The organism is Jiulongibacter sediminis (genome assembly GCF_001306455.1).
GTDB classification, from domain to species: Bacteria; Bacteroidota; Bacteroidia; order Cytophagales; family Spirosomataceae; genus Jiulongibacter; species Jiulongibacter sediminis.
In genome coordinates this window covers 230,686-346,028 of the sequence record NZ_LGTQ01000006.1, presented here as the reverse complement: position 1 = coordinate 346,028, position 115,343 = coordinate 230,686, and the positions used below count along the sequence as shown (strand labels likewise).

Genomic DNA, 115,343 nt, shown 5'->3' with positions numbered 1-115,343 from the left:
AATTGATTGTCTATGATTTTAATCTCCCCCATTTGATTGTTTCTGATCGTTTTTGTTTATTTTTGATCAAAAGTAATAGAAGAAATGAGATTTGAATTGAGAAAGCAGAAAATTTTGCAACTACTTCTTCAAAATGAAGAGCTGTCGGTCGCCGAAGCGGCTTCGCAATTAGATGTTTCTGACATTACGATACGAAGGGATTTTGCACAACTGGAAAAAGAGAATTTACTCAAACGAACACACGGCGGAGCAATGGCCATGGCCGAAAGCCCTGTCATTTCTTTTCAACTCAAAGACCTGAAAAATGCTGAAGCCAAAATAGAAATTGGTAAAAAGGCGGCACAATTTGTCAAAGACGGCGATGTCATTTTCATTGATTGCGGAAGCACTACCCTACAAATGTGCCCTTTCATCAAAGAATTGAAGGTCAAAGTCATTACGAACTCTCTTCCTGTTCTAAACGCCCTGGTTGGCAGTAAGTGCTCAGTCAATCTTATCGGCGGAGAGTATGATCCTCAACGACAAGCCATGCATGGTAAAATGGCCGAGTGGCATATTCAACAATACCACGCCACCAAAGCCTTCATTGGAGCCGATGCCATCGACGAAAATCAAAACCTCTGGGCCAATTCAGAAAAAGAAGCTGAAATCAGCCATGCTATGATTCAAAATTCAGAGCAAGTCTACGTTTTAGCCGATAGTTCTAAGTTTGGGAAAAAATCCTATCTGAAGTTTTGCCAGAATTTAGAGAAGGTCACTTTTCTCTCCGAAGGTTAATTCGTTCAGGATTGTTTCAAAGCCTCCAACTCGTCTTTCACAAAGCTCATCAGTTCAGAAATGTATTCTTTGGAGAAATCAAATTTGATGTCCATTGCCTTGTAGATTTCTCCGATGGTGGTAGTGTAACCCATTCGAAGACCTCTAAGATATGCATTTAGACCCTTCTCAGGATCGTTTTTATAGTTACGCCAAACTGAAATGGCCCCCAACTGAGCCATGCCGTATTCGATATAGTAGAACGGTACTTCAAATATGTGCAATTGACGCTGCCATATGGCTTCTTTGAACTTCTCAAGTCCGCTCCAGTCGGTGATAGAATCGGAGAATTGATCCAAAATTTTCAGCCATTCGGCCTTACGTTCTTCAATGCTGTGTGAAGGGTTTTCGTACAACCAGTGCTGGAATTTATCGATCGTGGCAATCCACGGAAGTGTTGAAATGATATCCTGTAAGTGCTCTATTCTGGCTCTTTTCAGGTCTTCCGGGTTTTCAAAGAATTCATCCCAATGCTCCATAGAAATCAGCTCCATTGCCATCGAAGCTACCTCCGCCACTTCAGCCGTGGTGCTTCTGAAACTATTCAATGGCAAATCGCGGGTTTCAAACGAATGAATGGCATGTCCTCCTTCATGGACCATCGTCACCAAGTCACGAACAGAGCCCGTAGCATTCATAAAGATGAATGGAACACCAATTTCTTCGAGCGGATAGTTATAACCACCCGGAGCCTTTCCTTTGCGACTTTCTACATCAAAATGGCCCATTCGACGCATGATTCGTAAATAATCACCAAGCTGTTTATCAATTTTATCAAAGCAGCGAACAGCCTTATCTAGCAGCTCTTCTCCGTCTTTGAAAGGCTTTAAAGCCGGCCTTCCTTTGACATCAACTGCCTTATCCCAAGGTTTAAGCGGATTCAATCCCAACTTTTGCTGACGCTCTTCGTTTGCTTCATTGAGCAATGGAACCACGGCCTCCGCCACCGATTCGTGGAAATTGAAACAATCTTCAGGTGTGTAATCAAAACGACCCATGGCCGCGAACATATAATCACGAAAGTTTTTGAAATCAGCGTTGACAGCCACTTCATGACGAAGATCCCGAAGTTCATTGAAAAGCACATCCAGCTTATCTGCATCCTCCATTCTACGCTCTCCTATTTTCATCCAGGCGTTTTGTCTATCCGCCCGGTTCACCGATTGAAGAATCAGACCTGCCTTTTGTAAAGTCATTTCTTCGCCGTTAATGGTCACGGTCATTGCTCCGGTAACTCCCTGGTATTCGGTTTGCTTCGTTTGAATTTGTGTAAAAAGCGGAATATTTTCTTCCCTGAAAATCTCTACCGATTTCTTCATTCCACGAATGGTGATCTCAAATCCCTGATCTGTCAACTCACTCAAATAAGGGCTTTCAAGAGCCTTTTTGTTGAGTTGATCATCATAAACAGAAAGATGCGGCTGTATTTCACTCACAAAAAACTGGTAGTCTTTCTGACGCTCCTGGCTTGCTGTATCACAAGTCATTTTAATATACCTCCACGCCATGTTTTCTGAGAGGTACGATTCCAGCTCGCTTCTATCCGTAAACCATTGCTTCAGGTCTTCTGCATTGTTGATTTCACGGGCAACCAGGTTTTCTATCAAAGGCTTGACGGTCTCCCAGCTATCCAGATTAAACTCTTCTCCAATAAACTTTCTGGCTTTGCGGGTAGGCAGTACTAATTCTTCCAATTTTTTGTGATTTTAATGTTAAGGTAAAATTAAGGGATTCGGATTAATGCCTTTTTAGAACATTTTAAAAATGAAGAAATCAAGGAGCATTAAGTTTAAACATCGCCAATCCCAAACCGTCATTTACTAAGCCCAGCCCTTCTTCTTCTTGATTTTTTTCTTGTTCTGACCATGAGCATTAGGCTGTGAGCCCTGAGCGTTCGACTTTTTGCCTTTGAATTTCTTTTTACCCTTGCCTTTAAAGTCTTTTGACTCGTTTTGTTGTTTCGGGTTTTCCAGAAGCTGCTTGGCCAGGTCGGGGCGACCAAGTTTGGTAAGGCGGTTTTTGATCCAGCCTTTCATATCGTTTTTCCACCAAAAGAAATAGTTGTTTTGGGTCTTCTTTTCCTCTCTTGTTTTAACCGTTTTTACAGGCTGCATGGTATAAGGGTGTACACCAGAATAATAAATCACCGTCGCCACCGTCATCGGTGTTGGCGTAAAGTCTTGAACCTGCTCCAGTTGAAAACCCATGTCTTTGGTTTCAGCAGCAAGGTTGGCCATATCGGCTTCTTCACAGCCTGGGTGCGAGCTGATGAAATAAGGAATTAAAGGCTGTTTCAGCCCATGCTTTTCCTGAATCTTGTCGTATTTCTGTTTGAATTTGTGGAAATACTTGAACGATGGCTTCCGCATCACTCGAAGGGTATTGTCAGCCGTATGCTCCGGAGCAACCTTTAGTCTACCCGAAACGTGGCGGGTTACCAGCTGTTCCATGTACTCGTCGTGGTTGCCGTCCTGATTATTTTTATTGAAATCGTCAACCAGCAAATCGTATCGAATTCCGGAGCCCACAAAAGCCTTTTTGATATCGGGATGCTCGTCAACTTTCTTGTAAATCTCGGTGAGCGGCTTGTGTGAAGTATCCAGATTGGAGCAAATTACCGGGTGAATGCAGCTCGGAGCCTGGCAGCGGGCACAGATGCTCTCGTCTTTACCTTTCATACGGTACATGTTGGCCGAAGGCCCGCCCAAATCTGAAATGTACCCTTTAAACTCCGGGTGTTTCACCAACTCATCCACCTCTTTCATAATGCTTTCCTGCGAACGGGAAGCAATAAACTTCCCCTGATGAGCCGAAATGGTGCAGAAACTACAACCGCCAAAACAGCCCCGGTGCATATTCACCGAGAACTTGATCATTTCATAGGCCGGGATAGCCCCACGTTTTTTGTATTTCGGGTGAGGAAGTCGGGTATAGGGCAAATCAAAGGACTTGTCCATTTCAGCCTCATCCATTGTTACAAAAGGCGGGTTTATCACCAATGTCTTGTCCCCAACTTTTTGAGTCAATCGGTTTGCCTGCCATTTGTTAGATTCTACCTCCACCAGTTTGAAATTGGCCGCATATTTCAATTTGTCTTTAAGGCAATCCTCATGAGAAGAAAGCTCAACGGTATTCCATCCTTTATAATCTCTGACCTCTTCTGTTGGCTCTAAAAAGGCCGTTTGATTCACATCTTTGATAGAATTCAAAGGCACTCCTTTCTGAACCAGTTTTAGTAGTTCGCGAAGTGGCTGTTCGCCCATTCCGTACACCAGCATATCGGCACCGCTATCCTCCAGAATTGTCGGAAAAAGTTTATCTGCCCAGTAATCATAGTGCGTAACACGACGAAGAGAAGCCTCGATTCCTCCGATCAAAACCGGCACATCGGGATAAAGTTCTTTCAGAATTTTAGTGTAAACTGTAGTGGCATAATCAGGACGGAAGCCTGCTTCACCACCCGGAGTGTAACTATCGTCTGAGCGTTTACGCTTATTCGCCGTATAATGATTCACCATAGAATCCATACAACCGGCCGTGACACCGAAGAAATATTTTGGTCGACCAAATTTTTTGAAATCACGGAGGTCATCCCGCCAGTTCGGCTGAGGAATTACGGCCACTCGAAAACCTTCACTTTCAATAATACGCCCAATAACCGCGGTGCCAAACGAAGGATGATCCACATAAGCATCGCCCGATACCAACACCACATCCACCTCATCCCAGCCACGCATCTCTACTTCCTTCATTGTAATTGGAAGCCAATGCGTTACGGGTCTTTCTCTTACTGTAATCATGCTACAAAGGTCTCGATTTGTTTTGAGATAACGAGGTTACACCGAGAATTGTTCTTGATGGCTTTAGGCAAAAAGCTTTGAGCTATTAGCCGAAAATTAAATTGTGTGGTGGGTGAGCCTGTCGAACACACCGCAAAGACGCCAGGCAACAAAGAATTGGCCCTTGTCCTCAAAACTTAATGAACTTTAACCTCTTAATGTTTAAACCTCATTGCTTTTTTAACATTAAGGCATGAAGGGGTTAAGTTCAATAAGTGCCTGGTTTTATTCGTAGCACGACCAATATTCTACGAGGATTAGTCGTGCCACGAAGTCAGAAATCATCTATTCCAAATGCCCCACTCATCTTCTACCAAATCATTGGTGCGGTCAAAAGTAGCGACCCATACCACGAAGATTTTACGGAATTCTTCGATTTCATTTTTAATAAGATCACGGTACTCAGGGTTTCCTTTCTCAAACATCTCAAAAGCAAACATGGTGGTTTTGATATTGACAGCACTCACCTTAATCAATACCGCATTTTCCATTCGGATAGTGTAAAGATCACCGGCCTCCGCTCCTATTATTTTGGCATTGATCAAACCAACATCCCCTATCAGAGATGATTTTAAATCGGCGGTATCTTCCTCATCTTCCACCGTAGCGATAAAGGCCATTATGGTATTCAATAGATCCTTAGCCTTTTTTACAACAGGCAGATTGTTGACCCGTTCTTTTTCTTCTTTTCGCTCACGCTCATATTCCTCATCACTCATTTCATCGTCATCGTCCCAGAATGCCATAATTGAATCATTTAATTTTGTCTTCTAAACATCTGAAAATAATATAAAAAGAAAAATGTTACCCTTCAGATTCTCATGTGAAACCGAATAGCCCCCTGTTACGTTCATGAGAGACAAACACATTGATTATGAAAAACTTAAGCCTCTTATTTCTCGCCCTCATTAGCATGGCTCCGTCATGTAATAACAAACCAAAAGTAGAATACCCTGAAAATAACAATGGAGGAAATCTTGAATTGGTAGAGGCCTATCCCAATTTACGTTTTACACGTCCCGTAGATTTTCAATCACCAAATGACGGCAGTAATCGCGTTTTCGTGGTAGAGCAAGAGGGGAAGATATCATTCTTTAAAAATGATGAAACTGTAAGTGAAACCACAGAATTTCTTGATATTTCCTCAAAGGTAGATGACAACCATAATGAGGAAGGCTTATTGGGCCTGGCCTTTCATCCTAATTTCCGTGAAAATGGCTATTTCTATGTCAATTACACGGCTTCAAGCAGTGAGACGCTGATTTCAAGGTTTACCATTTCGTCTTCTGACCCCAACAAAGCCGACCCTGGCTCTGAATTGGTTCTACTTCGTTTTGATCAACCCTACGGAAACCATAACGGGGGCCAGGTAGCTTTCGGTCCTGACGGATACCTATACATTTCAACCGGCGACGGCGGCTCAGGTGGCGACCCAAAAGGAAACGGTCAAAATCTCAACACCCTTTTAGGGGCTATTTTAAGAATTGATGTCGATCAGACTTCAGGGTCAAAAAACTATGGAATACCTGCTGACAACCCATTTGTGAACCGATCTATGGCTCAGCCAGAGATTTACGCCTATGGATTGAGAAACCCGTGGAGAATCAGCTTTGATAAAGAAAGCGGCAGACTTTGGGCTGCCGATGTTGGTCAGAATGCCTATGAAGAAGTTGATATAATAGAAGCAGGTAAAAATTATGGCTGGAGTGACATGGAAGGATTACATACCTACCAATCAGGTGAAAACTCATCTGAATACACCGCTCCTGTTTTGGAAATTTCTCAGGACACCGGTGACAAGTCTATTACCGGAGGTTATGTTTACAGAGGCACGTCAGCACCTTCACTTACTGGTCAATATATTTTTGCCGATTATGTTTCAGGTCGAATATACGCCCTCTCTGAAAACTCAGATGGTACTTTTTCGAACCAAACCTTGATGGACACCCGATTGAACATTGCTTCATTTGGTCTTGACCAGCAGAACGAGCTTTACATCTGTGCTTTTGATGGCAAAATCTATAAGTTGAAGGAGTAAACCTGTTTAAGCATTTTTAAGAATCTGCTAATCATAAAATCCTGACCTTTGCCAGACACCAATCAGCAACTCTGATTTGAAGAAGCTATTCTTATTGACTTTTATTTTCCTGACGGGTACTATCACTTTTGCTCAGCAATATTTCCCTCTTCGCGGTTATGTCTACTCAACAGATAATGAGCCTCTTCAGAATGCCTCGGTTCGAGTTTTTGACCTTCAAACCGGTACGCAAACCAACGAAGCAGGTCAATATGAGCTGAGCCTGGAGCAAGGTCTGCACCGTATTTCTGTTTCTTACCTGGGGTTTTTACCGCAGACCATTGAAATAGTTATTGACTCCTCTACAATTTATAATTTTTTCCTTGAACCTGACGAAAAGGTGCTTTCTGAGGTAGTGGTTAATGTTAAAAAGAAAGATTACAGCTATGAGGTCATTAAAAATGTGATCGAGAATAAAGAGCGTTGGCAAAATCAATTTCAGACGCTGGCGGCCAAAACTTATGTTAAAAGTGTAGAAGAAATTATTAGTCTGAAACCTCAAAAAGAAGACGAGAAGGAAGAAAATAAGAACCCATTTATGGCAGACAGCCTGCCGAATATGAATTTTTTTGAAGCCAATATTCAGCATTTTCAGTCTTTGCCAAATAAACAGAAGGAGGAAAGAACAGGAGTCAAAAAATTCGGAGATATTCATGACCTCTACTATACCAGCACCACTGACGGGCAATTTGACCTTTATCAAAATCTACAGGTCGTTGAAAAACTGGGAGAAAACGCTCTTATCTCTCCTTTTAGCACCGTTGGGTACCTTGGATACAAGTTTAAGCTACTGGAAACTTATCATAACGGCGAACGGCTCGTTTACAGAATTCAGGTTAAGCCTAAGGAGTTGGGCAATTCGCTCTATGAGGGTGAGGTAGAAGTGCTTGATGGCCTTTGGGCTATTCATAAAGTAAAACTGAGTGTCCCGAAACGGCTTTTGATTGAGTATAACTCCTTCTCTTTTGAGCAGGAATACGAATTCGTTCAAGACAAAAGAGTGGTCACCAAAGAAATGTTTGAGTGGAAACTCAAAGGTGGCGGCGAAACAAAAAATGGAAGAACGGAAGTCAGTCATTCTGACTTTGTTTTTGACAGTACTTATGCTAAAAACTTCTTTGGCCCTGAAGTTGGCGTCACCACGGCTGAAGCCTACAAAAGAGATAGTAGTTATTGGGAAAACATCCGCCCAAAACCCCTGAACAGTACCGAAAGGGCTGTGGTCAAAGCAAAGGAGTTAGAAGAAATTCGACTGAACTCCAAAGAATACCTTGACTCTGTGGATGCCATTTACAATAAAGTAACGCCATTGAAAGTACTTTGGAGCGGTGTAGGTCATATCAATCGGGCAAAGAAAGTCGATTGGCGTTTTGGGTCCTTGCCTGAGTTGCTTAATCCTGTGGCGATTGGTGGATGGAGGGTGCAATATCGTATTCAATACATGAAAAGGTTTGAAAACAGAAAACGGATTGACGTGACTCCTTACCTTAATTATGGCTTTCTGAACAAAGACTTGCGAGGCTTCATTAATTTCAACTTTCTGTATAACCCCATCCGACAAAGCAGCATTTTTGCCAGTGCAGGGCAGGGTTTTGATGTCATCAATGGCAATGCCACTATCAGCGATATCATTCGGAGAAATAACTTTTATATCAACACCGGCCTTAACCTCTCTCACAGAACCGAACTGTTCAACGGCTTTTATTTCAACACCCAACTGCAATGGAACAAAAGGGAAGACTTCGGTGATTTTAAGTTTTCCAGACTCGGCGATGAGCTTTTTGAACAAAATGAACCAGTCAGTTTTCCCACAACCAAAATTTTCAAAACAAACTTTAGAATCGAGTTTACGCCAGGGCAAAAATACCTTCGGGAACCCAATGAAAAGATCGTTCTGGGTTCTCGATGGCCTACCTTTAGTTTACGAAGCAATTTCGGTTTCAACTCAGATAATGGGCTGAAGAAAGCCTTCAATTATACCGAATTCAATGTTTCCCAATATTTCAATGTAGGCATTTTTGGCACTTCTGAATACCGCATGGCCTTAGGAAAATTCATGGACACCACCCGCCTGGCACCAATGGATTATCAATATCAACGTGGCGGCGACCCAATCTGGTTTTCTCCCAACATGTACACCTATCAGTTGATTCCTCAAACTTTTTCCACGTTCGATTGGTTTTTTGAATCACATTACGAACATCAGTTTAATGGCTTTTTAACCAGTAAAGTACCATTGCTAAACAAAACAGGGATCAGAACCGTTGGCGGAGCCGGTTTGCTCTATGTGCCTGAAAGGAAATACCAGTATAGTGAGCTATACGCCGGAGCAAACCGTGTTTTCAGATTAGGCAAATCACGTTTTAGGCTCGGTGCCTATTACGTAGTTTCACAATCAAACAAAGACGGTATCAGAAGTGGCTTTAAGTTTTCTTTAGAGCCCTATAATCGGGATAAGAATACGTGGAGTTTTTAATCAATTCATTTTCAAACGGTTTCCAATTATTGTTTTATTTTTGATGAACTCATTTTAATCATAATGCTGAATTACAAAATTCTGATGAATCGCGAACCCGAAGGTGGGTATACTGTTATGGTTCCTTCTTTACCTGGATGCATTACCTATGGTGAAACTGTTGATGAAGCCATTGAAATGGCTCGCGAAGCAATTGAACTATATATTGAGGAACTCAAAGCAAGGGGTGAATCAATTCCAGATGATTCTCAAACCCTGGAGTATTCCATAAGCCTTGAGGCTGCATGAACCTGAGTTCGAAATATTTGATCAAATTACTGGAAGAAAGAGGTTTCGTCTTTAAAAGAAGTAAAGGTTCACATCAACTATACTATAACTCTTCCACGAGTAAAACTGTAATTGTTCCTGTTCACGGAGGAAAAGACCTAAAAAAGGGAACATTTCTGGCTATTCTTAAACAAGCTGGAATTGATAAGAACCAGCTTTGAATACCTTGCATTTGAAACGCTAGATAATGAGAAGATACCCCTTTGGTCACAATTCAAAAATAGGGTTTCATTTACTTCTTGGATTTCTATTTTTAACCCTTCTCCTTGAGCTACCCTTAATATTCATTGGCCCCTTTAATGTCAATATTTTGGTTCTTCTTTTAATTCAAATTCTGCTAGGAATTTATATCGCATACCTCTATCTCTTCAAATTTGTTCAATTGTTTCATGAAGATGATCACTGGTATATTGAATGGGCCACTTGTAAAATTCTGCAAATAGCTGACCCCAGAAAAGCCTATCTCAAAAATATATTTAACCAAATAATTGTGGTTAATGTAAAAGATAAAAAACTATGTATTCCAATTCATATCAAGCATTTTAAAAGGGCCTTGGATTTTCTTTTTTCATCAGACTCCGACAAAAGTAAAAATTACTTTTTCGAAAGAATTGATCTTATCCAAGATCTCCAATAATTTGTCAATTTTCAATACCCTCCCCTGTACTTATATGTCGTCGCTACCTTGTCAATGGCTATGATATATGCTGCAGTCCTCAATGAAACATCGTATTTCAGGCTAACCTCATAAACGTGGTCGAAAGCATTATTAATGGCTTTTTCACAGCGTCTGACGATCCTGTCGAGCGGCCATTTATAACCCATGCGATTTTGAACCCATTCAAAATAGGAAACTGTTACCCCTCCGGCATTCGCCAGAATATCAGGCACAGCAATGATCCCTTTGTCTTTCAAAATGACATCGGCCTTGGCCGAAGTTGGCCCATTTGCCCCTTCAACTATTAGTTTAGCCTGAATTTGGGCTGCATTTCGGCCGGTAATTACATCTTCTTTTGCAGCAGGGATCAGCACTTCTACAGGTAACAGTAAGAGTTCGTCCGGGTCAATTTTTTCAGCTTCCTTAAATCCCTCAAGAGTTCCTTTATTCTGATCTCTGTATTCAATTGCTTTTTTTATGTCAATGCCGCCGTCGTTATAATAGGCCCCTGAAATATCACTCACCGCTACGATTTTACAACCCTTGTCTTCCAGAAGACTGGCTGCCCAGCTACCCACATTACCAAATCCTTGAACGGCAATGGTCGCTTTCTCCGGTGAAATACCAAGCTTGGCCATGCTGGCTAAAGTACTCACCATAACTCCTCTACCGGTGGCTTCTACCCTACCCTGAGATCCTCCAAGAACAAGAGGCTTGCCTGTGACCACGCCATGTACGGTCTTTCCTTTTGCTTTTGAGTATTCATCCATCAGCCAGGCCATTTCACGTGCACCAGTACCCATATCCGGAGCCGGAATATCCTTATCAGGGCCAAAGTTTTCAAGCATTGCCTTGGTATAGGTTCTTATTAACCGCTCCATTTCACCAGCCGACATTTGCCTTGGGTTACAGGCCACCCCTCCTTTTGCTCCACCAAAAGGAATGTCTACCACTGCACATTTCCAGGTCATCCAAGCAGCCAGTGCGTTAACCTCATTAAGAGAAACATCCTGATCAAAACGGACTCCCCCTTTTCCCGGGCCAAGAATAGTAGAGTGAATCACCCTATAACCCTCAAAAACTTTTAATTCACCACTATCCATAGTTACGGGCAAGCCTACAATAACCTGACGAGCAGGAATGGTAAGAATCTGATACAGCTCATCAGAGATGCCTAAAACCTGTACAGCCTCGTCGAAACGAGACATCATTGACTCCAAAGGATTCTCCCGATCCTTTATTGGAGCCGGTTCTAAATATTGCATGATTTGTAATGTTTTATTGATGAAGTTATTTGTAACGCAAACTTAGATAAAATCTATTTCTTCCTTAAATAATACTGTTTGATTCTACCCAACCTGAAACGTTTTTAGGCAAGCTTGAAATCTTTTATGACCTTTGTTGCAAATCCCTTTTGATGCAAAAAAGAAACATTGCAATTCTCGGCTCTACGGGCTCCATAGGTACTCAGGCACTTGAAGTTATTGAGGCCAATTCTGATTTGTTTGAAGTTGAAGTTCTTACCGCTCAGAATAATGCCGACCTCCTCATAGAGCAGGCTATTAAATTTAAGCCAAATGCTGTGGTTATCTGCAATGAAAACTTATACGACAAAGTTTTCTCGGCTCTTGACCCTCATTACATAAAGGTTTACTCGGGTGAAAAGGCTCTTTCATCGGTTGTTGAGATTGATAATATTCATATGGTCCTCACTGCTTTGGTAGGATATGTGGGTCTGTTACCAACAATCAAGGCTATTAAAGCCAAGAAGCACATTGCCTTGGCCAATAAAGAAACGCTCGTGGTTGCCGGAGAATTAATCACTCAACTAGCCCTTGAAAACCGGGTTGATATTCTTCCGGTAGATTCTGAGCATTCGGCTATTTTTCAATGTCTGGTTGGTGAACATATCAACCCTATTGAAAAGATTATTCTTACCGCAAGTGGTGGTCCGTTCAGGGGAAAAGACAGAACATTTTTGGCCAATGTCACGAAAGAACAGGCTTTAAAGCACCCCAATTGGGACATGGGAGCCAAAATCACCATAGATTCAGCTTCATTGATGAACAAAGGTCTGGAGGTTATTGAAGCGAAATGGCTTTTTGACCTCAAAGCCGAGCAAATAGAAGTGGTTGTTCATCCCCAAAGTATTATTCATTCTTTGGTACAATTTGAAGATGGAAGCATAAAGGCACAGCTTGGTTTGCCGGATATGAAGCTCCCAATTCAATATGCCTTAGGGTTTCCAAACCGTCTGAAGTCTGATTTTCCAAGATTTAGCTTTCTGGATTACCCTTCTCTGACTTTTGAGCAACCAGATTTAGAAACTTTTCGTAACCTCGGCTTTGCCTTTGAAGCTCTCAAAAAGGGAGGAAACATGGCGTGCATTGTCAATGCTGCGAACGAAATAGCCGTAGATGCGTTTTTGAAAGACAAAGTAGGTTTCCTTCAAATGTCTGATCTCATCGAAAAATGTATGAATCGGGTGAATTTTGTTCCGAAACCATCTCTAGAAGACTATATTAAAACAGACGAAGAAACCAGACGATTGGCCACTTCGATGATCAATTAATTCTATGAAAAAGCCATTTCAGGTCATTTATGAAGACAACCACCTCATTATTGTCAACAAGGCAGCAGGTGTGATTGTTCACGCTGATAAAACAGGAGATAAAACACTGGAAGATTACGTCAAAGAGTATATTAAAGAGAAATACAATAAACCCGGAGATGTATTTTTAGGTACTGTTCATCGACTTGACAGGCCCGTAAGTGGTCTTATAATTTTTGCTCGTACCTCTAAAGGGTTGGAAAGAATGAACAAACTCTTTAAAAAGCGGGATATCCAAAAAACATACTGGGCGGTAACCAAAAGAAAACCTGAAAAGAAAAAAGGAAAACTAACGCACTATCTGGTTAAAGATCATGAAAGAAATGTAGTTACCGCTCATGATTTTCCTGTTGAAAATGCAAAAAAGGCTGAACTGAATTACCGCTACCTCGGCACTATTAATAAATACCATTTATTAGAAATAGAACCAATCACAGGAAGGCCGCATCAGATCAGGGTACAATTAGCCAGCATGGGATGCCCTATCAAGGGAGACATTAAATATGGTTTTGACAGACCCAATAAAGATGCTTCAATAAACCTCCACTCCAGAAGGGTTTACTTTATTCACCCCATTAAAAATGAGCCGGTACTATGCCGTGCGGCGTTACCGGAAGATCCGTTTTGGGAAGAGTTTCTAACCCTTGATTATGAAAACATCAAAGACGAAACAATGAAGTTTCTACACTAAATCGTTATTGGAAATTTCAGCATTAAAAATGTCGGCATTAGCCTGATCAAAGAATTTCTTAATTCCTTCCACAGCACCTGCAATAGCAGACATAGGGAGCAATAATGGCATAAAAATCAGCCACTGAACCACCATAAGGAGGTTAACATTTCTTTTTTTCATATCGGTAAAGGCACGTTTAGTCTTGTTCCTGTAGTATAGATTCAAGCGTTTAACGTGGTTTTCTTAAGGTTCTCTTGTACAATTGCGGTTTAGTGCAATTTTTTATTAAATAAAGCTAAGAATTTTATTTAACGGTAACAAGAAAACGAAGAAAGTTTTTACCCAAACGAAAAAAGAATAGTTCTGTTTTTTCTAGAAATAATACCGCACAAATGCTTCCATAGCTTCATATTCGGCTAAACCAAGCAGGTTATAAAGTTGTGCCGTTCCACTATTTCGTTCCTCTGCTCTTTGCCAAAACTCTCTGGAATCTGTTCCCTGGAAAACCACCCCGTCTTTTTGAGACTGGTGTTTGAAAATTCCCATTCGTTTCTCCAGAACCTGATCAGGGCTCATTGGTACTGCCATCTGTATTTCGTGGATATCCCACTCAGCCCAGGCACCGCGGTATAGCCATACCCAGCAGTCTTTCATAAAGTTTTGAGGCTTCAGCTTTTTCAAGGCAGCAAAAACAGCATCCAGACAGACCTTGTGCGTACCATGAGGATCGGCCAAATCCCCAGCAGCATATATCTGATGAGGCTTTATACCTTCAATGAGATCAGCCACTATCTCAACATCCTTCTTGCCCAACGGCTTCTTTTGCACCTGACCGGTTTCGTAAAACGGCATGTCCAGAAAATGAACATTCTCCGGTGGAATGCCTACGTGACGACAGGTGGCTTTTGCTTCTCCTCTCCTGATCAGTCCCTTAACATTTCTTACCTCCGGGCTGTCTAATTCACTATCCTTTTTATTCTCCAGATAGTCTATGGCCTTCTTGTAGTTTGTAAGGGTTTTCTCACTCTCTACGCCAAACTTTTCATTATAATCAATTACAAACTCCAGAAAACGGTGTGCTTCTTCATCAGCCACTGCAATGTTCCCTGACGTTTGATAAGCCACATGAACGTCATGACCCTGATCGACCAAACGTTGGAAAGTACCTCCCATCGAAATAATATCGTCATCAGGGTGCGGACTGAAAATAAGACAAGTCTTCCTGGCAGGAAGAGCCCTTTCCGGCCTGTGGGTATCATCAGCGTTTGGTTTACCACCCGGCCACCCGGTAATGGTATGCTGAAGCTGATTAAACACTTCGATATTAATGTCGTAAGCACGTCCATGTAAAGCCAAAAGGTCGCTTAAGCCATTATCGTTATAGTCTTTGTTTGTTAATTTTAATACTGGTTTTTGAAGCGTAAGCGACAAGCTGGTTACGGCTTTTTTAGTCATTTGGGCTGACCATTCCACATCCTCCACTTGCCATGGAGATTTCATGCGAATGAGTTCAGAGGCAGCAGCCTCGTCTACCACAAACAGGGCATTCGGGTGCTGCTGAAGATAGGACGCCGGATTATGTTCCGAAACAACTCCCTCAACGGCATCAGCTATTTTTGGAGCCTTTCTTTCACCCCAGGCAAGCAATACCACTCTTTTGGCTGAAAGTATTTTTGATACCCCCATAGTGATGGCCTTTTTAGGAACTTTAGTAAGTTCTCCACCAAAATCTGCTTTAGCGGCAGCCCTGGTAGAATGATCTAGCATCATCAGTCGGGTTCTTGAGTTTTCATGTGAGCCCGGCTCATTGAAGCCAATATGACCGTTTCCTCCAATTCCAAGAAGCTGAAAATCAAGTCCACCGGCATCTTCTATCATTTTTTCATACTCTTCACAATGCTGAGCCAGCATTTGAGGAGAAACCGTACCGTCAGGAATGTGATAATTTCCTTCCGGAATATCAACATGGTTAAAAAGCTGCTCCCGCATAAAACGCCAGTAACTCTGAATGGCATCCGGCTGCATTGGGTAATACTCATCCAGATTAAAGCTTATCACATTTTTGAAGCTTAGACCTTCTTCTTTGTGCATTCTGATAAGTTCAGCATACACGGTTTTGGGGGAAGACCCTGTGGCTAATCCCAAAATGGCATTTTTGCCTTCTTTCTGGCGTTGCTTTATAAGCTCGGCGATCTCTTCAGCTACAGCTTTTGAAGCATCTGAAGCACTTTGAAAAATACGAGTTGGTATTTTCTCGTAGGCGATTGGTTCTCTGATTATTTGAGTCTGCTGAATCATAAATAGGGTTTTTCACTATCAAATTAGTCAAAGTTATTATTAATTTATTTAGGATCACAATTTCTATTATTAAAATATTTTAATAATTGTTTTCAACCGTTTATCCATTTTTTAGCCCACCCTAAACCAAAGCCTGTTCAGTCTCGTTATTTCATCGGTCTTTTGCATGGAAATACATACAAATGAAAAAACTATTACTCCTTGGTTTCTTTTGTCTTACCTCTTTTGTTGGCTTTTCGCAAAATGTGAGTTTGAGCGGTTATATCAGAGACGCTTCAAACGGCGAAGGGATGATCGGCGTGAGTATTTATGTTCAGGAACTTCAGACAGGAACCCAGACAAACGCCTACGGCTTTTACTCTATCACCCTTCCCCCTGGCACATATACGCTTAACCTTACATCTATTGGATACGGCCAGCAAACTCAAAAAGTCTCTCTTTCAGAAAGTCTGACCCGTGATTTTGAAATGAACGACGAGGCTTCTCAACTGCAAGAGGTGGTAGTAAAAGCAGAACGAGAAGATGCCAATGTCAAGAGCCTCGAAATGTCAGTTAATAAGGTTGAAATGAAAACCATTAAGAAAATGCCGGCATTTATGGGCGAGGTTGATGTCATTAGAAGTATTCAGTTTTTACCCGGTGTAAGCTCAGTTGGCGAGGGAGCAAGCGGATTTAATGTTCGAGGCGGAGGAATTGACCAAAACCTGGTTTTGCTTGATGAGGCTCCCGTCTATAATTCCTCACACTTATTTGGGCTTTTTTCGGTTTTTAACCCCGATGCAGTCAAAGACGTCAAGCTCATCAAAGGCGGTATCCCCGCAAACTATGGTGGTAGAGTTTCATCTATCCTGGATGTGCGAATGAAAGAGGGAAACTCTAAAAAGCCGGAGTTTACAGGTGGCTTGGGTACTATTTTTTCTCGTTTTGCCTACGAAAGACCATTCCTTGAGGGCAAAGGGTCCTTTATCGTGGCGTTGAGAAGATCATACATCGATGTTTTGGCAAAGCCTTTTCTCAATGAAGACCTCAAGGGCTCACAATTTTATTTTTACGATTTCACGGCCAAGGGCAATTATAAAATCAATAATAATAACACCGTTTTTCTTAGTGGCTATTTCGGCCGAGATGTTTTTGGAGCTGACTTCGGTTTTAACTGGGGTAATGCCACCACTTCATTAAGATGGAATCATGTATTCAATGACAAGCTCTTCATGAATACTACTGTTTTCTACAGCAATTATGACTATTTACTAGACTCTGACCTTAATAATGAGGAGGATCAGGACTCTTTTCGCTGGGAATCAAATATTGAAAATTACAGTATCAAACCCGATTTTCAATATTATATCAACCCCAACAACACCTTGTCATTCGGCGGCCAAAGCATATACTATCGATTTAACCCCGGTCAGGCAGAGGCTGTTTCCGGAGGAGAGAGTAGAAGTATCGGTTTGCCGGATAAATATGCCGTCGAGTCTGGAATATATATAGGCAATGAGCAAAAAGTCAACAGTCGGCTTTCTCTTCAATATGGTATCAGATACTCAGACTACAGATATCTCGGTAAAGGAAACAAGGTGCTCCTGAATACTGAGGGATCAGTAGCAGGAGAACAAAAAGAAGTAACTGACATCATTCAGGTAGGTCAGGGAGAGCTGATTCAACAATACGGAAACTGGGAACCACGATTTTCAGCAAACATTGGTTTGGGACGAAACAGCTCCATTAAAGTAAGCTACAATCGCCTTGCTCAATATATCCACCTACTCTCTAATACCACGGCATCATCCCCTCTGGACGTCTGGACCCCAAGTAGTAATAATATCAAGCCTCAAATCTCTGATCAGGTGGCTTTGGGTTATTTTCAAAACTTTGACGATAACAATTACGAAGCCTCTGTTGAAGTGTATTATAAAGAACTCCAAAACCAGATTGATTACACCAGAAATGCCAATTTATTGCTAAACCCCGCTGTAGAAGCCGACCTTCTTAGTGGAGATGGCAGGGCTTATGGAGCAGAATTCTATTTGAAAAAGAATCGTGGGAAATTCAATGGGTGGATTAGCTATACACTAGCCCGAACGGAGAGATTGGTTGATGGCCTGAATAATAACGAATGGTTCCCGGCAAGAATTGACAAAATGCATAACCTCTCTCTTGTGAGTATTTTTGATACCGGTAAAAAGTGGAGTTTCTCTGGTACGTTCAATTTCTCTTCCGGTACGCCGGCTTCTTTCCCTACAAACAAGTTTATTTGGCAGGGTATCGCCTTGCCTCATAATTATTACGACACTCGAAACAGTTACCGTATTCCGGCATCGCACAGGCTTGATTTATCTGCAACATTGCAAAACAAACATGCCTTTTTTAAGAAAGGGGAAAGTGAGTGGGTTTTCTCGGTTTACAACGTTTATAATCGCCGAAATCCGTTCTCTGTTTATGTGCGACAAAATGAAGACAATTTTGCTCAAACGGAGGCTGTGAAATATTCAGTTTTTGCCTCCATTCTACCGGCGGTTACTTATAATTTCAAATTTTAAGACATGAAATCGATATTTATCAAGCTCCTCTTTTTTGCTTCAGTCATCGGTTTGAGTTCCTGTGAAGATGTTATTGATATTGATATACAGGATGGGGTGGAGCAGCTGGTCATTGATGCCTGGATCACCAATAAAGACGAAGATCAGGTAGTAAAGCTGAGCCTTTCACAACCATATTTTGATAACTCAACACCACGGGCGGTTACGGACGCTACGGTTATTCTTTTTGACGAGGATAGTGTGGCTTACCCTTTTATTGACCTCAATCAAACTGGTGAATACACTCTTCCGAGAGAAGCTAACGGGTTTCTCAAAGAGAATAAGAGATATGCCCTATATGTAAAGTATAAAGATCAGGAGTTTGCGGCTCTTTCTTTGTACAGGCCTGTCCCAAAAATAGATTCCATTGCTTACGAGTTTTTTGAGTTTCCTTTTGCGGGGCAAGACAGCACAGAAACTTCGGGCTATTTCGCTGAATTTTATGCCAATGATCCTATAGGAGAAGGGGACACCTATTGGATTAGAACCACTAAAAACGCCAACCTTATTAATAACGCGGCTTCTATTTCGATTTCCTACGATGGTGGCTTTTCTCCTGGTGGTGGTACAGATGGTCTCACTTTTATTTTACCCATCAGGCAATCCATTAACGATGGTTTTTATCAACATGGAGACTCGTTGGATGTTGAGCTTTGGAGTATTACACCGGATGCATATTTGTATCTGCTGCAAGTGAGACAGGAGTCGGCAAACGGGGGAATTTTCGCAACTCCACCTGCCAATATTCCGACAAATATTTTCAACCTTGACAGTCGCTCTGAAGTGAAAGCTCTTGGATTTTTTGGTATTTCTCAGGTGAGTAGTCTAAGTGCCAAAATTGACAGCACTAAGGCCAGACCTAGTGAGTAAGACATCACTCATTTTGTAAACGATAACCGACGACCTCCTTCTTATTCATAGAATAAGTCTAATTTTGCTCCAACATAAACCAGAAGAATATGCCTAATCCAAACTGGATCACCGCGAAAGAATACGAAGACATCACCTACAAAAAAGCGGAAGGTGTGGCTAGAATTGCCTTTAACCGACCAGAGGTTAGAAATGCATTTCGCCCAAAGACTACATTTGAGCTTATTGATGCCTTTGAAGACGCCCGCAACGACAGTTCCGTTGGTGTTGTTCTTTTGAGTGGCGAGGGACCTTCGCCAAAAGATGGCGGCTGGGCTTTTTGCAGTGGTGGAGATCAGAATGCCCGTGGAAAAGACGGTTATAAAGATGAAGTAGGCGTTGGCCGTTTAAATATTCTGGACGTACAGCGTCAAATTCGTTTTATGAGCAAGCCGGTTATCGCTGTGGTGCCGGGATGGGCAGTAGGTGGCGGCCATAGTCTTCATGTAGTTTGTGATATGACCTTAGCTAGTAAGGAACATGCCATTTTCAAGCAAACGGACGCCAATGTCGCCAGTTATGATGCCGGGTATGGTTCCGCTTATTTGGCTCGTCAGGTGGGTCAGAAAAGAGCCCGTGAGATTTTCTTTTTAGGAGAAAACTATTCTGCTCAGGAGGCTTTCGAGATGGGAATGGTGAATGCCGTTGTTCCACATGAAACACTTGAGCAAACCGCCTTTGAATGGGCACAGAAGATCCTGGAAAAGAGCCCGATGGCTATCAGAATGCTAAAATTTGCCTTTAATATGATTGACGACGGTCTCGTGGGCCAGCAGATTTTTGCCGGCGAAGCTACCCGTTTAGGTTATATGACAGATGAAGCAAAGGAGGGTCGTGATGCCTTTCTGGAGAAAAGAAGGCCGGAATTTGAGAAGTTTCCCAAATATTCCTGAGCCAGTGTTTCAAAAGAAATATTTCTCCAACGTCCTCTTTACAGACGCCTTATAACCCAAACCAAATAAGTTCAGGTGCACCAGCAAATGATAAAGCTGGTAGATTTCAATTCGTTCCGCTTCCTCTGGTTCTTTCGGCCACACTTCATAGTAGGCCTGATAAAAGCTTTCATCAAAACCCCCGAATAGTCGAGACATTGCCAAGTCTGCTTCACGGTGACCATAATAGACGGCAGGGTCTATCAAATATGGAATTCCTGATTGAGCGATCAAATAGTTTCCAGACCATAAATCACCATGCAAAAGTGAAGCAGAACAATCAGGTAGTAACTTTTTACAGGTTTTCAGTACTCTTTCTTTTGTGAGAGTTTCTTCCGGCAAAAGATGACCTAGTTTGACAGCCTTTTCTAATTGAGGCATCAGCCTTTCTGAGGTATAAAACTCTGGCCAAGAAGTACTTGTCCTATTGCTTTGAGGAAGAAGGCCGATAAAATTATCCGATTCAAAGCCAAATGAAACCGTGGTATATTGATGCATTTTAGCAACTCCCCTACCCAATTTTTCAAAGTCTTTTGCCCCCACATTTTTACCTTCTATGTACTCCAGCAGAAGGTAACTCGTTTCATTTACCTGACCTATTGAAATAATTTCGGGGACTTTAATGGATTGACTTTTCTCCATTTCCCGAAGTCCCTTTGCTTCAGCTGAGAAAATATCTTTGGCATCAGGATTTTGAAGCGTTTTGAGAAACAGAGAACCGTTTGCCGTTTCCAGAACAAACGCTTCAGCAATATCACCTCCGGAAACTGGCTGATATTTTTCAATTCGCCCTCCGGTAACCTCGGCAATATGTTTAATCAAGGTCTCGATGGCTAGTTTCTTTTATTTCTCAATTCCCGAATTCGCATCGGCATGGAATCTATTTGGTCATAAATCCTTTGAGGACTGACCATTTCTTCCCTTTGATCTTTTACACCTCCATCCAGACCATAAAGTCGGATTTCAAAATCATTTTTATAGTTAGACTCTTTGAGAATATAGTCCTTTTCTCTTTCATAAAATGCTTGGTATTGGGCGTTCCATTGAAAAATAAGAAGCTTTCTGTCGTTATTCTTCGATGACATTTTTAAAAACTCCAATGCCTGGTTTTCAACCATATCTAAATTTTCGCCACCAATTAATACCAGTCTATTCTTCCATTCAAAGTCTCTCAGCTCATATACTTTATCCTGAATACTCATTATTAAAAGAATGATGATGAAATTGATCATGCGATATAGATCGTTTTAGTATTCACAAATTCAAGGATCCCATGATGTGATAGCTCGCGACCAAAGCCACTGGTTTTGATACCTCCAAAAGGCAATCTTGGGTCTGATTTTACATATTGATTGACAAATGAGGAGCCAGCTTCCAGCTCATATCGAGCAATCCGCTCTCCCCTACTTAAATCCTTGGTAAAAACACCACTTCCCAGGCCGAATTTTGAATCATTTGCTACTTGTATGGCCTCCGCTTCATCTTTGACTTTAATCACGCTTGCAACCGGTCCAAAAAGCTCTTCTTCATAGGCTGGCATTCCTGGTTTGACATTAGTTAATATGGTAGCTGGATAATAAGCCCCTGTCAAATCCTGAATCTCTCCACCAATTTGAATCTCAGCCCCTTTTTCCACACTCTTCATAACCTGTTCATGAAGCTCGTCTCTGAGGTCCGTTCTGGCCATTGGCCCCATTGTGGTCTCTTCCTTTTCGGGATCCCCTGTTACGGATTCCAGCATCTGTTCTATGAACTTCAGGAGAAATTCTTCATAAACTTCATCCAAAACGATAAACCTTTTGGCTCCGATACAGCTTTGTCCAGTGTTCAATAAGCGGCTTTCCGTACATTGTTTTGCGGCCAGATCGAGGTCGGCATCTTCCAGAATGATATAGGCATCCGACCCACCAAGCTCCAGGACCGCTTTTTTGATATGTTGTGCAGCTTTAGCCGCCACACTAGCTCCTGCCTTTTCACTTCCGGTTAGGGTAACAGCCTTAATGATAGGGTTTTCTATCAGTTTTTCCACTTGTTTGCTACTTATCCACAGGTTTGTGAACAGGCCTTTCGGGAAACCTGCCTCGTCAAAAACCTCCTGAATTAAAGCTGCCGAGCCCGGTACGTTAGAAGCATGTTTCAGAACCGCTGCATTACCGGCCATTAAAGCCGGAGCGGCAAAACGAAACACCTGCCAAAAAGGAAAATTCCACGGCATAACCGCCAAAATAACCCCTAGTGGTTGATAACTGACGTAGCTCCGTGAAGCATCCGTTTGAATTTTTTCATCGTGTAGAAAGGTTTCAGCATTTTCAGCATAATAACGACAAACCCAGGCACATTTTTCAACTTCAGCCCTTGAGGAGGCAAGGGTTTTTCCCATCTCCCTTGTCATCATCAATGCATATTTCTCTTTGTTTGTATTCAGCACATCCGCGGCTTTAAGCATGAGTTTACTACGCTCACTGAATCCTGTCTTTCGCCAGATTTTATATACCTGTTCTGATTGTTTAAGCTTACGTTCTGCCTGTTCATCCGTCAGTAAAGTATATTCCTGAAGTTTCTTGTTATTGGCCGGATTTACACTTTCTATTGTCATTTGATTGAATCTTTTATTCTAAAACAGCTTACAAAAATGTGGGTTCAGACTTGTTGACCTGATCACCATCATTGCAAGGATTAAAATATCATTCCTATATTTAATTTTTACTCATAAAATGTCCATTGGTAATGGAAGAAACGAAAAATATGTACTCGGCAGAAGATCTGGAAACTACTAAAACCAGAAACCGACTTATTAAAATAGCCAAACAAAAGCATATTGATGTTAAAAAAACGCTGAAAAACCTCAAGTATGAAGATGAGTTAAAGCAGCTTCAAGCAGAACTAGTGGATCTTCAACAGTGGGTGATGAAGCACAAAAAACGGGTAGCCATTCTTTTTGAAGGTCGTGATGCGGCTGGAAAAGGGGGTTCTATCAAACGTTTTACTGAGCACCTAAACCCCAGAGCTATGCGAGTGGTAGCCTTAAATAAGCCTACAGAAGTTGAAAGAGGTCAATGGTATTTCAGGCGATACATCAAAGAACTGCCAGAACCCGGAGAAATCGTCTTTTTTGACCGAAGTTGGTATAACAGAGCCGTAGTGGAACCCGTAATGGGTTTTTGCACTGACGAACAATACAAACGTTTTATGATTCAGGTTCCTGAATTTGAACATATGCTTTATGAAGACGGGGTTTTGCTCATCAAATTCTGGTTTTCAATCTCAAAAGACGAACAGCAAAAGCGTTTTCTATCCCGTATGGAGAATCCATTGAAAAAATGGAAATTCAGTCCTGTGGATATGAAGGGCCAGGAATTATGGGATAAATACACCTATTTTAAGGAAGAGATGTTTTCCAATACCCATACCTCATTTAGTCCTTGGATTATTGTGAAAACAAACAGTAAAAAAACTGCCCGACTGGAGAGTATAAAATACGTTTTATCACGATTTGATTACAGCCGGAGAAACAGCTCAAAAGCTCACCTTTTCCCTGACCCTAATGTGATCATGAGATACTTCAGAAACGCAGAACAAATCGATAATTAAGACCTATGAATCTTACAGAAGAAGAAGTTGAATTACTAAACAGCAAAGAAGGACTAAGACGTCTTTTTGCAAACAAAAAAGTAAATCTGGAGCGTGCATTGCGGTTAGCCAACTATGACGTTACCTTAAAAGAGCTACAAACTGAACTTATTAAACTTCAAACCTGGGTTATAGAGAATAATAAAAAAGTGGTAGTAATTTTTGAAGGACGCGATGCCGCCGGTAAAGGTGGAGCTATCCGAAGAATTACGGCCTATATTAACCCGAGAAGATATCGGGTGGTAGCCCTCAATAAACCTACTGAAGAAGAAAAAGGACAGTGGTATTTTCAGCGTTATGTCAATCATCTTCCCAGACCTGGTGAAATCGTCTTTTTTGATCGAAGCTGGTATAACAGAGCGATCGTAGAACCTGTTAATGGTTTCTGTACAATGGAAGAACATGAGCGGTTTATGGGTCAGGTGAATGAGTTTGAAAAAATGATTCAATCAGCTGATACTTACCTCGTGAAACTCTATTTCTCTATTTCAAAAGAAGAGCAGGCCGAGCGATTTGAGGAGATAAAATCTGACCCTTTGAAACGTTGGAAAATTACACCTGTTGATCTAAGAGCTCAGGAGTTATGGGACGAATACACGAAGTACAAGGAAAAGATGTTTGCCCATACCAACACCGAAAATGCTCCATGGGTCATAATCAAAGCCAATAAAAAGACGGAGGCAAGAATATCTGCACTAAGCCACATTCTCGAGACTATTCCGTATGAATAGCCTTATTTTTTGATCATATTCAACAGGCTGGCCAATTTGTCTTTCAGGTCTTTACGGTCAACGATAAAATCAAGAAAACCGTGATCCTGAACAAATTCAGCTGTCTGGAAACCTTTAGGTAAGTCTTTACCAATGGTTTCTTTGATAATTCTCGGGCCAGCAAAACCGATTAATGCACCTGGTTCTGAAATATTGAAATCTCCCAGCATAGCAAATGAAGCCGTGACACCACCTGTCGTAGGGTCAGTCATTAATGAAATATAAGGTACTTTGGCTTCATCAAGCTGAGCTATTTTAGCCGAAGTTTTGGCCATTTGCATTAGCGAATAACCCGCTTCCATCATTCGTGCACCCCCTGATTTTGAGATCATCAAAAATGGGGTCTTCGTTTTCAGTGCGTGATCCATACCACGGGCTATTTTTTCACCTACCACAGAGCCCATTGAGCCTCCAATAAAGCCGAAATCCATACAAGAAATTGTAATCTTTTTACCATGCATATTACCATGAGCTGTTCTCACTGCATCTTTTAGACCTGACTTCTTTTCCGTAGTGACTATACGTTCAGGATAGGCCTTGGTATCTACAAATTCCAGCGGATCTGCTGATCGCATTTCAGAGTCAAGCTCTTGATATTCCCCTTCATCAAAAAGGATTTTAAAATAAGCCTCAGAACCAATTTTATCATGATAATTACAATGCAAGCACGTATAAGCGTTGTTCTTGTGTTCACGGGTGTGCATCACCTGTTTACACTCAGAGCATTGGTGCCAAAGGCCATCCGGTGCTTCTCTTTTAAGTTCAGTAGGTGTATTTATACCTTTTGCTTTGCGTTGAAACCAAGACATAAGCTCTTTTTTTGAATTAATTCAGAGGGCAAATATAAAAAGAAAGTCTGCACCGCTATGGTACAGACTTCAAATTAAAACGGTTCAGATTCACTCAATGCCGAACCTTCTTTCGGGAGATTAGGTATCCCGGATTAAAATTGCACATAAGCCGGAAATTACTTTTCAATATCATCTTCGAAGAATACGGTGCCCTGTACACCTCCATAATAGATGATTTTAGCCTTTCCCTGCTTTTTTCCATTGATATAACGAACAAATAAACGATCACCATTGCGGTAATAATACACGGCCTGATCATCATGCATTATATTATTTTTAAACTTACCAACATATTTATCCCCATTGGTGAAAAAGTAGGTACCATAGCCATGATAATCGCTTCCCGAAAAATCACCCTCGTATTTCTTCATTCCGTCGCGATAGTATTCAATTCCATATCCTGATCGGCGACCATTTCGCCAATTTCCTGCATACTTTTCATAGGTTCTGTGATTTACTGCCACCCCAAAACCATTTCTGCAATTGCCTTCCACACAGCCCGTTTTTACGTTAACCACTTCTCTTTCGGGCTTCTCTACGGGAACTGGTGATGTTCTTGGCTGATTCACCACAACGGGCACTTCTTTTGGTTTTTCTTCTTCCACTTTTTCTTCGACAATGGGTTCTGCATTTACCCGGGGATATAGAGCCTTCGCTTTTGAATACCCTGTTTTGATAGCAGCTAAACGCTTTCTTCTTGGTGGATGGCTTCCCGTATCATAATCGGTCGTTAACTTCCATATGGCTGACTGAGCATCTTTGAGGCTTGCACCCATTTGATACATCACAAAACCTGAGAATTCATCAGCTTCAAGCTCTCTTTCAGGATCTGAACCACCAGCTTTTAAAGTATGACCTTGCAAATGATGACCTATTTCATGTGCCAGAACACTCATAGCTCCCCAGTCGTTTTGAGCTAAATTGTTTACTCTCCGCATAAAACTACCGTCGTATACAATCAGTCTCTCTCCATTTCGTGTAGCTGCAAAGCAATTATCAATGTTTGGACACTCCATTACATAGAAATTTTGCTTTAAACCGGAACGACTTACAATGCTCTCAACGGCCTTCTGGGCTTCAGGTCTCGATCTATAACCGAGAAGGTCGCAAATTGCCTTCTCATTGATCTTGTTTGAGGTATAACTACAGGCAAAAGTGATATCCTCCTGTGCCTGAAGAGTGGTAACCAGAGAAGAAAAGAGAAGAAGTAGAGACAGCTTTTTTAACATTGAAACGAAGGCTATTTATACAAAATGCAACCTTTCAACGCCAAGGCCTTGAAATTTAGTATATAACCAAACGGAATAGCCGATTAAAACACAAAATCGCCACGTAGTTCACGGTATTTTTTTCTGGCTTCAGAGCCATAAATACTGCCTGGAAAATCAGAAAGAATTTGTCTGTACAGTTCCATTGCCTTGTTTTTGTCACCGAGGTTCTGATCATAAATCTTGGCAAGCATATACAGGGAATCGTCAGCCAAAATGTCAAATTTGTAGTTTTCTACAATAGCGTTAAAATCATAAAGGGCCTGATTGATATGATCAAGTCGGTAATGTGTTTTACCCCTCAACCAAAGAATTTCGTCAGCGAGGCTATGAGATTTATAAAGCTCAAATAAGGAATCAAGTTGATGTAGAGCCTCCGTATTTTTATTTTGAAATAACAGGAGATCTACGCCTGCATAGGCCCTCATAGCGGCTTCTGTAGTGTCAAGTCCTAAATTATCCTGAATAAGCAGACTTAAATGCATGGCATCGTTCGCGATTTCACGCGTTGTGGCCTTTTTAAGAATATCTAGGACTTCTTTTGAAAGCTCAAATTCGCCTGTGTAGTAATACATTTTAGCGTTTTTTAGCTTTGCGATTTCGGCGAGATGATCCTCTTTTTGAGATTTTTCAACCTGCATGTATAGCAAAGTTGCCTCCCAGGGCTCGTCTTTCAGAATATAAATGTCTCCAAGATCAAGCTTACACTGATCTTTGAAATTAAAGTTTGAACCGGCATTGGCAATGGCATCTTCAAGAATAGAAATGGCTTTATCATGATCATCAAGATAGAAACCATGGAGCAAGGCCATATTTCTCAAAGCATCCATCGTCTTTGTAGTTTTACCCAAATCCTGAAGCAAACTTTCGTATTGCTCTATGAGCCCTATAATATCCTCTCTGCTGAGCGGAAAAGTATTTTTGATGATCTCCTCCCGACACTGAATGTTAAGACGCCTGGCATAAGCGTAATAGTCTGCTTCAGGGTATTCGTTTAGAACGTACTGATACATTCTGGCAGCATCACGGTATTGATTGTTCTTATACGCAAGATTAGCAAGTTCATAAACCTTTACACCACCCAAGCCTAAACGTCTGTCTAAAGCTCTTTCCTGAGTAAATGCACGACCAAACTCCCCAAGTTGAATAAAATGCCAGATTAGAATCTCATTATAGTAAACCAACTCCGGATTCAGCTGAATCTTTGTGTAGAGTAATTTCTGCAACATTTCAATTTCAGCTTCATCTTTGATATTATCCTGAATAGTACGCTGAACGTAGTCTGATTGAGGATGAGAAATGCCATAGGAGAAAACTTCTTCAAGCATCTCCTTTTTTTTACCGGCATATAAATAAGCTCTGGCCAGCTGTATATTGTGCTTATCTACTGATTTTGACCTTTCACGAGATTTTAATAACATCTCAATTAAGGTATTCATCTTATTTGTTCGATAGAAGAAGTTTTGCAATTGATAAACGTAAGCATCTTTAGATGAAGCTTCTTCAATTAAATCTTGATAAGCCTCTTCTGCTCTTTCGGTTTGATCTGATAACTCATAGAGATATGCGAGATCCGCTTTATAAATAATAAGTTCAGGAAAGTCTTTGATTTCAGCCTTCAGATAGCTTTCAGCTTCATCAAAACTTTTCAAACGTACCAGAGCATTAAAGTAGTTTTCATGAATAGCTCTGCTGTTTTCCTTTTTCCGGCTAAGTTTTTCATACAACTCCACAGCCTTTTCAAACTCACCCTGATTATAATATTCTGTTGCCAGCTCCAGGTTCTGAGCCCGGACCGCGGCGAGTGAAAACAAAACTATGATTAGTGTATATAACCTTCTCATAAATATAAAAGTAAGGATATTATATTATTTATTGTTTTTAACTATTACACCTGTGGATTTGTGGCTAATTTTTATTGGTGTAAGTATTTGAAATAACGTTTGTTTTTAAGTCAAATTCTGATGTGAATAAACCAAAATCTATTCCACATTTAAGTTTTTGGTTTTAAGTATCTTAACGAATTGTCCACGATTTCTTGTCAATTTCACATTTAATTTCTGAGAGAAATTCCTTTAGTTTTTCACTGGTAAATAAGTGTTGGAGAAGATGAGTATAAAGTGTTTTTTGGTGCATTATTCCACCACTTTTTTGTTATCAACGGATTCAATGTGAAATGCTGTGAATTAAATAGGTGTTAAATCCACACTTATCACCGTTAATCTACAGACTTATTCACATCAATCCAGCTGGATGTCGCTTAATTGGAAATTAGCTTTGAGTTTTATGATTCCACGGGAGATCACTATCCTTTCTGGCAATTTATTTTCGTCAAAATTGGCAGTGTCCCATTGACCATTTTCGTTGGTGTCTTCAATAATTCTGATTTTATAGTTGCCAGGTATAACTTGTGGGAACTTATAGAAATCAGTAAAGACTTGACGTTCTGTTACTTCCAAGGTTCTGGAGTCTAAGAGTTCAACTATTTTCTGACCTTCAAATTGATCGTACTTACCATCCAAGGAACCATATTCATCCTGTTGATAAAGTGTGTTAATAAGTTGATAAGTGTTATTAGTGTCTGATCTGTAGTTAGTTATAGCTCCCGGTTCAATCAACATTTTGAGCTCTCGTTCGGCTGAGGTTGAAAATTGTATTTGGAGTTCTGTATGTGAAGGGTCTAGCCAATTGAGTTGATAAGGCTGATTAAATGTGGTATCTGCCGTTATTGAAAGTTTAGAGGTATCGATAGATGTAATGGGATATTCAAAGCTGAGGTGATAAAACTCAGGAATTTTAATTTTAGAGTTGGCCTGTATATCACGAGCTCTTATTCTTAAAATTTCAGGATTAGAATTGGAAGGACGTGAATTGATAGTACTGAAGTAGATTTTAAGTGTGTCTTCAAGAGTTTTACCCACCGAGTCTTGAACTATTATTTTAGTTTGTGTTGTGTCTGTTGTTTCAGGGTAGTTGAAAAATAGGATTTCTTGAGGGGAAAATTTGTAGGTAAGACTGTCTTCAGATTTGAGATATACTACTTCTGCAGATTTTAAGTTTTTATCAAAGGTGATGGAGTAATTTGTTTGTCTTGACAATGATCTTCTGATTTTAGGAGGATCAGTGTTATTTGGGTAAACCTCTAAATTGAGATCAATAATATTTGAATCCAGATGTATGGTGTCTTGAAGAAAACCGAAAAGCTCTGTTTTGCTGTCAAAGTAGAGATTGACATTCTCATCCTTAAAAGCGAGAAGGCGATAGCTTGAAGCTTTGATATTTTCAAAGTTATAGACCCCTGAGGTGTCAGTGGTGTAAAAGTATTTCGGTCGTCTTTTTAATAGTGGTATGGTGTCGTTTGAGTTGGTATCGTAGAGAGCTACAGTAGTCTTGTCTGATGGATCACCTGTCCAAAGATTCTTTACTTTGCCTTTTATACTTAATGAGTCTATGAAGTTACCAGTACTAAAAACGAGTTTTAAATTCTCTGCGGGGTTTTTCTCATTAAGATCTTTTATACCATTTCTGAAATTCATGGTATAGGTTGTGGAGTCAAGGAACTTCTCGTCAAATGATATTTCAACACTGTAAGGTTTAGTTTTTATATCTATAGCTCCTTCAGGTTTTGGAGTTATGATCAGTTCTTGTCTAAGGGAAGTGGCGTCAATGAGTTCATTGAATTCCATCTGTATAGTTTTTCCCTTGAAGTTTAATGTTTGGTTTTGAGGTGATGATGCTACTAGCTCAGGAGGGTCTTCATCCTTTGGTCCACCAGTAGGAGGTACAAACTGAGCACAACGTTGAAAAAGAAGAGCAAGTACTAATACCGTAAAAAGTCTATTCATTTTATCTGCCTAGGTATACCATGAGTACAGAAATATCTGCGGGAGAAACGCCACTTATACGAGAAGCTTGCCCTAAGGTCGCTGGTTTAATATCTTTTAACTTATGTCTTGCTTCAATAGAAAGTGACGTCAGTTTCTCATAATCGAAGTCAGGATTGATGGATAAGTTTTCAAGCTTATTCATTTTCTCTGCCATTTGAAGTTCTTTCTCAATGTAGCGTTCATACTTCACTTTTATTTCAGCCTGTTGTATGACTTCGTTGTCCGTTGACACTAATAAAGAATCAAGATCAGGTGAGACTTCTCTGAGTTGATCAATATTCAGTTCTGGTCTTTTCAATAGGTTATAAAGTGTTGTCCGCTCTCTTAGGCTTGAAGAACTATTGCTCTCCAGAAAACCGTTAGCTTCGCTCGGATCAACCTTCATATTTTGAAGACTGGAATAGATTTCTTCTGATTGTTCTATTTTCACCTTAACTCTTTCAAGTCTTTCTACTGAAGCCAAGCCAATAGAATGAGCTTTAGGTGTTAATCTTATATCGGCGTTATCCTGTCGGAGTAAAGTTCTGAACTCAGCACGTGAGGTGAACATACGATATGGTTCATCGGTACCTTTATTTATGAGATCATCAATTAGAACTCCTATATATGCTTCATTTCTTTTCAGGATAAATGGATCTTTTTTCTTTGATTTTAGATGTGCGTTAATACCAGCCATCAAACCCTGAGATGCCGCCTCTTCATATCCTGTAGTACCATTGATTTGACCGGCGAAGTAGAGGTTTTCCACCAGTTTGGTTTCCAGCGTGAGTTTCAACTGAGTTGGAGGAAAATAGTCGTACTCAATGGCATACCCCGGTCTGAACATTTTTACATTTTCAAAACCTGGTATCTTTCTGATGGCGTTATACTGAATATCTTCAGGAAGGGATGTAGAAAATCCGTTGACATACATTTCTACGGTATCCCAACCTTCAGGTTCCAAGAAGATTTGATGACGATCTTTGTCAGCAAATCTGTTGATTTTATCTTCTACTGAAGGACAGTATCTGGGACCGAGACCTCTTATTTTACCGTTAAACATGGGGGATTTATCAAAACCTTTTTTCAGTTCGTCATGAACCTCTTGGTTGGTCCAGCTGATCCAGCAACTGCGTTGTTGTTTTAATGAAGGAGTATTGGTGTAAGAGAATTTCTCAGGGTTTTCATCTCCGAGTTGTTCTTCCATCTTAGAGAAATCAATGGAACGTTTATCAACTCTTGGAGGGGTTCCAGTCTTCATTCTACCAGATTTAAAACCTAGTTTTTCAAGATCAGCTGTTAATCCTACCGACGCTCTCTCCCCTGCTCTACCACCGCCAAAGTTTTTCTCACCTATATGTATGAGTCCGTTAAGAAAAGTACCATTGGTAAGTACGACTGTGTCTGCATGTATTTTAAGACCTAATGAGGTTATGACACCTATTGCTCTTTTGTCTTCTATAATCAAGCCAGTAACCATCTCCTGCCAGAAGTCAATATTGGTATTGGCTTCGAGAGCCCAACGCCATTCTTCTGAAAAGCGGAATCTATCACTCTGGCATCTTGGGCTCCACATGGCAGGTCCTTTAGAACGGTTTAACATTCTAAATTGGATCATAGTCTTATCAGAGATAATCCCCGACATTCCACCCAGAGCGTCAATTTCTCTAACAATTTGACCTTTGGCAACTCCACCCATTGCAGGATTGCAAGACATCTGAGCAATGGTTTGTAGGTTCATAGTAGCGAGTAAAACCTTTGATCCCATCGTTGCAGCTGCATGAGCTGCTTCACAGCCAGCGTGGCCTGCTCCTACTACTATTACGTCGTACTTTTCGAACATATATTTTGGTGTTCCACGTGGAACGCGACATTCTTTCGCATTATGTGTTCCACGTGGAAACTTCAGATTTTGTCTTTAAACAGAATTAAAAAAGGCGGTGTTCCAAACCGCCTTACAAAATTAATCAATGTCAATATTTAGTTTAAACGCCTGAAGTAATTGTCAGTCTCTTGTTTATAAAAAGGTGTAAAATTCGGAGGTGTAGTCCGTATGAGTTCTAGTTGTTTCTGTTTCTCTTTCATAAACTCTTCAAGAGATGGCGGCGAAGTTCTGTTAAATTCTACAGCTGTTTTAGACTTTCTCTTGTTGTCTAACTCCTGTTCTTTGATGGCTTTTTCAGCTTCTAAAAGTCTGATTTCGATCTGCTGCTGACGCTTAAATAATTCAGGATTGATACGCTTATTGATCAGGTCTTTTTCAGTTTCGTCCATTTCTTGTTGAAGCTTCTGAAGATCACCACCAAGTTTTTTACCTATCTCGGTACCATTCATTTGTTCTTGCATCTCCTGAATACGCTTTCTAATCTTGGCCTGCTCGTTCGCAATTTTGGCAAGTTCTTTTGACATCTCCGAGGCATTTTGCCCGTTCTTACCGAGGCCTTTCATTCGTTGGTTTAGTTGCTGCTGCTGCTCCCCTACTCCTGGCATTGGCATAGCTCCTTGTTTACCGCCTTTACCGCTACCCGGCATACTCATAGCGGCCATCATTTCCTGCATTTGCTGAAAAGTCTCGCTAAGCATAAGAGCCAAGTTGTTCATAGATGTCATGCTGAACTGCTGCTTAGCAGAAGCTTTTGGTAATTCACGTTCACGCAAAAGAGTGATAGACTCATCCATACTGTTTTTCATATCAGTGACTTCACGGGTAACAAAACTCTCAATCTGCATAACACGTTGAGCTAATGAATAGAGGCTGTCCTCAATCACCTTGGCGTCGTCAACCAGTTTTAATTGTTGCTGTGAGTAGGTTACAAAACGTGGATCAGATTTAGACAAGCCTTTAAATCCTTTCATTAGATTTTCCTGGTCAAACGAAAGCGTAACCAGATTTTCAAGAATGGCCCGAAGGGCATCGAGATCAAGATCTAATTGTTTCATCTCAGCTGACTGCATTTGGGCTTGCATGGCCTCTGCCATACTTTTCATTGATTTCGCAGCCTTCTTTTGAGATTTACTCGAGCCTTGATTGTCTTGCTGTTGAAGTTGCTCTTGAGCCTTTTCCTGCTGCTCAGAAACCTCTTCTTGTTTCTCTTCCTGGGTATCTGTCTCTTTTCTAAGCTCTTTACTTAGTTTCTCGATGTCGTTCAGTTTTTCTTTTTTCTCTTCAAATTCCTTGTTGAGCTTTTCCTGCTCTTTAGCGAGCTCCTTATTTTTTTCAGCTTCATTATTTTCTTCTGTTTTTTCAGCAAGCTCTTCCTGCTTTTCTGCTAGTTCTTCAAGTTCTTTTGCTACCTGATCCACTTTCTGTTTGAGCTGCATTTGCTTGAATAACTTGAGCGTACGATCAATGTCCTTGTCCAGATTACGCTCCTCATTTTTCATTTTCTCAATCTGCTCCATGAGTTTGTCTTCCTCATTTTTTTCAAGCATCTCTTCAAGCTGTTTGAAAAGCTCATTGTTCTCATCTTTCATGAGCTCGTTCATGATCTTCTGCAGCTGCTCCATCTTTTCTTGCATCTGAGGCGATTGCTCTTGAAAACGATTTTGCTTCTCCTGCATCTTGTCATATTGCTCCTGAAGTTTTTTGAGGTCTTCAAGCATTTGTTGACGTTTCTTAATCAGCTCCTCAATTTTCTTCTTCTCTTGATAATCGACATCCTTTTTGGTCTTGAGATCTTTGTCAATTTCTTCAAGGCTTCTTTTCAGGTCACGAGATTTTTGAAGAAGGTCTTCCATCTTCTTTTCGGTATCCTCTATTTGCTTTTCAACTTCCTCATCAAACTCTTTGGCCGAAGGCATGCCAAAAGTCATGATAGAAGATTTCACTGCTTTAGGACCATGAACACCATCGTTATCTCTGAGCTCCAGATAATACTCGATTTCGTCTTCCTGAGTGAGGCCAAGCTTTGAGATTTCAAATTGATGATAGAAGGTTTGTGAGAGCTGACCCTTATCTATGGCGATTGGAATTTCTTTGAAATCAGCATCCTGATTTTGCTTTCTATATTTTAATTTGAAATCGGTGAAGCCATAATCATCTGCGATATTTCCGCCAAAGGCAATGTAATTGTATAAGGTGGTGTCTTTGATCTGTTCCAGATCAATTTTAGGGTATTGATCTTTGATCACATTGATGTAATAGGAGATATTTTCGTTGTTTTTGATCTGATTGTTTTTTATAACTACTTGATAATCAGTTGATTCAAATAGTCTCTTGTCAAATTCATACTCATTGCTGTTGTTTCTTTTAGCGGCTTGAAGCAGGTCATTGTCAAAAAGAATAGAAAGCGAGTCGGCGTATTGCGTGTTAAAAATCCAACGGAGGTTGGTGCCCTCCGGAACTATCAGATTACCCACGTTTTGAAGCTTCTCAGGCCTTTTACCTAAATATGAAGGGTAAGAGGCTACCACATCAAATGCAAGTAATTCAGGACGGTTTAACAGACTTAATTCATGATGTTCCGATTGAAAACCGGAGGCCAAAAAATTGAATTTGACATTTTGCTGAAGCTTATTGAAAGTATAGCTGTATTCAGCTTCTCCCCCATTTTCGGAAGGATTCATTCTGAACCTTCTGTCATTATACACTAAGTAAACTTCATCAGGAATTGCGGAACCTTCCAGTTTCAGGTTTAAGGTGTAGTCTTCATTTCTGTAAGCCTGTAAATCATTATTCTGGATTACGAAATCGAAAGGAGCTTCTTCAACAAACTCCTGCCGGAACTTAATGATGCGTTCGCTGCTCTTGAAAAATGAAGGAGAAATGGCTGAAATAAAAAGTAGCAACACCAAAGGAGGTAAAGCATATTTCAGGTATTTCTTGTTTTCACCCAGGTTAATGGCATCTGAGAATTTGTAGAAAGTCAGATTGCTGCTTTTTTGCTCAATACTGGCCAGTAAAAGCTGATTGGTTTTATCAGCGTTAGAGGATAACTGTAAGGTATTGAGCAGCTTATCCCCTATTTCAGGAAAGAATTTTCCGATGTTCTCGGCTGCATCGTGATCGGTTACGCCTTGTCTGACTTTAAAAAAGTACATCAGAGGTTTTCCGATAAGGTAAACTAATGTGTAGAGCGAAACCGCAACAAAAGCAAATAAGAGAAGCCCCCTGAACGTGCTTCCAAATCGCCCGAAATATTCGATAAAATTGATAAACAAAAAGGCCGATATAACCAGACCCACTGAAGTGAGAAGGCCTTTGATCAGCTGATTTTTGTAATATTTGCTTTTATACTCCCCAATTTTCTGATTGAGAATCTGTATAGAATTGCTCATAATAAGCTCTTTATGTCTTTAATGTTAACGAAACAGGGCAGTGATCTGACATAACTATATCCGGATGAATTTTACCGTCTGCCAGCTGATCCTCCATTTCGTTTGAAGTAAAAAGGTAGTCAATACGCCAACCTTTATTATTCCCTCGGGCTCCTGCCCGGTACGACCACCAACTGTAATGATGGGGATCCTGATTAAAATAACGAAAAGTATCCAGAAAACCGGAATCAAGAAACTCCCCTACCCAGGCACGCTCTTCAGGCAAAAAACCTGAGCTGTTGTTATTACCAACAGGGTTATGGATATCAATTTCTCTATGACAGATATTGACATCACCGCATAAAATGAGGTTTGGTTGCTCTTTCTTTATTTCATGAATGTACTGATGCATATCTTCTAAAAACTGAATTTTAACATCCTGCCGAACTGTACCGGTAGTGCCGGAAGGGAAATAGGCGTTAATCAGTTTAAAATCTTTATAATCAGCTGATATAACTCTACCCTCAAAGTCAAAAAGCTCAATGTTCATACCATAAGTTACATTCTTAGGAGCAATTCTGGTTAAGATAGCCACACCGCTGTATCCTTTTTTCTGAGCCGGGTACCAGTAACAGTGATATCCTAGAGCGGTAAAGTCAGGCTCAACTAATTCTGTTTCAAAGAGCTTTATTTCCTGAAGACAAAGCACCTCCGGTTTTTCTGTCTCTAACCATTCCAAAAGTCCTTTTTTTATGGCGGCTCTGATGCCGTTAACATTGAAAGAGTAAATTTTCATTTCTAAATATGCAGTCCTAATTCGGTCTTAAAGTACTGAATAACATAATGTTTCAGGAGTGTTTCCTGTGAAAACAAATCAAAAGCCGGCAGCTTTTTAATTAACTCCCAGTGTGGCCAGCCGTCTTCATCGGTGCCGAGCAAAGTGTAATAATTCCCCTGACTTAAAACCTTGCAGGTAGCAATGTGAATCAAATCCTGCTTTTGCTCTTTGGAGAAATTCTGTGGCCCTTTCCCTAGCTCCTGAATTCCTATCAAAAAGAGAACACCTTTCAGGTCAGAGGGCTTTTTGCCAAAATTCTGTTTCAAAAACTCCAGAATTTTCTTCCAGTTTTCGTCAATATCTTGATTATCAGATTTAAACATTCTAAATTTCTTCTATGAATCCATTACACTATATCCAGGACTTTTACTTTCCGAGGCTTTGCTCAGCCTGTGAAAATACGTTGACAACGTACGAAAAACACATTTGTATTTCCTGTCACCTCCATCTGCCCAAATTCAAAACCGAATATTTCGAGGATGAGTTTTTGGCCAGAAAATTCTGGGGAAAGATCAATGTCAAAAATACCTATTCATTTCTACAATTCACCAAAAACGGTCCTGTTCAGCATATTCTGCACCAGTTGAAATACAGAAACAAACCTGAGCTGGCCGAGTACCTTGGAGAATGGTATGGTAATGATCTCAAAACCAAAGACTTTGATAAAGAAATTGACCTGATTTTAGGTGTACCGTTGCATCCTGAAAAGAAAAAGAGAAGAGGTTATAATCAGGCCGATTGTTTTGCCAAAGGCCTATCTATAAAGCTTAACGTTCCACGTGAAGAGGATATTTTGATTAGAACAGCTTTCACAGAAACGCAAACGAATAAATCAAGATTTAAGCGATTTCAAAATATGGAAGGTGTTTTTGAAGTACCAAATCCTGAGGCTGTAAGAGGTAAAAGAATCGCTTTGGTTGATGACGTTTTAACTACAGGAGCTACACTGGAAGTCGCAGGAGCGGTATTGCTGGCATCAGGATGTTCAGAGCTTTCGATTCTCACTATTGCAGCAGCTCTCTGAACGAAAAAAGCCCCTGATTTCTCAGAGGCTTTTCCATCAAATATTTTAAACTATTACTGTGGAGTACCAACTGAAATCATGGCACATCTGAAGCCGATAGTCGCTGTGGATGAATCCTGATCAAGGTATCTTCTGGTACCCGGTGATAGCCAGTAGGCTACGTCGTTCCAAGATCCGCCTTTATAAACTCTTTGTTGGTTATCGATCAATGAGTTGAAGTTTTCTTTGTCGTAAAGCTTCTCATCATCCTGATAATCATTCCTTCTGATCGGGTTCAAATCGTTGAAATCCTGATAAGAGTTTGGACGGTAAAGGTCATAAACCCATTCGTTTACGTTACCAGCCATGTTGTATAAACCGAAATCATTAGGAGCGAAAGAGTAAACTTCAGCAGTGATAATGTTTTCATCATTCAACTTACCGGCAATACCCGCATAGTCACCACGACCACGCTTAAAGTTGGCCATCATCATACCTTTGTTTTTGCCACGGTCTTTACGCATTGAAGAGCCATCCCATGGATAAATACGCTGATTAGACTGGTTTTCATCAATATATTGTGTACCAATCATCGCTTTAGCGGCGTACTCCCATTCCGCTTCAGTAGGCAGACGGTAACTCGGTAAAACATACCCGGTTTCAATGGCAGGTCTTGAACCCTCAACCGGTGTCTCTGCTGCTAAGCCTTCAGCACCTTGGTTTTTCTTTTTCTTTCCGAAAGATAGTCCTCCGCCTTTTTTACCACCGGAATTTTCTTCAGCCAGTCTGTTGTTAACGGCTTTGGTTCTCCAATTTGAATAGTCATTGGCCTGAATCCAGGAAACCCCTACCACCGGATACATTCTAAAACCAGGATAACGCAAATAGTAATCTACATATTGGTCGTTGAATGACATAGAACTGGCCCAAACAGTGGTGTCTGGTAATGCTGATTCATAAAATTCACGAGTAGAATCCTGCTGTATATTGTAGAGATAAAACAGGTAATCCATGTTTGAGATTTCTGTTTCATCCATATAGAAAGAAGCAACAGTTACAGTTCTCTCCAGGTTATCTCTTTTGTAAGTAATATCTTCTTCAACGGTTCCCATTGTGAAACGACCGCCTTCAATAAAAACCAGGTTTGGTCCGGTAGGCTGCCCTTCAAAATCAGAAACTTTATATCCTTCATCACTCTTCTTATCACCATAGGCAATCCCGGTAGCACCGTTGGTTTTGCCTGGTTTTAAGCTGGTGCGTTTTTGTTCCTTACATCCTGTGAAGACGAAAAGCGACGTAGCTAAAAGCGAAACTCCGACAAATAGTTTCTTCATGTTTTTCTTATTATTAGTTTATTACGAAAGCAACTTTCGCAAATGTAATACTTGTTTTTTGACCCCAAAGGCCTCTTTCTATGGTTTCTTCTAGATATGCTTCATTATATCATCAAAAACAGACTCAATTCTGTCAATGGAATCAGCATGATTCACCTTCAGCATGAGCTTTTCTTTGATTTGTTTCAGAGAACACTTTCTCGGGTTCAATTTTACATAATCAAGAATTCTGCCAAATTTATCCGCCTGATAATATTCGACATGCTTTGATGAAACGAAATAGGCTTTCAGGATATTATTTTTCCACGTTAGTTTTTCAAAACCAAGCTTTTGAGCTTTCCAGCGTACTTTCACGATTTCAAACAAATCTTCAACCGCCTGAGGCAATTTACCGAAACGGTCAATCAAAGAATCACGGAAAGACTGTAACTCATCCTGGTCTTTTAAGGCATCAATGGAGTTATAAACAGAGAGTCGCTCAGAAATGTTGCTGATATAATCTTCAGGAATCAGGATCTCCTGATCGGTTTCGACCTGACAATCATCAACAGTGAATTCTTCAGCAGCGAGTTCTTTCTCAAAGAGTGATTTGAACTCCTTCTCTTTCAACTCTTTGACGGCGTCGTCGAGAATTTTGTGGTATAGCTCATAGCCCAGATCATTTACAAAGCCACTTTGTTCAGAACCCAGCAGGTTACCGGCTCCTCTGATATCGAGGTCTCTCATGGCAACTTTGAAGCCGTCACCCAGATCTGAGAACTCCTCCAATGTCTGCATTCTTTTGCGTGCATCACGGGTGAGGCTAGAAAGCGGCGGAGTCAGCAAGTAACAATAGGCCTTTTTGTTAGATCGCCCTACCCTACCCCGCATCTGGTGAAGGTCAGACATCCCAAACATATGAGCCTGATTGATGATAATGGTGTTGGCATTTGGAATATCAAGCCCGGATTCGATGATGTTGGTTGACATAAGAATGTCAATATCACCATCTATAAACGCCATCATGATTTTCTCGAGCTTATCACCCTCCATCTGCCCATGAGCTACGCCGATTTTAGCATCTGGCACCAGACGTAGAATAATATTGGCGATGGATTCGATGTCATTTATGCGATTGTGCACAAAAAACACCTGTCCTCCTCTTCGTAACTCATTTGAAATGGCATCGCGAATGGTTTCTTCCTGCCATACTTTCACCTCAGTAGTTACGGGTTGACGGTTTGGTGGTGGTGTGGCAATCACCGAAAGATCACGAGCACCCATCAATGAAAAATGCAGCGTTCTTGGGATTGGTGTGGCCGTGAGTGTTAGTACATCTACATTATGGCGAAGCTCTTTAATCCGGTCTTTTGCTTTTACCCCAAATTTCTGCTCCTCATCAATAATCAAAAGGCCCAAGTCCTTGAATTCAATCTTTTTGCTGAGCAATTTATGCGTACCGATTACGATATCTACCTTCCCTTCTTTCAAAGCCTTCAGAGTCCTGGTATTGTCTGCTGCCTTTTTGAAACGATTGAGGTAATCGACCGTCACGGGCATTTTCTCCAGACGTTCGCTGAAGGTTTTGTGATGCTGCATGGCCAGAATGGTGGTAGGCACCAAAACAGCCACCTGTTTGCCATCTGCTGCCGCCTTAAACGCAGCACGTATAGCCACTTCCGTTTTTCCAAAACCTACATCTCCGCAGACCAGTCGATCCATCGGATAGGGCTTTTCCATGTCATCTTTCACATCCTGAGTAGCCTTGGCTTGGTCGGGCGTATCTTCGTATAAAAACGAAGATTCTAACTCAATCTGCATATATCCATCAGGGCTATAGGCCATTCCATGAGATTCCCGGCGTTTCGCGTATAGGGCAATCAGCTCGTGAGCAATGTCTTTTACCTGTTTTTTCACCCGCTTTTTCTTGGTCTCCCACTCGGGGCTACCCAGTTTACTCATCGTAGGTGGCGTACCTTCTTTACCGGAGTATTTGGCAATTTTATGCAGCGAGTGAATATTGATATACAGCAGGTCATTGTCTTTATAGACCAATCGGATGGCTTCTTGTTTCCGTCCATTGACATCAACAGACTCCATACCTGCAAAGCGGCCAATTCCGTAATCCACGTGCGTCACATAGTCTCCTGCTTTCAGCGATTTCAACTCCTTGATGGTCAAAGCCTTGGATTTGCTGAATTTTTCTTTGACATGATAGCGGTGGTACCGCTCAAAAATCTGGTGATCGGTATAACAAACAATTTTGGTTTGCTGGTCAATAAAGCCTTCCGAAAGTGAGAAATGACCGGCAATGAATTTGTTTTCAGGGTCAATTTCCTCGAAAATCCGCTTTAGACGGGTTAATTGCTTTCGCTGATCAGAGCATATGATGGTGCTGTAGCCCGCAGTCTGTCTTTCGTTGAGGTCCTCAATTAAAAGGTTAAACTCTTTATTGAAAGACGGTTGTGATTTAGAAACGTAGTTGATTCGCTCAACGTGGTTGAAGTAAAACCGGCGGCCAAACTCCACCAGTTTATACTCCTGAACGGTTTTGAGAATATTCTTATGGGTCAAAAAGCTTTCATCAGGGTCAAAAACAACTTGAATATCCCCACTTTTTTCAACTATATTTTTAACCGACTGGCTTACCTTCTCAAAGTTTTCAGCTGTTCTTTCCAGGGTGAAATTGAGGTCTCTGACCCAAACCTGTGTTTGCTCCGGCAAAAAGCTGAAAAATGGTTCTCTTTTCTCGTTTTTGAGTTTGTGTTCTACATCCGGAATGATCGTGATTTCTTCAACTTGTTTGATGGAAAGCTGAGTTTCCGGGTCAAAAAAGCGAATGGTGTCAATCTCCTCTCCCCAAAGCTCGAGACGGGCAGGCTGATCAGAAGCATAAGAGAAAATATCGACGATACCCCCGCGAATGGCATATTGACCCGGCTCATACACGAAATCGGTGCGTTCAAAATCATAAGAATTCAGTAATTCAGTCACGAAATTGAGATCGAGGTTTTCGCCAGTTCTTAGTTTCAGGGTATTGGCCACTAGGGACTGTTTATTGATCACTTTTTCAGCCAAAGCCTCGGAATAGGTAACGATCAGCGGATTTTCCAGACCCTGATTGAGCTTGTTGATGAGCTCAGCCCTCATCAAAACATTGGCGTTTTCGATCTCCTGATATTCAAAAAGGCGTTTATAGGAAGCCGGGAAGTAGTGCACAGCCTCCTCTCCCAGCAAATTTTTAAGGTCATTAAAGAAGTAGGCGGCATCCTCTTTTTCACCAAGTATAAAAAGGCCGGAGAAAGGCTGATTTTTATAGGAAGCAGCGGCTAAAACAGCTCCAAGGCTGCCATGAAGGCCTTCAATTTGGCTTTTATCATGGTTTTTGACCAGTTCCTCAATGTTTTTAATAAAACTATCTTCTGAGAAAAGCTTCAGAAATTCTTCAGATGTCATTTAAAATATGATTCAGTGGTGGCACGAGTCGTAATCGGACGAATTTAGTCGTGCTACCACAATATTGAACACAAACACAAAAAAGACGCACCGTCCTTCGGGCGTCTTTGAATACAACACAAAATTAGGGGAAAAATGTTTGGGAGGAGTAGATTTTGTGAATGTATAAATTGCATGAATAATCTTCATTATCAATGCAAATATTACATTGCGATTTGGAAAATGTATGGATGATTGGGATCCCAAGTTTACTATAACCTAGGTTCAAACCTATTTCGAAAAATTAATAACCGTATAAAAAGTAACCCACATATAAAAGTCATTACGTGACACAAAATGAGAGTTTTACAAAGGTTCTTTCTAGAAATAACTGAAATACAGTCTGAAACAAATTCAGTTTCGTATTTTTAAACTAACCATAGTATTTAGGGCGGCATACTCGAAGATGAAAACCCCTGATATAGTGGAAAGTAGAAGAAACGCGTAGATGTAAAGCCTCATTTTTAATAATCACTATGAGATATTCTGCCCCTCAATAATCTCAATAAACCGCTTTAGCTCCACCTGCCGGGCTTCGTCGGCTTCGGGGTAGCTCATGGGAAGGGCTTCCAGAGCTTCTTTGATGGTTTGGGCTACTATGAGCCGCATATTTTTCTTGTCGTCGGCTGGGATGATATGCCAGGGGCTTCGCTCGGTGGAAGTAGCGTTGATGAGGTCTTCATAAGCTTGCTGATAGTCGTTCCAATAGCCACGCTCTTTGATATCTCCTTCCTCAAACTTCCAGTTTTTGTCAGCCTCATTGATACGGTCGATCAGTCTTCTCCCCTGCTCTTCTTTAGAGACATTGAGGAAGAACTTGACCACAACGATGCCGTTGTTTTGAAGGTAATTCTCAAAATTCACGATGTCCTGATATCGTTTCTCCCAAACGTCATCTCCTCTTAACTCGGCCGGAATACGCTGTCCTTGATGTAAGATACTTTCGTGCACTTTCACCACCAGCACTTCCTCGTAATACGAGCGGTTAAAGACTTTGATTTTTCCCCGTTCGGGCAGCTGTTTCATGCATCGCCAGAGATAATCGTGGTCCAGCTCCTCTTCGCTTGGTCTTTTGAAAGAGTAAAAGCTGGTACCCAACGGATGAACACGCTTGAAAACCTCTCGCATGGTGCTGTCTTTGCCGGCGGCATCCATGGCCTGAAAAACCGCCAGGATACCCCATTTATTATGGGCGTACATCATTTCCTGCAGCTTGTCGATGTCTTTTTGAAGACTTTTCAGCTGTTTTTTGAAGTCTTTTTTGTCTTCGTAAAATGAAGGAACGGAGGTTTTGGAGTTTTTTATTTCGAAACCTCCGGTTCCGTTAAAAGAGTAGTCTGAGGCGTTTATTTTTGACATAAATCAATTATTAAGTGTTTATTGGAAATGAATGGTAATAAGAATCATTATCCCCAATTGATACATTTGCCTTCGCCAGGCGGGCATTACTTTTTTTCGAAAAAAAGTAATCAAAAAAACATTGTCAAAATAAACTCGTACAATTAATTTTTTGACCTTTGGGTGCGTTTCTAAAACTCTTTTTATCAAAAAATTAATTGTACTTTAAACAGTATTTTGATAATAAGGAAATCTTATTTCTAAAGAATGAAATCGCGTCGACAGCTAAACTAATTGGGTCAGCTTTTGTGTTTCTTTACTGAAGCAATTTAGGAAAAAAGAGATGAATTCTGAGGGAAAAGAATATTCAGTAGCCACCCTTGCAGGTGGTTGTTTTTGGTGTACAGAGGCTGTTTTTCAGCAGCTTCGTGGTGTAAAGACTGTGGAAAGTGGGTACATGGGAGGGCACACCAAGAACCCGACGTATAAGGAAGTTTGTACGGGACAAACTGGTCATGCTGAGGTGATTCAGATCACCTATGATGCCGGGCAAACCAGTTTGGAGGAGCTTCTGGAGGTGTTTTTCAAAACCCATGATCCTACTACGCTTAATCGTCAGGGTGGTGATGTAGGCACGCAGTATCGTTCTGCCGTTTTTTATCATGACCAGAAGCAAAAGCTGATAACTGAAGGTATTATTAAAGAACTTGATGCCTCCGGTTATTATCAAGACCCCATTGTTACGACTCTGGAACCTGCTACCGAGTTTTATATTGCCGAGGACTATCACCAAAATTATTTGAATAAAACAGGTGACCAAAACCCTTACTGCACCATGGTGGTTAGGCCTAAGGTTGAGAAGTTCAAGAAGATTTTTGCTGATAAGCTGAAGTAAGCCTTACAGCTTCATTACCTTAACGTAATGGTTTCTGTGACCAACTTTGATATGCAAAATATGCAGCCCAGCACCACCTCTTAGTTCAAGTGGTAAGAAGTATGAACCGGGTCTGTAGTTCTTCTTTTTCAATAATTCGCCCATTTCGCGACCCTTAAAGTCGACCTGGCTGATGGCGACATCAGACTCTACGTAAAGGATCATGCTCAAGACAAACTTGCCGTCAGTTGTAGGGTTTGGGAAAGCCGTAAACTTATCCTGCTCAGTTACGCTGTAGGGGCTGTAAGGGTTGTTAGGTGATTTGGGATCCTGATTAATTTCAGGGACCACGGGCTCTGCCGGTAAAGAGGCGTCTGGTTGCGTACTTTTAAGAAAACCAACTTTGTCAATAAGGGCGAACTTGCCACCCAAAACCGTCTCAGAAAGGAAAGTGGAGGCACCAAACCAGGTTCTCATGATTTCCTGATAGATGCTTCTGAAATCATATCGATAAGCCAGATTTTCAGCATCAAAAAATGGCAGGAAAGCGACATTGCTTCCAAAAACCTCAGGCTTTACTTCATCACCAAAGGCAAACATCACGTTGGCAGTTCCATGATCAGTACCTGAGCTGGCATTTTCATAAGGCCTGCGGCCAAACTCTGAGACGGTAATGCCTACCACTTTTGAGCTGTGCCCGAGTTTCTCAATATCAGACTGAAACGAAGAAATGGCAGCACTCATTTGATATAGAAGCTGGCTGTGAACACCGCCCAGTGCACCTTGGCCTGCATGGGTATCAAAACCTCCGAGACTTACCGAATAGACTTTGGTTTTCAGGCCTCCGTCAATAAGCCTGGCTACCAGCTTCATCTGGTTTGAGAGGTTATCAGCCTGATAATCTTCACGGTTGCTGCCCCTATCGAAAGCCTCTTTGATGGATTTTGAGAAGTGATTGATGCGGACACCAACTTCATTGATATAATTGAATTCGTCAGCGAAAAGACTTTGCTCTCCAAGTTCTATTTTCTCACTTTCTACAGACTTTCCCTGATCAAAAAGCTCTTCAGGGTCTTCCAGCAAAATGGCACTCTCTTTATTTTCCCCTTGAAACAAAAGCAAAGGGCTCTCCCCTACGTGAATACAATACGGGCTTTCCGGCAATTCTTTATTTTGGTATTGATCAAAATATCTACCTAACCAACCCGTCGGTAACTTTTGGCCATCGTTATACGGGACGATTCCCGAGAACCAGATATCCGTAGATCTGAAATGGGAAAGGTTAGGGTTTTGGTATCCAACCCCCTGAATAACAGATAGTTTTCCGTTCTTGTACATGCCCAGCATGCCCTCATTTACCCCATTTGTTAAGGACGGGTGCATGGCGATACCCAGCTTTGGATCAGCAAAGCCAATGGAAGCATCAGAAGGTATGTGCAGGCGTGGCCTGAAACGGTCATAATAATCAGGCCACTCGTGAGGAATAATGGTATTGATACCGTCGTTTCCACCAAACAACTGAACGATCACCAGAATATTGTCATTCTCCTCATCTACCTGATAGAGCGAGTCAAAAGAAGACAGGTTCATCTGGCCTACTCTCATCTGTCCTACGGCACCCAGCCCCACTGAAGTATTCTTTATAAACGATCTTCTATCCATCAGATTAAGTAAAATTCAGGCATTTTAAACATATCTCTCAAAGCTACCTTAACTCTGATTCCGGCATTTTCTTTATTGGCAGCTATCTCCGGCCACTCATAATATGGAGCCCCTCCAAGCAAAGCATTTTCCACTTTCTTAAGTCTGCTTTCAGTGGGTACCCTTCCAAAAAAGAGAAGAGCCAGGCTTTCGGTTAAACCGTAGGCATCGTTATAGTTATCCAGCTTTGAAGCCCACTCACCAACGTACAGGTCTGACTTGCTGTTGAGAATAGTGGTGAAACTTTCAATAAAACCCGGCAATGACTTAGTATTTACCCAGCTTCGGTAGCCTTTCCATCCGCTAACATCCGGAGGGTTCAGTAATTCCTGACCATAATCTTTAAGAGCGATTCTAAGTTCTTCATTTGACAGGTCAAAATGAGCCGTGAAGTTCAGGAAGCTTTCCAACGGAGATTTTATGGATATCCCATGATTATTGGCATCAAAGAAATGTTGACTTGTCAAAAGCTTTATTAAAGCTTTTTTAGTATCAAAACCATTCGATCTGAAATAGGCAGCAAGCTCTTTGACGGTCTCATTTTCGTCGGTATCAGGGTTGTTATAAACGAAAGCCCGGTACATTTTCCCCATAATAAAACGGGAAACTTCTTCCCCCTTTTTATCCAGAGTAACCTGCATGAGTTTCTGGATGGAGTTTTTGAAAACGTTGGTCTGATTGACCTCATAGTCTACCACAAATTCAGTATCAAAAACAGTCTTAGTATCTGTACTGAATTGATTGACCCTGAGGTATGGTTGATAAATCTCGGTTTCTTCCAGGAAGTGCGTGGCTTTCCAGCCTGTTAGCACCTTTGCAGCTTCACGTATATCGTCTTCTGTGTAATGGCCATCGCCTATGCCGACTGAATATAGCTCAAAAAGCTCCCGGGCGTAGTTCTCATTCGGAGCATCTTTGATATTCTGACTACCGTTTAGGTATTGGAGCATGGCTCCGTCAATGGTTATTTGCTCCAGAAAGGATTTAAAATCACCAAGAAACTGCCTTCTGAGTAGCTGATTCTGCCGATACATGTACTGAGCCGAAATCGGTTCGTTACCTTCATATTGCGTGGTAAAATGCGAATGCCACATAAAAGTGACCTTTTCGCCGAGACTTTTGGTATCCTTTCGCATCAGGTCTATCCACCACTCAATAAGCTGTTTGTTTTGAGCAAAATGAGCCGTCAGATTTTTATTTCTTTCGTCCTGATATTGCTCGGCGGGCAGAAGCTGAGGGTTTCTAAAACCTTGATTAACATCAAAAGGTGGAGCAGGAATTGTTCTGTTGGTTGCGTTATTGATCAGGAGGTTGACCACCTCTCTCGCCGTTTTACCAATCAGCGAATTTGCAAATGAAACATCAATAGAGTAGCAGCAGCGTTTCAATAAGTGATAAACCTCTGCTTTGTTTAAAGGAGAGGTATATTCATCCAAACTACTTACTGCACGTAAGTTATTATTGCTGAATAATTTATCAAAAAACGCTGATCTTGAAATAGATTTTATTGCCACGGGCAAAATGAAAATGTATTGATCAAAAATACGTCAAATTAAACGCTTGAGCTTAAAGAGGTAATGATATTTTACCCATAAAAAACTGTTCCTTAGGGTTTCCGGGAGAAATAAAACCCGACCCGGCAAGGGTTTCATTAGCCAGAGCCGCAAATAAGACAGCCTCCTTGGCATCGCCTGAAACCCCAAGTTTATCCATGACTTCAACGGCAATTTGAGGCAATTCTTGTTTGATCAATTCAACCAGCAAGGGGTTGTGCATACCGCCCCCACTTAGATAGAGGGTGGTTTTTGAATCTAAAGAGACAGATCTTTTGATTTCATGTGTGAGACTTTGGGCGGTAAAATGGCAAAGCGTTTGAAGAATATCTTCATTTGAAATGTTTACGCTACTTTTTATAATGGCCATCTCTAGATAATGGAGGTTAAACAGTTCAGGACCAGTCGTTTTTGGTACAGGTTGTGAGAAATACTCATGCTCTAAAAGTGCTTCCAGAAATTTTTTAGAGACCTTGCCCTTCCTTGCAATTTTAGCGTTCTCGTCGTAGGGCTTACCAAAATGCTTTTGAGTAAAGGCGTCAATCAAGGTGTTACCGGGGCCTGTGTCCGTTGCAAAAACCTTTGAGAAATCACCTGATGAGGGTAAAAAAGTAAAATTGGCGATGCCGCCAATATTGATCAAAACGCGATTTTCCTGTTTGGAAGAAAACAAAAGAAAGTCTCCATACAAAGCCAAAGGTGCTCCTTCTCCACCCGCTGCACAATGCTTTTGTCTGAAATCTGAAAGTGTGATAACCCCGACTTCTCTGGCCAAATGATCAGCATCTCCTATTTGGAGTGTTGAGTTTGGGAAAAGCTCGTTTTTGTGCAGTCGCTTAGGCATGTGCATTACCGTTTGCCCATGACTGGCGATGAGGTCAATTTCTTCAGCTCTTCTCCCCCATTTTTTCAAGCATTCATTGACCAATTGACCGTGGAGGTTCCCAATCCAGGGGTTGAGCATGCAGAGGTGATGAAAGTCAACTTCTTTTTTAGCAAACACCTTCCTGATTTCGGCTTTGACACCCTCTTCAAAAGGCATAGTCTCAAAGGCAAGTAACTCTACCTCAGTATTTTGCCCGTCACCTGAAAACCGACAAAGGGCAACATCCAGGCCGTCAAGAGAAGTGCCTGACATCAGACCGATGATAAGCCGACTTTCTTTTTGAGCGATGTGATGAAGTTTTTCAATCGAAGGGTTCATTTGCTTTGAGTTTACAGTGGGCAGTGGCAGTAGGCAAAGTTACATTAATACTACCCACTGTAGCTGCATACTGAAAACTATTCCGATACCCATTTCATACGATCGTCTGGCGAGAATTTCCATGGAGCCATGTTGGTTTCAAGGTTTTGAAACATCATATTCCAGCTTTGCGGAGCTTTTGATTCTTCCATGACATTATATCTGCGTAGCTGCAAAATGATGTCTAATGGATTGATCAGAACGGGACAGGCCTCTACACAGGCATTGCAGCTGGTGCAGGCCAGAAGCTCTTCTTCGGTGATGTAGTCACCATTGAGGCTTTTTTCATCTTTAAAATCATACCCGTTTTTAAGCCAGCCTTTTTGAATATCCTCCAGCCTGTCTCGGGTACTCATCATGATTTTTCTAGGGGAAAGGGCTTTGCCTGTGATATTTGCCGGGCATTGCGAAGTACAACGACCACACTCGGTGCAGCTGTAAGCATCCATGAGGTTTTTCCAGCTCAGGTCTTCCACATCTTTTGCTCCGAATCGCCCTACTTCTTCCTCATTTTCAGAGGGTTGTTCCAGCTCCATCATGATTTTTACCTCTTTGGTGACGGCGGGCATATTGCTCATCTGACCTCTTGGTTTCAGGTCGGCGAAATAGGTATTCGGGAAAGCAAGGCCAATGTGCAAATGCTTTGAATACGTGACATAAAGTGCAAAAAACAAAATACCAACAATATGAAACCACCAGGCACCACGTTCGGTAAATTGAAGAATATCAGAAGAGAATGGCTCCATAAATGGTGCAAGCCAGGAGCTGATCAGAAATGAACCTGTCTGCGTTTCTGCGAAGTGGCCTACACCACGACTTTGAAGGATACTATCAGCTGCATTCATTTTCAGAAAGGCCATCATCAAAGCAATTTCAAAGATGAGGATCAGGTTGGCATCCATTGCCGGCCAGCCCTTCATTTCTTTGGAGCTTGAAGGGTGGAGGCGACCAATTTTCAGAATGTTTCTACGAATCAAAAAGACAACACAGGCTATGATGACTCCGAGAGCCAAAACTTCAAAAAAGTTAATAATAACGGGGTAAAAACTTCCTAAAGGTTTCGCTAATACGCGGTGAGTACCAAACAGGCCGTCTATAATGATTTCCAAAATCTCAATATTGATAAGAATGAATCCGGCATAGACCAAAAAGTGAAGAAGACCCACCAAGGGTCGGTCAAACATTTTTTTCTGCCCAAAAGCAATTCTCAACATCGTTTTTAATCGAACGCCGGGCTGATCGGTACGGTCATCGGATTTGCCGAGTTGAATGGTTTTTTTGATTAAAACAATCCGACGGGCAATGAGATAGGCGGCTGCCGCGAAAACGATCAGAAACAAGACTTGCTGAATATAGGCCATGAGATAATCAAAGGTTGATGAAAATAGTATGCAAGCATACTAAAACAAAAATGAGAAAAAGGAATGAGAAATGAAAGAGGGGAGGAGAGGGATTGAGATCGAGATTTTTAGAGGAAGTAATGCAGAAGAAGCGGCTGGAATTATTTTTTATAGAAAAACTGAAATTATTTGTGCAGAAAACCTTTTTATCTATTTTTGCACTCCCAAAATATGGGAATGGTGGTGTAATCACAATGGTGATGTAGCTCAGTTGGTAGAGCAAAGGACTGAAAATCCTTGTGTCGGCGGTTCGATTCCGTCCATCACCACCAGGAAAGCCGATTCGAAAGAGTCGGCTTTTTTATTTAAAATCCATGTCAATGAAACACTATGTTTATATCCTCTACTCTTCAAGCATTTTAAAATATTATATAGGTGAATCAGCTTTTCCTGTTGAACGTCTCATAGAGCATAATGAAGGTAGGCGTCAAAAGGCTTTCACGAAACAGACAAGTGATTGGCAAACGTTTCTTCTTATTGAGTGCGATAATCGGGCAAAGGCCCTAAAAATTGAAAAGAAAATAAAGTCTATGAAGTCAACTAAGTATATACAGAACTTAAAGAAGTATCCAGAAATGGTTGATAAACTTCAATTATTGTAAAACTCTAAATCCTTGTGTCGGCGGTTCTCCCGATATCCCGATAGCTATCGGGAGGGACCGTCCATCACCACCATATAAAGGTCAGCTGAGAAGCTGGCCTTTTTTCGTTTTCAGTACTTCTTTCAATGATCAAATCAACCTAATCCTAGGATACGTCAGGACTGACTTCCACGAATAAAAGCCCTACTTTATCAAAAACTTAGCATGAATGGCTTAAGTTTATGTGGATCTCAAAACCATAATTTCATTCGCTTCCCAAATACAGGAAGACGGCGAGTTGTTACTAAGTTTTCAGACAAGCTACCAGAAGTTTTGAGATGCACTTGAATGATTTTTTGAGTTAATAAACAGAACAATGAGAATTGTATTTTTTCTCTTTCTGGGCTTTCACTTCTTTGTACTTCATGCTCAGGATTCGGGCTCTGAAAAGCCAAACATTATTTTTATTCTTACTGATGATCAGCGGTTTGACGCCCTTGGTTATTTTGGCAATGAGCTGGTATCCACACCTGAAATGGACAAGTTGGCGAGCGAAGGAACCTATTTCAGGAATGCTATGGTAACTACCCCGATTTGTGCGGCAAGCAGGGCAAGCATTCTTACCGGAATGTATGAACGCCAGCATAATTTCAATTTTCAGACAGGAAATATCAGGGAATCATACATGACGACCTCCTACCCGAGAATTCTGAAAGAGAATGGGTACAGAACGGGCTTTTATGGCAAATACGGGGTCAGGTATGAGCATTTAGAAAAGCAGTTTGACGAGTTTGAGTCGTATGATCGAAACAATGCTTACCCTGACAAAAGAGGGTATTATTATAAGACGATAGGCAAAGACACGGTTCACCTTACCCGCTACACCGGCCAGCAAGCGATTGATTTCATTCAAAGAACAGACCCCGACAAGCCTTTTTGTCTTTCGTTGAGTTTCAGTGCTCCACACGCTCATGACTCAGCAAAGGAGCAATATTTCTGGCAAAAGGAATCAGATGAACTCTTGCGGGAGGTGGTTATTCCCGGGCCAAACCTTGGTGAGGATAATTTTTTCGAGGCTTTGCCCAAAATTGTTAGGGATGGTTTTAACCGTTTACGATGGACCTGGCGATATGACACCCCCGAAAAATACCAGCACAGTGTAAAAGGGTATTACCGCATGATTGCGGGTATCGATCGCGAGATTGCCAATATTCGTCGGGAGCTCTCAAAAAAAGGCATTGACCAAAACACCATCATCATTTTAATGGGTGATAATGGCTATTTTCTGGGCGAAAGGCAGCTGGCCGGCAAATGGCTGATGTATGACAATTCCATCAGGGTTCCTTTAATTGTTTATGACCCGCGAAATCTCAAAAGCAATGAAAGTGAGGTTATGGCTCTCAATATAGACGTGCCTCCAACGATTTTGGATCTTGCCGGTATTACGGCTCCTAAAGAATGGCATGGCAAGAGTTTAGTCCCCATAGTAAAAGACAAGTCGCACGACCTGAAAAGGGATACCGTGCTCATTGAACATCTATGGGAATTTGATAATATTCCACCGAGCGAAGGCGTAAGAACTAAAGATTGGAAATATTTCAGGTATGTCAATGATCAATCTATTGAGGAACTCTATAACCTGAAAGAGGACCCAGATGAAGTCAATAATCTGATAAAGGTGCAGGGTTATGAGCAAAAACTAAATGCATTTCGAAAAGCTACTGACCGACTGATTTTAGAACATTCAGATGCTTATTCTGAAGGCCCGGGTCAATTGACCATTGAATGGATAAGAAACACCGAAGGTGTCAAAATTCTGGATGAACAGCCGGAGTTTGGTTGGGTAGTTCCTGACGGTGCGGTTACACAATCGGCTTATCAAATACTTGTGGCCTCCACAGAAGAAAACATAAAGAAGAACATTGGTGATATCTGGAATAGTGAACAGGTTCGTACCAACAAGTCTTTTAACGTGGAATATGGCGGAAAGCCCTTAGTTGTTGGTAAAAGCTATTTCTGGAAAGTACGTATCTGGGATCAGGAAAACAGGCTTTCAAGATACTCCGGGATCCAAAGTTTTACGATGGGTACTGCCGAAAAAACGATTACAACTCCCAACAGTTTTCAAATTGAGCATATCAAACCCAAGGTTTTTGAGAAAAGAGATCAAAGCTACTTTCTTGATTTTGGCAAGGCCGCTTTTAGTACTCTGGAGTTTACCTATAAAGCTAGAAAAGAGCATGTTTTAACCATCAGAATAGGGGAGCAGCTAGATGGGAAAAACATCAATCGGGCCCCTTTTCCTCAAAGCCATATCCGGTATCAGGAGATCAAAATGGAAGTGAAGCCTGGCCAGACACACTATCAACTGCAAATAGAACCCGATAAAAGAAATACACTACCGGGCAAGGCTCTTCCGTTACCTGAGGGTTTTCCGGTTTTGATGCCTTTCAGATACGCCGAAATAGAAGGAGCCAAAGAGCCCATAGCCGAAGAGAGTTTTACTCAATTGGCTTATCATAGTTATTGGGAAGATTCATCAAGCCGTTTCACGAGCTCCAATGATATTCTGAATCAGGTTTGGGAGATTTGTAAATACACGATAAAAGCGACTACGTTTAATGGTCTGTATGTCGACGGCGATCGTGAGAGAATTCCTTATGAGGCGGATGCTTATCTAAATCAACTGAGCCATTACACTACGGATAGAGAGTATGCCATTGCCCGGCAAACCATTGAGTATTTCATGGAGCACCCTACCTGGCCCACAGAGTGGCAGCTACATGTGGCTCTGATGTTCTACGCTGATTATATGTACACCGGCAATACCGAGTTAATTGAGAAGTATTATGATCAATTGAAACATAAAACGCTTTATGAACTGGCTAATGAAGACGGGCTAATTACATCAAGCAAAATGACCCCGGAATTGATGGCAAACCTGGGTTTCCCAAAAGATATGAAGGAGACTTTCAGGGACATTGTAGACTGGCCATCGGCAGGCTGGGGTGGTGACCCCTCGAACAAAGGCGAGCGTGACGCCTATGTTTTCAAAGAATACAATACCGTCGTCAATGCCTTCTATTATCAAAACATGAAAATCATGTCAGAGTTTGCAAGGGTTATGGGCAAAACACAAGAGTCTTTGGAGTTTGAGATTCGTGCTCTCAAAGCCAAAAAGGCCATCAATGAAAAAATGTTTGATTATAGTCGTGGTGTTTATGTAGATGGAATAGGCACAGACCATGCGGCCCTGCATGCCAATATGCTGCCATTGGCTTTTAACATAGTACCGAATGAGCATATTCATTCGGTGGTAGGGCATATCAAATCAAGAGGAATGGCCTGTAGTGTTTATGGTTCACAATACTTAATGGACGGTCTATATAACGCCCGAGCTGCTGATTACGCCCTGCAGCTTTTAACCGATACCTCAGATAGAAGCTGGTATAATATGATCAGAGCGGGTTCTACCATGACGCTGGAGGCTTGGGATCTGAAATATAAAAACAACCTTGACTGGAATCATGCCTGGGGAGCCGTACCGGCAAATAGTATTCCCCGAGGGCTTTGGGGCATACAGCCTAAAACACCTGGTTTTGGTGTAGCCCAAATTAAACCTCAGATGGGTAGTTTGAAAAATAGTGAAATTGAGGTTCCGACCATTCTCGGACCCATCAAGGGCTATTATCAATTCAAAAATCCGCGTTTACAAGTATTTGAAATTGAAATACCGGCCAATATGGTTGCAGAATTTGAGATTGCTCCGGCCCCTGGAAAAGAACTCATGCATAATGGACTAAAGGTTAACTCAGGCTTTAGCACGGTTAGGCTAGGCCCTGGAAAACACGAAATACAGCTGGTGATTAATTCATTTTAATTTCTCGCAAGAAAGGCAGCTGGCGTTTTTTCATCTTAAGGGTTTAACGGATAAACAGAGACTTTTTTACAGGGCTTAATTAAAGCCCCGCAATTAATAAAATATTTTAAAAATTAGTCATCCTGCTCAATCATCCTTTAATTGCGAGTAGAAAAGTACTCACTTCTAAAATCAACCCTTATGGCAGAAGCTAAAAACCCTAAGTCAACGAACCTCGTTGCCATCAGTATTATCGCGGCCCTTTTCTTTATCTTCGGTTTTGTCACCTGGATTAATGGAGCCCTTATTCCTTTCATGAAAACCATAAATGAGCTCACCGATGCCCAATCGTATCTGGTGGCTTCAGCCTCGTATATCTCTTTTGTAGTGATGGGCTTACCGGCCTCCTGGGTATTGAGAAAAACGGGTTACCGAAAGGGCATGTCTATTGGTCTGTTTATCATGGCTGTCGGGGCATTAATTTTTATACCAGCAGCTAATGCCCGAACCTACTGGATGTTTCTGGCTGGTATTTTTATTCAGGGCACAGGTATGACTCTGCTTCAAACCGCTTCCAATCCTTACATCACCATTCTGGGCCCAATAGAAAGTGGAGCTAAGCGAATCGCCATTATGGGGATTGCCAACAAAACTGCGGGAGCTTTGGGCTCGCTCATATTCGGAGCTTTGTTGCTCAGTGGTATTGATGAAATCAAAGAAAAGCTAACCACAGTTTCCACTGGTGAAAAATCGGTCATTCTTGATCAAATGGCCAATAGCGTTTTTGTTCCATATCTGGTTATGGCGGGTGTTCTTTTTTTACTCGGCATTCTAATCAGAAAAGCTCCTCTTCCTCATGTAGAGGCCGAAGAAACGGACGACGAAACATCAACCGGAGGAGCCGGGAAGACGATTTTTCAATACCCGCACTTATGGCTCGGTGTTTTTACTCTTTTTGTATACGTGGGTGCGGAGGTTATCGCGGGTGATACCATTATTTCCTATGGTATTTCGCTGGGTTTTTCTGGTGAGCGGTCTAAATTCTTTACTACCTATACGTTGATGGCAATGGTTTCCACGTATGCCTTGGGTGCTATTTTGATCCCGAAATACCTGAAGCAGAAAACCGCCCTTCAGATCAGTGCAGTATTGGGTATTATTTTCAGCATTTGTATTCTGATGACTACGGGTTTTACGTCAGTGCTTTTTGTGGCAGCTCTCGGAATCGCCAATGCTTTGGTTTGGCCCGCAGTTTGGCCATTGACATTAGATGGTTTGGGAAAACATACCAAAACCGCCTCGGCTTTGTTGATTATGGCTATATCAGGTGGGGCAATCATTCCTCCGCTCTATGGAAGGCTCGTTGATGCGGGAAAAGAAAAACTTGTTTCTGCTGGTACTGAATTGACGGAAGCAACAGCTTCAGCGGCCACTTCGGGATACTGGATATTGATTCCCTGCTATGTGATTATTCTCTTTTTCGCTTTGTACGGATATAAGATTAAGAGCTGGAAATAAAGAGAAAGGCCGGGAATTTTCTCCCGGCCTTTTTTCATCAGGCAAATATTTTCTGAAGAATCAGTTCCTGAATTTGGGTTGGGTCAATCAACGCTGCTTTTTCTTCTTTTGAGATCAGAACGGGTTTATCTTGATTGTCAATATTGACACGACCGTGTGAACCTTTCACCAGAGAGGCATCCAGCGGAATCACATCCATCAGGGTACGGAAACCCAGTTTTTTCTTCAGAAGCTTAAAGGCCAGACGAGGGAAAACAAATTTCTTTTTTGGGTCAAAAAACATTTCTACGGGGTCATACCCGGGCTTTTTATGAATATCCACGACTCGAGCAAAATCTGGTGCCTTTTGGTCGTCAAGCCAGTAGTAATAGGTAAACCAATGGTTTTCTGCTGCCACCACTACTAAATCGCCTGCTCTCTCATGCTGAATATGATATTCTTTCTTTCCTTCTTCATCCAATACCAGCTCTACACCCGGCGTGTCTTCTAGTATTTTTTTTACCTGTTCTTTTTGAGATAGGTCATTGATGTACACATGAGCTACCTGATGATCTGCCACCGCAAAGGCTTTTGACTCACCGGCATCCAGCAGCTCCAGTCCATTTTCTTCACGAATCTGAATCAGCCCATTTTCTCTCAGGCGGCGGTTGAGGTGCACCGGCTGCGTAGCTTTTGAAATGCCATATTCTGACAAGACCATCACCTCCATTCCCCGGCCTTCGAGGTAGCTGATCAAATCTTTACAAAGCTCATCTATTTCCTGAAGGTCTTTAGCCACACTTGGGTTGGCCTGCTCAAACTTCTGCAGCACATAATCCAGATGGGGCAGGTAAACCAGGAGTAGAGTAGGGTTGTATTTCTCCTCTACCACTTTCGAGGCTTCTGCTATCCATTTGCTGGATTTGATGGTGGTACGTGGCCCCCAGAAGTCAAACAAAGGGAAAGTGCCTAACTGCTGCTGCAGCTCATCACGAAGTGCGGCCGGTTTGGCGTAGCAGTCTGGTTTTTTCTGGCCATCGGCTCTGTATTGGGGGCGTGGAGTAACGGTATAATCGGCAGTGGAATACATATTAAACCACCAGAACATATTGGCTACAGTAAACTCCGGATTCTTTTTCCTGGCGATATCCCAGACGTTTTCCGCCTGCACCAGTTTGTTGGATTGTTTCCATAAAGAAACCTCCTGAGTATCCTTAAAAAACCAACCATTGCCTACAATTCCGTGCTCAGAAGGCCATTTTCCTGTAAGATAGGTGGTTTGGGCTGAGCAGGTGACGGCAGGCAGCACAGGTTCTATCTGGCTGAGATGTTTATCTTTTAACCATTGGCTCAAAAAGGGCGTATGTTCCCCGATCAACTTTTCTGAAAGCCCAACGATATCGATAACGGCCAATCTGTTCATAATCTATCTAAAGTATCAATGACCCACTGTAGTTCACGGCATACTGAGCTTACAATGTCTGTTTGCATTTCCTCTGGAAGTACACCCCAGGTGTAAGTTTCTACCTCAAGGTGTGGTGTGAAGGGTTCATTTTTCCAATGTTTCAGGGTTTCTACAATGGCTTTTTGCGTAGAGACCAATGTTTTATAGTTTTCAAGAAAGATGGGGACATGGAAGTGCGTCCGCATTTCAGCAGGTTTGTTTTTTTCAAAAACCGCCAATGCGGGCCCTAAATCTTTAAAGCGTGTCAATCCACCTTTTTCATCTTTACAAACGGCCTGATGCAGATAAACTGGCTCGTCAAAGGTTTCCAGCTCCTGGCCTATCAACTTAAATTCAGAAGAGGTGTTCAGGGGTCCTGTTCCTAAGGCCGCACTGATCTGGATTCGGCCGACCTTTATTTTTTGCTCTTTCAGATTTTGAAGAGCTTCACCGATATTTTCAAAGCCTACGGCAAAATGACAGACATCAAAGCAGATCTGGATGTGCTCACGCACTACCGCCTCTGCGGCTGAGGCAGAAAGCCCTGCTTCCCTTGAAATTCTTTCTATAGCTGCTGGCAGAATGAATTCGTTATAATATTGAATAAACTCTTCACCCGTTTCCAAAATACCGTCCGGCTCAGGTTCCATATCCAAATGCAAACTTTTGCCGGATTCCTGCTTCATCCGGTATAGATGGAGAGCCAGATCTGCGATTTGGTCAGCCCCTTTCTTCTTGGCTTCAGTTAGTTCGGTTTGGTTTTCAAACCAATGACGATACGATACCGGCGAGGTGGAAACTCCGCCATCCATACCCTCTGGAAGCAAAGTATTCAGAATGGTGAAAAGGCGTTTCGAGTACGCCAGGCGTTCTTCACTGAGCCAGTCGGGGCTGTGCACTTGGTCTTTGACCCTTTGCGAATGAAAATTTCCATAAGGAAACCCATTGATGGTAAACACATAAAAGTCTTTGGCATCCAGCCAGGTTTTAAATTCTTTCAGTGCATTTCCCTCCAACAGGCCTTTTGAGGCTTCACCAGATATTCTGAGACCGATACCAAAACGTTCTGCCCCCATTTTGTCCCTTACCTCAGTGGTGTAGGTCTCCAGGTTTGCCAAAGTATCTTTCCAGGTCTCACCGGGGTGAATATTGGAACAGTAAGTCAGATGAGCCTTATGCTTCTGCAGCAACATGATTTCGTATCGTTTTTTTGAGGTTTAGGGCCGCTTGATTGAGCAGGTCTATGTCCATTTGATGAACGTCTATTTTCGTTCCGATTTCCGGTACCATAGTAATGGTAAGTTCACCACCCAGGTGCTCACGGAATTCTTCCAAACCTTTGATCAGCTCAGGATTGATGGCAGATTGTGTTTCGTTCAATAACACAGGGTGATAAGTATCAAAGCCTAATTTATGCAATACATTAATTACACGTTCACTGCTGTCAGAAGACATAATTTCTGCAAGGCCGCCGTAATAAATATCAAAAGCGATACCAATGGCCACCGCTTCACCGTGTTTGATTTCAAATTGCGTAAGCTGTTCCATTTTATGAGCGGCCCAGTGACCAAAATCCAGCGGCCTGGAGGAGCCTGATTCGAAAGGGTCATTATTGCCAACAATATGATCGGCATGCAAACGAGCACATTCAAAAACCAGCACTTTCATGGCTTCCAGATCTCTATGAGCCAGCTTTTCGGCATTTTCTTCCAGCCAGTTGAAAAAGGTTTTGTCTTTTATAAGAGCTACCTTCACGGCTTCCGACATGCCAGATCGCCAGTCACGGTCAGAGAGCGTCGTAAGAAAATGAAAATCATTGATGACCAAAACCGGCGGAGTGAACGCTCCCAAGAAGTTTTTTTTGCCAAAGAAGTTGATACCGTTTTTCACCCCTACACCTGAGTCGTTTTGAGAAAGAACAGTAGTAGGGATTCTAATATGTCGGATACCCCTGTGACCGATAGCTGCCGCAAAACCCACCATATCTAAAACGGCACCACCGCCGATTCCGATGAGGTAGGAGTGGCGATCTATTTTTCCCTGATCAATCACATCAAGAACTTCTTTGAAGGTGTTAAGGTTGTTTTTGGCTTCCTCGCCACCAGTTATAACCACGGGCTCATGAGAAAGTGAAACCCCGGGAATTGCCTTAAAATAGTCGTCGATTTTAGAAATCAGGGTTGGGTGGTTTTGTGCCACACTCTGATCAATGATCACCCCCACTTTCACCTGACTGGGTCCTTTCTCTCCGGCTATGAAGTCTGAGAGAAGCGTATTTTCAGGTTCAAATACCCCTTCCGTAAATTCGATGGAGTATTCAAAAGGAACCTCAAAACGTTGTTTAATATTCATGAGTCAAAAGATTCAAATTTATGTGACGGCAAACCTTTTGGCAAGCCAAAGAGAAACCGGCAGCAGACATAGAACAGCAAGAGCATGGTACCATGTTCCGAAGATTGCCGTATACGCTGCATTTAAAGGAATAAGGGATATTACACCGGTCTTTACCGCCGTTTTGATGTTTTCAGGGATATTATTTCTGATCGCCTTTGATTTGGCTCTGAGGTTTAAAAAATACCAGAACGCTATAAAGGGCAGGCTATACCACAAATACTTAAAATTAAGGTGAGACAACACCACCAATACAATAAAAATAAGGCTGTCTATAGTAAGGGCAAAGCCTATTGATTTCTTGTTACTTCCATGAACCTCTCCTTGACTGGTCAAAGTGATGGCCGCGATAAAGAAAACAGGGATCAGACTGATGGAGACCTGAAGCGTAGTGAGCTCTGGCCAGAAAAGACTCATCCCGAGCAGCAAGTTGAGTCCCCGGCATATGCCCATAGTCAATGGTCCGAAAACACTGCTGTGTTTGGCCCATTTGTCATAAAGAATCACAAAAAGGGCCGTGGCCAAAGCAATCCAAAATGAAGTCACCCCAGCTATCAGGGCACTGAGAATTCCGAGAAGTAAAAGTCCGCTGCCGAGTATAGCTCCCTCAGTGAGGCTTATTTTTCCGGAAGGAATCGGACGCTCTGGCCGTTCTATGGCATCCAGTTGTGCATCGAATACGTCATTCAATACTACACCTCCTCCGTATAACCCGATGGTCGAAAGAAAAAGAAAGGCGGCTTTCTGCCAGTTTTGAGAATCGGAATCGACAGTTAAGAAACCGGAAATCGCCAGACCGGCGGCAATATCTGCCAGAGCGGTCACCAGGTTGGCCGGCCTCATCAGCCTCAGAAAACCGAAGAGTTTTCCCATGTCAATTTTCGATGAAATCAGAGGAGCTGCCCTTTTTTGGGTTTTGTCCTCTTAGTACGCTGTTGCCACCATAAAGCACCGACTGGTCATACGAAACTCCGCTGTCCCAATCAGACTCTTTCATATTGCCACTTTGACTATAGGCGGTAAGGGCATTTTTGTAAGTAGTTAGGTGAACGTCTTCCTTGCTGATCCCATTCTCCAGCATAAGTTTAGCGGTCTTTGGTACAGCCAGAGGATCACTCACGCCCCAGTCTGCAGAGCTATCGACTATAATTCTCTCCGAACCATAGGTTTTTACCACTTCCACCATTCTTTCACTTCCCATTTTGGTACGGGGGTAAATGGTAAAAGCAGCCCAGTAGCCACGATCCAGCACTTCCTTAGCGGTTTCCTCGTTATTATGATCAATCACCACCATTTTAGGGTCCATGCCATGCTCTTCCAGCACATCCATGCTTTTTAGGGTGCCTTTCTTTTTATCACGGTGTGGGGTATGAATCATGATAGGCAGCCCCACTTCTTTTGCCAGTTCTATCTGAGCTCTGAAGAAACGATCTTCGGCTTCTGTCTGATCATCATAACCGATTTCGCCAATGGCCACTACATTATCTTTAAGGGCATAAAGTGGCAGCAGCTCCATTACTTTTTCGGCAAGGGGTACATTATTGGCTTCTTTGGAGTTCAGGCCAATGGTGCAATAATGTTTAATTCCAAACTGCGAGGAGCGGAAAGGCTCCCAACCCACAATACTGCTGTAATAATCTTTGAAAGAGCCTACTTCTGTACGGGGTTGGCCCAGCCAGAACGCCGGTTCAATAAGGGCGACAATTCCTGCTTTACTCATGGCCTCGTAATCGTCTGTAGTACGTGAGGTCATGTGTACATGAGGATCGATAAATTTCATATTCTTGATGTTTTTTTCTTCTTAATTTGATTGGGCGACTTCCAGCATTTCGCCGATTTCAGACCAACTTTGTTCGGGCTTGAGTCCTTCATTTTCACGGCACCACTTTTTCGCTGCTGAATGCTCAGAGCCGAAAAGAGTTTTTCTAACGGCCAATTGATCCAATTCAGATCCGCTTCCGGATAAACCAACCATATCTGCGACAAGAAGATCATTCTCAAAACCAAGAATTAGTCTCCATAATTCGGGATGAACATTGCGACCTGCAGACCACCTTTCGTGCACAAAATCGTGCAGGGTGTCGGTTAGTTTTTGGTTGCGATTCTTGTCCAGTCCCTGAATTTTATACAATGGTCGTTCCATAAAAATGGCCTTAAGGACCATTTGATTCCAGGCGTCCTGATGAAAGAAACGGAACGGAAAAGACTGATAACGAGAGATGGCATCAAAGACATCAATCATGTTGGTCCGAAGTCCGTCAATCATTTCCATTTTGAAATCGGCGGCATTGCTTAGGTACTGAACAGACTTAAAAATCGTCACCAGTTCTTTACGGTCGGCTGAGCCGATCATCGTTGAAATCAGAGTGTGATTGCTCTCTGGTTCCGCAGATAACAGCAAAAGAAGGCGACAATATTCGTCTAGCGAAAAGGGCTCGGATTTAAAATCCGGGTTAATCTCCTCAAACAGATTTTGTGTTTCCGGGCTGAGGTCCACTTGAGTTGAAGGAACTTTGCGGCCAATAAGACCGAAGGTCAAATAAAATGCCGAGGGCTCGGGGTTTCCCGATAGTTTAGATGCCAGCCAATTTCCGGTATTTTCATCCAGATGATTCAGGCAGTCTTTTTTCAGGTTGTCTAAAATAGGGTTTTGCTGATCCATAGGTCGATGGTCATCAGTCTCATGTTCAATCGCAGTATTTTTCCTTACCAATGACCATCACAAAAATAGCATTTATTTAGAGTGGCGGGGTGGTTTAGGCTTTGAAAATGTGGCTGAAAGTAGATTATTGAAGAGTTTTGGTCGAAGGAAGCGGAATAGAACAAATGTGAAATTGAAAAAATCTAAACCTTTGAAGTGTCTGCTTGTCAGAGGTCATTCATTTCATTTAGAATCCACGTTTGGGAAACATACCCAAGAAACTTTATTTTGTAACTTCAACAACCTGAAAATCAAACTTAGTGATGAAAAAAATCCTTTCACTTTTCGTGATGACTTCTCTTGCTTTAAGCTGTGTGCCTATTTCTGAACCAGAAGAAACGCAATTGCAAAAGAAAGTCAATGAATATGCCGAATTTACCCTGACTACAGATATCAGTTCTCTTTCTGAGAACCAAAAAAAGATGATTCCGCTGCTCATTGAAGTTGCCGAAATCATGGATCAGCTTTTCTGGAAAGAAGCCTTTGGTGATAAAAATGCTCTGCTTGACACGCTTTCTGATGAGGCCGCCAAAACCTTTGTAAGGTATAATTATGGCCCATGGGATCGGCTTCGAGGAAACGAGCCGTTTATCGATGGAGTAGGAGAGAAACCCGCAGGGGCTCAACATTATCCAGCCGACATGACAAAAGAGGAGTTTGAGGCTTTTGAGAGTGAGGACAAAACCAGCCTTTACACTTTTGTCAGAAGAAATGAAGAGGGACAATTATACACATTGCCATATCATGAGGCTTTTGCGGCGGAGGTTCAACGGGCGGCTGATCTGCTGAAGCAAGCGGCTGAATTGGCGGAAGATGAAGGGTTTAAAAAGTACCTAAACCTGAGAGCCGAGGCTCTGCTATCAGACGACTATCTGGCAAGCGACCTTGCTTGGATGGATATGAAAAATAACAGAATTGATTTCGTGGTAGGGCCTATTGAAAATTACGAAGATCAGCTCTATAATTATAAAACTGCTCATGAGGCTTATGTGCTGGTGAAAGATATGGCCTGGAGCGAGAAGCTTGCAAAGTACGTCAGCTTTTTACCAGAGTTGCAAGCGAACCTACCCGTAGAGGATAAATACAAACAAGAAACTCCCGGAACAGACTCTGATCTAAACGCCTATGATGTGATTTACTATGCCGGAGACTGCAATTCGGGCGGAAAGACCATCGCGATCAATCTACCGAATGACGAACGGGTACAATTGGAAAAGGGCACCCGAAGGCTTCAGCTGAAAAACGCCATGCAGGCCAAGTTTGATAAGATCATGGTGCTTATCAGTGAATTGCTCATTGATGAATCACAACGAAAGCATGTTACTTTCGATGCCTTTTTTGCCAACACTATGTTTCACGAAGTAGCTCATGGACTGGGGATCAAAAACACCCTCGACGGCAAAGGAACCGTGCGGGATGCTCTTAAAGAAACGGGTTCTGCTTTGGAAGAAGGTAAGGCAGACATTCTAGGTCTTTACATGGTTACCCAGCTGCATAAAAAAGGTGAAATAGAAGGTGAGTTGATGGATTATTACTCGACTTTTCTGGCCGGGATTTTCCGTTCGGTTCGTTTTGGGGCTTCCAGTGCTCATGGCAAAGCCAATATGATTCGCTTCAATTACTTCAAAGAAATGAATGCCTTCAGTTATGATGCGAAGAAAGGAACGTACAAAGTCAATTTCGATGAGTTTCAGGCAGCAATGAATTCGCTTTCAGAGAAGATTCTGACGCTTCAGGGCGATGGCGATTATGCCGGAGTAACACAACTTTTTGAGCAAAAGGGCCTTGTTGGGGCCGATCTGCAAAAAGACCTTGATCGGGTAGGAGAGGCCGGTATCCCGAGAGATATTGTATTCAAACAAGGTGTGGAGGTGCTGGGGCTGTAAGAGCGTGGCACGACACTTCGAGGGAGGAGTGGGTTGTGTCATTACAAAAGAGGGGAAAGTCAGATTTTTAAAAACAGAGGTTTCAAACCGCCATATCAAAGCAGCAAGCTCTGGAGAATATGACCTCTTGTTTTTTTGGTGTATTTTATGCCCCGGAATGATGACGTCTTGTCGTTTTGCAATTCCCCTCTAAAACCATAGATTTGGTAACCACGTGAGAGCAGAAGCTGGTCAAAGCGGGGTTGAAAGAATCTAAACCAATCCTCTATGGAGATCGAAATTTCTGAAAGCTTCAGGAAGAATGTGGTATTGTCGGCCGTTGCGGTGACGCTGTTTATTCTTTTTTTCAATGCCCTTGTCATTCTTGGTTTTGGCTTTGCTGCTTTTAGCTTGATCATAGCTGTAGCCATTGTTTCAGTCAGTGCTTCTATCCTTGGGATCATTCTGGCTCTGGGCTTTGTGTTTTGTGGATTTCTGATTGTAGCCTTTTTATTAAAGTTTCTCTTTGCCTCAAAGGATAAGCAGGAGTCTGATTTACGTTTGGAAATCGACCGATCACAAGCTCCCGGTTTGTTTGAACTGATAGACGAACTGGTGGATCAAATTGGTACGGAGCCTCCGAGAAAGGTCTATATCTCTACCCATGTCAACGCAATGGTTTTCTATGAATCCCGGTTTTGGAGCTTGTTTTTTCCTTCAAGGAAAAGTCTGGAAATAGGGATGGGTCTGATCTGCAGCACCACGAGCACTGAACTAAAGGCAGTTTTGGCTCATGAATTTGGTCATTTCGCCCAAAAGTCAATGATTCTGGGCACTTACGTTTCCAGTTTGAATGCCATTATTTATAACCAGCTGTATCATAACGATTCCTATAACGAACTGGCCGATACCATCGGTGGGATCCATTTTATTCTCAATATTTTTGTAAGTATTTCCAGAGTTATCGTAAGGAGTATCCAAAAAGTGATGATCAAGGCCTATGAAATTCTGAACATCCGGTATCTCGCTCTTTCAAGGGATATGGAATTCAATGCCGATGAGGTGGCGGTGCATTTAACAGGAAAGCAGCCACTCATCCGCTGTTTATCACGTCTTTCTTTTGCCGATTCTACACTTGATGAAGTGTTCAGTTATTATGAGAGTAGGGGAGAGCGTTTGAAATTTCCGGAGAATTTGTATCCCCATTTTGAAAGGGCTCTCAATTTTCTTTCTGCAAAACACCAGCTTCAATTAAAGAACGGGCTGCCCCTGATCGGAGAGGTAGACCGGGAGCGGTATGGAAAGTCAAAACTCAACTTCGAAGATCAATGGGCCTCTCACCCGGCACTCAGCGAAAGGTTAAAACGAATTGAGCGGCTGGAGGTCACTGAAACAGAGGAGGGAGGGGTCTTGTCGACGACGTTATTTTTAAACATTGAAAATCTCCAAAAAAAACTGACCCGTGAAGTTTTTAAGGGTTTTGAAAATAAAGAGAATGAAACCCTCAGCACGGAGGAGTTCGAACAGGACTATGCCCTGTTTTATGAGGAACGAAACTATAGCAAGGTATTTAACAATTATTATAGTGATAAAACCCCGGTTTTCCGAATTCAAGAGGAAGAACAAAACTGTACGCTTGGCATTACGGAGCTCTTCTCTGAGAAGGCCGTTTCCCGTCTTTATGAAGATCTGTTTCTAAATGGTGATCTGCAGATGTTACAAAACATCAGCGAAAATGTCATTAAGGTTAAATTCTTTGAGTACAATCATCAGCGTTATTCTACGGCGGAGGTGAATGCTTTAATCCGCCAGCTCGAAGAAGAGCAACATCGGCTTTCAGAGCAAATAAAAGAGCATGATGAGCAAATAGCCTCTTGTCTGGTGATCAGATCGAAAGAGGCTGGATTGTTTGATGAATTTAAATCAAAGGCAGAGGCCATGAACCGGTACTATGATTCTTTTGATGATGTTCAAAGGTTCCTCGATGATTGTTTTGAAAGAACGGCGTTTTTTGCCCAAAACACCGAGTTTGTTTATATCAGCAAGTATATCAATTACTGGAAAGAGATCGAAAACGAGCTGAAGCAAAAAATCGAAGAACTTTTGAAAGACAGAACATATCAGAAAGTTCTGGGAGAAGAACTGACCCGGAAATTCAGTCAATTTGTGGATTCACATTATGCCTATTTTGATGGAGAGACGACTTATTTTGAGCCTGAAATAGAGCACCTTTTTCAGGTACTCAATCATTTCCCCGGGGCTTTCGAGGCTACCTTTTTAGAGACGAAGAAAGACTTGCTAAAGTTTATTGAAACCTTGCTGGAAGAGACTTCTGTGGCGTAATAGTCTTGAGATAAGAGAACTGGAAGAAAACTTGATGGAAAGAGAGACGATTTCTGTTTAAAGTCTTCCATCTTTAATTTCTACAAAGATCTCCTTTTTCGACAAGTATCGGATGACATAATGTTTTTTCAATAACTAATTGAACATTAATCTGTATTTCGGAAAGGGAGAAATTGTTTTGTGCTGATTTTGCCTATTTTTCATGACCGAAAAGCGTTCTTATTGAGATTATCATTAGCCGGATTTTTCATTCTTGTTTTTTTCTTGCCAGAAGATCTTTTAGGGCAAAAGAAATGGAGTATTGATTCTCTTCTGAATAAAGAACTGAATCTGGTTCCGGTACCGAGTTTGGTGATTAGTCCTGAGGTAGGGGTGATGTATGGTTTGTTTATCGATTATTATTACAAAACCACACCAGAAGAAGATACCACCACCAGGCCAAGTCTTTCCTTTATTGATTTCCAATACTCCACCCGAAAGCAATTGAACGCGGAGTTGTTCATGTCGGCATATACACCTTATGAAAGGTATTATGTTTTTCTGAGAGCCGGGTATTTTGATGAACTGGAGAGATACTGGGGAAATACTACGCCTACGCTAGGGAACGAGGATTACCTGACCATTCGGTACAAGCGTTTTCAGGCTTTCGGAAGGTTTAGTAAAAACTTAGGCGAACGTCGGTTTGCTGGTTTGGGCTATCAGTATAATCGGTTTTTCAGTTCTGATATCGAAGAAACACCGTTTACGGAATTTATTCCATCGGGAACAAACTCGACGATTATAGGTTTGGGGCCTGTTTTTACAATCGATAGACGTGATAATCAGTTTAGTCCCAAACGGGGAATGTACCTTGATTTATACAGTTATTCCATGTTTGATCTGAAAGCCAATAGTTTTGCCTATCAGATTTTCAATGCCGACTTCAGGAAATACAGGGAGGTCAAAAAGCATGTGTTAGCGGCACAGCTATTGGTTCAGAGTTCTGCAGGAGAGGTGCCGGTGATGGAGAAATTCAGACTCGGTGGGCCGCAGGTGATGCGTGGACTTTTTAAGGGACAATTCAGAGACGATCATCTTTGGGCCTTACAGGGCGAATATCGTTATGAAAGATGGCCGCTGATAAAAGTCGCGGGCTTTGGTTCCATAGGAAATACCTCGCCTACTTTTTCGGGTTTGCTTAGTCAAAAGATAGTAGCAGGTTACGGTGCAGGCCTGCGTCTTCGGCTCAATAAGTCAAAACAGGTTTATGGGGCTTTTGATTACGCCAGAACCTCTCTTGGCACCGATGGCTTTTATATGAAGCTGGGGGATGCGTTTTGATTATATAATAATCAATTCTCAAACCAGAGTTTTACGGTAGGTAGAGGGTCTTTAGTCTTAAATCTAACTTCTTCCATCTTTTTACTCCTCCACCAAACTATGATATACCCCCTCCACAAAACCGTTCTTACTATCTCGAGGGTCAGGGTATCCCGCTGTGGGGTCTAGGGCCTGAATTTCTTCCAGACTCAGGCCTGAGGAGATGCCGGTGCGGATGTTGTTCCGAATGGTATAGATCATATTCCTGAAATCAAGCACATCCTGCTTTTTCGCTAACTGCCCATGCCCGGGAATGATGATGCTTTCATCGTTCATTTTACGGAGGGCAGTATCCAGAAACTCAATCATACCATTGATGTTTCCACCGCTTTTAACATCGATATATGGGAAGCCGTAGCGTACAAATACATCACCGGTGTGAAAGACATTGCTGGTTTTGAAATGGATAATGGCATCGCCATTGGTATGGGCCCGGCTTTGATGAAAAATCTCGATTTCCTCGTCTCCGAAGTAAAGGTTCATATTGAACGGGAAGGTGAGCTTTGGCAGGCCTTCGGTTTGCTCCTCTTTCAGGCGGGTGCGTACATTTTCCTGGGCGATCACATAGGCCCCTTCTTTTTCAAAATGGGGATTACTACCAGAGTGGTCGCCGTGATAATGCGTATTGATGACGAAATCAATAGGTCTTGATGTCTGCTCTGAAACAGCCGCCTGAATTTTTTCGGCCAGCGGCCCGAACTGATCATCAATGATAAAGGTGACTTCCTCATTGGTAAATAGCCCGATATTCCCACCGCTACCTTCTATCATAAAGATATTCGGGGTAATCTCGGTGGTTTTCATCTCCACTTTTGAGAAGTCTTGCTGAGCAAAAACCAAGGTGGATATACTTAGAAAGAAGAGTATTTTTTTCATGGTGTTTTGATTAAAGTTCAACGATTTCACGTTAAAAATGTTCTTAATGTTTTGTTCTCGAAACTGCACATACGGTAACCTTTATATTCTGCAACAAATAGATTTGAGAATACTATTGCGAAATTAAACGATTGAGAAACCTGGCGAATTTCGTTTATCTACTTAGGGAATATTTACTCAAATAATTTCACTTTTTCAGTGAAAACTAATATGGCAAGTACAATAAGAAAAAGCACTAGAAATATCCTTCTAATAAAGTAGGTCCTTTTAAAAACATAATCTTTTCCTCTTTGATCGAATAAGGTAAAAATTAAAATCAAGACGATTAACGCAATAATCAACCCTCCCTCCAATAAACTATTCATTTTCTAAAGTAATAATTGGAATTTCAATTTTTGTGTTTAAGTAGTTGAGTTTATCAGAGTATTTAAATCTTGCTAATCATACCTATTACATAAGGAATCCTATTTTTCAAACTTTCGACTCAGACTCGAACTATGACTATTCAAATTGATAAGCAAAATACTGAATCTGCTCACTGTCAATATTTTTGATGGCGTGGGGTACGTCTGAGCCGAGGTAGTAAATGTCTCCGGCGTCTCCATGTACTATTTTACCATCCAGTTCCATTTCTGATTTTCCTTTGATCATGAGCACAATCTCTGCAGCCCGGTGAGTATGCGGTTCGTGGCTTTTGATGCCGGGGTTGAGGTTTGAAACATGCATTTCCATTCTTTGGCAGGCGGCGGTGGGTTGATTGTAAAAGTTGCGAATGCCTCCTTTGTCATGAGTTTTGTAGGCTTGCTCTTCCCAGTCTTTGAGGAAGGAGCCGCCATGTTCTTTTCCGCGGCTAAGACTTTGGCCTTCCCGGGCTTTGTATTTCATAATATAAACCTCGTCGCCGGGGTTAACCAGCAATTTGAGTTTATCGCCCGGCATCAGCAGAGCTATACTGCCCGGGCCCATAATCCGGTTACTTTTTGAAATGGAAAAACCTACTTCTCCTCTTTTGACAATCACCAGTTGCTCCAGATCATCACTTTTAAGCTTAAAATTCCCTCTTTTTTTAAAAAGAAGAGCGTCCATTTGCATGGTTTCAAAATCGCGGCTGCTGTCTTTAAAAAAGTTTCTCGTTTCAGCTTTAGCATCGACGACCGTTTCAGATGGCGAGTCATAATCATAGACGATGGAAGCTACCTGAGCCTGAGCTACAGAAAGGGAAAACGCAAAGAAGAAAAGTAGGTTTTTCATATAAATATTTTATTCCGAAGCCATTTGAAGTGCTTTGGTGCTGAGACCGTATTTGGTCAGCATATTTGGCACTTCCCAGGCGGGCATGTTTCCATTTTTATAATACTCAATGAAACGCTCCATAACCTGAGCAAAGTGGGCCTCGTGGCCAATGTCGTATTTGGCAGGAATCACCACTTTCCAGCCGTTTTCACTTTTCTCAAGAGTAAGGCCGTCATAGGTGCTCAAAAGATTATCAATCGCTGCCTGAGCTTCTTCATCAGAAATTTCGGTTACTGGCTTAATATACAGGGTTGGTTTATAACCTTGTTCAGCCCCCTGCTTAATGACCAGATTGGCTTTGGTGCCCCGCATGATTGAATAATGGGTATCGCCCGTCCCTTCCGGTGCCTGATAATTCCAGATTACTGAAACCTTGGCGTGATGACCGTTGATCGTATAAATGATTTCACCATTGGCATAAGTTTCCAGATTGCCTTCATTTATGCTGCTTTGTAAAAAGTCAGGGAATTCTGTTTGACCTGTTACCTTTTCAAAGTCTGATGGCGTAAGTACCGTAGGCCATCTTCTTGCAGCAACGAGGCTAACATCTTCAGGGTTGATCACCGTTTCAGGGAAACACTCCCAAAAGGTCAGATCAATCAAATGGGTAGTAACATCTACAATGCCTTCGCCCTGCTGTTTGGTATCAAAAAACCAGGAAGGGCGAATGAGCGGTGAGCCGGAAACGTATTTAAAGAAATGGTGAACAGACTCTTTAGTTACAGCAGGATTTTCAGGAGTTCCTACTTCAAGTTCTCCGAAAAGCTCGGCATCCTGAGAGAGTTCTTTCTGAAGAATGGTGGTAATCTCAGAACGCTCGGTCATGATATCGTAAAGCAAAACACCCTTTTCTTTTGCCGTGGCAAAGGCCTGCTTCAACAGCTCATAATCTTCGGCATTAATGGCCATAGGTTTATCAGCCAAAACATTAAAGCCGGCGTCTACAGATTTCGCTATGTATTCAGTTTTCTTGAGGTTGCTTCCGGCGAGTACTACCACATTTCCGGCCTTCTCTTCGAGCATTTTTTCAAGGTAATCATTGCCTTCATAAATCTCAGAATTCCAGCTTGTCGGCTTCTCCTCACGGCTGTTATATTGCTCGATTTTAGCCATGTGGAGATCAAGGTCCGGGGTATCCGGAGCATAAATATGAACCGAACTATCGATGTCTTCATACATGGATTTCTGTACCAGAGCTGCATGAAAATGGCCAGGGTCCAGCGTAATCAGGTGTATCTTGTTATCAGTCATATCTTCCGTGGCTTTTGGCGTACAGGCTGCCATGGCGGCTAAAGCAATCAGACTTAATTTCTTCATAGGTTTTAAAGCAAAAATGCACGGGCTTTTAGGGCCCGTGCAGTGAAATATTAAAGGTTAGTATTTGATAAAATTAGTACCATATGGGTAACGTTGCGGACGGCTCAGCATGCTGTTGGCCTCGTCGTCGTTAACGAATCGCTCTTTTGAAGGATCCCAGTTCAGTTTTCTCGGCAGTTGCATCGCAATATCGCTGATCAGACAAACTGTGCAGGCTCTATGACCGATTTCAACTGGTGAAATTGGCTGCTTGCCTGATTGAATACAATCCAGCCAGTTGCCATGTTGTTCATTTGATTCGTACAGGTGAATTTCGTCTTTACCGATCACCGAATCCAGAATTTTCGGGTCGCTGGCATCCAGAGATTTTACACCGTTGTTTTCCGGAATCGGGTCAGAAGCTGTGGCTCTATAGGCTCCACGGGTTACGAAAATCCAGCCGTCTTCCCCTTCATATCGGATACCGTTGGGGAAGCCACCGCTGGTAAGCATCGTGATTCCGTTTGCATATTCTGCTTTAACCATGAAATCGCCATGTACATCCCAGCTTCCTGATTTCGGGAATTCAGCGACAGCCTCCACGGAGATCGGGCCCGTATATTCGGTGTCCATTCCCCAGGCGGCGGAGTCAAAATGGTGTTGCCCCCATCCGGTGATCATTCCAGCTCCAAACTGGCGTTTTCTTAGCCAGCCCGGTCTTCCGTATCCTTTTTGAGGGTGTACGAGCATTTCAGAATATGGGATTTCAGGGGTAGAGCCAAGCCACATATCATAATTAAAACCGGCCGGTATTGGTTGCTCCTCAGCTAACGGACCACCCGGGTCTCCTGGTAAACCAACTTTTACCGTATGTATTTTGCCTATACGTCCATTTCTTACTAACTCAGCCGCATAGCGGAATTGAGGTGAAGAACGTTGCTGGGTACCTACCTGTAAAATTTTGCCTGTTCGATGAACAATATCACTTAACTGGCGACCTTCAGCCACGGTAAGAGAGGTTGGTTTTTGCAGATAGACGTGCTTTCCGGCAAGAGCGGCCTCAATGGCTGGCTGAGAATGCCAGTGGTCAGGAGTACTGATAATCACGGCGTCCAGGTCTTTGTTCATTAGCATTTCTTTGTAGTCGTCATACATGCTGACATCTACAGAAGTGCCTTTCTTTTTGTAATAATCTTCTACCAGTTTTTTACCGTCTACTGTACGGTTACGGTCCAGATCACATACAGAAATCAGGCGAGCCACATCATGCTGCATGGTTCCTGGCATGTCATGGCCTCTGGCAATACGGCCGCAGCCGATCTGGCCGATCTGAATTTTATTGGAAGGGGCACTTTTGCCGAAAACTGTTGATGGTACAATCGTCGGAATCGCAAAAGCCGCAGCGGTGGTTTTCAGGGTATTGCCCACAAACTTTCTGCGGTTGATTTTTGATGATTTCATTTCAAGGAGGTTGTTTATAATTTTATTTCAATAGGTTTTGCAAATTGCTGCCAGGCGGCTTCAGCCTGACTTGCCGTCATTTCGCCGTCAAAAACGAGCATCTGATAGCGTAAGGTATAATTTTTTCCTGGCTCTACTGTCCAATCCTTCGTTTTTGTAGGGGCAAAATTGGCAAACATATCCCCTCGGCCATACTGATTTTCAGGCCAGATTCTCAGAGGCTCCGGGTGATTATAGTTTTGAGGGTGAGAGAGCATTATCGCTCCTCCGTTTCCGGTGCCGAGCTTACCCTGAACGATACACCATCTGGCCGTAGTGCCATCGGCATCTTTTCGGGTTTTACCTTCAGAGCTTAATACCGTACTGTTTTGGTTGTCCCATTCTTCGGTGGTTCTCCAGCCGAAACCCGCATAGCGATATTCCAGAATTTTAAAGGGACTTTCAGTTGCACAGTTATAAGTGATAGTGAAATCAGCGATATAGCTATGGTCATTCAAGGGGTACAGGCGAACAGTTTGGGTTTCGTTCAACGCAACTTCTTTTTTGTCCCCATGCAAGACCACATGTTCTTGTAGTACCTCATACTCTGAAAAAACCGAGCCCGTAGTCTCGTAAATGAGCTTTGCAAAGCGAACGGTGCCTTCTTCTTTATTGAGATTCCAGAAATCGAGAGTATCGCCTTCATATTCCACATGAGTCCAGGGGTTCCAAAGGCCATAATGATGATAGTGATCTTTGGGCTGAATACGGGTTAGTCGTTTACCTGATGGGGTGTTTAAGGGGTGAATAAATCCACTTCGGGCAAAAGCCGGATTTACTCCGGCAGGCACATCCTTGATATCCATTTGGTACCCAAGCAGCTTGGTGTCATTTTGATAAATGGCCAGTTGACCTTCTTCTTTTTTGACGTGCAGGTCATTTTTGATGGCCTTTTGTAAAGCATGATGAATTTCATACTCCAAATATTGAGAGGCCTCCTTTTCTGATATCTTCCAAACAATTTTTTGACCTGAAAGTTGAAAGGCAACAGGCTCCCGACTGTCTTTTTTTACGAGGGAAATTTGATGGAGGTCAGCAGGAATTTTACTGAGATCAGCAGTGACTATCAAGGGGCCGACCGCCTCGTGCGGTGGTACTGAGAATTCTGCGAGTTTTTGACCTTGACCAGCCAAATTGAGAAGACAGCCAAAAGTCAGGGTTAAAATAAATTTCATATATAGGGTTGAATAAACGCCTTAAATTAGCCAAATGAGCTTGCAGAGCAATTGCAATCGGTTGAATTTTTTAGGTCGGATAGACAAAAAGTAAGTATTGACCGATAAAAATTGACTTTTCTCAAAATTTTCCGAAACACCCAGCTAAATTGGTTTCGTCAATAAGGCCACAGTGTTTGAGGCCGATTAAGGCTTTGTTTAACACAAAAAAGAATTAATCAATGAAAGTTAGGGTAGCCGCGATACTGATTCAAGATCATAATCTCCTTACCATGAGATATCATTACGGAGGGCAAGACTTGTATAATTTACCAGGAGGTAATCTTGAATTTGGTGAAGAAATGAGAGCTGCTTTGGCTCGCGAACTGGATGAAGAGCTGCAGATAAAAACCAGAATTGCGGAAGACTCTGCCCTCATAGCGGAGGTTCATAATGAAAAAGGGGATACGCTTCATGTACTCTATGAGGCTCAGATTGTTTCTGGAATCCCCGTTTTAAACCCTAAGGAAACTACCGCTCTGGAGGCCGTTTGGCTTCCTCTTGAAAAACTTGAGGAGATAAATATGTACCCCGCTGTAAGCAAAGAAATAAAGAACTGGAAGGCTGGTTTGCTAAAGGAGCGGCATATCGGTGAAATAGAGCAGGTTTGGCTGTAAGAGCCACAAACACTTTCTATTCATCTACTTTGATTAGGCATTTTCTTACATTTTGGATTAATTCGAGGGTTTTAAAAAACCTTAATTGTCCTATTGAAATGAAGAATAAATTATTGGCTGTGGTGCTTTTGGCATTCATGGCTTTTACGGCGAACGCACAAGAAGGAAACCTGAAAGCCTTGCTTTTTTCCAAAACTGCTGGTTTCCACCATGAGTCTATCAAAGAAGGAGTAACGGCCATCCAGGAGCTTTGCAGAAGACACTCAATGCAGTTGGATTGGCATGAAATGACCCGCGTTTTCTCCGATGAGGGATTGAAAAACTATGATGTGGTTATTTTTCTCAGCACTACCGGCGATGTACTTAATGATGAAGAGCAGGCGGCTTTTGAGCGTTACGTTCAAAACGGCGGCGGCTGGGTAGGCATTCACGCGGCGGCTGATACCGAGTACGAATGGGAATGGTATACCAAAATGGTAGGTATGATGTTCAAAATTCACCCACGCCAGCAAACGGCCTATCTCAAAGTAGAGGATAGTAATTTCCCGGGCATGGGTCGTTTCCCGAAAACACTACTCTGGACAGATGAATGGTATGAGTATCAGAAACCAGCTTTGGCAAAAGACCTTCACTATTTGGTTTCTGTGGATGAAAGCAGCTACGAGCCGTATGCCAAATGGGGTGATAATGAAGGCGTAGGAATGGGAGATTTCCACCCGATCAGCTGGTATCACGAATATGATGGAGGACGAGCGTTCTATACCGGGCTAGGACATATTTCGGGCGTTTTCTCGGATCAGACTTTCCTTGATCATTTGTACGGCGGTATCTATTGGGCTGCTACGGGTAACGGTATCAAATAAACAGACAGAACGATGAAAAAATTAATAACACTCTTTTGTTTGGTTTCAATTGCTTTTGCCACTCAAGCACAGCATGGCGGGCAATTCAGAGCCCTTTTGTTTACCAAAACGATGGGCTGGTATCATTACAGCATACATTCGGGAGTAGATGCCGTTCAGGGCCTGGCGGCCAGACATACTTTCAGTGTAGATTGGCAGGAAAATGCTTCAGTTTTTAATGAAGAAAGGTTGAAGAATTATGACGTGGTTATTTTCCTGAATACCACAGGTGACATCCTCAATGATGAACAGCAAGCTGCTTTTGAAAAATATATTCAAAATGGCGGCGGCTGGGTAGGTGTTCATTCAGCAGCCGATACCGAGTACGACTGGGAGTGGTATACCAAAATGCTGGGTATGATGTTCAGAACCCATCCACGTGAGCAAACAGCTATGTTAGACATTATGGACAGGAGTTTCCCGGGGATGGAACGCTGGGCCGATCGTCAGATATGGACTGATGAATGGTACCAATATCGTCAGCCTGCTCTGGCAGATGATTTAAACTATCTGATCAAAGTGGACGAAAGTACCTATGACCCTTCAAGAAAACTCAGAGACGGAAGTACGACCGAAGGAATGGGAGATTTCCACCCGATTGCTTGGTATCACGAATACGATGGAGGTCGGGCTTTTTATACGGGACTTGGTCATAAAGATGATATCTACAAAGATCAGGCTTACCTTGATCACCTTTATGGTGGAATTTATTGGGCCGCGACAGGGAAGGGATTGAAGAAGTAAAAAAGACTATTTTCAAAAGAGCGTCTGGAAGTTTGCTTTCAGGGGCTCTTTGCATTTCGTGAAGAAGAAAATAGTAATTTCAACCTCAATTCTCAATCGATAAAAAACTATGGTAGAGCAAGAACTAGAAATGCAGAAATATGGAAAGATGGGTGAAAAAACCGGCTGGACTTTTCTGGAAATTGAACAGGCTATTGCTCAGCAATTAAAACCGGACACTAAAACCTCTTTCAGAGTCAAAGGACAAATAGATCAGGTGAAAATAAAACAACTTGCCTTGATACCGATCGGGGAGGGAAACTTCATTTTGCCATTAAAGGCTGATCTTCGAAGAAAACTAAAGAAAGAGCACGGTTACAAAGTCAAAGTGAAGCTGGAGCTTGATGAAACTAAATTTGAGCTCTCTGAAGATTTTGCCGCCTGTCTGGAAGACGCACCAAAAGCACAGGAGTTTTTTGGGACTTTGACAGAAGGTCACCGAAGGTACTTTTCAAACTGGATAGAATCTGCTAAAACCATCGAAACTAAGACTAAACGAATTTCTCAAGCCATCTTCGGCCTGAGCCATGAGATGGATTATGGTCAAATGATCAGGCACTTTAAGAAGAAATAAGGCCTACCTCATAATGGTTAAGCTCCCGTTTTGAGAGCCCGAAAGTCCGCTCGTCTTTTGATAAGTCATTTGATAATAATATTCGCCGGAGGCAACTAATTCTCCAAACCAACGGCCGTCCCAAAGCTTTTCAAAAGCGGCGTGTGGAATATCAGTCTTTGAGAAGACAACCTGACCGAGACGGTTTGCGATGGAAAAGGTGTTGACATTTTCTATACACGGGCTGCCATAGATATTGAAATAGTCATTCACGCCATCGCTATTGGGTGAAAAAGCCGTAGGAATGTAAATTCCGCAGGGGACGACATTAACTTCCAAAGTTTTCTCAATCCTGCAAATGCCAGATTGGCTCGTGAGTCTGAAATCATATGAACCGGAATTGGTGGCAAAAACTTCGGTAGATGCACAGTCGATACAAATAAGTGTATCACCACGGCTCCAGGTAATGACATATGGAGCATCGGCTTCTACCTCGGCTTTTAGAGGAATAGGTTCTCCTTCAGGTATGGTGAGTTTGGTTTCTGCATTAACCTCAATATTTTCAACATTGACCTCAAGTATAGCTATAGAGTCACAGCCGTTACTGCCATTGTATCGTACCCTGAAAATACCTTCTGAGTCCATTTCCTGATCACCCAAAAGGTATTTTTCTCCCTTACAAAGGTTGATAGTTCTCGACCGCTCCAGGGGGTCCGTAAAAGTCAAATTCAGTAAAAATGTACTGTCGCAGCCTGTCGATGATTTGATTTTGTGCGTAAAGCTTCCGGTTGTTGTAAAAGTGGTATCACCTACTCGGAAGGCCTTGCCTCCACATAAAGTCTGAGAAATAGTGGTGTCCTTTGAGGCAACTTTGATTGCTTTCCGGAGCTCGGGCATACAGCCGGGATTCAGGTTATTATGGGGAGTTAGCTTTACTGCAAATTCGTCATCCACAGGTAAAGACACTTTTAAGTTTTGACCGGGTTGACCATTATTCCAGTTATAACCCACGTATCCGAAAGGTGCATTTAGCGACAGGAAACCGTCCTCATCAGGGCAGGGAGAATCTAAATCTAATTCCAGTTTTCTGATTTCGGAATCAAAATAAGCATAGCCGCGGTGGCCGTCAGCCGTGCAGCCATGTACGGTTAGCTCCAGTGTGAGTGTTTGACCTACATAAGGATCCAGATTTACAGAGCCAGTTGACCAGTTTCGGTACATATAGTCGCGTTCCTGAAGAAAACCTTCGGGCAGCGTTCCGTCCAGTTGTTTTGCAAAAGAACCGCAATCTATTCGATTTCCGTTTTGATCACGAAGGGTTAGATAAACGGCTGGTTTGCCGCCTTCCGGATGATTATTATTGCGATCGTTATGAAGTATAGCCGCAAGATAAAACTCATAAATTAGCCCGTAGCTTGCTACCTTGAATTTGGTTTTCATGCGATCAAAAGTGCCACCTTCGCGGGTATTTCCTATTCTGAGGGAGTAATTTCCACGCAATACCGGTCTGATATTTTCAACGGTTATTGACGGATCACCGCGGCTGTCCCGATCAAGTAGTTCAAGCCTACCGGGAAGAAAACCCCGGGTAAGGTTTTGAAATGTGATATCGGCTGTGTCATCAATAACTTCGCCGTGCTCAAACTCCCAGCCTAACAGGTTTCCGTCTTCAAAGCCAATATTCTGCTGATCCTGTGCTTTCATCTCTGAAAGCCCCAGAAGAAGAAACAGACATAAAGCACTTAATAACTTCATCAGTTAGCTATACGAAAAAACAGGGCAAAAAGGATACAATCACTGAAAGCCGGAAATTCAGCTGCTAAAAATAAATAATTCTCTTGGAGCTTAAGAACTGTAAGGCAGGCTTTTATAGTTCCAGTAGGCGTCAAGATCGCCCTGAATAATCTGATATACTTTTCTTTTGAGAGGTTCAATATCCTCTTTTTTCATTCCTTTAGTTTCAATTTTTTCATTGAAAATAACCTTTGGTCTTATACCAAAATTAAAACGATCAAGAGGTTTATTGATTTCATGGAAGTTCAGAAACGTGACCGGAACTATGGGCACCTGATTCTCAATGGCCATGATAAAAGGGCCGTCTTTGAGAGGCGTATGCATTTGAGGAGGGTTTTCACCCACTATTCCGCCTTCGGGCATAATGAAAACTGAGCGGCCGCTCTTCACGGTGTCAATTCCTTTTTTCAACGATTTAGTACGGCTCCATTTATCACTACGGTCTACCTGAATGTGAAGCTTGGCAAACATATAGCCGAAAAGAGGAGCTTTTTTAACCGAACTTTTGCCGACATAGGCAAAGTAATTATCAACGATATTCATTCCTGCAGCAATATCAAGATAGGTAAAGTGGTTGGCCACAAAAACGTAGGCCTTCTTCTTATCTGGCCTGAACCGGAATATCCTTTTGATAGGCATACCAGTAAGAAAGAAGAAAATATAGGACCAGAACCGGATGATTCTATGAGCAAACCGGTGCAGCGGCTTAAACTGAATACAGATAAAAATGAATGGGAAAAGTACCAGAAACGGCACCAGAAAAATGATGCCGCAATAGAGCGTAAATATAAGGCTCAATGCTTTTTTCATGAGCCTTACTCGGCGGTTTCTACCACGTGTTTATTCAGCTCCACAGGCTTGGCTGAGTTTTTACGCATTCTGATATTCAGCGTTTCTACAAGGAATGAGAATGCCATCGCAAAATACACATAGCCCTTTGGCACATGCACGTGGAAAGCTTCGGCTACGAGCAGAGTACCAATCATCACCAGAAACGAAAGGGCAAGCATTTTAACCGTAGGGTGGGCTTCCACAAAGTCGCCGACACTCTTTGCAAACAGCAACATTGCGATGGTAGAAAGAATAATGGATGCCGCCATTACAGCAATAATATCGGTCATTCCTACAGCGGTGATGATAGAGTCAACCGAGAAAATAATGTTTACCACAGTAATATCTAAAATAGCTCTTGAAAGGGTAGGGGCTACCTTTTCGTGTCCAAAGTCGTCATTTTTGCCTTCCAGCTTATGGTGAATCTCAGAGGTGGCCTTATACAAAAGGAAAACACCTCCACCAAGGAGGATCATATCCTTGCCACTCATTCCCATATCAAAAGGCAGTCCTAAATCCTGAAGGTTAAAAAGGTCTTTTTCAAGACCGAGAATCCAACCCAGAACCAACAGAAGGCCAACCCGGATAACCATTGCCGAAAGCAGACCCAGGTTTCTGGCCTTCTTTTGATCAGCTTGCTCTAGCTTACCTGAAATGATGGAGATGAAAATGATATTATCTACTCCAAGTACAATCTCCAACAGGGTTAGTGTAAGTACACTGGTGAGAGCGGCAGTGGTTAATAGTTGTTCCATAGTGTATTTATGATTTAGCTGCTAAAATATCTCAAAAGGCCCTGCCAGCCAAAAAACTTTTGACTGATGGTCTTTTCAAGGGTTTGAGGGCTATTTTTGAAATTGAAGTGCGGCCTCTACCATCTCATCTTCTGTGAGGTGTTTTGAGGCGATAATAATTCGGTATTTGAATTTGATTTTACCTCCTTCAGGCACTGAAATATCTGAAACTTCAACGCCTTTAGTAAAGACATCAGAGCCTATATTGTTTACTGCATAAAGTCCGTAACCTCTGGCGTGCCAATGGCCAGGGAAATTGTGATTGTCAGGATGATCAAAAATAGCAACAGTCAGGTTTTCATCATTGATTTGGCCGGTGAGCCGCATCCATTCTGACCTTTTACCCCAAACCTCAGTGCCTTTAATGCCAAGATCGTTGGTGTATTCACCGGAAGGCGTATAGTTAACCTTTGGATCGGCGTGTTCCAGTTCTTTAGCCAAACGGAGGGCTATCATACCTTCCTTATTATCGGCAAAAAGTAAGTCCGTAGCAGCTTTAAGAGTGATCTCCCGATCAATGATACGGAGGTTTTCGGTGGCACTGAAAGTATATTTACTTTCTTCTTCAATTAGCTTTTTTCCTTCAAAATCAAACCACTCAGTAGTGGTAATAAGCTCCCCACTTTTTTTGCTTTCTTTGATTTTTTTGACTCCCGTATGGTGAATGATACCGTAATGTCTTTTGGTCAGGTCGCGTTCGTAAGAGTTATTCCAAAAGTCGTTTCCGTTAACATCACCATGGTTAAACCAGATACCAATGTGGTGCGGGTGATCAGTACGTTCGCCTTCCCGAGGGTCTAATGGCCAGCCGCGACTCACAAAATTACCTTCCGGAGATATTACCGGATACAGAACCGGCTTTTTGATGGAGTGGTCGCTATCAAAAAGATAGGCCGTAAAAAGCTCGCTGCCGACATAGACCTCAATTTTGCCATCGGCTGCTTTGTCCTGAAAACGAATGGGAAGGTTTTGAGCTGCCGAGCTAAAAGCCAGACAGGCAAAAAGGCTGAGATAACGAATCATATTTCAATAGGTTTTCTCAAAAATAGAAAATCCCCTGCACAGTGCTGTGCAAGGGACCAAATTATAGATTCGCTCAGTAGTATTTTACAAGTGCGGCGTAACGGCCTGCTTCAGCTGAGGGAGCATCATGGCACCACTTTGTCTGAAAAGCTGTTTGCTGTTCTTAAAAATCATGATCGTTGGCACTCCGCTAACGCGATATTTGCGTTGCAAAGCAGGGTTTTTATCAATATCAATTTTGATAATACGCACTTTGTCTCCCATTTCATCAGCTAATTGCTGAAGAGCCGGAGCCATGGCCTTGCAAGGGCCGCACCATTCTGCAAAGAAATCGATCAATACCGGCTCTTTGCTTGCTATTAGTTCTTCAAATGTACCTGTCATAGTCTTATTATTTTAGTCTCAAAGTCTTCTTAAAGTTCACAGTCACCAGTCTCAGTTTCTAGTTTTTGATGAACCAAACTTCTCTGGATTATTAATCATGTAATTCAATAGTTTACCGACTTCTTCAGTCTTTGAGCTTAGCTCTAAATGTTGTTCTTTATTAATGTATTTACATTCCACAGCAAAATCTAACCAAACTTGAGTTTCAGAATTCTCACCATCAGAATCAGTCAATTTAGATCTGAAATGAGCAGGATATATTATTTTTCGATAAGCTTCGGCCAGATTCACACTTACTGATCTTGAGCTTCTTCTGATTTGATCAGTCAATGAGTATCTTTCCTCAATTGGAAAAGATTTCGAAGTCTCAAAAACCTCCATTGCCAATTGAAAACTCAGCTTGTATGCCATCAAGTCTTTAAAATTCATATTTGTGGATTTTTGTCAAAAGTTATTGCATTTCTGACTGCTCACTGCAACTGCCAACTGGAACTGCTCACCGTTACTGCAACCTGCAACTGCCTATTATAAAAACTAACGCTCCCCTCTTTTCTCCGGTTCATATTTGATCATCATGATCATCCAGAGTGATCTTGAGTAACGAAAAATGATTGGAACAAGCAATACAGTCAGCAAAACATAAATCCCGATGTAAATCCGCCAGTCGATCAGGTCTTCAATAAACAAATACCAACCCACGGTAGCAGTCACGAAAAGGGCGATATTAAGCATATAACTCACATACATGGCTCCGTAAAAGAAGCCCTGTTCTTTCTCATAGCGTAGTCCGCAGTTTGAGCAATGCGTATGCATTGTCATCATCTTACCCGGCTGATAAGGGTTTTTTGACTCGAAAAGCTCTCCTTGGTTACACCTGGGGCATTTTAGTGCCAGTGCCGATTTTAACTGTCCCATTCGTTAGATTAATCTGGGGGCAAAGATAGCTATTCTACCCGGTCTGTAGAGTAACATTTGTTACCGGGCTTACTGGCGGCCGGTGGCAATAAAAAGAAAGTCATTGTCAACTAAATTGCCATTACCGTCATTAAGGTAGATTTCAAAGGTGCCTGTACCGTTAACATTTACACTTGGAATGACCATTTCTGTCAAACCTAAAGGAGCCTCATCAATTTCGGGTGTAACATTTATAGCCTGACTCGTTTGTGGAACAGAGACGTCTGTAATAACCCGATAAATACCGGTACCGAGTTTGCTTAGTGTTTTGATTCCAAAGCTATTGTAGGCAGTGCCTGAAGCCCTGATAACCCCCCAAGCGGTAATTTGATTATCCGCGTAAACACCGCCATAGCTATTTACGTTGGTGTCAAGCTCAGCTTTTGCGAATGCTTCTGCATCAAAAGAGATTTCGTCAATGGCATGCAAGCTAATATCACGGCTTTTGAGAGTTATCTTTTCACTATTGGGAAGGTTTTGTATCCGTATTTCCGAAGCTTCTCCAGCTCCTGTAGCTGTTCGGATATAATCGGTGGTTTTGTTTGAGGGTAATGATAAAAACGGCAGATCGTTGGTATTAGGAACACTTCCGATAACGATTGGGCGGTCGGGGTCTCCGTTTATGAAATTAACCAGTACCTCATCGCCTACCTCTGGGATAAAGAAGAAACTTGAGTTATTACCGTGGGCGGGTCTTAGTACGGGAATCCATCCACTTGAAGTTTCATCACCGGAGCTGTTGCTATCCCAATGAAAATCTACTTTTACCCTTCCCCATTCATCCACATACCTTGTTTCACCTGCAGGGCCCGCAATAGTTCCGAAAGTAATATCATTGACTTTATATTCCAGTTCTTTTGGAGCTACCTTGAAAGGATTTGACGATTTAGCAAAACCCAATTGGTTAGCATAATAGAAAGAATCTGAAGAGCCTCTTTCACTGATAAAACCGCAATGATGAGTTTTGGTAATCAGGTAATCTCCGGATATTTGATTTTGGGTATCATTGAGCGTAAAAAGCCTGCCGGGCGTTACGGCCATGGCATTGCTGAGAGCGTTCCATTTGTGAGCTTTATGCAATTCTGCGTCTTTGTTATTGATGGCTTTGCCGGCTAAATCAGAAGTTCCTGTATAAACATCTTCCAGTCGATAAGACTGATAATTATTTGAGATACCACTCAATGCAGTATTTGAGTAAAAGCTGCCGTTTTGATCGCTGTATTGACCAACAATATGTTTCCCTGCAGCAAAGGAATTGCCCTCTCCCGCAAAAAAGATTTTTTGTTGCCCTGCGGTTTCAAGGTTTTCCTGCGGGCCATAATAGTTAAGTGTTCCCAGATTTATTAATCCGGTATTGCTGTCTTCAAAGATAAGTGAAGGTGAAAGGCTGTTGGGTTCCACAAAATACCATATACCCTCTTTTACGGCAGATCGTGTAATAAAGTCGAGGTCAGTTTCACCATATTGCACCCGCATACATTTAACGGTACCTGAGCCCGAAAGATGGAAAACAGGTGTGCCCAAGCCAAAGGAGGTGTATATATTATTGACAATATCTGGAACATTCGAATCCTGATGAATGGCAAAACGCTCTGAAATAGAAAGACCATAAGACTCTGGATGAATAATGACGAGATAATAATTTTCTCCATCAAATTGGCCCAGATGCTGAATCATTGTGATGATGCCCCCGAAAACCCGTGATGAAGAACTTAGTCCATTGAGTCTTAACTGACCAGACTTTCCAACCAAAGACGCTGGGTCAGCGTTGATAGCAGTTTTCACAACAACCGCTGCCCGGGTAAGGTGATTGATCTCTTCCAGAACATCGAAACCGACGACTTTGCTGTTGTTGGGTGTTAAAATGGTGTTGTTTAAATAAAGAGATGCTGGATTATTATTTCCTGTAAAAGAGCTGTAAAGAGGAATAAAGCCCTTGTCAATCGGGGCTTCTTCAATATACTGATTCATGTGACCAAAAACGAAATCGTACTGCTTTTGAAGCCAGGTTTCCAGGTCTTCAGTTGTAATTTTTTCTGGTTGAATCAATACATTTTGACCAAACCCATTTAGGTCAATAAATAGAAGGAGGATCAACAGTTTCAGGAAATACTTCATGGGCAAAGTGAAAATAATTTTCTTTTAGTCAATTAACAATCAGCCAATTATCATTTTTCAAAACCTGAAATTAACGAATTGAAAAACCGAAAAGAATAAGTTTTATAATACGGCAATAGACGAAGTCGGTCAAAATGGCCTGTTGAACCAAAAACGTTATTCTTTGAGCCTGCTGCGTTAAGTCCACTTTACAGTAAAGCCTCAAATTTGTACTATCAAAAATGCAGTGAATGCATTTTGACTCTATTTGATAAAGAATAAACACCTATAAAATGTCAAAAACCTTATTCGACAAAGTCTGGGATGCTCACGTGGTGAGAAAGATTGAGGATGGCCCGGATGTATTTTTCATTGACCGTCATTTCATTCATGAAGTGACCAGCCCAGTGGCTTTCTTAGGTCTTGAAAACAGAGGTATTGGTGTGATGTTTCCTGAGCGTACCTTCGCAACGGCTGACCATAACACCCCTACCATTAATCAACACCTGCCTGTTGAAGACCCGCTTTCGGCTAATCAGCTAAAAGCTCTGGAGACTAACACTGGCAAATACGGGATCTCTCATTGGGGTCTTGGCCACCAGAAAAACGGTATCGTTCACGTAGTAGGTCCTGAAAACGGGATTACCCTCCCGGGTATGACCATCGTTTGTGGTGACTCGCATACTTCAACACATGGAGCCTTCGGTGCTATTGCCTTTGGTATTGGTACATCAGAGGTAGAGATGGTGCTTTCTTCTCAATGTATCATGCAGCCGAAGCCGAAGAAAATGAGAATTACCGTTAACGGTCAATTGGGCAAAGGCGTTCTTCCGAAAGATGTCATCCTTTATATTATCTCAAAAATCTCAGCGGCTGGTGCTACCGGATACTTCGTGGAATACGCTGGAGATGTGTTTGAAAATATGAGCATGGAAGGCCGTATGACGGTGTGTAACATGTCCATCGAAATGGGTGCACGTGGAGGTATGATCGCCCCTGACGAGAAAACATTTGAATATCTTAAAGGCAGAGAGCAGTCTCCAAAAGGTGAGGAGTGGGACAAATTGGTTGCCTATTGGGAAACGCTTAAAACTGACGATGGAGCCTCTTTTGATGAAGAGTTGGTTTATGATGCTGCTGATATAGAGCCACAAATTACTTATGGTACAAACCCAGGTTTAGGAACCGGAATTTCAACCAGCGTACCTAAGGCTTCTGAAGTAATTGACGGTGAAGCATCTTTCAAAAAGTCGCTGAATTACATGGGCTTTAATGAAGGAGATTCACTGATTGGTACTGACGTAGATTACGTTTTCCTTGGTAGCTGTACCAATGGCCGCATCGAAGATTTCCGTGCGTTTGCCTCAATAGTAAAAGGCAAGAAAAAAGCGGACAATATAACGGCTTGGTTGGTACCTGGTTCGCACATTGTTGAAGCTCAGATTAAAGAAGAAGGAATTCTGGATGTGTTAACTGAGGCTGGCTTTGACCTTCGTCAGCCAGGCTGCTCGGCTTGTTTGGCGATGAATGATGATAAGATTCCTGCCGGAAAACTGGCGGTTTCTACCTCAAACAGAAACTTTGAAGGCCGTCAGGGACCAAACTCAAGAACGATGCTTGCGTCTCCTCTTGTAGCCGCGGCTGCCGCTGTAACAGGCAAAGTGACGGATCCTAGAGAGTTTTTATAATGGCTTTCGGCTTTGAGCAGAGAGCTCTTAGCCATAAAATATTTAACAGAGCTTTGTAATGTTGGAGGAATGTTCTCGGCTCAAGGCTTTAAGCATAAAGTAAATCATGGCATACGATAAATTTACAGTATTAAAATCAACCTGCGTTCCGCTTCCATTAGAGAACGTTGACACAGACCAGATCATCCCGGCTCGTTTCCTTAAGGCGACGAAGCGTGAGGGTTTTGGTGATAATCTTTTCAGAGACTGGCGTTATAATAATGACGACTCACCGAAAGAAGATTTCGTATTAAACAATCCAACTTACTCAGGTAAGGTACTGGTAGCCGGCCGTAACTTCGGTTCCGGATCTAGCCGTGAGCACGCAGCCTGGGCTATCTACGATTATGGTTTCCGTTGTGTTATCAGTTCTTTCTTTGCTGATATTTTTAAAGGAAATGCCTTGAACATTGGCATTCTTCCTGTAACGGTTTCTCCTGCTTTTTTAGATAAGATTTTCAAGGCGATTGAAGCTGACGCCAATGCAGAAGTTGAGGTTGACCTTCATAATCAAAAAGTAACTATTGTAGCCACTGGCGAAAGCGAGGGTTTTGAGATTAATGGTTACAAAAAGAACAACATGCTGAATGGTTTTGACGACATCGATTATCTGCAAAATATGAAGTCAGAGATCGGAACTTTTGAAGAGGCAAGACCATTCTAATTGGCTTTCAGCAATCAGCTAACAGTTTTGGTTTAAAGATTGGTTGAGAACGACAGGTTAAAAAATGAAGAGACGCATTGAAATAATGGATACCACCCTTCGCGACGGTGAGCAAACCAGCGGAGTATCCTTTTCGGCGGCAGAGAAGCTGACCACAGCCCAACTGCTCCTGGAAGAGGTAAAGGTAGATAGAATAGAGGTTGCTTCAGCTAGGGTGTCTGAAGGGGAGCTCGATGCGGTCAAACGAATAACATCTTGGGCCAAAGAAAAAGGCTTTCTCGATAAGGTGGAGGTTCTCACTTTTGTGGATGGAGATGCCTCGCTGAGTTGGATGGAAGAAGCAGGAGCAGTTACCATGAACCTGTTGACCAAAGGCTCTTTAAACCACCTGACTCACCAGTTAAAAAAGACACCGGAAGTTCATTTCGAAGAGATTGAAAAGGTAGTTCAGAAAGCGGTTGACAAAGGTTTTAATGTCAACATTTATCTGGAAGACTGGAGCAATGGAATGCGTAATTCGATGGAGTATGTTTTTCAACACCTGGATTACACCACCAAACTTCCGATTAAACGAATTCTTTTACCGGACACGCTTGGCGTTTTGACTCCTGAAGAATCTTTTTCTTTTGTCAAAGCTTTAGTTGAACGATACCCGGAAACACATTTTGATTTTCATGCTCATAACGATTACGACCTTGGAGTGGCTAATGTCATTCAGGGCGTTAAAGCCGGAGCTCAGGGAATTCACCTCACAGTCAATGGTCTTGGAGAACGGGCAGGAAATGCTGCTCTGGCCAGTGCGGTAGCGGTTTTGACCGACTTTGTCAAAGATGTGGAGTTTAATGTGGATGAAACCACGCTTTACAAGATCAGCCGCCTGGTAGAAGGTTATTCGGGAATCCGGATTCCACCGAATCAGCCCATTGTGGGAGAAAGTGTGTTTACTCAAACAGCGGGTATCCATGCCGATGGCGACAAAAAAAACAATCTGTACGTTAGCGAGTTAAGGCCTGATAGGTTTGGTCGGAGGACGCTTTATGCTTTAGGTAAGTCTTCAGGAAAGGCCAATATTGAGCAAAACCTTAAAATGTTAGGTATTAGCCTTCCGGATGAAGACCTCAAAAAGGTGACTCAGCGAATTATTCAGTTGGGAGATAAAAAGGAAACGGTTACCCGTGAAGACCTCCCCTTTATTATTGCGGATGTACTTGACAGGGCTCCGGCTGTGGAAAGAATATCTGTTCAAAACTATGTGCTTACTCATTCAAAAGGTCTTCAGCCGTCAGCTACGGTGCAATTGAAAATTGAGAACAAAGTTTATGAAGAAAATGCTCAGGGCGACGGGCAATACGATGCCTTCATGAATGCTCTCAAAAAAGTAATGAGGCAGGAGAAATTTGAGCTTCCTGAGTTAATTGACTACGCCGTACGAATTCCTCCCGGCGGCCGTACAGATGCCCTTTGTGAAACCATTATTACCTGGCGGTACAAAGGAGAGAAAAAAGAGATGAGAACCCGTGGACTTGATTCTGACCAAACCGTGTCAGCCATTGAGGCCACGATGAAAATGTTGAATTTGATTTGATTAAAGCAGTCGGCAATTGGCAGTCGGCAAAAAATAGAGAATAGCAAATTTTAAATGCTGAAGGCCGATAGCCGACAGCCGAGAGTAAAAAAATGAACTTAGACATTGCAGTATTAGCGGGTGACGGAATCGGCCCGGAGGTAGTAGATCAGGCACAGAAAGTGTCAAACGCGATCGCAAAAAAGTATGGCCATACTATCAATTGGACGCCAGCCCTTACCGGTGCTGCGGCTATTGATGCCGTAGGTAACCCGTATCCTGATGAGACTCACCAAATCTGTATGAATGCAGATGCAGTGCTTTTCGGAGCTATTGGTCTCCCTCGTTTTGATAATGATCCTTCAAACCCGGTGCGTCCTGAACAAGGCTTATTGGCCATGCGTAAGAAGTTGGGTCTTTATGCAAACATTCGCCCTACGTTGGTTTTCCCGTCGTTGCTTCACAAATCGCCGCTTCGTCAGGAGCTGATTGAGAATGCAGACTTTGTTTGTATCCGTGAGTTGACCGGTGGTATTTATTTTGGAGATAAAGGTCGTGATGAAAGCAGAAATACCGCATATGATCATTGCGTTTACACGCGTGAGGAGGTTGAAAGAATCATCCGTTTGGCGTACAGCTACGCTATGCAGCGTAATAAGAAGCTGACGATAGTTGACAAAGCTAACGTTTTGGAGACGTCAAGACTTTGGAGAGAAGTAGGGCAGGGGCTGGAGAAAGAATACCCTGAAGTGAAGACAGAATATCTTTTGGTAGATGCCGCTGCCATGCGTATCATTCAGTGGCCTGAAGGCTTTGATGTGATGGTAACAGAAAACATGTTCGGTGATATTCTCACAGACGAGGCTTCTGTTATCTCAGGTTCTATGGGATTGATGCCATCGGCTTCAATTGGCCTGCATACGTCGGTATTTGAGCCTATTCATGGCTCTTATCCTCAGGCTACTGGCTTGAATATCGCCAATCCTATCGGAACTGTACTTTCGGCAGCAATGATGTTTGAATACGCGTTTAAACTGATGGACGAAGCCCAGGAAATCAAAGACGTGGTCAATAAGTCACTTGCAGAAGGCGTGGTGACCGAAGATATCGCTGGAAAAGACAAAGCCTATGGTACCTCTGAAGTGGGTGACTGGCTGGCTGCTCAGATTAAATAACAGGCATAAATCACATATACAGTTTGAGGAAAAACCTTCTGGAGAGAAGGTAAATTTGTTAACACCAAACCTCCGGTTCTTTGAGCCGGAGGTTTTTATTTTCAATACTTTACAATCTTCCTCATCTCATCTCCTACTTTGATAAAATACACGCCTGGAGAAAACTCCCGAGTGTCTAGTTCGGTAATTTGAAGTCCCGGGGACTCCACTTTTTTGACGAGCCGCTCCAAAATCCGGCCTTCGCCGTTGAGGAGATCAATTTGCTTTTGCTCCGCATCCTCTTCCCAGAACTCAATTCGGGTAAATGCATTTGATGGGTTGGTATAAACTCGTAACGGAGTACCGTCTTCAACAGATTTTTCAGAGTAAGAAGTGATGGTCTGAGCTGCTGCACAGATAGGCAGCATCAGGCTAAGGTAGAGTAAAGTTTTCATTCTAAGTAGTAAGTATCAATTCACGATAGAATTACAATGTACTTAGAGATTTTGATATTTCGGCATGTTTAAAAGCAAAAACACCCCTCCGCAAGGCGGAAAGGTGCTTTCATTTTCATAGTCTAAAGGGTATATCTTTACGAGTACGAGTTCAGCATTACAGGCATCACCAGCATCAGCATGTCTTCGTTATCGGCTTTATCTTCAGGAATAATCAGGCCGGCTCTGTTCGGCTGAGACATCTCAAGCGTCAGATTATCGGTATTTAAATTGCTTAGCATTTCTACTAAGAATTTGGCGTTAAAACCAATCTCAATAGGCTCACCATTATACTCACAACCCAGTTTTTCATTCGCCTCATTGCTGTAGTCTAGGTCTTCAGCAGAGATTTCCAGATTATTATTATCAACCTTCAGTCTAATCTGGTGGGTTGTTTTGTTAGAGTAAATTGAAATTCTTTTCAGAGTACTCAGTAATTCAGCTCTACCAATTTTCATGTGATTCGGGTTGTTTTGCGGAATCACATTTTCATAATCAGGGAAACGCTCGTCTATCAGGCGGCAAATCATTTTGATGTTTCCAAAACTGAAGAACGCATTTGAATTACTGAATTCAGCTTTAACCGGAAGTGTCTCAGAAGGCAAGCTTGATTTGAGCAAGGTCAAAGCCTTTCTTGGCAAAATCATGTTGGTAGCATTATCAGACTTCACGTCTTCTCTACGGTATCGGATCAGGCGGTGACCGTCCGTTGCTACAAAGGTTGTATGATCAGAGTCCAGCTGAACAAAAACACCAGTCATTGCTGGTCTGAGATCATCAGTGCTTGTAGCAAAGATGGTATTGGAAATTGCTGTACCCAGAACATCTGAATCAAGTTCAATACTGAAGTTTCTGTTCACCTCTGGGGCACGAGGGAAGTCCATCGGGTTCTCTCCTGCCAGTTTAAATCTACCATTGGCAGTTACGATTTCTGTGCCGAAGGTATCCTCATCAATAGTAATGGTTACCGGTTGTTCTGGTAAACTTCTCAGGGTTTCCATCAAAAGCTTTGCAGGCACCGCAATTGAACCTTTATCTGATGATTCTACCTGAGCTTCGGTGATCATCACCGTTTGCATATCAGAAGCTGTAATGGTAAGATTAGTCTCGTCTAATTGAAGAAGGAAATTTTCAAGAATCGGAACTATCGGATTGTTAGCAATAACCCCACTGATGGTGGCTAAGTGCTTCAATAGCTCAGATGATGAAACGATAAACTTCATATATGGAATGTTAAGAGTTATAGTCTTTAAAACTAGGCAAAGTTAGTCAAATTGAAATAAAAACATCGGTTCAATTCAATTTTTAGAGCCTGCGGTTAATGTGTGTATTTCCACTTCCAGAAATATCCTTTTATCACCCCCAAAACCAAAATAAATAATGACGGTAGGAGTAGGTTGATCAGCTGATATCTGAACCGTTCATCTCTGACTTTGATGCTGTCAAGCGGGCGGAGTTTTACTTCTTTACTCCTGGCTGTAATGACTCCATTTTCATCGACCAGATAATCAATGGCATTCATTAAAAAGTCTTTATTTCCAAAGGTGTGCTGACTTACTTTGTCAAAACCGAGTGGGAGCGGTTCACCGTTTCGCCGGTCTATTTCGTTCACAATCAAATCACCGTCAGAGCAGACAATCAGTTTGGTTGGTTCTCCATTGCCTTTGAAATACTCACTGCGAGGATCAGAGGGTAAAATTCTGTTTTGGTATAAAGAAGTAAAGCGTCCTTCCAGTAAATAGGCGATTTGTTTGGAGCCCTCATTATACTCTTTAGTATCGGTTTCGCTTCTGGCATCATTATAAGTTACCAATGCCGGAGCTTGCAATACTTTGGTGTAGGGCGTGGTGCTGAGCAAAGGAGTTTTTGCTATTCCGCTTGAGTTTATCGTGTCAATAGTTGAAGCAAAGCGAGAAATGACCAAGTCAAGATTTTTTGTGATTAAGCTTTCGCCAAACGTTCCTAATAGCGGGAAAAAGCGATAGGGAACGGGCTGAATATTGGGCCGGTCACCCATTTGACCTACGACCAGAGGCACCATGGCTGCACTCGCTCCGTCTTTTACCATATCGGTATTGAGGCGAATGCCATACTTAAAGAAAAGGTCCTCAAGGTTATGGCGAAGAGGCTGAGCATAAGTACCCTGCAGGCCAATGGAATCTACCTGCAGACCGTCCACAAAAAACAGGGCCTTTCCTCCATACATGATGTATTGATCAATTTTGTATTTCGTGGAGTCATCAATAGTAATATCCGGCTTCGGTAAAATCAAGGCATCCAATCCAACGAACGATTCTGATGTACGGGCGTCTACGATAAACAAATCGTAATACTCCTGAAGAGTGTTGATAAGCCCGGCAAAATTGATGGGTTCAAGCTGAGTAAATTCGGTCAATAGCCCGATTTTCTTTCGCTCTGTGGTTGCCAGTTTTCTGAAAGCTGTCGCAAAAGAATACTCCAGATTTTCGTAAGATTGATTGAGCTTCTCCTGAGCAGAAAGGGCCTGATTGCCTTGCAGCAAAAGAACTGTTTCTTCTCTGTCCTCATGTTTTACTAAGGCATAAGGGAAAACCAAAGTTTCGGTTTTTCGGCCTCCTTGTGTATCAAAAACATTTGTAGGTTGAATGCCTTTGGCAATGAGTGAGTCAATAAAAGTTTTTTGTTGTTCAGGGTTGCTGATGCCGTTGGGGTCAAAAAAGCGGTAATTCAGATTTGCTCCGCCATAGTTTTTAAATTCTCCAAGAGTTTCGTCCACAGCTTTTTTCAATCGCTCAAAACCACCGGGCAGATCATCGCCGTCCAGATATATCTCAATGTCCATTGGAGAGGGGAGGCGGGAGACCAGACTTTTGCTCGCCTCTGAGATGCTGTACCGTTTTTCTTCGGTCATATCTTTCCGCAGGAATATCCATGCAGAAAGCACATTGACCAAAACAAGGCCCGTGATTATCAGGGAAAGCTTAGTGTATCTACTCATCGTAGCTTTTCGGGTTTTTCAATCGGATACAAAAATTAGATTTATTTTGTAGAAAAACGAATGAAATGAAGAAGGCAGCATATTGGATTGAGAAATTAAACTTACAGCCGCACCCTGAAGGAGGATTTTATGCAGAGACCTACCGATCTGAAATGTCTGCCGAAACCACGCATCTGGGCATGAACGGGAGACGGAGTTTTGCAACGGGGATTTACTTTCTCATGGAGCATGAAAACTTCTCGGCCTTTCACCGGATCAAGTCTGATGAAATGTGGCATTTCTATGCGGGTGACCCGCTGGAGGTCTTTTATTTTGAAACGAATGGCTCGCTTCAGCGAATTTTGCTTGGTAATAACCCCGATAAAGGAGAAGTATTTCAGGCCGTTGTGCCCGCCGGGGTGTGGTTCGGCTCCAGACCCGTTCAGGGTGGAGCCTATGCTTTGGTAGGTTGTACAGTCTCTCCGGGTTTTGATTTTCAGGATTTTGAAATGGCAAAGCGGAAAGATTTACTCAAAGAATTCCCCGATCATCACGGAATTATTGAGCAGCTCACAAGAGATTAATACATTTGCAGAAAAAACAACAATTCTGATGCTTCAACGAATTCAAAGTTTACTTCTTCTTTTGTCGGTTATTGCTCTTGGGGTGTTTTTGAGTACAAACACCTGGTCGGGCGGTACAGAGAGCAATGAGATTTTGGTAAATCCTTATCAGGTGGTTCAAACCAAAGGCGGTCTGGCGGCTTTTAAGAAAGAAATATTTTACGTGGCGGTGCTGGCGGCTTTAGCCATAGCTATCGGTGTTTTCACCATTTTTCAATACAAAAACAGAGTTCGTCAAATGCTTTTTGTGGCTCTAAACTCACTCTTGATTGGAGCTGCGGTTGCAGTTAGTGTTTATCATGTCAAATATGATGCAATGACACTTCACGGTGCGGGTGAAGGCAAATTTGAAATTGGCCTTTATGCTGGTTTTGCGGCTTTAGCTCTCAATTGGCTGGCGAACCGTTTCATCAAAAAAGATGAGAAAATGGTGAAAGATGCGGATAGGATGAGGTAAGTCTTATTCAGCATTTTCTAACAAATACCCCTTCAGTTTCTCGATGGCCCTGCCGCGGTGACTGATGGGGTTTTTTTCTTCCATACTCATTTCGGCGAAGGTTCTGTCATAGCCATCGGGCCTGAAAACAGGATCATAACCAAAGCCGCCATCGCCCTTTTTACGGTCAATAATTTGCCCTTCCACAGTGCCCTCAAAGGATTGTTTTTTGCCGTCTAAAATGAGGGTAACCACGGTTTTAAACCGGGCAGATCTGTTTTCAATTCCACGCAGGTTTTCTAAAAGCTTGTCCATGTTTTTTTCATGGTTTCCATGCTCTCCAGCATAGCGGGCAGAATAAACCCCGGGTTCACCGTTAAGAGCATCTACTTCAAGGCCGGAGTCATCAGCGATGCAATCTATGCCGTAAGTCTTGTAAACATATTCAGCTTTAATGAGCGAGTTGCCTGAAAAGTTATCGGCCGTTTCAGCGATGTCTTCGGTACAACCAATGTCTTTAAGTGTTTTGATCTCAAAGAGTCCACCGAGCATTTGCTGAAGCTCTTCAACCTTATGAAGGTTATTGGTGGCGAGACAGATGGTTTTCATTTTTAATATTCTTCGATTCTAAGCCCCCTCATTCATTCTTTCAGCATTTTCAGCTATGCGGAGCTTCTCAATAAACTCGTTGATTTCGCCATCCATTACGGTCGGTAGATTATATACTGTAAGCCCGATCCGGTGGTCTGTAACCCGACTTTGTGGATAGTTATAAGTCCTGATTTTGTCAGAACGGTCGCCACTACCTACCAGTGATTTACGCTCAGAGCTGATGGCATCCTCGTGTTTCTTCAATTCGGCTTCATAAAGTCTTGATCGTAAAACGGTTAAGGCTTTGTCATAATTTTGATGCTGAGAGCGGCCGTCCTGACATTCCACTACAGTTCCGGTAGGAATATGCGTAAGTCGAATGGCAGATTCTGTTTTGTTTACGTGCTGTCCACCCGCACCAGATGCTCTGAACGTATCCTTTTTGATATCGCCCATGTTGAGTTGAAAGTCTACTTCATCTGCCTCCGGCAAAACCGCCACGGAAGCAGCGGAGGTATGAACTCTCCCCTGAGACTCAGTGGCCGGCACACGCTGAACCCGGTGTACTCCGGATTCAAACTTTAGTTTACCATAAACCTCTTCGCCGGTTACCTCAGCAATTATTTCTTTATAACCACCAGAAGAGCCTTCATTGATATCCATGATACTCATGCTCCATCCCGGCTGAGTTTCCACAAAACGCTGATACATTCTGAACAAGTCGCCTGCGAAGATTGAGGCTTCGTCGCCACCGGCTCCGGCACGAATTTCCAGAATGGCATTTTTCTCGTCATTCGGGTCTTTTGGAATCAACATTTCTTTCAATGTCTCTTCCATTTCTTCCTTTTGAGGCTCCAGCTCGTCAATTTCCTCTTTGGCCATTTCACGCAGCTCTTCGTCTTTCTCAGTATTGAGAATTTCCTTGGCTCCTGCCAGGTTATCTAAGACTTCTCTGTATTTTTTGTATTCATTTACGATCTTCTCCAGATCCTTATATTCTTTACTGATCTTCTTAAACTTGGCCATATCAGAGACCACCTCAGGCATCCCTATTTGTTGAGACACCTCGTTAAATCGCTCTTTAATGGCTTCTAATTGCTCCAGCATATAAATTCCCGCAGTTGAAATAGAGTGCAAATTTACACCCTTTTTCAGTACCAAACGATCAGCTCGTCTTTTGTCTTTTTTGGAATCTCAGGAACCATTGCATTTTCTGCCGGGTAACCAACAGGCAAAAGAAGGAAGGGCTTTTCGTTGGAGGGTCGGTTTAAAACCTGACTCAAAAAATTCATAGGGCTTGGTGTATGGGTTAGCGTAACCAATCCGCATTGATGAATGGCGTTGATCAATAAACCACAGGCGATGCCAACGCTTTCATTGACATAATAGTGTTGCTTTTTGCCACCGTCAGATTTTTGGCCATATGATTGTTTGAATACAATGATCAGCCAGGGAGCGTCTTCCAGAAAAGGCTTTTGCCAGTTGGTCTCAAAAGGCTCAAGATCTTTCAGCCATTCTTCATTCATTCGGTTTTGATAGCCTTCCTTTTCTTCTTTCTCTGCTGCTTCTCTGATTTTTTGTTTGATTACAGGGTCAGAAACTGCACAGAAAGTCCAGGGCTGCATATTGGCTCCACTGGGTGCGGTGGCAGCAGTAAGAATGAGATTTTCAATAATTTGCTGGTCAACAGGTTCGGTTGAAAAATCTCTGACAGACCTTCTTTTCTGGCTCGTTTCAAGGAGAGAAGTTGCTTTTGAGGCGATTTGACCTAGGTTTTGAAAGGAATGATGGTACTTTTTCATGATTCAACAGAATGTTCTCCCGTAAAATAAAATTCTCTGTCTTTTTTGAGGATTGACATCCTGTAAATTACAGCTATTTCATTTGATTTGTACGAATCAAAACCTTCAGAAGGTTTGGCTCATCGTTATTTGAATTATCAATTTATTAGTCTATTATTGTTTGATCATTATTAACCTTTTATCATTATCGACCATGAGAAAACTTTTATCAATCCTTTCTGTTCTTTGTCTGACAATGACCTTTGCAATGGCCACAGAACCACAGCCTGAGGCGTTTACACTGAATGAAGAGGAAATCGCTGCTGAATTTGATCAGCTTAACAAAATTGAAAAGTATGTTCAGGAGAGCGATGTAACGCTTGAAGAACTTCAGGCTGAAAACTCTGACCTTGTTTCAGGTATTGAACTAAGTGCTGATACAGCTGGTGCTTTAGCTGCCGCTGATCTTCCATTAGGTATTCCGGCTTTCTGGTGGGGATGTGTACTTACACTTCTTGGTGTAATTTTAGTATATGTTCTTACAGATCAGGATAAGGAACAAACGAAAAAAGCGTTAATCGGTTGTTTAGTAACAGCTGGTGCTTACATAATTTTCTACGTTGTTCTTTACGGTGCTATCTGGGGAACCGGTATCGGTTTCTAAGGATTCTCAAAAGGACATTCTTGAAAAGCCCAGGCTATTTTTATAGTTTGGGCTTTGTTTTTCCATATTCATGAAAAAGTTAAGCTTAATAATTTTACTCTTTCTTTCGGTAACAGCCTCCCCGGCTGTTGCTCAACAATTTTATCGTTTTCGGGCAGACGTTTCCGTCAAAGACAAACTTGCTGATGGCAAATACCGACTGACCATGGGCAAAGTGTATTATGATAAAATCTACAAGAAAATCGTTTACACACTAAATTTCCCCGAGAAAGAGAACCTGATTATTCAGGATACAACATTGTACACCATTGACAAGGCGGGTCTACTCAAAAGCAGAAGTCAAACCGTACTCATGCCTGAATTTACAGTTTTTCATCTGGCTCTTACCGGGAAGCTTTCTGATTATGGCCTTACGGCAAAAAAGGATGAACCGTCTATCTATAAAATTGAGAGTGTTGAGAAAACTGCAGACGGCGTATTGACGACTTGGACGCCCACAGACGCTAAGCTCAGAGAGCTCTTTGGGGACATTAAAATGCTGAAGAAAAACCGTAGGCTTGATGCCATGATTTTCTATGATAAAGATGGGCGAATGGTAAGCCGCCAGTTTTTTAAAAAGTATGTCAATGTCAAGGGTGTTGAGTTTCCTACGGAGGTCACCATGATCAGTTACGGAGCAGATGGAGAGAAAAATTTACAACAAACTACTTACAAAAACATTGTTATAGACCAGCAAGATGAAGATGAAATATACAGGTATCGTATTCCTATTACTAAGTCTGCTGCTATGCGGAAATAGCATGGCTCAGTCTTCCGGAAAGCGTACTAACCTGTACCGAAACATGCTGGAAGACGGAAACATAAAAAAGACGTACTGGCAGGCTCAGAATAATCAGAACGAGCTCCAGACGGCTTTTTCCGGGTTGTTTCTCTTCTACAAAACCTTCTTTTCTTCGCAGGATTTGACGGTTTGTACATTCACTCCCTCATGTTCAGAATATGGCATTTTAGCCATAAAATCACACGGGATGATTAAGGGTGGGCTCATGACGATGGACCGGCTGACACGATGCAACGGGCTCTCGCCCCAAAATTATGAGTTTGACAAAAAACTAATGCTTCTCAAAGATGACCCTACCCGCGAGCCTTTGGTACCGGTGGTGGCTTCTTACAAATAAGATTACATGAAGAAAGGATTGTTGATTTTTCTGGGCATTTTGAGTTTAAGCCTCAAAGTAATAGCACAGGAAAACCTTTATAATGAGACGAATACCAGAAAATTTGGAGAGTATTTATTGGAGTCTGGGCAGTATAATTTTGCGGTAAAAGAGTTTGAAAGGCTGAATTTTCTCAATCCATCGGATTCAAACGCAAAACTGAACTTGATGAAATCGTATCGGCTTTCAGGAAATTGGGAAGATGGCATACGTCGTAGCAATGAAATTTTTGAGGATCTCAACCTTATTCCGAGACCACATTCTATTGAGTATTCAAAACTTCTTTTGACAGGTCGTGATTGGCCTAGAGCTCAGCACTATTGGGAAACCAACAAAACTCTACCTTCGCCTGATAAAGCTTTATTGAATACGACCGCTGAGATATTTAATTCTGATTTTCAAAAGGCTTTGGAATACGTCAGCTTGGTCAATGATAGCACTAATTATTTAGCGGAAGGATACCGATCAATCATAGACAGAGGCTTGAATGGAAAGCGAAAAAGTCCGTTTCTGGCTGGTTTTATGTCAACGGCCATTCCGGGCCTTGGTAAAGCTTATACCGGAAACTGGAAAGACGGATTAGTCTCGCTGATTTTTACCGGCGGAATGGCCTTTCAGGCCTATCGTAAGTTTAATCAGTTTGGAGCTAATAACTATCGCCCCTGGATTTATACGGCCATTGGCACCGGGTTTTATTTGGGAAATATTTATGGGTCGGTGAAATCAGCCAAAGTCAAAAACAGAAAAAGAATAAACATTCTGCAGCATGAAGCGAGTGATCTTTTTAATGCTTATTACTAGTCTTTCGGCTTTTTCGCAGGGGATTGAAGAGAGTTTTCTTTTTGCCAATTCGCTGTATGAAAACCAGCAGTATCAAAATGCTGTAGAGACCTATAAACGAGTTCTGTTTTTTGATTCTGATGATATTTATGGGCCACAGTCGTATAAAAAAATGGCTGATTGCCTGTATGAAACCGGTGAATTTGCGGAAGCTTCTTATTATTATGACCTCGCCTATTTCACACATTCCGGTACCGAACAGGCGGATATCACTCTTCAAAAAATCTCCTGTCATTTGCTTTTGAGGGAGTATAACCTAGCTCAGGTAGAGCTCTTTAATTTACCTGATAGTCTAAAAGAAAATCAGACTGAACAAAAGGTGTTTTATGAAGCCATGTTAGCCTTTGCCACTGAAGATTTTGAGATGGCAGAAGAGCTTTTTAAAGACATAGCTCCCGATACCTTAGCAGTGCACGAGTTGTTCAGAGAAAACGATAAAATCAACAAATTAAGCCCTAAAAAGGCCAAAATCTTAAGTATTATTCTCCCAGGGCTCGGCCAGTTTTATGCCGGTGATGTCAAGAATGGGCTTAACTCGTTATTGCTAACCGGGGGACTTCTCTATCTAGGTGCTGCATCGGCAGTTAAAACTTCAATTCTTGACGCATCTATCTCGGTATTACCCTGGTTTCAGCGGTATTACAGTGGAGGTTATAATAAGGCCGAGGCAATAGCCGAGGCAAAAATAAAAGAAAGACGTTTTAAGGTTTTCAATGAGCTGCTTGATGAGGTTGAAAATTAATATCTTTGACGCATGAGCTCTCAGGAATTTACCCATTTAGATAAAGCCGGAAACCCATCTATGGTAGATGTAGGGGAAAAGCCGGTGACCAAACGCATCGCTAAAGCCAGAAGTATTGTGGTTTTGGATGGTGAAATTATGGAGAAACTTCAGGGTGAAGAAATTCATACCAAAAAAGGGCCTGTTTTTCAGACGGCTATTATTGCCGGAGTGATGGCGGCCAAAAAGACCGGCGAATTAATTCCTCTTTGCCATCCATTAGGGCTGGAAAATTGTCAGGTAGAAATCTCTCTCAACGCTCAAAACGAAGTGGAAATCATTTGCACGGCTTCTTTAACCGGTAAAACCGGAATAGAAATGGAGGCTTTGACGGGAGCCTCAGTAGCGGCCCTGACCATCTATGATATGTGTAAGGCCTTTTCGCATAATATCATTATCAAAGAGACCCGGCTGATTGCCAAGAGTGGCGGGAAGCGGGATTTCTCTTTGGAAGCATAGGTCACCGCAAAGCCACTATAAAGCCCAGGGTAAAAGTAGTACTGTAGCAATTATTACAGGTCTTTACTCTAATTCTCATGAACTTTGCCTCATGCTTTTTAAATATTGGAAATACCTCAAGCTAGCTGTTTTGATATTAGTGCCTTTGGCAATCCTTATTTTTCCTCTGGAAACCTTTATCAATTCTCCGGCAATCTGCGACCCTAATGACCCTAACTACAATAGTTGCGGTATCTGGCAGGCCATCTATTCTTTTCTTCATTTGGACTTTGAAGCTGGAAGTCTCTACAATTCCAGGGGCTTTGTCATGGGTCCGCTCATTGCAGGGCTTTCGGGCTGGGAGCTTTGGGATGAAGTGAAGGATTTGAAAAAGTCTTAAATAAATCTTTTAACAACTCTCTTTCTGCTTTGCTTTCCATGTAGAAATGCCAGGACGAAAACCTCTTTGGCATTTTCCCTAAGAACAAAATGAAGCCCATAATCAAACCGTTCCAGCAATCTCACTCTTATTACATTCCGGTACTTTGTCTCATAAAATTGTGGATTTTCAGAAATTCTTTTAATTGCATTATAAATTTCTTCTAATAGGCTGTCTGTAAGTTTCTTATCGATGGAATCGTACCAGTCAACCGCGTCCTGAATATCATTCTGGACGTCCTCATGATAAAAGACAGTATAGCTCATTTGCGGGAAATGCTTTCAAATAATCCCTCAATTGGTCTAAACTTTTCAGAGTGGTTTTCCAGATCAGATAATCTTTGATCAAGTATCATTTTCTGTCGATCATTCAATTCCTCCCCCGATATTTCCGGGTATTGCTCCTTTATCCGGTTCCATTCGGCCATCGGGATAAAAACGCCTGTTTCGTTACCTTTGTCGTCTACCAAAATCTGAGGATTCATATTCTATTGAATTTGCCTTGATCAAAAATACGTAAATTCGGTCAAAGTATTGTGAGCTATGAAAAAGCATCAAAAACACACCAAACTGTCTAAACCAGAAATCGGAAACTTCGGGAGAAATGAATTATCGCTTGTAGGTGCTCCATGTGGAGAGATTCAGGAGTTAGCAGCGGCAATCATCGAAGGCTTAAACATACCAAACAGCACATACATAGATGCCGATCACTCGTTCGGAGATTCGGAAGAGGCAGGGTTGAGGAGCAATGAATTGACCGACAAAATCAAGTATTTCCGCTTTGACAAACAAGATCTGAACGATTTTGACAAGAAAATTCTGCTCAATGATCAGGAGCTCGTTCTGGTCAATGGAAATCATTTTCAGGCCAATAAACAATTGGTTTTAATTCATCCAAAGAAAGAAGCATCACTGAAAAAACGGCTTGATCAACTGACGAATGTCAAAGGTTTCATTCTTTGCGATGGTATGGGGGCTCCCTTTGAGTGGCTGAAAGACTTACAAAAAGACAAGCCGGTTTTAAGAATTGACCAGAAAGAAGAAATCGTAAGCTTAGTTAAGAGATGTATTGAAACTCCGGTAATCAAAGGGTTAGTATTGGCTGGTGGCAAAAGTACCCGAATGGGAGAGGATAAGGGCCAGATTGATTATCATGGCTTACCTCAGGTTGATTACTTGCTGAAAGAGTTTGAAAAAGTAAAAATTGAGGCCTTAGTTTCTTGCAGACCAGATCAATATCCAGGATATAATTGTATTACTGATAAATTTGAGGGTTTGGGTCCTTTCGGAGCAATCGCCTCAGCCTTCCAGTCTGACCCGAATGCAGCCTGGCTTGTGGTGGCTTGTGATTTACCTCTGGTGAATACCTCTGTTTTTGAGGAGCTTATTTCAAAGCGAAACCTTCATAAGATAGCCACTGCTTTCCATAATCTTGAAACGAATTTTCCTGACCCCTTGATAACACTTTGGGAACCCAAGGCATACATGCGATTAATGGAGTTTCTGACTTTGGGTTACAGTTGCCCCCGGAAGGTTTTGATTAACAGTGATATTGAGGAGGTTCAGCCTGAAAATCCAGCTATTTTGAAAAATGTAAATACGCCGGAGGAGAGAGAAGAGTTTGAGCTTAAGGTGTAGCACTCACCCATACCTCACCGTCCTCAAATATCTCTTTTTTCCATATAGGTACGGTTTCCTTCAAGGTGTCAATACAATATTGACAAGCTTCAAAAGCCGCCTTTCTATGAGCTGAAGAAACAGCGATAATTACGGGTAATTCCCCTATTTCAAGTGTTCCTACTCTGTGGTGAATGGCTATTTTCATAACGCCGAATTTTTGAATTGCTTGTTCGGCTATTTTCTGCATTTCTGAAATGGCCATAGGCTCATAGGCCTCAAAATCAAGCCGTATTACAGTCTTTCCTTTGGTGTGATTGCGAACCGCACCCACAAAATGAACAATACCGCCGGCCGCCGGGTCTTCTACAAAGGATTGGCATACGGAGAGGCTTAAAGGCTCATTAGACAGTATTATTTCAATATTTTCAACCATTCTAAAATTGTTTACCCACCACTCACGGGTGGAATCAAAACGATTTCATCTTGTTCTGTAATCACCAACTCCTCATTTCCGTATTCTTCGTTGACGGCGATTCTGAGCGAATTCAGCTTTTGAAATTGTGGATATTCATCTGTTAGTCTTTGTTTTAAAAAGGCTACACTGGCTCCCTCAGGGAGTTCAATTTCTTTTTCAAATCCACCGAGAATGTCACGGGTTATTCCAAAACACAAGACTTTTATTTTCATAGCCATTATCCAATATATTTTATCAAAATCCGGACTCCCACATAGGCCACTAAGATAGCGGTAGCTCGCCGAACAGTCACTGCTTTAAAGCGTTTTGTGCCCACGTAAGTTCCGATTAGGCCTCCCAAGGCTACAGATGCCATGAGTGTGAGAGCCAAAAGTAAATCGATTTGGAACTCCGGCGAGCTTGCCTGACCAGCCAAACCGGAAATGCTATTGACTAATATAAAAAAACTGGCCGTAGCCGAAATCACCTTGGCTTCATCCCACTTCAGGAGATATAGAACCGGAGAAAGAAAAATACCACCGCCAATTCCCACCAAGCCCGATAAAAATCCAATGCTACCACCTATCAAGCCATTGAACCACCAGGTTTCAGTGTTCATGCTCACCGAAGACATTTGCAGGCTTTTTTGAATCCACATCAATAGAGCGGCTAATAAAAGTGCAAAGCCCAGAATGATAAAAAATATTTCCTCCTGAATAGGGATTCTCCCTCCAAAGTAAGCCATTGGGATACTGAAAAGAACCAGGGGAACTACTTTTTTGAACTTCAAAAAACCCTGTCTGTAAAATTGAAAAGAACCATTAGAAACTACGGTGATATTGCAAAGCAAAGAGATTGCCCGCAGGGTACGAAACTCAATACCGAATAAGGTTAAAATGGCCAGATAGCTGCTTCCGCCACCGAAACCCACAGAGGAGTATAAAAGAGCTATCCCGAAAAAGAGGAGGATAAGTTCAATGTTTTGAATGATCAAATTCATTAGGAGTTCGGACCGATTTGATGGAAAAGGGTAAGTCGAATATTATCTCTTTTGAGGAATTGATTTCCGGTAGACAATTGCTGTACAGACCTCAAATAACCCGCTTCAAAAGTCAGGGGTTTTCCAATTTTAAAGGCCAATGCTCCATAAAACCTGCTAGCATCAAAGGTGTTATAAATTATATTTTTTCCTGCGTTGATAAAGATCTCCTCGTTGGCTTTAGCTTCAATTACCCTATTAATCGAGTAGCTCAGAGCTAGTTGGTATCTGAATCGCCAGTTAAAATTTGTCACACCATTCGCAGGATTGAAAAATCGCTCTTCAGTCCGAAATCGATGTTGAATTTTCACGCGATTATCATTCATTGCCTGTTTAAAATAAAACTCCTGAAACGGGCGATATTCAGACGTACTTTTAGGGTTTGTCTCAAAGGGTTCGGGAGGGTTAACATTTGAATATGTAAAGCCTAGGGCCACTTCTGTATTTTTGCCCAAAGTGCGATGAACATGGGAGTGAGTGATAAACTGAGCCCGGTGAAAGGAACTTAAGAACACTCGATTATCTGCTTCATTGACCCATTTCCAACGGTCAGAAAAATGTGTGGTCAGATGGTATCGCGTCCACAACAAATCCTGATTTTCGGAGATGATTTCTTTTTGGCCCCTGGCCGATAGTGCTCCAAGAACCAGAAGGGCAAATGAATATATAATTGATTTCTTACTCAAGACAGGCGTTATGTTTTCAAATATATAACGAATTCTAAAAAAACAGTCTTCAACGGAGTTTTGATTCGGCAAAAGACTGTATTTCTTCCACAAGCTTTTTGTATTCTTTGATTAAAAGAAGGCCTTGTTCGGTGACCTGCGTTCCTCCACCATCTTCGCCACCTGATTTGCTGATGACCAGCGGTTCTTTGCATTGTTCATTCATGTCATGAATCATCTCCCAGGCTTTTTTGTAAGACATTTTCATGCTTTGGGCGGCCTTATTGATGGAGCCCGTTTCAGCTATTCTCTCCAGCAACTCCACCCTACCCGGCCCAAGGAAACGCCCCTCCGAGGTTCCTATACGAATGGTAAGCCAGGCTTCGGGTTTTAGGTTAGGTTTAAGGACTTCCTTAAGTTTGTTTGGCATATGCTTAATACGGACTTTTGATTATGTTCTCCATAATACGAAGAGGTGAGTTGAAATTCTTGATTCGTAGATGTTAAACTTAGTAATAGTGAATGAAAATTTAGGGTTTATCAAATCCCGCTTTTCTCTTAACTCCTAAATTTGGAGTATAATTTCAATAAAATCTCTTGAAAGAAATCAAAAATATTATTCGTCAGTTTGATCAGACTCCGCCGGAGGAGAAGCTGGCTTTGGCTACTGTTGTTCGTGTAGAAGGCTCTTCTTACCGTAGGATGGGAGCCCGAATGTTGGTTTCGGAGAACGGAAACTGGGTTGGGGGTATAAGTGGAGGTTGTCTGGAAGGAGATGCCCTGAAACGCTCCCGAATGGCCATTTTGAAAGGGAAAGCGTCAGCTATTACGTATGACACGACCATTGACGATGATCATCAGATAGGTGTTGGGTTGGGCTGTAACGGGGTGATTGACGTTTTGTTTACGCCTGTTGACAGAAGTCGAGCCGATAATCAGATTGAGTTATTAAAACGAATCACAGGAGGTCCGCGGAAAATCAGCAAACTGGTAAAAGTAACTCGCTCAGAAAACAGTGATTTGCTGGGGGAGCTGCTGGAGTTTACAGGTTCTGAAAGTCTACAGATTTTAAAGGAAGAAGGTGTTAATATTGATGAGCTGGCTCAAGCCGTTAGGAGTTTGGACAAGTCAAAAAATATTCATCTTAGTGATGAATTGAGCCTTTTTGTTGAGGTTCTGCCTCCGGCGTACCATTTGATTTTGCTAGGGCATCAATATGATCTTTATCCTTTGCTAAGGCAAACGATAGAGCTTGGTTGGGACATTACCGTGGTAGCTCCCGAAAATAAAGTGAGCCCGATGGAGGGCGTCAACCTTATGACTCCCGAGGTTTTTGATAGCATTGAATTTGATGATTACACTGCGGTGGTTCTGATGTCTCACTCCCTGCATACCGACAAGGAAAACCTGCGAAAGCTCAGTAAGAAAAAGCCGAAATACATCGGCATGTTGGGGCCCAGGGTGCGTTCTGAACGTATCTGGGCTGAGTTGGCGGAAGAAGGTGATGCCATTCCGGCAGACTTGATGCAGAATATCTATGCACCCGTAGGTCTTGAGATTGGAGCCAATACGCCTGATGAAATTGCCTTATCGCTTTTAGCGGAAGTGAAGGGTGTTTTTGCTCTAAAGCAAATTGCCCACCTTAGGGACAAAGCACAGCCTATTCATGAGCGGGATGAACCGATGACTTTTAAGTAGTTTTTACCGAAAAGGTGCTGAGACACAAAGGCTTTGACGACCCGGCCGTACTTTCAAAAAACCTATCTTTAAACGCCCCAAACACATTCTAATGGATTTCATTTCTGTCAAACAAGCAACGGAACTTATTCTCAATGAAACACGCGATTTTGGCGTTGAGCCTGTGCCTTTTTGGGGTTCTGTAGGTAGAGTTTTGGCTGAGGATATATGTGCTGATCGTGATTTCCCTCCTTTTAACCGGGTGACCATGGATGGCTTTGCTTTCAGGGCCGAAGATTATGTGTCTGGTTGTCGCACCTTCAATATTCTCGGAACACAGTATGCTGGTGAAGCTGCCGTAAGGTTGAATCAAAAGGAAACGGCTGTGGAGGTTATGACTGGTACTCCACTTCCAGAAGGAGCAGATTCTGTTATCCGGGTTGAGGATACAACTGTTTTGGATGGAAAACTGATTTTACCTGATGGTTTAGAAGTAAAAAAGAATATTCATTACCAGGGGATTGATAGAAAAAAAGGAGATGTAATCCTCAAAAAAGGACACCAGCTGAAAAGTCCGGATCTAGCGGTTTTGGCTACCGTTGGTAAGTCAGAAGTCTTGGTAAAAAAGAGACCAAAAGTTGCAGTGATTACGAGTGGAGATGAATTGGTGGAGGTCCATGAAACTCCAGAGCCGCATCAAATTCGAAAGTCCAATGTATATGCCATTTCGGAACATATTTCCAATTCATGCGAAACCACCGACCAATTTCACATTGCCGATGATCTTGCAGAAACTGTCTCAAAACTCGATGAGCTCTTAAATAATTATGATGCCCTGATCCTTTCAGGAGGCGTTTCTGCCGGCAAGAAAGATTATATGCCAACCGCCATGGAGAAAGTAGGAGTAGAGAAGGTTTTTTATAAAATCCAGCAAAGACCCGGTAAGCCGATGTGGTTTGGCAAAAAAGGAGAGAAGGTGGTTTTTGCTCTACCTGGTAATCCTGTTTCGGCTTTTATGTGTGCTGTAAGGTATGTTAAACCGTGGCTGGAAGCCTGCTTTGGTTTACAACCCAAAACAGAACACGCCCAACTTGGCGTTGAAGTAACTTTTGTTCCTAAGCTGAGCTACTTTATGCAGGTACAGTTAGCCAATGATAAAGGTGTTCTCAAAGCCCTTCCCAATGAAGGCCATGGCAGTGGTGACTTGGCCAATCTTTCTGACGCGGATGCCTTTCTGGAGATGGAGTTGAGGGAGGGCAGCCAATATGATGAAGGGGAGGTTTTTCGGGTGTGGAAGTATTAATACCTCCTGTTATCAGGCAGACCTCGAAGGTCTTCAAGACCTTCGAGGTCTAAATTTTTTAATTCAACCGCGGATCCCTCGGATAATTACTCATCACCTTATAATTCCCACCCATATCGCGTAAAACTTTTCTCCAGAATGTATCGGTATCGGTATCAAAAATGAGTTCGTGGTCACAGCCGCGTACAATCCAGCTATTGCGTTTCATTTCATTGTCTAGTTGGTCTTCGCCCCAGCCGCTATAACCAAGAAAAAAGCGAACATCGTTTTCATCAACTTTTTTGAGATTGATCAAGGTTTTGAGAGTTTCAAAATCCCCTGACCAGAAAATGCCGTTTCCCAAGTTAACAGTATCCGGTATTTGCTCGCCTAAGCGATGAAGAAAGTGTAACGTATTATACTCTACAGGCCCACCCACATAAAGTGGCATTGTGCCGTAAACATCACTCATAGCATCTTGTAAAGTGAGGTTTGAGAGCTGATTGAGTACCAAACCAAACGACCCCTGCTCATTATGCTCGCACAGTAAAATGACAGAACGTTCAAAATTAGGATCTCCTAAATAAGGTTCGGCAATTAGTAATTTTCCTTTGGCTGGTTCCTGTGTATTTGGCATATGTTAAGGTAACGAATTACAGCTCAAAATAACTCACATTGGCCTTTACCTTTTCCAAAATTCTTTTGGTACGTTCGGGCCGGGCATCGGTGATGAAAACTTGTCCAAAGGTTTCATCATCTATTTTTTCAATGAGTTTGGCAATTCGTTGGTCATCGAGTTTATCGAAAATATCATCCAGCAGAAGCAGCGGTTTTTTGCTTTTGTGTTTTTCCAGTAAATCAAATTGAGCCAGTTTCACAGCCAAAACAAAGGATTTTCGCTGACCCTGCGAACCAAACTTTTTGATTGGCTGGCCGTCCAGCTCAAAAATATAGTCGTCTTTATGCACACCTTTAGTGGTTCGGTTGGCTGCTATATCCCGTTTCTGATTTTTTCTGAAAACTTCCTGAAAGTTTTGATTGACCTCGGTGTCATAAATGATTTGGGCGGTTTCTTTTCCTCCGCTAATCGTTTCGTAATGACTTTGAACCAAAGGCATAAAACCCATCATAAAATCTTTTCTTTTGCCGGCAATTTCCATGGCCAGCCTTACCAAAGGTTCTGAATAGCTATCCAGCATTTTTTGATCAAAATACTCCCTTTCATAAAACTGTTTCAGCAGGCTGTTTCGCTGATCAAGCAGGCGGTTGTAGTGCTGGTAATGTAAGAGGTAGTCAGGGTCAAATTGAGAAATAATACCATCAAAAAGCTTCCTTCGGGTATCGCTGGCATCCCGAATCATGTCTGTGTCGTCAGGAGCGATCAAGACTACTGGGTATTTACCAATATGGTCAGAGAGCCTGTCGTATGCTTTTTTGTCAGCCAGCACGTTTTTCTTTTGACCCCTTTGCAGGCTGACCGTTATATTCTCAGGTTGATTTTTCTCCAGAAAATCACCACTGATCACCATTAACTCTTCATCATAGGAGATACTCAGGGCATCTTGCTTTTGAATCGAGCTTTTGGTCAAAGACAGAAAATAAACCGCATCAAGAAGGTTGGTTTTACCTGATCCGTTTTCACCAACAATACAATTTACCCTCTCAGAAAACTCAAAGGAGGAGTCTGAATGGTTTCTGAAATTGAAAAGTCTGATTGACCGAAGGTGCATAAGTGTTTCTGTGCTGTGCAAAGTTGCAAATTTCTATCAGTCTCTGGTCTTAAGTCTCAGGTCTTTTGTCTGCTTCAATCTTATTCTCACAGTTTTTTCCTCAATAAACGTTTAAGCCCTATCTTTGCCCCCCTGAACCAAAAGGCAGAATTCATTTTCTGCGTACAAACAGCAATCACTTATGGCAGCAGCAAAGAAAAAAGCAGCAGCGAAAACAAAATACAACAAGGAGCAATACATGTACTGGTATGAGTCAATGATGCTTCAGCGTAAATTTGAAGAGAAGGCCGGCCAGCTTTATGGTCAGCAGAAAATCAGAGGTTTTTGTCACCTGTATATTGGTCAGGAGGCTTGTTCTTCCGGAGCAGTTTCTGCTCTGGAGAAAGGAGATAAATACATTACGTCTTATCGTGATCATGGCCAACCATTGGCGTTGGGCACCAGCCCCGGAGCTGTTATGGCTGAGCTTTTCGGTAAAGTAACAGGAACCACCAAAGGAAAGGGTGGCTCTATGCACATTTTTGATAAAGAGGTTGGTTTTATTGGCGGCCACGGAATTGTGGGTGCTCAGATTCCATTGGGTGCAGGTATCGCCTTTGCTGAGAAATATCAGGAGACAGGGAAAGTGTGTATCTGTTACATGGGTGATGGAGCCGTTCGTCAGGGAGCATTTCATGAGGCGTTTAACCTTGCCATGACATGGAAACTGCCGGTTATTTTTGTCGTTGAAAATAATGGTTATGCCATGGGTACTTCTGTAGCCCGTACTTCAAACATTCGAGAGCTTTATGAGCTTGGGGAGTCTTATGACATTCCATCTGAGCCGGTAGATGCGATGGATGTGGAGGCTGTTCACGAAGCAGTAAGCAGAGCGGCAGACAGAGCCAGAAAAGGCGATGGTCCTACTTATCTGGAGTTCAAAACGTATCGTTTCAGAGGTCACTCAATGTCTGATCCTCAGAAGTATCGAACTAAAGAGGAGGTAGCTGAGTGGAAAATGCGTGACCCGATTGAACTGGTGAAGGCGAGAATTTTGAAAGATAAAATTGCAACAGAAGACGAGTTAAGCGAAATCGATGCAAAAATCAAGGACCAGGTGGCAGAAGCAGTGAAGTTTGCTGAAGAGTCTCCTTTCCCTGATGCTTCCGAAGCTTTCAAAGATATCTATGTTCAAGAGGATTATCCATTTGTGATGGAGTAATCGATATAAAATATTGACAGAAAAGAGGCTTTCGAGCCTCTTTTTTGCTTTTGTAGAAAGCATTGAAATTAAGAGGCTTGTAATTTTATGATCGGATTAGAATGAATTAAAATCAATTTCCTAAATTTGCACCTCAAAAATTTAAGCTGAACCAAAAAAATGGCGAAGAAAGAAAAATCTGGTATTGAAATTATTGAAAGTGCTGAAGTACTTCAGCAGGAGCTTGGTAAAGCGGAGTCATTTTTCAACCAGAATAAAAATATACTATACATCATAGCCGGGGTGGTTATTGCCGCAGTTGCGGGCGTTCTTGGTTATAAGTATTTTATCAAACAACAGAATCAGGAAGCTCAGGTGAGCATGTATGACTCTGTTTACTACTTTGAGTCTGATTCATTAGAGCTTGCTTTAAACGGCACTGGTGGAAATGCCGGTTTGCTTGAAGTAGCTGATAGCTACGGAAGTTCTCCTGCTGGAAACCTGGCGAAGTTTTATGTAGGTGTAGCATACATGAAGCAGGGTAAATTTGATGAGGCGATTGAATACCTTAGTGACTTCAGTGCTGATGATATTGTTATTCAGGGAAGAGCTTATGCTCTGTTAGGAGACGCTTATTTAGAAAAGGGCGATGCTCAAAGTGCTATTTCTCAGTATCAGAAAGCCGTTGATTACAAGTCAAACAAACAAATGACACCGGCTTATTTAATGAAATTAGCTACTGCTTATGAAGTGGCTGGTGATAAACAGGGTGCTATTGAGGCTTATGGTGAAGTAGTAGATAACTATTCAACATCCACAGAGTACCTTGCCGCTACGAAGTATAAGGCAAAACTGGAAGCAGAAGCTGGTAATTAACCCAAGCAAAAATATTTCAAAGGGGTAGGCCAGCCGGTTTATCCCTTTTTTTATATCAATTCAATTCATGAGTACAGCACATAAAAATCTTTCCGTTTATAAAACCAATGGACTCAAAGATATGAGTAGCAAGCGGATAGCCGTGGTAACCGCCGAATGGAACGAGGAGGTTACTTTCGCCCTTCGTGATGGAGCCATTGAAACTCTTCTTAAAAACGGTGTCAAAGAGGAAAATATCATTTCTGCCACAGTACCCGGCAGCTACGAGCTGAGCTATGGTTCTCAGGTTTTTGCTCAGCGTGATGATATCGATGCAGTGATCGCAATTGGCTGCGTTATTCAGGGCGAAACTAAGCATAATGATTATATCAATAATGCCGTGGCACAAGGATTGACTGATGTCAGTCTGAAATATAATAAGCCGGTTGTTTTCGGTGTATTGACACCAAACACCTATCAGCAAGCTTTGGACAGAGCAGGAGGAAAACACGGTAATAAAGGTGATGAAGCTGGGATAACGGCTTTAAAAATGTTATCGATTTCGGATTTTTGATTTGGGATTTCGGAATGATAAAATAGGAGTGCGTGAATAGGCATCTTCAATCTTAATAGTTTACACAATGACACAAGTAGAGTTAAAAAAGAGGTTTTTTGATTGGTCGGTTCAGACAGTGTTCTTTTTACGAAAGTTGCCTGATGCACAAGAATACAGAGTTGTTAACTATCAGCTTAGCAAAAGTTCTAGTTCTTCTGCTGCAAATTATCGGGCGGTTTGCCGTGGAAAATCAAGGCCAGATTTTTTAAATAAATTGAGAATTGTAGAAGAAGAGTTAGATGAAAGCCTCTTTTGGCTTGAATACATAAATGCCATAAGTTCGGAAAAGTTTATTGAGGATACGAAACCACTATTGAAAGAAGGTGACGAACTATTATCTATTATAGTTGCCTCTATCAAAACGGTAGTTTCAAGCAATAAAAACAGGTAAAACATCCGAAATTAGAAATCAAAACATCATAAATAGAATAAGGAAATGCAAGTTTGGAAATTTGGGGGAACGTCCGTCGGAAAACCCGAACGTATGAAATCAATTCGGGATTTGGTTACGGCCAATGAAACCCGCAAAATAGTTGTGCTTTCGGCTCTTTCAGGGAGTACAAATGCCTTGCTGGCTATCGGAGAGTCTCTGATGAAGGGAGAAAAAGCTGAAGCCAACAAACAGATTGATGAGTTGAAAGCTCACTATGATCAGTTTTTGACGGAGCTGTTTAGCACTGAAAACGGTCTTACAGATGGTAAAGCGATCGTTGAAAAAGAGTTCGGCTTTATTCGCTCGTTGGCCGACCTCAAAATCTACACCCAAAAGCATGATAAGCAGATGGTGGCTGAAGGTGAATTGCTTAGCACCCAGATTTTTACCGCTTATATGAAGGAACAAGGAGAAAGCGTGGTATTGCTTCCGGCTCTTGAATTCATGAGTATTGATGCTGATAATGAGCCCGAATTAGCCAAAATTGAGGAAAAGCTTTCAGCTCTTTTGGCTACTCAAACCGACAAGCAGATTCTGGTTACTCAAGGCTTTATTTGTCGTAATCCACGCGGTGAGGTTGATAACCTGAAACGCGGAGGTTCTGATTATACCGCTTCTTTGATTGGTGGAGCCATTACAGCTGAAGAAATTCAGATTTGGACCGATATTGACGGCATGCACAATAACGATCCCCGGATTGTAAAACGGACTTTCCCTGTTCGTGAGCTGCTTTTTGAAGAAGCTGCCGAGTTGGCTTATTTCGGAGCAAAAATACTTCACCCAAGTACAATTACCCCGGCGAAAATGAGAGGAGTTCCGGTTCGATTGAAAAACACAATGGCTCCTGATGCACCAGGTACGGTCATCAAATCCTCTATCAGTGGAGGTGCAGAAATCAAGGCTATTGCTGCCAAAGACAATATCACGGCCATTTATGTGCATTCCACCAGAATGCTCAATGCCTATGGCTTTTTGAGAAAGGTTTTTGACGTTTTTGAGAAATTCAAAACACCGGTGGATATGATTACCACTTCGGAGGTATCAGTGGCGGTGACGATTGATAACCCCGAAAATCTGGATAAAATCACCGAAGAGCTGAGCCAGTTTGCTGACATGGAGGAGCATGACCGGAATCAAAGCATCATTTGTATCGTTGGAAACTTCCTTGCTGATAAACCCGGGATTGCTATTCGTATTCTGGAAGCCGTGAAAGGCATTCCGATTCGCATGATTTCTTACGGGGCATCAGAGCATAACATCTCTCTTTTGGTAGATTCTGCTCATAAAAATGAGGCTCTGGAGGCTCTAAACGAAGGACTTTTTGAGTTCAACTAAGACTAATAAAAACGAATTAAATTAATTTTAAGTAATGACGGAACTGGCGGCAGTTTTTGAGAAAGATTTGAAAAAACTGAAGGAGGAAATTCTTCAGTATGATTCCGAGGATTTGCTGTTCAAAACAGTCAAAGGCATTTCAAATTCGGGTGGTAATCTGAGTATGCACCTTTGCGGAAACCTACGTCATTTCATTGGGGCTGTTCTCGGCAACTCTGGCTATGTCAGAAACCGGGAAGAAGAATTTACAGGTCGTTTTACGACTCAAAAACTAGTCGAAGACATTGAGGAAACCATAGCAATTGTCAAATCCATGCTTTCCAATTTATCGGAAGATGATTTTTCAAAGACCTATCCTCTTCAGGTATTCGGGAGCGAAATGAGCACCCAATTTTTCATTTATCATTTGCTTGGCCATTTGAATTATCACCTGGGCCAGATCAATTACCATAGACGACTAATTACAAACTAGAGCATGTTACAAGTCAATTTCATCAAAGAAAATCAGGAGTTAACCATTGCGGGGCTTCAAAAAAAGAACCTT

General features: G+C 42.1%; 106 protein-coding genes and 1 tRNA gene (2 of these 107 only partly in view). 48 read left to right on the top strand and 59 right to left on the bottom strand.

What is annotated here, in order from left to right; translation table 11 throughout:
- Window positions 1-32 carry the beginning of a GDP-mannose pyrophosphatase NudK gene (gene nudK, locus AFM12_RS07345; protein WP_055146021.1) on the bottom strand. 544 nt of this gene lie to the left of the window's left edge, so only the first 32 of its 576 coding nucleotides appear in the window; it begins with the start codon at window positions 30-32; its stop codon lies beyond the left edge, outside the window.
- Between the two features lie 52 nt (window positions 33-84).
- Between nudK and AFM12_RS07340 the strand changes: the two genes are divergently transcribed.
- Window positions 85-777 carry a DeoR/GlpR family DNA-binding transcription regulator gene (locus AFM12_RS07340; RefSeq protein ID WP_055146018.1) on the top strand — a complete coding sequence of 231 codons (693 nt, stop codon included), beginning with the start codon at window positions 85-87 and terminating at the stop codon, window positions 775-777.
- Window positions 778-782: 5 nt separating this feature from the next.
- On the opposite strand, the gene AFM12_RS07335 is transcribed toward AFM12_RS07340, so the two are convergent.
- The 3 genes from AFM12_RS07335 to AFM12_RS07325 form a co-directional block, all read right to left on the bottom strand.
- A complete protein-coding gene (locus tag AFM12_RS07335) occupies window positions 783-2,510 on the bottom strand; it encodes a M3 family oligoendopeptidase (RefSeq protein WP_055146015.1) in 1,728 nt (575 codons plus the stop codon).
- Window positions 2,511-2,636: 126 nt separating this feature from the next.
- A complete protein-coding gene (locus AFM12_RS07330) occupies window positions 2,637-4,616 on the bottom strand; it encodes a YgiQ family radical SAM protein (protein ID WP_055146012.1) in 1,980 nt (659 codons plus the stop codon).
- A gap of 320 nt (window positions 4,617-4,936) precedes the next feature.
- On the bottom strand, window positions 4,937-5,401 hold the full coding sequence (locus AFM12_RS07325; RefSeq protein WP_055146009.1) for a hypothetical protein: 465 nt from the start codon (window positions 5,399-5,401) through the stop codon (window positions 4,937-4,939).
- Between the two features lie 128 nt (window positions 5,402-5,529).
- On the opposite strand from AFM12_RS07325, the gene AFM12_RS07320 reads away from it, so the two are divergent.
- The 4 genes from AFM12_RS07320 (at window position 5,530) to AFM12_RS07305 (ending at window position 9,696) form a co-directional block, all read left to right on the top strand.
- On the top strand, window positions 5,530-6,693 hold the full coding sequence (locus AFM12_RS07320; RefSeq protein ID WP_055146006.1) for a PQQ-dependent sugar dehydrogenase: 1,164 nt from the start codon (window positions 5,530-5,532) through the stop codon (window positions 6,691-6,693).
- 76 nt (window positions 6,694-6,769) lie between these two features.
- Window positions 6,770-9,208, top strand: coding sequence for a DUF5686 and carboxypeptidase regulatory-like domain-containing protein (locus AFM12_RS07315; RefSeq protein ID WP_157687323.1), 2,439 nt, complete (start codon window positions 6,770-6,772; stop codon window positions 9,206-9,208).
- 63 nt (window positions 9,209-9,271) lie between these two features.
- A complete protein-coding gene (locus AFM12_RS07310) occupies window positions 9,272-9,496 on the top strand; it encodes a type II toxin-antitoxin system HicB family antitoxin (protein WP_055146000.1) in 225 nt (74 codons plus the stop codon).
- Window positions 9,493-9,696: a type II toxin-antitoxin system HicA family toxin gene (locus AFM12_RS07305; RefSeq protein WP_055145997.1), complete on the top strand. Its 204-nt coding sequence runs from the start codon at window positions 9,493-9,495 to the stop codon at window positions 9,694-9,696. The genes AFM12_RS07310 and AFM12_RS07305 overlap by 4 nt, the downstream gene beginning before the upstream one ends.
- A 487-nt stretch (window positions 9,697-10,183) precedes the next feature.
- Here the strand turns inward: AFM12_RS07305 and AFM12_RS07295 are convergent, their stop codons facing one another.
- Window positions 10,184-11,458, bottom strand: a complete 1,275-nt coding sequence (locus tag AFM12_RS07295; protein ID WP_055145991.1) for a Glu/Leu/Phe/Val family dehydrogenase — start codon at window positions 11,456-11,458, stop codon at window positions 10,184-10,186.
- Window positions 11,459-11,610: 152 nt separating this feature from the next.
- On the opposite strand from AFM12_RS07295, the gene AFM12_RS07290 reads away from it, so the two are divergent.
- Entirely contained in the window at window positions 11,611-12,765 is a 1,155-nt protein-coding gene (locus tag AFM12_RS07290; protein WP_055145988.1) for a 1-deoxy-D-xylulose-5-phosphate reductoisomerase, read from the top strand.
- 4 nt (window positions 12,766-12,769) lie between these two features.
- Entirely contained in the window at window positions 12,770-13,495 is a 726-nt protein-coding gene (locus AFM12_RS07285) for an RluA family pseudouridine synthase (protein WP_055145985.1), read from the top strand.
- Here AFM12_RS07285 and AFM12_RS19825 read toward each other — a convergent pair.
- Window positions 13,487-13,657, bottom strand: coding sequence for a hypothetical protein (locus AFM12_RS19825; RefSeq protein WP_165492338.1), 171 nt, complete (start codon window positions 13,655-13,657; stop codon window positions 13,487-13,489). The two genes, AFM12_RS07285 and AFM12_RS19825, sit on opposite strands and share 9 nt — an antisense overlap.
- A 192-nt stretch (window positions 13,658-13,849) precedes the next feature.
- Window positions 13,850-15,775, bottom strand: a complete 1,926-nt coding sequence (gene nagB, locus AFM12_RS07280) for a glucosamine-6-phosphate deaminase (RefSeq protein WP_055145982.1) — start codon at window positions 15,773-15,775, stop codon at window positions 13,850-13,852.
- Window positions 15,776-15,957: 182 nt separating this feature from the next.
- On the opposite strand from nagB, the gene AFM12_RS07275 reads away from it, so the two are divergent.
- From AFM12_RS07275 to AFM12_RS07265, 3 genes are all read left to right on the top strand, one after another.
- The gene (locus AFM12_RS07275) at window positions 15,958-18,315 is read left to right on the top strand and encodes a TonB-dependent receptor (protein WP_055145979.1); all 2,358 of its coding nucleotides are present in this window, start codon (window positions 15,958-15,960) and stop codon (window positions 18,313-18,315) included.
- A gap of 3 nt (window positions 18,316-18,318) precedes the next feature.
- Window positions 18,319-19,224 (top strand): DUF4249 domain-containing protein, encoded by a 906-nt coding sequence (locus AFM12_RS07270; RefSeq protein WP_055145977.1) that lies wholly within the window; start codon window positions 18,319-18,321, stop codon window positions 19,222-19,224.
- Between the two features lie 89 nt (window positions 19,225-19,313).
- Window positions 19,314-20,156, top strand: a complete 843-nt coding sequence (locus AFM12_RS07265; RefSeq protein ID WP_055145974.1) for a 1,4-dihydroxy-2-naphthoyl-CoA synthase — start codon at window positions 19,314-19,316, stop codon at window positions 20,154-20,156.
- Window positions 20,157-20,165: 9 nt separating this feature from the next.
- On the opposite strand, the gene AFM12_RS07260 is transcribed toward AFM12_RS07265, so the two are convergent.
- From AFM12_RS07260 to AFM12_RS07250, 3 genes are read right to left on the bottom strand one after another with little or no spacing between them, the layout of a single operon-like run.
- On the bottom strand, window positions 20,166-21,017 hold the full coding sequence (locus AFM12_RS07260) for a fructosamine kinase family protein (RefSeq protein ID WP_055145971.1): 852 nt from the start codon (window positions 21,015-21,017) through the stop codon (window positions 20,166-20,168).
- Between the two features lie 11 nt (window positions 21,018-21,028).
- Window positions 21,029-21,427: a DUF4174 domain-containing protein gene (locus tag AFM12_RS07255; protein ID WP_055145968.1), complete on the bottom strand. Its 399-nt coding sequence runs from the start codon at window positions 21,425-21,427 to the stop codon at window positions 21,029-21,031.
- Window positions 21,424-22,791 carry an NAD-dependent succinate-semialdehyde dehydrogenase gene (locus AFM12_RS07250; protein WP_055145965.1) on the bottom strand — a complete coding sequence of 456 codons (1,368 nt, stop codon included), beginning with the start codon at window positions 22,789-22,791 and terminating at the stop codon, window positions 21,424-21,426. The genes AFM12_RS07255 and AFM12_RS07250 overlap by 4 nt, the downstream gene beginning before the upstream one ends.
- 131 nt (window positions 22,792-22,922) lie before the next feature.
- Between AFM12_RS07250 and ppk2 (AFM12_RS07245) the strand changes: the two genes are divergently transcribed.
- Together ppk2 (AFM12_RS07245) and ppk2 (AFM12_RS07240) are read left to right on the top strand one after the other, a co-directional pair.
- Entirely contained in the window at window positions 22,923-23,786 is an 864-nt protein-coding gene (gene ppk2, locus AFM12_RS07245) for a polyphosphate kinase 2 (protein ID WP_095533205.1), read from the top strand.
- A 5-nt stretch (window positions 23,787-23,791) separates the two neighbouring features.
- Window positions 23,792-24,556: a polyphosphate kinase 2 gene (ppk2, locus tag AFM12_RS07240; RefSeq protein ID WP_055145962.1), complete on the top strand. Its 765-nt coding sequence runs from the start codon at window positions 23,792-23,794 to the stop codon at window positions 24,554-24,556.
- 2 nt (window positions 24,557-24,558) lie between these two features.
- Here the strand turns inward: ppk2 (AFM12_RS07240) and accD are convergent, their stop codons facing one another.
- The 8 genes from accD to AFM12_RS07200 all read right to left on the bottom strand — a co-directional run bounded on the left by accD (window position 24,559) and on the right by AFM12_RS07200 (window position 36,997).
- Window positions 24,559-25,404, bottom strand: a complete 846-nt coding sequence (gene accD / locus AFM12_RS07235) for an acetyl-CoA carboxylase, carboxyltransferase subunit beta (protein ID WP_055145959.1) — start codon at window positions 25,402-25,404, stop codon at window positions 24,559-24,561.
- Between the two features lie 158 nt (window positions 25,405-25,562).
- Window positions 25,563-26,675, bottom strand: a complete 1,113-nt coding sequence (locus tag AFM12_RS07230) for an MORN repeat-containing protein (RefSeq protein ID WP_055145956.1) — start codon at window positions 26,673-26,675, stop codon at window positions 25,563-25,565.
- 83 nt (window positions 26,676-26,758) lie between these two features.
- The gene (locus tag AFM12_RS07225; protein ID WP_055145953.1) at window positions 26,759-28,558 is read right to left on the bottom strand and encodes a tetratricopeptide repeat protein; all 1,800 of its coding nucleotides are present in this window, start codon (window positions 28,556-28,558) and stop codon (window positions 26,759-26,761) included.
- A gap of 396 nt (window positions 28,559-28,954) precedes the next feature.
- Window positions 28,955-30,559, bottom strand: coding sequence for an Ig-like domain-containing domain (locus AFM12_RS07220; RefSeq protein ID WP_055145950.1), 1,605 nt, complete (start codon window positions 30,557-30,559; stop codon window positions 28,955-28,957).
- Window position 30,560: 1 nt separating this feature from the next.
- Window positions 30,561-32,423 (bottom strand): tRNA uridine-5-carboxymethylaminomethyl(34) synthesis enzyme MnmG, encoded by a 1,863-nt coding sequence (gene mnmG, locus AFM12_RS07215; protein ID WP_055145947.1) that lies wholly within the window; start codon window positions 32,421-32,423, stop codon window positions 30,561-30,563.
- A 137-nt stretch (window positions 32,424-32,560) separates the two neighbouring features.
- A complete protein-coding gene (locus AFM12_RS07210; protein WP_055145944.1) occupies window positions 32,561-35,857 on the bottom strand; it encodes a DUF4175 family protein in 3,297 nt (1,098 codons plus the stop codon).
- Window positions 35,858-35,867: 10 nt separating this feature from the next.
- On the bottom strand, window positions 35,868-36,632 hold the full coding sequence (locus AFM12_RS07205; protein ID WP_055145941.1) for an exodeoxyribonuclease III: 765 nt from the start codon (window positions 36,630-36,632) through the stop codon (window positions 35,868-35,870).
- 2 nt (window positions 36,633-36,634) lie between these two features.
- A complete protein-coding gene (locus tag AFM12_RS07200) occupies window positions 36,635-36,997 on the bottom strand; it encodes a hypothetical protein (protein WP_055145938.1) in 363 nt (120 codons plus the stop codon).
- A 14-nt stretch (window positions 36,998-37,011) separates the two neighbouring features.
- Between AFM12_RS07200 and AFM12_RS07195 the strand changes: the two genes are divergently transcribed.
- Window positions 37,012-37,698, top strand: a complete 687-nt coding sequence (locus AFM12_RS07195; protein ID WP_082391232.1) for a ComF family protein — start codon at window positions 37,012-37,014, stop codon at window positions 37,696-37,698.
- Window positions 37,699-37,751: 53 nt separating this feature from the next.
- On the opposite strand, the gene AFM12_RS07190 is transcribed toward AFM12_RS07195, so the two are convergent.
- From AFM12_RS07190 to AFM12_RS07180, 3 genes are all read right to left on the bottom strand, one after another.
- On the bottom strand, window positions 37,752-39,011 hold the full coding sequence (locus tag AFM12_RS07190; protein WP_055145932.1) for an SUMF1/EgtB/PvdO family nonheme iron enzyme: 1,260 nt from the start codon (window positions 39,009-39,011) through the stop codon (window positions 37,752-37,754).
- Window positions 39,012-39,101: 90 nt separating this feature from the next.
- Entirely contained in the window at window positions 39,102-42,446 is a 3,345-nt protein-coding gene (gene mfd, locus AFM12_RS07185; protein ID WP_055145929.1) for a transcription-repair coupling factor, read from the bottom strand.
- Window positions 42,447-42,959: 513 nt separating this feature from the next.
- A complete protein-coding gene (locus AFM12_RS07180; RefSeq protein WP_055145926.1) occupies window positions 42,960-43,844 on the bottom strand; it encodes a PPK2 family polyphosphate kinase in 885 nt (294 codons plus the stop codon).
- A gap of 322 nt (window positions 43,845-44,166) precedes the next feature.
- On the opposite strand from AFM12_RS07180, the gene msrA reads away from it, so the two are divergent.
- Window positions 44,167-44,718: a peptide-methionine (S)-S-oxide reductase MsrA gene (gene msrA / locus AFM12_RS07175; protein WP_055145923.1), complete on the top strand. Its 552-nt coding sequence runs from the start codon at window positions 44,167-44,169 to the stop codon at window positions 44,716-44,718.
- A gap of 3 nt (window positions 44,719-44,721) precedes the next feature.
- Here msrA and AFM12_RS07170 read toward each other — a convergent pair whose 3' ends face one another.
- From AFM12_RS07170 to AFM12_RS07155, 4 genes are all read right to left on the bottom strand, one after another.
- Entirely contained in the window at window positions 44,722-46,359 is a 1,638-nt protein-coding gene (locus tag AFM12_RS07170; RefSeq protein WP_055145920.1) for a DUF1501 domain-containing protein, read from the bottom strand.
- Window positions 46,359-47,912, bottom strand: coding sequence for a DUF1800 family protein (locus tag AFM12_RS07165; RefSeq protein WP_157687319.1), 1,554 nt, complete (start codon window positions 47,910-47,912; stop codon window positions 46,359-46,361). Before AFM12_RS07165 ends, AFM12_RS07170 begins: the two co-directional genes overlap by 1 nt.
- Window positions 47,913-47,964: 52 nt before the next feature.
- Window positions 47,965-49,155 (bottom strand): anhydro-N-acetylmuramic acid kinase, encoded by a 1,191-nt coding sequence (locus tag AFM12_RS07160; RefSeq protein WP_055145914.1) that lies wholly within the window; start codon window positions 49,153-49,155, stop codon window positions 47,965-47,967.
- A 77-nt stretch (window positions 49,156-49,232) separates the two neighbouring features.
- Window positions 49,233-50,555 carry a 4Fe-4S dicluster domain-containing protein gene (locus tag AFM12_RS07155; protein ID WP_055145911.1) on the bottom strand — a complete coding sequence of 441 codons (1,323 nt, stop codon included), beginning with the start codon at window positions 50,553-50,555 and terminating at the stop codon, window positions 49,233-49,235.
- A gap of 235 nt (window positions 50,556-50,790) precedes the next feature.
- Between AFM12_RS07155 and AFM12_RS07150 the strand changes: the two genes are divergently transcribed.
- The 4 genes from AFM12_RS07150 to AFM12_RS07135 all read left to right on the top strand — a co-directional run bounded on the left by AFM12_RS07150 (window position 50,791) and on the right by AFM12_RS07135 (window position 56,552).
- A tRNA-Phe gene (locus AFM12_RS07150) sits at window positions 50,791-50,866 on the top strand.
- A 48-nt stretch (window positions 50,867-50,914) separates the two neighbouring features.
- Window positions 50,915-51,196: a GIY-YIG nuclease family protein gene (locus AFM12_RS07145; RefSeq protein WP_055145908.1), complete on the top strand. Its 282-nt coding sequence runs from the start codon at window positions 50,915-50,917 to the stop codon at window positions 51,194-51,196.
- Window positions 51,197-51,551: 355 nt separating this feature from the next.
- A complete protein-coding gene (locus AFM12_RS07140; RefSeq protein WP_055145905.1) occupies window positions 51,552-55,055 on the top strand; it encodes a sulfatase-like hydrolase/transferase in 3,504 nt (1,167 codons plus the stop codon).
- 180 nt (window positions 55,056-55,235) lie between these two features.
- Window positions 55,236-56,552, top strand: a complete 1,317-nt coding sequence (locus AFM12_RS07135; protein WP_055147791.1) for a sugar MFS transporter — start codon at window positions 55,236-55,238, stop codon at window positions 56,550-56,552.
- A 37-nt stretch (window positions 56,553-56,589) separates the two neighbouring features.
- On the opposite strand, the gene AFM12_RS07130 is transcribed toward AFM12_RS07135, so the two are convergent.
- Genes AFM12_RS07130 through AFM12_RS07105 form a run of 6 tightly spaced genes read right to left on the bottom strand, consistent with a single transcriptional unit; the run spans window position 56,590 to window position 63,028 of the window.
- Window positions 56,590-57,954: an alkaline phosphatase family protein gene (locus AFM12_RS07130; RefSeq protein WP_055145902.1), complete on the bottom strand. Its 1,365-nt coding sequence runs from the start codon at window positions 57,952-57,954 to the stop codon at window positions 56,590-56,592.
- Complete coding sequence (gene eboE / locus AFM12_RS07125; protein ID WP_055145900.1) at window positions 57,951-59,168, bottom strand: metabolite traffic protein EboE; 1,218 nt, start codon at window positions 59,166-59,168, stop codon at window positions 57,951-57,953. The genes AFM12_RS07130 and eboE overlap by 4 nt, the downstream gene beginning before the upstream one ends.
- Entirely contained in the window at window positions 59,149-60,327 is a 1,179-nt protein-coding gene (locus AFM12_RS07120) for a 3-dehydroquinate synthase (protein ID WP_055145897.1), read from the bottom strand. The genes eboE and AFM12_RS07120 overlap by 20 nt, the downstream gene beginning before the upstream one ends.
- Window positions 60,328-60,345: 18 nt before the next feature.
- Window positions 60,346-61,239 carry a UbiA-like protein EboC gene (gene eboC / locus AFM12_RS07115; RefSeq protein ID WP_055145894.1) on the bottom strand — a complete coding sequence of 298 codons (894 nt, stop codon included), beginning with the start codon at window positions 61,237-61,239 and terminating at the stop codon, window positions 60,346-60,348.
- Between the two features lies 1 nt (window position 61,240).
- Window positions 61,241-62,146: a TatD family hydrolase gene (locus AFM12_RS07110; protein ID WP_055145891.1), complete on the bottom strand. Its 906-nt coding sequence runs from the start codon at window positions 62,144-62,146 to the stop codon at window positions 61,241-61,243.
- Window positions 62,147-62,167: 21 nt separating this feature from the next.
- Window positions 62,168-63,028 (bottom strand): EboA domain-containing protein, encoded by an 861-nt coding sequence (locus AFM12_RS07105; RefSeq protein ID WP_131458246.1) that lies wholly within the window; start codon window positions 63,026-63,028, stop codon window positions 62,168-62,170.
- 302 nt (window positions 63,029-63,330) lie between these two features.
- Here AFM12_RS07105 and AFM12_RS07100 point away from each other — a divergent pair, with 302 nt between their 5' ends.
- The 3 genes from AFM12_RS07100 (at window position 63,331) to AFM12_RS07090 (ending at window position 68,595) form a co-directional block, all read left to right on the top strand.
- Window positions 63,331-64,953, top strand: coding sequence for a DUF8614 domain-containing protein (locus AFM12_RS07100; RefSeq protein WP_055145885.1), 1,623 nt, complete (start codon window positions 63,331-63,333; stop codon window positions 64,951-64,953).
- A 267-nt stretch (window positions 64,954-65,220) separates the two neighbouring features.
- On the top strand, window positions 65,221-67,275 hold the full coding sequence (locus AFM12_RS07095) for a M48 family metallopeptidase (RefSeq protein WP_055145882.1): 2,055 nt from the start codon (window positions 65,221-65,223) through the stop codon (window positions 67,273-67,275).
- Between the two features lie 222 nt (window positions 67,276-67,497).
- Window positions 67,498-68,595 carry a BamA/TamA family outer membrane protein gene (locus AFM12_RS07090; protein WP_055145879.1) on the top strand — a complete coding sequence of 366 codons (1,098 nt, stop codon included), beginning with the start codon at window positions 67,498-67,500 and terminating at the stop codon, window positions 68,593-68,595.
- A gap of 81 nt (window positions 68,596-68,676) precedes the next feature.
- Here the strand turns inward: AFM12_RS07090 and AFM12_RS07085 are convergent, their stop codons facing one another.
- From AFM12_RS07085 to AFM12_RS07060, 5 genes are all read right to left on the bottom strand, one after another.
- Complete coding sequence (locus AFM12_RS07085; RefSeq protein WP_055145877.1) at window positions 68,677-69,510, bottom strand: MBL fold metallo-hydrolase; 834 nt, start codon at window positions 69,508-69,510, stop codon at window positions 68,677-68,679.
- 501 nt (window positions 69,511-70,011) lie between these two features.
- On the bottom strand, window positions 70,012-70,761 hold the full coding sequence (locus AFM12_RS07075; protein WP_055145871.1) for a cupin domain-containing protein: 750 nt from the start codon (window positions 70,759-70,761) through the stop codon (window positions 70,012-70,014).
- A gap of 9 nt (window positions 70,762-70,770) precedes the next feature.
- Entirely contained in the window at window positions 70,771-72,120 is a 1,350-nt protein-coding gene (locus AFM12_RS07070) for a putative oxidoreductase C-terminal domain-containing protein (RefSeq protein WP_055145868.1), read from the bottom strand.
- A gap of 57 nt (window positions 72,121-72,177) precedes the next feature.
- Window positions 72,178-73,560 carry a Gfo/Idh/MocA family protein gene (locus tag AFM12_RS07065; RefSeq protein ID WP_095533204.1) on the bottom strand — a complete coding sequence of 461 codons (1,383 nt, stop codon included), beginning with the start codon at window positions 73,558-73,560 and terminating at the stop codon, window positions 72,178-72,180.
- 14 nt (window positions 73,561-73,574) lie between these two features.
- Complete coding sequence (locus AFM12_RS07060) at window positions 73,575-74,774, bottom strand: DUF6807 domain-containing protein (protein ID WP_055145865.1); 1,200 nt, start codon at window positions 74,772-74,774, stop codon at window positions 73,575-73,577.
- Between the two features lie 221 nt (window positions 74,775-74,995).
- Between AFM12_RS07060 and AFM12_RS07055 the strand changes: the two genes are divergently transcribed.
- From AFM12_RS07055 to AFM12_RS07040, 4 genes are all read left to right on the top strand, one after another.
- Entirely contained in the window at window positions 74,996-75,430 is a 435-nt protein-coding gene (locus AFM12_RS07055) for an NUDIX domain-containing protein (protein WP_055145862.1), read from the top strand.
- Between the two features lie 98 nt (window positions 75,431-75,528).
- Window positions 75,529-76,293, top strand: coding sequence for a ThuA domain-containing protein (locus AFM12_RS07050; protein WP_055147785.1), 765 nt, complete (start codon window positions 75,529-75,531; stop codon window positions 76,291-76,293).
- Between the two features lie 12 nt (window positions 76,294-76,305).
- Entirely contained in the window at window positions 76,306-77,076 is a 771-nt protein-coding gene (locus tag AFM12_RS07045; protein WP_055145859.1) for a ThuA domain-containing protein, read from the top strand.
- A gap of 109 nt (window positions 77,077-77,185) precedes the next feature.
- Window positions 77,186-77,689, top strand: coding sequence for a YdeI/OmpD-associated family protein (locus AFM12_RS07040; protein ID WP_055145856.1), 504 nt, complete (start codon window positions 77,186-77,188; stop codon window positions 77,687-77,689).
- A 3-nt stretch (window positions 77,690-77,692) separates the two neighbouring features.
- Here the strand turns inward: AFM12_RS07040 and AFM12_RS07035 are convergent, their stop codons facing one another.
- The 8 genes from AFM12_RS07035 to AFM12_RS07000 all read right to left on the bottom strand — a co-directional run bounded on the left by AFM12_RS07035 (window position 77,693) and on the right by AFM12_RS07000 (window position 85,566).
- Window positions 77,693-79,423 carry a T9SS type B sorting domain-containing protein gene (locus tag AFM12_RS07035; protein WP_055145853.1) on the bottom strand — a complete coding sequence of 577 codons (1,731 nt, stop codon included), beginning with the start codon at window positions 79,421-79,423 and terminating at the stop codon, window positions 77,693-77,695.
- Between the two features lie 90 nt (window positions 79,424-79,513).
- On the bottom strand, window positions 79,514-80,272 hold the full coding sequence (locus AFM12_RS07030; RefSeq protein WP_055145850.1) for a lysophospholipid acyltransferase family protein: 759 nt from the start codon (window positions 80,270-80,272) through the stop codon (window positions 79,514-79,516).
- 5 nt (window positions 80,273-80,277) lie between these two features.
- Entirely contained in the window at window positions 80,278-81,048 is a 771-nt protein-coding gene (locus AFM12_RS07025; protein WP_055145847.1) for a TerC family protein, read from the bottom strand.
- 90 nt (window positions 81,049-81,138) lie between these two features.
- The gene (locus tag AFM12_RS07020; protein ID WP_055145844.1) at window positions 81,139-82,110 is read right to left on the bottom strand and encodes a DUF6807 domain-containing protein; all 972 of its coding nucleotides are present in this window, start codon (window positions 82,108-82,110) and stop codon (window positions 81,139-81,141) included.
- An 84-nt stretch (window positions 82,111-82,194) separates the two neighbouring features.
- Complete coding sequence (trxA, locus tag AFM12_RS07015; protein WP_055145841.1) at window positions 82,195-82,494, bottom strand: thioredoxin; 300 nt, start codon at window positions 82,492-82,494, stop codon at window positions 82,195-82,197.
- Between the two features lie 51 nt (window positions 82,495-82,545).
- Window positions 82,546-82,923: a four helix bundle protein gene (locus AFM12_RS07010; RefSeq protein WP_055145839.1), complete on the bottom strand. Its 378-nt coding sequence runs from the start codon at window positions 82,921-82,923 to the stop codon at window positions 82,546-82,548.
- Between the two features lie 105 nt (window positions 82,924-83,028).
- Complete coding sequence (locus AFM12_RS07005; protein ID WP_055145836.1) at window positions 83,029-83,409, bottom strand: DUF983 domain-containing protein; 381 nt, start codon at window positions 83,407-83,409, stop codon at window positions 83,029-83,031.
- Between the two features lie 69 nt (window positions 83,410-83,478).
- Window positions 83,479-85,566: a type VI secretion system Vgr family protein gene (locus AFM12_RS07000; protein WP_055145833.1), complete on the bottom strand. Its 2,088-nt coding sequence runs from the start codon at window positions 85,564-85,566 to the stop codon at window positions 83,479-83,481.
- Between the two features lie 272 nt (window positions 85,567-85,838).
- On the opposite strand from AFM12_RS07000, the gene leuC reads away from it, so the two are divergent.
- The 4 genes from leuC to leuB all read left to right on the top strand — a co-directional run bounded on the left by leuC (window position 85,839) and on the right by leuB (window position 90,675).
- The gene (gene leuC, locus AFM12_RS06995) at window positions 85,839-87,233 is read left to right on the top strand and encodes a 3-isopropylmalate dehydratase large subunit (protein WP_055145830.1); all 1,395 of its coding nucleotides are present in this window, start codon (window positions 85,839-85,841) and stop codon (window positions 87,231-87,233) included.
- A gap of 106 nt (window positions 87,234-87,339) precedes the next feature.
- On the top strand, window positions 87,340-87,936 hold the full coding sequence (gene leuD / locus AFM12_RS06990) for a 3-isopropylmalate dehydratase small subunit (RefSeq protein WP_055145827.1): 597 nt from the start codon (window positions 87,340-87,342) through the stop codon (window positions 87,934-87,936).
- Between the two features lie 64 nt (window positions 87,937-88,000).
- Entirely contained in the window at window positions 88,001-89,521 is a 1,521-nt protein-coding gene (locus tag AFM12_RS06985; RefSeq protein WP_055145824.1) for a hydroxymethylglutaryl-CoA lyase-like TIM-barrel protein, read from the top strand.
- A gap of 92 nt (window positions 89,522-89,613) precedes the next feature.
- Window positions 89,614-90,675, top strand: coding sequence for a 3-isopropylmalate dehydrogenase (gene leuB, locus AFM12_RS06980; RefSeq protein ID WP_055145821.1), 1,062 nt, complete (start codon window positions 89,614-89,616; stop codon window positions 90,673-90,675).
- Window positions 90,676-90,776: 101 nt separating this feature from the next.
- Here leuB and AFM12_RS06975 read toward each other — a convergent pair whose 3' ends face one another.
- From AFM12_RS06975 to gldG, 3 genes are all read right to left on the bottom strand, one after another.
- Window positions 90,777-91,109, bottom strand: a complete 333-nt coding sequence (locus AFM12_RS06975; protein WP_055145818.1) for a T9SS type A sorting domain-containing protein — start codon at window positions 91,107-91,109, stop codon at window positions 90,777-90,779.
- Between the two features lie 137 nt (window positions 91,110-91,246).
- Entirely contained in the window at window positions 91,247-92,371 is a 1,125-nt protein-coding gene (gene dnaN / locus AFM12_RS06970; protein WP_055145815.1) for a DNA polymerase III subunit beta, read from the bottom strand.
- A gap of 95 nt (window positions 92,372-92,466) precedes the next feature.
- Window positions 92,467-94,125, bottom strand: coding sequence for a gliding motility-associated ABC transporter substrate-binding protein GldG (gldG, locus tag AFM12_RS06965; protein WP_055145811.1), 1,659 nt, complete (start codon window positions 94,123-94,125; stop codon window positions 92,467-92,469).
- Between the two features lie 65 nt (window positions 94,126-94,190).
- Here gldG and AFM12_RS06960 point away from each other — a divergent pair, with 65 nt between their 5' ends.
- Window positions 94,191-94,688: a cupin domain-containing protein gene (locus AFM12_RS06960; RefSeq protein WP_055145809.1), complete on the top strand. Its 498-nt coding sequence runs from the start codon at window positions 94,191-94,193 to the stop codon at window positions 94,686-94,688.
- Window positions 94,689-94,716: 28 nt separating this feature from the next.
- The gene (locus AFM12_RS06955) at window positions 94,717-95,184 is read left to right on the top strand and encodes a DUF4293 domain-containing protein (protein WP_055145806.1); all 468 of its coding nucleotides are present in this window, start codon (window positions 94,717-94,719) and stop codon (window positions 95,182-95,184) included.
- A gap of 3 nt (window positions 95,185-95,187) precedes the next feature.
- Here AFM12_RS06955 and AFM12_RS06950 read toward each other — a convergent pair whose 3' ends face one another.
- From AFM12_RS06950 to AFM12_RS06940, 3 genes are read right to left on the bottom strand one after another with little or no spacing between them, the layout of a single operon-like run.
- Complete coding sequence (locus AFM12_RS06950; RefSeq protein WP_055145803.1) at window positions 95,188-95,772, bottom strand: non-canonical purine NTP diphosphatase; 585 nt, start codon at window positions 95,770-95,772, stop codon at window positions 95,188-95,190.
- 18 nt (window positions 95,773-95,790) lie between these two features.
- Complete coding sequence (prfA, locus tag AFM12_RS06945) at window positions 95,791-96,861, bottom strand: peptide chain release factor 1 (RefSeq protein ID WP_055145800.1); 1,071 nt, start codon at window positions 96,859-96,861, stop codon at window positions 95,791-95,793.
- Between the two features lie 44 nt (window positions 96,862-96,905).
- Window positions 96,906-97,556 (bottom strand): nitroreductase family protein, encoded by a 651-nt coding sequence (locus AFM12_RS06940; RefSeq protein WP_055145797.1) that lies wholly within the window; start codon window positions 97,554-97,556, stop codon window positions 96,906-96,908.
- Between the two features lie 193 nt (window positions 97,557-97,749).
- Between AFM12_RS06940 and AFM12_RS06935 the strand changes: the two genes are divergently transcribed.
- The 7 genes from AFM12_RS06935 (at window position 97,750) to AFM12_RS06905 (ending at window position 101,875) form a co-directional block, all read left to right on the top strand.
- On the top strand, window positions 97,750-98,199 hold the full coding sequence (locus AFM12_RS06935; RefSeq protein WP_131458244.1) for a hypothetical protein: 450 nt from the start codon (window positions 97,750-97,752) through the stop codon (window positions 98,197-98,199).
- 70 nt (window positions 98,200-98,269) lie between these two features.
- Window positions 98,270-98,998: a hypothetical protein gene (locus AFM12_RS06930; RefSeq protein ID WP_055145791.1), complete on the top strand. Its 729-nt coding sequence runs from the start codon at window positions 98,270-98,272 to the stop codon at window positions 98,996-98,998.
- On the top strand, window positions 98,943-99,377 hold the full coding sequence (yidD, locus tag AFM12_RS06925) for a membrane protein insertion efficiency factor YidD (RefSeq protein ID WP_229308470.1): 435 nt from the start codon (window positions 98,943-98,945) through the stop codon (window positions 99,375-99,377). Before AFM12_RS06930 ends, yidD begins: the two co-directional genes overlap by 56 nt.
- 6 nt (window positions 99,378-99,383) lie before the next feature.
- Window positions 99,384-100,217 carry a tetratricopeptide repeat protein gene (locus tag AFM12_RS06920; RefSeq protein ID WP_055145785.1) on the top strand — a complete coding sequence of 278 codons (834 nt, stop codon included), beginning with the start codon at window positions 99,384-99,386 and terminating at the stop codon, window positions 100,215-100,217.
- On the top strand, window positions 100,204-100,998 hold the full coding sequence (locus AFM12_RS06915) for a tetratricopeptide repeat protein (protein ID WP_055145782.1): 795 nt from the start codon (window positions 100,204-100,206) through the stop codon (window positions 100,996-100,998). Before AFM12_RS06920 ends, AFM12_RS06915 begins: the two co-directional genes overlap by 14 nt.
- 12 nt (window positions 100,999-101,010) lie before the next feature.
- Window positions 101,011-101,496, top strand: a complete 486-nt coding sequence (moaC, locus tag AFM12_RS06910; protein ID WP_055145779.1) for a cyclic pyranopterin monophosphate synthase MoaC — start codon at window positions 101,011-101,013, stop codon at window positions 101,494-101,496.
- Between the two features lie 91 nt (window positions 101,497-101,587).
- Entirely contained in the window at window positions 101,588-101,875 is a 288-nt protein-coding gene (locus AFM12_RS06905; RefSeq protein WP_055145776.1) for a hypothetical protein, read from the top strand.
- On the opposite strand, the gene AFM12_RS06900 is transcribed toward AFM12_RS06905, so the two are convergent.
- Window positions 101,872-102,180 carry a type II toxin-antitoxin system RelE/ParE family toxin gene (locus AFM12_RS06900; RefSeq protein ID WP_055145773.1) on the bottom strand — a complete coding sequence of 103 codons (309 nt, stop codon included), beginning with the start codon at window positions 102,178-102,180 and terminating at the stop codon, window positions 101,872-101,874. The genes AFM12_RS06905 and AFM12_RS06900 overlap by 4 nt on opposite strands.
- Complete coding sequence (locus AFM12_RS06895; RefSeq protein WP_055145770.1) at window positions 102,177-102,398, bottom strand: hypothetical protein; 222 nt, start codon at window positions 102,396-102,398, stop codon at window positions 102,177-102,179. The genes AFM12_RS06900 and AFM12_RS06895 overlap by 4 nt, the downstream gene beginning before the upstream one ends.
- Window positions 102,399-102,456: 58 nt before the next feature.
- On the opposite strand from AFM12_RS06895, the gene AFM12_RS19465 reads away from it, so the two are divergent.
- Window positions 102,457-103,551 carry an NTP transferase domain-containing protein gene (locus tag AFM12_RS19465; RefSeq protein WP_082391230.1) on the top strand — a complete coding sequence of 365 codons (1,095 nt, stop codon included), beginning with the start codon at window positions 102,457-102,459 and terminating at the stop codon, window positions 103,549-103,551.
- On the opposite strand, the gene AFM12_RS06885 is transcribed toward AFM12_RS19465, so the two are convergent.
- Genes AFM12_RS06885 through AFM12_RS06865 form a run of 5 tightly spaced genes read right to left on the bottom strand, consistent with a single transcriptional unit; the run spans window position 103,541 to window position 106,121 of the window.
- Window positions 103,541-103,966 (bottom strand): molybdenum cofactor biosynthesis protein MoaE, encoded by a 426-nt coding sequence (locus AFM12_RS06885; protein ID WP_055145767.1) that lies wholly within the window; start codon window positions 103,964-103,966, stop codon window positions 103,541-103,543. The two genes, AFM12_RS19465 and AFM12_RS06885, sit on opposite strands and share 11 nt — an antisense overlap.
- 11 nt (window positions 103,967-103,977) lie before the next feature.
- On the bottom strand, window positions 103,978-104,220 hold the full coding sequence (locus AFM12_RS06880; RefSeq protein ID WP_055147779.1) for a MoaD/ThiS family protein: 243 nt from the start codon (window positions 104,218-104,220) through the stop codon (window positions 103,978-103,980).
- Between the two features lie 5 nt (window positions 104,221-104,225).
- Window positions 104,226-104,987, bottom strand: coding sequence for a sulfite exporter TauE/SafE family protein (locus AFM12_RS06875; protein ID WP_055145764.1), 762 nt, complete (start codon window positions 104,985-104,987; stop codon window positions 104,226-104,228).
- On the bottom strand, window positions 104,987-105,712 hold the full coding sequence (locus AFM12_RS06870; RefSeq protein WP_055145761.1) for a DUF2490 domain-containing protein: 726 nt from the start codon (window positions 105,710-105,712) through the stop codon (window positions 104,987-104,989). The genes AFM12_RS06875 and AFM12_RS06870 overlap by 1 nt, the downstream gene beginning before the upstream one ends.
- Window positions 105,713-105,761: 49 nt before the next feature.
- Window positions 105,762-106,121: a winged helix-turn-helix domain-containing protein gene (locus AFM12_RS06865; protein WP_055145758.1), complete on the bottom strand. Its 360-nt coding sequence runs from the start codon at window positions 106,119-106,121 to the stop codon at window positions 105,762-105,764.
- Window positions 106,122-106,288: 167 nt separating this feature from the next.
- On the opposite strand from AFM12_RS06865, the gene AFM12_RS06860 reads away from it, so the two are divergent.
- Both AFM12_RS06860 and AFM12_RS06855 read left to right on the top strand, forming a co-directional pair.
- On the top strand, window positions 106,289-107,389 hold the full coding sequence (locus AFM12_RS06860) for an XdhC family protein (protein WP_055145755.1): 1,101 nt from the start codon (window positions 106,289-106,291) through the stop codon (window positions 107,387-107,389).
- A gap of 91 nt (window positions 107,390-107,480) precedes the next feature.
- Complete coding sequence (locus tag AFM12_RS06855; protein WP_055145752.1) at window positions 107,481-108,671, top strand: molybdopterin molybdotransferase MoeA; 1,191 nt, start codon at window positions 107,481-107,483, stop codon at window positions 108,669-108,671.
- Window positions 108,672-108,729: 58 nt separating this feature from the next.
- Here the strand turns inward: AFM12_RS06855 and AFM12_RS06850 are convergent, their stop codons facing one another.
- Complete coding sequence (locus AFM12_RS06850) at window positions 108,730-109,287, bottom strand: YqgE/AlgH family protein (RefSeq protein WP_055145749.1); 558 nt, start codon at window positions 109,285-109,287, stop codon at window positions 108,730-108,732.
- Between the two features lie 16 nt (window positions 109,288-109,303).
- Complete coding sequence (gene recF / locus AFM12_RS06845; protein ID WP_310586855.1) at window positions 109,304-110,401, bottom strand: DNA replication/repair protein RecF; 1,098 nt, start codon at window positions 110,399-110,401, stop codon at window positions 109,304-109,306.
- A 160-nt stretch (window positions 110,402-110,561) separates the two neighbouring features.
- Between recF and pdhA the strand changes: the two genes are divergently transcribed.
- From pdhA to serS, 7 genes are all read left to right on the top strand, one after another.
- On the top strand, window positions 110,562-111,581 hold the full coding sequence (gene pdhA / locus AFM12_RS06840) for a pyruvate dehydrogenase (acetyl-transferring) E1 component subunit alpha (RefSeq protein ID WP_055145743.1): 1,020 nt from the start codon (window positions 110,562-110,564) through the stop codon (window positions 111,579-111,581).
- A 159-nt stretch (window positions 111,582-111,740) separates the two neighbouring features.
- Window positions 111,741-112,436, top strand: coding sequence for a tetratricopeptide repeat protein (locus AFM12_RS06835; protein WP_055145740.1), 696 nt, complete (start codon window positions 111,741-111,743; stop codon window positions 112,434-112,436).
- Between the two features lie 67 nt (window positions 112,437-112,503).
- A complete protein-coding gene (gene ribH, locus AFM12_RS06830) occupies window positions 112,504-112,989 on the top strand; it encodes a 6,7-dimethyl-8-ribityllumazine synthase (protein ID WP_055145737.1) in 486 nt (161 codons plus the stop codon).
- 67 nt (window positions 112,990-113,056) lie between these two features.
- A complete protein-coding gene (locus tag AFM12_RS06825) occupies window positions 113,057-113,422 on the top strand; it encodes a four helix bundle protein (protein ID WP_055145734.1) in 366 nt (121 codons plus the stop codon).
- A 45-nt stretch (window positions 113,423-113,467) separates the two neighbouring features.
- Entirely contained in the window at window positions 113,468-114,799 is a 1,332-nt protein-coding gene (locus AFM12_RS06820; protein ID WP_055145731.1) for an aspartate kinase, read from the top strand.
- A gap of 34 nt (window positions 114,800-114,833) precedes the next feature.
- Window positions 114,834-115,271, top strand: a complete 438-nt coding sequence (locus AFM12_RS06815; protein WP_055145728.1) for a DinB family protein — start codon at window positions 114,834-114,836, stop codon at window positions 115,269-115,271.
- 3 nt (window positions 115,272-115,274) lie between these two features.
- Window positions 115,275-115,343: the 5' end (the start) of a serine--tRNA ligase gene (gene serS, locus AFM12_RS06810; RefSeq protein ID WP_055145725.1), read on the top strand. 1,200 nt of this gene lie beyond the right edge of the window; 69 of the gene's 1,269 nt are visible here — the first part of the coding sequence; its start codon is at window positions 115,275-115,277; its stop codon lies off the right edge, out of view.

Excerpts from the sequence above, each read along its gene's own strand:
- AFM12_RS07340 (WP_055146018.1), top strand. The coding sequence starts at position 85 with ATGAGATTTGAATTGAGAAAGCAGAAAATTTTGCAACTACTTCTTCAA.
- AFM12_RS07330 (WP_055146012.1), bottom strand. The coding sequence starts at position 4,616 with ATGATTACAGTAAGAGAAAGACCCGTAACGCATTGGCTTCCAATTACA.
- AFM12_RS07325 (WP_055146009.1), bottom strand. The coding sequence starts at position 5,401 with ATGGCATTCTGGGACGATGACGATGAAATGAGTGATGAGGAATATGAG.
- AFM12_RS07320 (WP_055146006.1), top strand. The coding sequence starts at position 5,530 with ATGAAAAACTTAAGCCTCTTATTTCTCGCCCTCATTAGCATGGCTCCG.
- AFM12_RS07310 (WP_055146000.1), top strand. The coding sequence starts at position 9,272 with ATGCTGAATTACAAAATTCTGATGAATCGCGAACCCGAAGGTGGGTAT.
- AFM12_RS07305 (WP_055145997.1), top strand. The coding sequence starts at position 9,493 with ATGAACCTGAGTTCGAAATATTTGATCAAATTACTGGAAGAAAGAGGT.
- AFM12_RS07295 (WP_055145991.1), bottom strand. The coding sequence starts at position 11,458 with ATGCAATATTTAGAACCGGCTCCAATAAAGGATCGGGAGAATCCTTTG.
- AFM12_RS07290 (WP_055145988.1), top strand. The coding sequence starts at position 11,611 with ATGCAAAAAAGAAACATTGCAATTCTCGGCTCTACGGGCTCCATAGGT.
- AFM12_RS07285 (WP_055145985.1), top strand. The coding sequence starts at position 12,770 with ATGAAAAAGCCATTTCAGGTCATTTATGAAGACAACCACCTCATTATT.
- AFM12_RS19825 (WP_165492338.1), bottom strand. The coding sequence starts at position 13,657 with ATGAAAAAAAGAAATGTTAACCTCCTTATGGTGGTTCAGTGGCTGATT.
- nagB (WP_055145982.1), bottom strand. The coding sequence starts at position 15,775 with ATGATTCAGCAGACTCAAATAATCAGAGAACCAATCGCCTACGAGAAA.
- AFM12_RS07275 (WP_055145979.1), top strand. The coding sequence starts at position 15,958 with ATGAAAAAACTATTACTCCTTGGTTTCTTTTGTCTTACCTCTTTTGTT.
- AFM12_RS07270 (WP_055145977.1), top strand. The coding sequence starts at position 18,319 with ATGAAATCGATATTTATCAAGCTCCTCTTTTTTGCTTCAGTCATCGGT.
- AFM12_RS07265 (WP_055145974.1), top strand. The coding sequence starts at position 19,314 with ATGCCTAATCCAAACTGGATCACCGCGAAAGAATACGAAGACATCACC.
- AFM12_RS07255 (WP_055145968.1), bottom strand. The coding sequence starts at position 21,427 with ATGATCAATTTCATCATCATTCTTTTAATAATGAGTATTCAGGATAAA.
- AFM12_RS07250 (WP_055145965.1), bottom strand. The coding sequence starts at position 22,791 with ATGACAATAGAAAGTGTAAATCCGGCCAATAACAAGAAACTTCAGGAA.
- ppk2 (WP_095533205.1), top strand. The coding sequence starts at position 22,923 with ATGGAAGAAACGAAAAATATGTACTCGGCAGAAGATCTGGAAACTACT.
- ppk2 (WP_055145962.1), top strand. The coding sequence starts at position 23,792 with ATGAATCTTACAGAAGAAGAAGTTGAATTACTAAACAGCAAAGAAGGA.
- accD (WP_055145959.1), bottom strand. The coding sequence starts at position 25,404 with ATGTCTTGGTTTCAACGCAAAGCAAAAGGTATAAATACACCTACTGAA.
- AFM12_RS07230 (WP_055145956.1), bottom strand. The coding sequence starts at position 26,675 with ATGTTAAAAAAGCTGTCTCTACTTCTTCTCTTTTCTTCTCTGGTTACC.
- AFM12_RS07225 (WP_055145953.1), bottom strand. The coding sequence starts at position 28,558 with ATGAGAAGGTTATATACACTAATCATAGTTTTGTTTTCACTCGCCGCG.
- AFM12_RS07220 (WP_055145950.1), bottom strand. The coding sequence starts at position 30,559 with ATGAATAGACTTTTTACGGTATTAGTACTTGCTCTTCTTTTTCAACGT.
- mnmG (WP_055145947.1), bottom strand. The coding sequence starts at position 32,423 with ATGTTCGAAAAGTACGACGTAATAGTAGTAGGAGCAGGCCACGCTGGC.
- AFM12_RS07210 (WP_055145944.1), bottom strand. The coding sequence starts at position 35,857 with ATGAGCAATTCTATACAGATTCTCAATCAGAAAATTGGGGAGTATAAA.
- AFM12_RS07205 (WP_055145941.1), bottom strand. The coding sequence starts at position 36,632 with ATGAAAATTTACTCTTTCAATGTTAACGGCATCAGAGCCGCCATAAAA.
- AFM12_RS07200 (WP_055145938.1), bottom strand. The coding sequence starts at position 36,997 with ATGTTTAAATCTGATAATCAAGATATTGACGAAAACTGGAAGAAAATT.
- AFM12_RS07195 (WP_082391232.1), top strand. The coding sequence starts at position 37,012 with ATGAATCCATTACACTATATCCAGGACTTTTACTTTCCGAGGCTTTGC.
- AFM12_RS07190 (WP_055145932.1), bottom strand. The coding sequence starts at position 39,011 with ATGAAGAAACTATTTGTCGGAGTTTCGCTTTTAGCTACGTCGCTTTTC.
- mfd (WP_055145929.1), bottom strand. The coding sequence starts at position 42,446 with ATGACATCTGAAGAATTTCTGAAGCTTTTCTCAGAAGATAGTTTTATT.
- AFM12_RS07180 (WP_055145926.1), bottom strand. The coding sequence starts at position 43,844 with ATGTCAAAAATAAACGCCTCAGACTACTCTTTTAACGGAACCGGAGGT.
- msrA (WP_055145923.1), top strand. The coding sequence starts at position 44,167 with ATGAATTCTGAGGGAAAAGAATATTCAGTAGCCACCCTTGCAGGTGGT.
- AFM12_RS07170 (WP_055145920.1), bottom strand. The coding sequence starts at position 46,359 with ATGGATAGAAGATCGTTTATAAAGAATACTTCAGTGGGGCTGGGTGCC.
- AFM12_RS07160 (WP_055145914.1), bottom strand. The coding sequence starts at position 49,155 with ATGAACCCTTCGATTGAAAAACTTCATCACATCGCTCAAAAAGAAAGT.
- AFM12_RS07155 (WP_055145911.1), bottom strand. The coding sequence starts at position 50,555 with ATGGCCTATATTCAGCAAGTCTTGTTTCTGATCGTTTTCGCGGCAGCC.
- AFM12_RS07145 (WP_055145908.1), top strand. The coding sequence starts at position 50,915 with ATGAAACACTATGTTTATATCCTCTACTCTTCAAGCATTTTAAAATAT.
- AFM12_RS07140 (WP_055145905.1), top strand. The coding sequence starts at position 51,552 with ATGAGAATTGTATTTTTTCTCTTTCTGGGCTTTCACTTCTTTGTACTT.
- AFM12_RS07135 (WP_055147791.1), top strand. The coding sequence starts at position 55,236 with ATGGCAGAAGCTAAAAACCCTAAGTCAACGAACCTCGTTGCCATCAGT.
- AFM12_RS07130 (WP_055145902.1), bottom strand. The coding sequence starts at position 57,954 with ATGAACAGATTGGCCGTTATCGATATCGTTGGGCTTTCAGAAAAGTTG.
- eboE (WP_055145900.1), bottom strand. The coding sequence starts at position 59,168 with ATGTTGCTGCAGAAGCATAAGGCTCATCTGACTTACTGTTCCAATATT.
- AFM12_RS07120 (WP_055145897.1), bottom strand. The coding sequence starts at position 60,327 with ATGAATATTAAACAACGTTTTGAGGTTCCTTTTGAATACTCCATCGAA.
- eboC (WP_055145894.1), bottom strand. The coding sequence starts at position 61,239 with ATGGGAAAACTCTTCGGTTTTCTGAGGCTGATGAGGCCGGCCAACCTG.
- AFM12_RS07110 (WP_055145891.1), bottom strand. The coding sequence starts at position 62,146 with ATGAAATTTATCGATCCTCATGTACACATGACCTCACGTACTACAGAC.
- AFM12_RS07105 (WP_131458246.1), bottom strand. The coding sequence starts at position 63,028 with ATGGATCAGCAAAACCCTATTTTAGACAACCTGAAAAAAGACTGCCTG.
- AFM12_RS07100 (WP_055145885.1), top strand. The coding sequence starts at position 63,331 with ATGAAAAAAATCCTTTCACTTTTCGTGATGACTTCTCTTGCTTTAAGC.
- AFM12_RS07095 (WP_055145882.1), top strand. The coding sequence starts at position 65,221 with ATGGAGATCGAAATTTCTGAAAGCTTCAGGAAGAATGTGGTATTGTCG.
- AFM12_RS07085 (WP_055145877.1), bottom strand. The coding sequence starts at position 69,510 with ATGAAAAAAATACTCTTCTTTCTAAGTATATCCACCTTGGTTTTTGCT.
- AFM12_RS07075 (WP_055145871.1), bottom strand. The coding sequence starts at position 70,761 with ATGAAAAACCTACTTTTCTTCTTTGCGTTTTCCCTTTCTGTAGCTCAG.
- AFM12_RS07070 (WP_055145868.1), bottom strand. The coding sequence starts at position 72,120 with ATGAAGAAATTAAGTCTGATTGCTTTAGCCGCCATGGCAGCCTGTACG.
- AFM12_RS07065 (WP_095533204.1), bottom strand. The coding sequence starts at position 73,560 with ATGAAATCATCAAAAATCAACCGCAGAAAGTTTGTGGGCAATACCCTG.
- AFM12_RS07060 (WP_055145865.1), bottom strand. The coding sequence starts at position 74,774 with ATGAAATTTATTTTAACCCTGACTTTTGGCTGTCTTCTCAATTTGGCT.
- AFM12_RS07055 (WP_055145862.1), top strand. The coding sequence starts at position 74,996 with ATGAAAGTTAGGGTAGCCGCGATACTGATTCAAGATCATAATCTCCTT.
- AFM12_RS07050 (WP_055147785.1), top strand. The coding sequence starts at position 75,529 with ATGAAGAATAAATTATTGGCTGTGGTGCTTTTGGCATTCATGGCTTTT.
- AFM12_RS07045 (WP_055145859.1), top strand. The coding sequence starts at position 76,306 with ATGAAAAAATTAATAACACTCTTTTGTTTGGTTTCAATTGCTTTTGCC.
- AFM12_RS07040 (WP_055145856.1), top strand. The coding sequence starts at position 77,186 with ATGGTAGAGCAAGAACTAGAAATGCAGAAATATGGAAAGATGGGTGAA.
- AFM12_RS07035 (WP_055145853.1), bottom strand. The coding sequence starts at position 79,423 with ATGAAGTTATTAAGTGCTTTATGTCTGTTTCTTCTTCTGGGGCTTTCA.
- AFM12_RS07030 (WP_055145850.1), bottom strand. The coding sequence starts at position 80,272 with ATGAAAAAAGCATTGAGCCTTATATTTACGCTCTATTGCGGCATCATT.
- AFM12_RS07025 (WP_055145847.1), bottom strand. The coding sequence starts at position 81,048 with ATGGAACAACTATTAACCACTGCCGCTCTCACCAGTGTACTTACACTA.
- AFM12_RS07020 (WP_055145844.1), bottom strand. The coding sequence starts at position 82,110 with ATGATTCGTTATCTCAGCCTTTTTGCCTGTCTGGCTTTTAGCTCGGCA.
- trxA (WP_055145841.1), bottom strand. The coding sequence starts at position 82,494 with ATGACAGGTACATTTGAAGAACTAATAGCAAGCAAAGAGCCGGTATTG.
- AFM12_RS07010 (WP_055145839.1), bottom strand. The coding sequence starts at position 82,923 with ATGAATTTTAAAGACTTGATGGCATACAAGCTGAGTTTTCAATTGGCA.
- AFM12_RS07005 (WP_055145836.1), bottom strand. The coding sequence starts at position 83,409 with ATGGGACAGTTAAAATCGGCACTGGCACTAAAATGCCCCAGGTGTAAC.
- AFM12_RS07000 (WP_055145833.1), bottom strand. The coding sequence starts at position 85,566 with ATGAAGTATTTCCTGAAACTGTTGATCCTCCTTCTATTTATTGACCTA.
- leuC (WP_055145830.1), top strand. The coding sequence starts at position 85,839 with ATGTCAAAAACCTTATTCGACAAAGTCTGGGATGCTCACGTGGTGAGA.
- leuD (WP_055145827.1), top strand. The coding sequence starts at position 87,340 with ATGGCATACGATAAATTTACAGTATTAAAATCAACCTGCGTTCCGCTT.
- AFM12_RS06985 (WP_055145824.1), top strand. The coding sequence starts at position 88,001 with ATGAAGAGACGCATTGAAATAATGGATACCACCCTTCGCGACGGTGAG.
- leuB (WP_055145821.1), top strand. The coding sequence starts at position 89,614 with ATGAACTTAGACATTGCAGTATTAGCGGGTGACGGAATCGGCCCGGAG.
- AFM12_RS06975 (WP_055145818.1), bottom strand. The coding sequence starts at position 91,109 with ATGAAAACTTTACTCTACCTTAGCCTGATGCTGCCTATCTGTGCAGCA.
- dnaN (WP_055145815.1), bottom strand. The coding sequence starts at position 92,371 with ATGAAGTTTATCGTTTCATCATCTGAGCTATTGAAGCACTTAGCCACC.
- gldG (WP_055145811.1), bottom strand. The coding sequence starts at position 94,125 with ATGAGTAGATACACTAAGCTTTCCCTGATAATCACGGGCCTTGTTTTG.
- AFM12_RS06960 (WP_055145809.1), top strand. The coding sequence starts at position 94,191 with ATGAAGAAGGCAGCATATTGGATTGAGAAATTAAACTTACAGCCGCAC.
- AFM12_RS06955 (WP_055145806.1), top strand. The coding sequence starts at position 94,717 with ATGCTTCAACGAATTCAAAGTTTACTTCTTCTTTTGTCGGTTATTGCT.
- AFM12_RS06950 (WP_055145803.1), bottom strand. The coding sequence starts at position 95,772 with ATGAAAACCATCTGTCTCGCCACCAATAACCTTCATAAGGTTGAAGAG.
- prfA (WP_055145800.1), bottom strand. The coding sequence starts at position 96,861 with ATGCTGGAGCAATTAGAAGCCATTAAAGAGCGATTTAACGAGGTGTCT.
- AFM12_RS06940 (WP_055145797.1), bottom strand. The coding sequence starts at position 97,556 with ATGAAAAAGTACCATCATTCCTTTCAAAACCTAGGTCAAATCGCCTCA.
- AFM12_RS06935 (WP_131458244.1), top strand. The coding sequence starts at position 97,750 with ATGAGAAAACTTTTATCAATCCTTTCTGTTCTTTGTCTGACAATGACC.
- AFM12_RS06930 (WP_055145791.1), top strand. The coding sequence starts at position 98,270 with ATGAAAAAGTTAAGCTTAATAATTTTACTCTTTCTTTCGGTAACAGCC.
- yidD (WP_229308470.1), top strand. The coding sequence starts at position 98,943 with ATGAAATATACAGGTATCGTATTCCTATTACTAAGTCTGCTGCTATGC.
- AFM12_RS06920 (WP_055145785.1), top strand. The coding sequence starts at position 99,384 with ATGAAGAAAGGATTGTTGATTTTTCTGGGCATTTTGAGTTTAAGCCTC.
- AFM12_RS06915 (WP_055145782.1), top strand. The coding sequence starts at position 100,204 with ATGCTTATTACTAGTCTTTCGGCTTTTTCGCAGGGGATTGAAGAGAGT.
- moaC (WP_055145779.1), top strand. The coding sequence starts at position 101,011 with ATGAGCTCTCAGGAATTTACCCATTTAGATAAAGCCGGAAACCCATCT.
- AFM12_RS06905 (WP_055145776.1), top strand. The coding sequence starts at position 101,588 with ATGCTTTTTAAATATTGGAAATACCTCAAGCTAGCTGTTTTGATATTA.
- AFM12_RS06900 (WP_055145773.1), bottom strand. The coding sequence starts at position 102,180 with ATGAGCTATACTGTCTTTTATCATGAGGACGTCCAGAATGATATTCAG.
- AFM12_RS06895 (WP_055145770.1), bottom strand. The coding sequence starts at position 102,398 with ATGAATCCTCAGATTTTGGTAGACGACAAAGGTAACGAAACAGGCGTT.
- AFM12_RS19465 (WP_082391230.1), top strand. The coding sequence starts at position 102,457 with ATGAAAAAGCATCAAAAACACACCAAACTGTCTAAACCAGAAATCGGA.
- AFM12_RS06885 (WP_055145767.1), bottom strand. The coding sequence starts at position 103,966 with ATGGTTGAAAATATTGAAATAATACTGTCTAATGAGCCTTTAAGCCTC.
- AFM12_RS06880 (WP_055147779.1), bottom strand. The coding sequence starts at position 104,220 with ATGAAAATAAAAGTCTTGTGTTTTGGAATAACCCGTGACATTCTCGGT.
- AFM12_RS06875 (WP_055145764.1), bottom strand. The coding sequence starts at position 104,987 with ATGAATTTGATCATTCAAAACATTGAACTTATCCTCCTCTTTTTCGGG.
- AFM12_RS06865 (WP_055145758.1), bottom strand. The coding sequence starts at position 106,121 with ATGCCAAACAAACTTAAGGAAGTCCTTAAACCTAACCTAAAACCCGAA.
- AFM12_RS06855 (WP_055145752.1), top strand. The coding sequence starts at position 107,481 with ATGGATTTCATTTCTGTCAAACAAGCAACGGAACTTATTCTCAATGAA.
- AFM12_RS06850 (WP_055145749.1), bottom strand. The coding sequence starts at position 109,287 with ATGCCAAATACACAGGAACCAGCCAAAGGAAAATTACTAATTGCCGAA.
- pdhA (WP_055145743.1), top strand. The coding sequence starts at position 110,562 with ATGGCAGCAGCAAAGAAAAAAGCAGCAGCGAAAACAAAATACAACAAG.
- AFM12_RS06835 (WP_055145740.1), top strand. The coding sequence starts at position 111,741 with ATGGCGAAGAAAGAAAAATCTGGTATTGAAATTATTGAAAGTGCTGAA.
- ribH (WP_055145737.1), top strand. The coding sequence starts at position 112,504 with ATGAGTACAGCACATAAAAATCTTTCCGTTTATAAAACCAATGGACTC.
- AFM12_RS06825 (WP_055145734.1), top strand. The coding sequence starts at position 113,057 with ATGACACAAGTAGAGTTAAAAAAGAGGTTTTTTGATTGGTCGGTTCAG.
- AFM12_RS06820 (WP_055145731.1), top strand. The coding sequence starts at position 113,468 with ATGCAAGTTTGGAAATTTGGGGGAACGTCCGTCGGAAAACCCGAACGT.
- AFM12_RS06815 (WP_055145728.1), top strand. The coding sequence starts at position 114,834 with ATGACGGAACTGGCGGCAGTTTTTGAGAAAGATTTGAAAAAACTGAAG.